This is a genomic window from Yersinia sp. J1, from assembly GCF_050586585.1.
GTDB lineage: Bacteria > Pseudomonadota > Gammaproteobacteria > Enterobacterales > Enterobacteriaceae > Yersinia > Yersinia entomophaga.
In genome coordinates, this window is the sequence record NZ_JBOBDP010000010.1 from 1 (window position 1) to 115,343 (window position 115,343).

The window sequence follows — 115,343 nt, forward strand, 5'->3', positions numbered from 1 at the left end:
CATCAAAAAGTGCGGAAATGGATAACTTTTCTACTACTTTTCAGTTAAACAGCCAATACCAGAGTGAAACAGTAGAGTAAAATAGAAGGATAAGAAGTTAGCCAGGACAAATCACCATGCAATTTAACGCCCAACAACAAGCCGCCCAACGCAACCTTTCCTATTTATTAGCTGAAAAGATTGGCCAGCGTATCCTGGCGGGCGAATATATAGCCGGTTCTATACTGCCCGGAGAGATAGAACTAGGCGAACAGTTCGGCGTAAGCCGCACTGCAGTACGTGAAGCGGTTAAAATGTTAGCGGCGAAAGGGATGTTGTTGCCACGGCCACGGATTGGTACGCGCATTATGCCGCAGTCCAACTGGAATTTTCTCGATCAGGAGTTACTCACCTGGTGGATGACCCGTGAAAACTTCGATCAGGTGATGCAGCACTTTATTTTGGTACGAACCGCGTTAGAGCCACAGGCCTGCGCTTTGGCCGCGGTTAACGCTAATCCTGCGCAAAAACAGCAATTGGCTATATTGATGGCAGAAATGCAGGCGCTGCACCGTGAATTTGATCGTGAACGCTGGATTCAGGTGGATACCCAATTTCATCAACTGATCTACGAAGCCAGTGGTAATCCCTTCCTGACTTCGTTCGCCAATTTGTTCAGTTCGGTATATCACAGCTACTTCCGTGCTATTACCGGCGATGAAGTGATAAAGCTGCAACACCACCAATCTATCGTTGATACCATCCTTGCCAGCGACAGTCAGGGTGCCTGCATTGCCTGTCAGGTATTATTACAAGACAAAAACTGACGGAGTGTGTAATCACATGTTATCTATATATAGAAGAGAGGATTGTTAATAACGAATTCCATCAGGAAATAGAATGATTAAATCTGCTCGTAGCATGGCCGGCTTACCCTGGATTGCCGCCATGGCTTTCTTTATGCAGGCGCTGGACGCAACAATATTAAACACAGCCCTTCCCGCGATAGCCGAAAGCCTCAATCGCTCGCCGTTAACTATGCAGTCTGCCATTATCAGCTACACGCTAACCGTCGCTATGCTGATCCCAGTCAGCGGCTGGTTAGCCGATCGCTACGGCACCCGGCGAATTTTTATCATTGCCGTCTCGCTGTTTACCTTTGGCTCTTTATTATGTGCGTTATCAGGTTCCCTCTCATTTCTGGTCGCCTCGCGGGTTATCCAAGGCATTGGCGGCGCCATGATGATGCCAGTCGCGCGACTGGCATTATTACGCGCTTATCCGCGCAGTGAATTACTGCCGGTTCTAAATTTCGTAACCATTCCCGGTTTAGTCGGCCCCATTATGGGCCCCTTGCTGGGTGGCCTGCTGGTGACTTACGCCAGTTGGCATTGGATTTTCATTATCAATATCCCCATTGGCCTGTTAGGCATTTTTTATGCGCTGAAATACATGCCTAATTTCACTATGCCTAAGCGAGCCTTTGATATTAGTGGCTTCCTACTGTTCGGCTTTAGTTTGGTCATGATTTCTATCAGTCTGGAGATGATGGGGAAAGCGGAAGTGTCGGGCTATCTTTCTCCCTCGATGATGCTTGGGGGATTGCTCCTGCTAGTCGGTTATATTTTCCACGCCAAGGGACACCCAAATCCATTAATCGGATTACCTCTATTCAAAACCAGAACGTTCTCCGTCGGGATAGCCGGTAATATCGCTTCCAGATTGGGAACTGGCTGTGTACCTTTCCTGATGCCATTGATGCTACAAGTTGGCTTTGGCTACTCGGCCATCATTGCCGGTTGCATGATGGCGCCGACGGCTATCGGCTCAATGATGGCAAAATCTACCGTGACTCAGGTTTTGCGCTGGTTGGGCTATAGAAAGGTGCTGGTGAGCATTACGTTGATTATTGGCACACTGATTGGATTGTTTTCATTACAAACGCCGGGCATGTCTGTCTGGCTAATGATCGTGCCACTATTCATTTTGGGAATGGCGATGTCTACCCAATTTACGGCCATGAATACCATTACGCTGGCAGACCTGACCGATAACAACGCCAGCTCCGGTAATAGCGTACTGGCCGTCACTCAACAGCTTTCCATCAGCTTTGGCGTCGCTATCAGCGCCGCCGTACTGCGTTTCTACGAGGAATTACCGTTTGGCAATCACATCGACCATTTCCACTACACCTTTATTACCATGGGCGCAGTGACATTGGTTTCATCCCTAGTGTTCTTGCTACTCAAACCTAAAGATGGCGATAACCTGATTAAAGGCCGCAGCGCGCGGAAAAGCAAAGTCTAGCGCTGAGCAACAGAACCACGCTCCACCAGCTCAGGTGTGAGCGTGAGAATCTGCGGTTCTGCAAATGGATTATTCAGACGATGAATTAATGTATCGATGGCCAATTCACCCAAATCATCCTTCGGCTGATGAATAGTCGTAAGCGGCGGCGTCATATAACGGGCGATCTCGATATCATCGTAACCAATAACCGCCATATCCTGCGGGATGGATAATCCAACCTGATGCAACGCCTGATAAACCCCAACTGCCATCGCATCATTACCAGTAAATACTGCTTCCGGCACTTCGGGCAAAGCCAATAACTGCTTCATTGATTCCAAACCACCCGCAAACTCAAAGTCACTGGCAATTTCATATCCAGCCAAGATCGGCAAGCCGGCACGCTTCATCGCCTGACGGTAACCTTCCAGCCGTTCTCTGGCCGGAGTCTTATCCTGTGGTCCGGCGATACAGGCAATGCGTTTATAGCCTTTGGCAATCAGGAAATCCGTGGCCATATCCCCACCTAACAGCGAGTTATCCTGAATGGTGTCGTTCACACCTTCAAAAGGAGCCCAATCCATCATGACAATAGGTAAAGAAGGGTAACAGCGGAGAACATCCTGAGACGGGCGATGATTTTCGGTACACATTAATAGCAAGCCATCAACGCGCTTTTGCAGCAAGGTTTCCATGCTACGGCTCATCCGATCGATATCGCCTTCGGTATTACACAAAATCAGGCTGTAGCCGCGCTCATAGCAACTGCGCTCCACGCCGCGAACTACCTCGGCATAAAACGGGTTGCTGCTGGCCGTAACCAACATGCCAATAGTGCGGGTTTGATTAAGCTTGAGGCTACGCGCCAAAGCCGAAGGGGGCATAATTGAGTTGCTTAATAGCGGCAACGACTTTGTCGCGTACCGCTTCACTGACAAAACGATCTTTGTTGATGACGTGAGAAACCGTCGAGGTAGAAACGCCCGCCAAACGGGCGACATCTTTCATGGTCGCCAAAATTACCTCTGGTTTTGCAAGAAGGCATCAATTTCGGCCCGCCATGGAATGGAGGGTTGTGCGCCAGGGCGAGTCACGGCAATCGCGGCCGCTGCATGAGCAAAACGTATCGCCGATGCCATTTCCTGACCGTCCAATAACGCTGTAAGCAGTGCGCCGTTAAAAGTATCACCGGCGGCAATAGTATCGACCGCATTCACCTTAAAACCCGGCATCAGTTTGCCCTGACCTTGCTGGCTAAGCCATACACCGCGGCTACCCAAGGTGATAATAACCGTCGTAATGCCTTTCTGATGTAATGCCTGAGCCGCCAGATTGGCGTCTTCCTCATTTTCGATATGAATACCTGTCAGGCGCTCGGCCTCGGTTTCATTCGGTGTAATCATATCCACCAGCTGTAATAACTCATCCGGTAGCTCGCGCGCCGGTGCTGGATTCAGAATCACCTGCGTCTGGCTTTCTCTCGCCAGTTTCGCAGCGGCTATCACGGTTTCCAGCGGAGATTCCAGCTGCATCAATACTGCTTGCGCATCAATAATTTGCTGCTGATAACGTTGAAGGTATTCGGGTGTCACGGCAGAATTTGCTCCGGCATTAATGCCGATAACGTTCTCCCCCTCTCCATTGACGAAAATCAGTGCCACACCGGTAGTTTCGCCTGCGATAGCTTCCACCGGCGTGGTATCGATACGGTCTTTAGCCAACTGTTGACGAACGCGTTCACCAATATCATCCTCACCCACACAGGCAATAAATGCGATATCCGCTCCGCTGCGGCCGGCGGCAACCGCCTGATTGGCACCTTTCCCACCGAAAGCAACGTGATACTGCTTCCCGATCACCGTTTCACCCGGACGTGGAAATTGCTCAATATTCAGAATATGGTCAGCATTGATACTGCCAAGAACCACTAGCTTACCTGTTTCCATCGCATCTATTCCTTTGTAGATAACGCCACCGCTAACATTGCATTGCTGCGGCGGCGTGATACCTAAATTCTCTGCTTTTATTGTTTGGTCACTAACTTCAAATCAACCGGGATGATGGCCTGTACTTTTTCGCCTTTCAGCACTTTATCCGCAGTTTGAACCCCGATAGCGCCGATTTGGTCAGGGCGTTGAGCGATAGTTGCACCCAACTTGCCGCCTTCAACCGCTTTGATGCCGTCGTCAGTGCCGTCAAAACCAACCACTAATACATCGGTTTTACCTGCAGTTTGCAATGCACGCAGCGCACCCAGCGCCATTTCATCGTTCTGAGCGAAAACAGCCTGTACCGCTGGATGTGCGGTCAGCAGATTCTGCATCACGTTCAGGCCTTTGGTGCGGTCAAAATCTGCTGGCTGGCTGGCTAACAGTTGGAATTTATGTTGTTCCATCGATTGTTTAAAGCCTTCGCCACGTTCACGAGCAGCGGAAGCACCGGCGATACCTTCCAGTTGAATCACTTTGGCATCGTTACCCAGTTTTTTGGCGATGAAGTCACCGGCCATTTTACCGCCAAAGCGGTTATCGGAAGCGACGTGGCTAACGACTTCGCCTTTAGAAGCCAGACGGTCCAGCGTGATTACCGGAATTTTGGCCTGATTTGCCATTTTAATCGCATTACCCACTGCATCTGAGTCAGTTGGGTTAATCAGTAACAGCTTGGTGCCACGAACCGTCAGATCCTGTACGTTGGCCAACTCTTTCGCCGGGTTGTTCTGTGAATCCAGCACCACCAGGTTATAGCCCAGTTTGTCCGCTTCTTTTTGTGCGCCATCCTTCATTGAAACAAAGAACGGATTATTCAGGGTGGAAACTACCAGCGCGATCGTGTCTTTTGCCAGCGCATTGGCACTCACCGTGGCGCTCAGGGCAACAACAGAGATCAAAGTAGCCAGTTTTTTCATTTTCATGGTCGCAGTTCCTGTAGGGAGAGAGCATCGTTAATTTTGCAGGCGTTATTGTTGCAACGTCGCCTACTGCTTTTTGTTATCTACCAATACCGCCAGCAGGATGACTACTGCTTTAACGATCATTTGGTAATAGGAGGAGACACCCAATAAATTCAAACCGTTATTCAAGAAGCCAAGAATCAGGGCACCGATCAGCGTCCCAACAATGCGTCCTTTGCCTCCCGCCAGACTTGTGCCGCCCAATACCACCGCAGCAATCGCATCCAGTTCATAGCCGGTACCGGCAGTTGGCTGGGCTGAAGATAGACGCGCAACTTCGATAATGCCAGCCAGTGCAGCTAATAAACCACACAGTGAGTAAACAATAATCTTAACTTTATCAACGCTGATACCGGACAAACGGGTGGCAGACTCGTTGCCGCCCAGAGCATAAATGTAACGGCCTAAACGGGTATGGTGCAGCATGTACCAGGCACCGGCAAAAACGATAGCCATCAACCAGATAGGCGTTGGTATCCCTAACGGGCGGCCAATACCGAACCAGCCAAAGGCGTCGGCGGCATCGGTAAATCCGGTATTCACCGGGCTACCGTTGGTATACACCATGGTCACGCCGCGCAATAGCAGCATCATCACCAAAGTGGCGATAAAGGCCTGCACCTTGCCTTTTGCCACGATGACGCCCGTACAGGCACCAACAAAGGCTCCTACCGCCAACGCGGCACCCACGGCCACCAGCGCGTTCATTTCCAATCCGACAATCGATGCCGCGACTGCGCCGGTCAGCGCCAGTAAGGAACCCACGGAAAGATCGATGCCTGACGTCAGGATAACCAACGTCATCCCTACCGCCATAATGGCGTTCACCGAGGTCTGTTGCAGAATATTAAATAGGTTATTTAGCGTGAAGAAATTCGGGCTGAGGGACGAAACCACGGCAATCAGCACCAGCAGCGCAATCAGCGATTTTTGTTCTAGTAGCCACTCTTTGCTGAACCAGCGTTTGGTCTGGATAGTCTGGGAACTCATATCTGATTACTCCTGCTTTGCGCGCTACTACTCATAAATAAATCACGCTTGCCGACGGCGGCTGCCATCAACACTTCTTGAGTGGCCTGTTCAATAGAGAACTCACCGCTTAAATGACCTTCATGCATCACCAGAATTCTGTCGCTCATGCCTATCACCTCTGGCATTTCTGAAGAAACCAGAATGATGCTGAGCCCTTCTTGCTTGAACTGGTTGATTAACTGATAGATCTCTTTTTTCGCCCCTACGTCTACACCGCGGGTAGGTTCATCCAGAATCAAGACTTTAGGTCGAGTCATTAATCCTCGGGCTATCGCCACTTTCTGCTGATTGCCGCCGGACAACAAACCTATAGGCTGTTCCATTGATGGCGTTTTAATATTGAATAAACGAATAAAGTCAGCCACGGCCTGCTGTTCTTCACCATGTTTCAGCGATCCGCCGCTGCGGCTAAAATAACGTAATGCCGTCAGAGACATATTTTCTTTGACCGACATTCCCAACACCAAACCATCACGCTTACGGTCTTCGGAAATATAAACAATGCCGTTAGCCAAACCGTCCTGCGGGGTATGGGTCACCACTTCACGACCATCCAGCATCACATAACCAGATTTACGCGGCAGCGCGCCGTAAATGATTTTCATCAGTTCAGTACGCCCTGCGCCCATTAACCCGGCCACACCGAGGATTTCACCGGCGTGCAGCGTAAAGCTGACGTCGTTCACCCCTGGGCCGCAAAGTTCCTTCACTTGCAAGCGCACATCGCCCAAAGGCAAATTCAGGCGTGGATATTGTTCTTCCAGCTTCCGGCCAACCATCATTTCAATCAATGTGTCTTCTTCCAGCTCGCTTACCGGCTTTTCACCGATAAACTGGCCGTCGCGGAAAACCGTCACATCGTCGCAGATCTCAAAAATCTCTTTCAGACGGTGAGAGATATAGACAATGCCGCGCCCTTCAGCTTTTAACTCGTTGATTACGTTAAATAGCGATGCGGTTTCTGTGTCTGTCAGCGCATCCGTTGGCTCATCCATAATGATGACTTTGGATTCGAAGCTCAGCACCTTGGCAATTTCGACCATTTGCTGATCGCCGATGGAAAGCTCACCGACCAAACGATGGCTGCTATAGCGAATATTCAGGCGGGATAACAGGCGATCCGCTTCGGCATACATCTTTTTCCAATCGATGCCGCCAAAACGGTTAACGAATTCACGACCAAGAAAGATATTCTCGGCAATGGTCAGCTGTGGAATCAGGTTAAGTTCCTGATGAATAATCCCAATACCCGCTTCCTGCGAGGCCTTGGGACCATTGAATACCACTTCCTGACCGAGAAAATGCTGGCTACCGGCATCTTTGGTATAAATGCCCGTCAGCACTTTCATCATCGTCGATTTCCCTGCGCCGTTTTCACCCACCAGCGCCATTACCCGTCCGGGGTAAACACTGAGTGCAGCGCCAGAGAGCGCTTTGACGCCGGGAAAGGCTTTATCAATCCCTTTCAATTGCAGCAAAGGTTGCATAAATGCCTCAGAAAGTTACGCCAGCGCAGAGAATCACGTTCGCAAAAGGTGAACATTCCCCGCTACGGATGACCGCATGGCTATGTTTTGTTTGCTCTTTGAAAGCCTCATGGCTGACATAGTGCAAAGCAATGGAGTTTCCCTGGTGTTGCTCAAGTTGTTTAAGTTGTGTCAGCAAAGCTTCATGGAGCTGCGGATTATTCTTCGCGATCTCTTCCGCCAAAATAGCGCTTTCTACCTGCATTTCCTGCGTCACCACCGACAGCACCTGGAGGAAGCCAGGTACACCCTGTGTTAGCGCCAAATCGATGCGGGTGGTACTGGCCGGAATCGGCAGCCCAGCATCCGCTATGACGATTTGATCCGTATGACCTAATCGGGAGATAACCGCGGAAATATCAGAATTCAGTAATACGCCTTTTTTCATTTTTTGCTCCGACAGCGAAACGTTTCGCTGATGGATAAGTTTAAAAAAAAGACAGCAGAAGGCAAACCTAATGTGGTGAATTTGTGATCGCCATCGAAACGTTTCGCTGCACTATTAAACAAGGATGAATAAACTGGCTAAATACTTCGGGAAAATAAGTGGTAGGGAAAATCTGCGGATAAAAAGTCAGTGCGTATCAGTACAAGAAGTAAAAAGGCCGTCGGAATGACGGCCTTAGTAACTAGATTTCTACCTGAGTTCCCAGTTCAATCACCCTATTAGGCGGGATTTCGAACTGATCCGGCGCGCGCAGAGCGTTGCGGCTCAGAGCCATAAACAGTTTACCGCGCAGGAACAAATACCAAGGCCGTTTCGACAATATTAACGACTCGTGGGACATAAAGAAGGAGGTTTCCATCATCTGGCAAGGCAGCCCTTCCAGACCGCAGCGGTGGAAGATTTCCTCCACGTTCGGCGTTTCTCGCCAGCCGTAGCTGGCCACCACACGCCAGAAGGTCGGTGAGAGCTGCTCAATTGTCACACGGCGAACGTTGTGTACATAAGGCGCGTCTTCAGTGCGCAGAGTCAGCAATACCACGCGATCATGCAGCACTTTATTGTGTTTGAGGTTATGTAATAGCGCGAAAGGAATCACATTCACGGCACGCGACATATATACCGCCGTACCTGAAACCCGCACCGGTGGCGATTTCTCTAGTGAGGCGATCATCGCTTCCAGAGAATTACCGTGCTCATGCATCCGACGTAGTAAGCTGAAACGCTCGCTTTTCCAGGTGGTCATGATGATGAACATCACCAGACCCAGCGTCAGAGGTAACCAACCGCCGGAGAACAGCTTCAAGGCGTTGGCGGAGAACATCGGGATATCGATGATCAGTAATATCATCAATAAGCAGGCTACGAATACCCGATTCCAGTGCCAGTTTTTCAGCGCCACGGTGCAGAACAGAATACTGGTCAATACCATGGTGCCGGTAACGGCAATACCGTAGGCCGCGGCCAGATTACTGGAACGTTCGAAGCCGATAATCACCAATACTACGGCGATATATAGCGTCCAGTTAATTACGGGAATATAGATCTGGCCAGACTCCATTTCTGAAGTATGGATAATGCGCATTGGTGGTAAATAGCCTAAACGCACCGCCTGACGAGTCAGGGAGAATACGCCAGAAATCACGGCCTGCGAGGCAATAACCGTCGCTAACGTTGCCAGAACCAACAATGGAATCAGCGCCCAATCGGGAGCTAGCAGGAAGAAGGGGTTTTTTATCGCTTCCGGATTTTTCAGCAACAGTGCGCCCTGACCAAAGTAGTTCAGCACCAACGAAGGCAGCACCACGGTGAACCAGGCTAGACGAATAGGGAATTTACCGAAATGCCCCATATCCGCATACAGTGCCTCTACGCCGGTAATTGCCAGCACTACCGCACCTAAGGCAAAGAAAGAAACCGTTTTGTATTCCGCAAAGAAGGCCAGCGCCCACTTAGGATTCATCGCATTGAGCACTTCCGGGTTATCCATAATGCCCCGAATACCCAGCACCGCTAACGTCAGGAACCAAACTAACATGACCGGCGCAAAGAGTTTGCCCACGCTACCGGTACCGTGTTTTTGAATGACAAACAATAAAGTCAGAACGGCAATTGAACAGGGAACGATATAAGGATCGAGGGCGGGGGCGGCTATTTCCAAACCTTCTATCGCCGACATCACCGAGATCGCGGGAGTGATCACGACCTCGCCATAGAAAAAACTGCCGCCTATCAGGCCAAGTATGACCAATATCGACGTTGCGCGGGAGGACGTGTTTCTGCCGGCCAGAGACATCAGGGTTAAAATCCCGCCTTCACCGGCGTTATCGGCTCGCATCACATAGGTAAGATACTTTAGCGAGACAATCAGGATTAACATCCAGAATATCAGAGAGAGAAAACCAAATACGACGTCAGGACGCACGTCAAAACCATAATGACCAGAAAAACATTCTCTTAAGGTATAAAGAGGACTGGTACCAATATCACCGTACACTACCCCTATTGCTGCCAGGGTTACTGCCGATAAAGATCGTTTATGTTCTGTGCTCATAATTTGTTTCTTTTTGCTAGAACATCCATAAGCTGATGCGTGCGTTTAAGAACCCAACCGACGGTTCTCTGTCCCTTGACGCTCACCAAAAGGCGCACAGTATGCACGATTTAAACTGATTGCCTACCCTTAAATCGGGAGATAAAGAAGGCAATAAATGATGAGGTAAGCATCATCAATAACATAAAAATTTTACTAATCAAGAAGCTATAACATTAAAAAAAGTGGTTTAATCTCTACCTCTTGGGTAAAAATCAGTTCACGCATCGACCGTTTAGGATAATTATGGCGCAATCAACGCAATTAGCAGACAGAATATCCCGTTTAAGTAATGCGCTGGAAACCGGACTGTATGAAAGGCAGGAAGCGATACGCTTATGCCTGCTCGCCGCGTTGAGCGGAGAAAGCGTGTTTTTACTTGGCCCACCTGGAATTGCTAAAAGTCTGATTGCCCGTCGCCTGAAGTTTGCCTTCCGTAATGCCAGGGCTTTTGAATACCTGATGACGCGTTTTTCAACGCCGGAAGAGGTCTTTGGCCCGCTATCCATTCAGGCACTGAAAGAAGAGGGGCGTTACCAGCGAATGACCCACGGTTATTTGCCGGAAGCGGAAATCGTTTTTCTGGATGAAATCTGGAAAGCTGGCCCGGCGATTCTGAATACTTTGCTGACAGCGATTAACGAACGGCGTTTTCGCAACGGTGACAAAGAAGAAAGCATTCCAATGCGTCTGTTGGTTACGGCATCCAACGAACTGCCCGATGCCGATAGCAGTTTGGAGGCTCTTTATGACCGTATGCTAATTCGCCTGTGGTTAGATCGAGTGCAGGAAAAACAAAACTTCCGCTCATTGCTATTAACGCGTCAAAACGAAAACCATAATCCGGTGGCGGAAAATCTTAGTATCACCGATGAAGAGTTTCATCAGTGGCAGCCACAGATAGATAAAATTACGCTGCCAGATAATTGTTTCGAACTTATTTTTCAATTACGTCAACGCTTAGGTGCCTTAGAGCAGGCGCCTTATGTTTCTGATCGACGTTGGAAAAAAGCCCTGCGCTTGCTGCAAGCCAGCGCCTTTTTCAGCGGTCGCGATGCCATTGCGCCTATCGATATGATTTTACTGAAAGATTGCCTGTGGCATGACCTTAACTCTCTCAAACTACTCCAGCAGCAGTTGGAACAACTGTTATGTGAGCAAAGCTATCAGCAACAGCTGCTTATCACTCAGCTCCAACATATTCAGGCTCAATGGCTGCAACATCAGCAACAGCAAAGCGATCGGCAAGCGCTCACGTTGATAAAGCAAAGCGGCATATTCAGCCGTAAGCCCCAATATTCTTTGCCAGAAAATCTGACCGATGCAACTTTGACATTTTTCCTACAAAAACCGCTGAATTTGCACGATATTCAAGTCAATCATCTGCAAATCGAGCGGGACGCTCTGGTGCAATGGCTAAACAAAGGCGGCGTGCTGCGTGCCAAACTGAATGGCGTCGGTTTCGCACAGAGCATTGATGCCGAAATTGACGACCGCCAGCACCTGGTTATTTTGGACGTTAGTCGTCAGGGCGCGGTTGTTTCTCTGCCGGGTGAATCCGCCGGAGCTGTACCAGAATCGTTATTAACTCAAATGAGTGAGTTGGAAATTCGTCTCTCAGAACAACGCAGACAGTTTAGCCAGCACCAACCCTGCCTGTTCACACCTTCAAGCTGGCTGGCGAAAATTGAAGCCAGCTTGCTACAAGTTGCTGAGCAGGTGAAACAGCAACACCAAAAAATGCGTGGGCAATAGCCGTGCTCAGCTTGGCAACGTTGGATATGCTGCTGTCTATCAGTGAAAACCAACTGATAGATGAACTGGTGATCGGTCTGTTGGCCGCGCCACAGCTGGCTATTTTCTTTGAGAAGTTCCCTCGAATGAAACGCGCCCTGATGAAAGATATTCCCGGCTGGAAACTCAAACTGCAGCAACGAATTCAGGAAGCAAAGGTGCCACCGGCGCTGGCGAACGAATTTACGCTCTATCAGCGCTGCCAACTTCAGGACAGCGTGACCTTTTATCAGCAGGTTTGGGAAGTGGCGGAAAATATGGAGAAGATCCATTCTCCTTTCGCGACTCAGGCGCGATCCATGCTGGAAGCCGCCGATCTGGCCAATAATCCTCCCCACGGCGATAGCCTGCAAACGCTGTTTTTACAACGCTGGCGCATTAGTTTAACGGTACAAACCGTTACGCTGCACCACCAGCTGTTAGAACAGGAACGTGAGCAGCTACTGGCCGAATTGCAGCAGCGGCTGGCGCTGACCGGCGCCTTGGAGCCGATACTGGCAGATAACGACACCGCCGCAGGCAGACTGTGGGATATGAGTCAGGGACAATTACAGCGCGGGGATTATCAGTTATTACTGCAGTACGGTGATTTTTTGCAGCAACAGCCGGAATTACAAAAACTGGCCGAACAGTTGGGGCGTAGCCGTTCAGCTAAGGCATTACCGACGCCAGATGCTCGCTTCGAACCTTACTCAGTGATGGTGCGAATGCCAGACGCCGTGCCTGAGGAAGTCAGTGGTATTCATCAAAGTAATGACATTCTACGTTTACTGCCGACCGAACTGGTGATGCTAGGCATGAGCGAGCTGGAATTCGAGTTTTACCGTCGCCTGTTGGAACGCCGCTTGCTGACTTATCGGCTACAGGGCGATGCCTGGCAAGAACAGCAGTTACAGCGGCCGGTCAGTTTGAAAAATAGCGATCAACAGCCGCGCGGCCCTTTTATTGTCTGCGTAGATACTTCCGGATCGATGGGCGGATTCAATGAACAGTGCGCTAAAGCCTTTTGCCTGGCGTTGCTACGCATCGCGTTGGAAGACAACCGCCGTTGCTACATTATGTTATTCGCGACAGAAATCATTCACTACGAGCTCTCCGCGTCCAGCGGACTCGAACAGGCAATTCGCTTCCTCAGCCAGCGTTTTCGCGGTGGAACAGATCTGGCAGCCTGCTTATCCGCAACGCTGACCAAAATGGACGACAGAGAATGGTATGACGCCGACGCGGTGATTATTTCCGATTTTGTGGCGCAGCGATTGCCGGAAGAATTAATCCGACGCATCAAAATCCAACAGCAAGCACACCAACATCGTTTCCATGCGGTTGCGATGTCAGCCTATGGCAAGCCAGGAATCATGCGGATATTCGACCATATCTGGCGCTTTGATACCGGATTAAAAAGTCGCCTGATGCGCCGCTGGCAGCGTTAATCGACGTATATTCTTAATTCAGCAATCCGGCACCGACGTTTATCGACAGCCCCAGAATCGTCATATTAAAAATAAAAGATAAAACCGACTGAAGCAAAACGATACGGCGAACATCTGAGCTGCCGATAGACACATCGGCCGTTTGCGACGCCACGCTGATGGTAAAGGTGAAATAAAGGAAATCCCAATAAGTAGGTTTGGTGATATCCCCGGGGAAAATCAGCGGCAGCGTTTTTTCTGGTATTGGCCTTTCCAGATAAAAAAGATGGGCATAGTGCATGGTAAAAGCGGTTGGCAACAGCAACCAGGACACAAATAACGTAGTTCCCGTTAGCAACAGATTCAGCGCCTTCATCCCATCGGATAACGTATTGGCTTTGCTCAGAGCAAACAGAATCACCAGAATACTGACCAAACAGGCCATAGAGACAATAGCCAGCACGGCGCTGGCGCTTTGATCCTGAACTTTGGCTACCAGCCTGACCTGCGTCGACTCAGTGCGTAACATCAGCAACCACAGGCAAATCAGATATATCCACGCCCCTAGATTCCAGCTAGCCATCAAACGGAACAGAACGCTCAAATCAGACGGCAATACTAAAAAGCTGACTACGCCAGCGCCGACGGAAAGCAAAAAACGCGGACGAGCATGTAAATAGTGGCGAATAGCGTGTGATAGAGCCATAGCGAGCATTTAACCTTCCATGTTGTTTATATGGTTTTTAAATCTCTAACTATGATGAGGATAGGCGATAAATAAGAAAGCAGACTGAAACTGCCTCCAACCAGATAACAAACAGCCCGGAAATGACGCTGGTGGTAATAACCGGGCTGATTTTCTCTATATATTGATATTGGTTTTCACTATAGAGAAGTAATGATGATGAAACAGAGCAGACTATTTTTTCCTGCAATAGCCTGAACCTGCGGCTTACTCATTAAATGTCAGATTATATCCGCGTTGATCCATCAGTTTTTTATCTTTGCCGAACCCCATTTTGGCGCGAACGCCGCCCAACAACTCTTTATAGCGGAATATTTCGGTAGCGCGGTCAGCTAGATAGCTATCATCGGGATCGATTTCCAACCCGCGTTCCAGCCAGACTTTCGCCAGATAGCTGTTACGATTACATCCTGCGCCCAAATGAAATGCCAGCGCATAATAACCGGCAGCAAAGACGCGGTTTGGCTCTTCTTCATCACTCCACAGCGCAGGCAGCACAACGTCGAGACAGAGTTCCATATCATATTGAATATCGCTAAACATCAATAATGTCGCTAATCGACGCGCCGAACGTTCCCATACGTCTCGGCGCACATTCGGCGTATTCATGGCATTTAGCAGTAATGCTCTAGCCTGCTGATACTGCTCTGGGCTGAGTTGCTCATTATCTTCAATAATTTCATAGGCCAAATTGTACTGACAGGTCGCGTCGCCGCCGTCTGCGGCTCGTTCCATCCAGTACGTCCTTAATTCGCTATTTTTATAGGCTTCCATATCACGGCCATTCTGGCGGGATAACACACCGGCGTAGACGTCTGATAACGTCGCCATTGCCGAAGTGTCGCCCCACTCGCAGGCCTGTTGTAGCAGATATATTCCAGCCTCTTCAGATACCGAACCAAACAGGTTCGCAGCGGCTTGCCCGACATCCACATCTTCAGAGTCCAGATGTGCTGCTCGAGCCAATAACCTCTGATGATTAAACTGGCCTTTCTTTATGCCGTACAGACCGAATTTACTGGCGATCCCCGCCAACATCACCGCGTATTTATCGTTTCCCCATAGTTGTAACCGTTCCAACCATTGCGGTAATAAATTATGGCTATCATTGATATTCGCGAAATTAATGCAGCTCATCAATGTATCCAGCCCCGTTTGCGGATTGGCTATAGCTGGGTTGATTTGCCAGGCTTGCACTAACAGATCGTAACAACGCTGCATTTTTTCCGGCTGCCAGACACCGTCCTGATTACCATAATAAGCGAGGAAATTAGCATATTGATACAACAGTCTCGCACGCTGATCTTCTTCAAGATCCAACGCTAACAGTTGCTCAAACGCATCACAGCAGTAAGCAATATCGTCGGTTTGCTCTTTATCAGGGAAATAAATGGAATAACCGAGGAAATCCCAAGCCTTGGTGACCCAAAGAAGATTGAGGTTTTGCTCGCTGAGTTCGGCACAAACCGGCCCTTCGATAAATTCAGCCATTTGCTCATGGCTCCCGCCCCAACGCGGATAAAGGAAGTAAAGATATTCATTGCGAACGCCGACGTCCTGAGGACGAATAGCCAAGGTCGCGTTGAGCCAATAGGTTTTAACATTCTCAGACCGACGGGCAGGAAGACTCCCAGGCAATGCCTGTGGAATAGACGCCAAATCGCCGCCTTCAGCCAACAGACGACGTAGACCCGCTTCCCATACCTCCGACTCGGTTTCAGCCTGGAGTTGCACGTAATTTGTTGGTTCATGCCCATGAGCCAAATCGTATAACCACTGCGGCTCGCCCAGATACGCGGTTAAACGTAACATCCGACGCAATGCGTAAGCCGGGCGCTCATGCAGCGAAATAGCCCGCAGATAGGAGATCAGCCCTAAATCACGCGCGAGTTGAGCGCCAACCCAGCGATCGTTAGAGACGTATTCTCCGCCGTTGGAGGTACGAATCCGCGCCGCCGCTGCCTCCCAATAACAGCCATGCAGCAAACGCCCGTGATAAGACATGGGCTTGTGTTTAATCCAGGCATTCAGGTTTGAAAGCGTGTCTGTAGCAACCTCAGCCGGATCGAAAAAAGTGCTAATGATCCAATCATAATCAAAGGGTTGAGAAGAACTATCCAGCCAACGCTGAGCTGAGGCATCCAGCAGAGAATCAAGCTCATCAAATTGATGGGAAGCCAGTAATAAGCGTAAATGTTCACGTTGTTCTATATATGGAGCAAGGGAGCGGAAGGTGGATGCCATCTTCGTCAATTTCCTTATTTGCCTTAGCGCAGGAAAGGGCATCTGAGCGTCAGGTCGACTGTATATAAGATATAAGTTCCAGAATCGCAGAAACTATCGGCATAGCCGAACTATTCTTTATTGCCTCGGCGAATAAGTGATTAAAAAGGCAAGAGATTGAAGTAGCAATAGACAGTTAGAAGATAAAAAAGAGGAAACTATAATAGGGACGAAGAACACCCTGACAGGAAACAAAATAGATAACCCGGCGATAACGCCGGGCTGCCTGATAATTCTATCGGTTAAAGCTACGCCTAATTACAGCAGGCCTTCTACTTTGTCGCAGATTTCCGGGCCCCAGACGCCGCACTGAACCTGACCGATATGGTGCTGTTGCAGCAGTAACATCACTAAACGGGATTGACCAATACCGCCGCCGATAGTCTGAGGCATTTCACCGCGCAGCAGTGACTGATGCCATTCCAGTTTCAGGCGATCTTCATCTGCGGTCAGCGCCAGCTGGCGTTTCAGCGTTTCGGCATCCACACGGATACCCATGGAAGAAATCTCAAACGCATCTTCCAGAACGGGGTTCCAGACAATAATGTCACCGTTCAGACCAGCAAAGCCTTCAGCGCTCGGCGACGTCCAGTCATCATAATCCGGTGCACGAACGTCGTGAGATTGACCGTCTGCCAACTTGCCACCGATACCAATCAGGAATACGGCACCTAACTCTTTAGCAATCGCACGTTCACGGCCTTTAGCATCCAGATCCGGGAAGCGAGCGCGTAGGGATTCGCTGTGTACGAAATGAATCTGCTCAGGCAAGAAAGGCTTGATACCAAACTCTTCGCTCACTGCGGCTTCTGTTTCTTTAATAGCAGTGTAAATCTTGTTAACCGTGGATTTCAGGTAAGCCAGGTTGCGCTCGCCGTCACCCATCACGCGTTCCCAATCCCACTGATCCACATAAACGGAGTGAATAGCGCTAAGACGATCTTCATCAGGACGCAAAGCTTTCATGTGAGTGTACAGACCCTGATCGGCACCGAAATCGAAACGACCTAAGGTTTTACGTTTCCATTTAGCCAAAGAGTGAACCACTTCAAAAGTCGCATCAGGCAGGCTTTTCACTTTTACCTGAACCGCTTTCTCAGAACCAGACAAGTTATCCTGAGTACCATCACCCACGCGGCTAAGAATAGGAGCCTGTACTTCAATCAGACCCAGTTGTTGTTCCAACTGACGAGAAAAGAAGGATTTTACGAAGCTGATTTGTTGCTGTTTCTGGATAAATTGTTTTTTCATGGCTGTTTTCTCAATGCTTGATTATCAGGATGCCGTTTGGCTTGACATCGATTAAGCAACAGAACAGACCTATAATTCAATATCCAATAACTAATATTGCCTTTTCACTTTTAATCATTCATTTTTTATCGGTTAAATACGCATTATCGATAAAAACAGGGGGTAAATATGAGCGAAATATATCAGATCGATAATCTCGATCGCGGCATCCTGAACGCATTAATGGAAAATGCACGGACACCTTATGCCGAATTAGCCAAAAACTTTGCCGTTAGCCCAGGCACTATTCATGTTCGGGTCGAGAAAATGAAGCAGGCGGGCATCATTACCGCGGCTTGCGTTCACGTTGACCCAAAACGGTTGGGATATGATGTGTGTTGTTTTATCGGCATTATTTTAAAAAGTGCCAAAGACTACCCCTCAGCGCTGAAAAAACTGGAGAGCCTGGAAGAGGTCGTAGAAGCCTATTACACCACTGGGCACTACAGCGTGTTTATTAAAGTCATGTGTCGATCCATTGATGCGCTGCAACAGGTACTTATCAACAAGATCCAGACTATTGATGAGATCCAGTCTACCGAGACGTTAATTTCACTACAGAACCCCATTATGCGTACCATCGTGCCATAATGAAGAAATAACTATACCCATATTGTCCACAGGTAGATCCCAGCTGATTCACAGAGTACAATACCGCCTCTTTACTTTGGTTGGGTTGTTTATGGCTGATATTACGTTGATCAGTGGCAGCACTCTTGGCAGCGCAGAGTATGTCGCTGAGCATTTGGCTGAGAAGCTGGAAGAAGCGGGTTTCTCCACTGAAACTTTGCATGGCCCGGAATTAGATGAATTAACGCCGCAAGGCCTGTGGCTGGTGGTGACCTCGACTCATGGAGCGGGTGATCTACCAGACAATCTTCAGCCTTTGCTTGAACAAATCGAGCAACAACAACCCGACTTATCTCAGGTTCGCTTTGGAGCCGTTGGTCTTGGCAGTTCCGAGTACGACACTTTTTGCGGTGCGATCCGCTCTCTTGATCAACAGTTGATCGCAAAAGGGGCTAAACGGATCGGTGAAATACTCGAGATCGACGTCACTCAACATGAGATTCCTGAGGATCCAGCTGAGGAATGGGTTAAAAAGTGGATTAATTTACTCTAATTCGCTCAAAGATCACGCGAACGATTGTGGATAACTATGCTTATAAGCAGGGTAAAACCGGTAGTTATCCCTATAACAACCTTCGTACGTATTGTGACCTGTGCATAACATGGCATTTAGATCCCAGCTTATACGCAATAGGATCACCGATCATGCACAGCAAACGATCCTCCTTAATCCCATGATCTTATTTGTGAATAATCACTTATCCACAGATGATCGCGATCCTAATAGAAGATCTAATAAAGAGATCTTTAAATAAAAAGATCTTCTTTTAATTAAGGGCGATCCCAAGGCACTTGGTCGATCGTCTAAACTTGAGTAGAATCCCCCACCCCAGGGCAAACCAACGATCATTCGCATAACGGCGAGGTGCAGTACCATGTTTTATCCAGATCAATTTGACGTCATCATCATCGGTGGTGGTCATGCAGGCACAGAGGCTGCAATGGCAGCGGCACGCATGGGACGTCAGACCCTCTTGCTGACGCACAATATCGACACACTGGGGCAAATGTCTTGCAACCCAGCGATCGGCGGTATTGGAAAGGGGCATCTGGTAAAAGAAATCGATGCCCTCGGCGGGTTGATGGCGATGGCAACAGACCAGGCGGGCATTCAGTTTAGGATACTAAACGCGAGCAAAGGCCCCGCAGTCAGGGCAACTCGTGCGCAGGCCGATCGGGTACTTTACCGTCAGGCGGTGCGTACCGCATTGGAAAATCAGCCAAATTTGATGATCTTCCAGCAACCTGTCGAAGATCTAATTGTGGAAAACGATCGGGTTGTCGGTGCTGTCACCCAGATGGGGCTTAAATTCCGCGCCAAAGCCGTTGTGCTGACCGTAGGGACCTTCCTGGATGGTAAGATTCACATCGGGCTGGAAAACTACAGCGGTGGCCGTGCAGGCGATCCTCCATCGATCTCGCTATCACAGCGTCTGCGTGAACTGCCGTTGAGAGTGAATCGCCTGAAAACCGGTACACCACCGCGAATTGACGCCAGAACTATCGATTTCAGCCAATTGACACCGCAGCTAGGTGACGATCCGGTGCCGGTATTTTCATTCCTCGGGAATGCCTCACAGCATCCTGAGCAAATGGCTTGCCATATCACCTACACCAATGAAAAAACCCATGAGGTTATCCGTAATAACCTCGATCGTAGCCCAATGTATGCTGGGATCATTGAAGGGATCGGCCCACGCTATTGCCCCTCGATCGAAGACAAAGTCATGCGCTTCGCCGATCGTAATGCGCACCAGATTTTCCTTGAGCCAGAAGGCTTAACCAGTAACGAAATTTACCCAAATGGGATTTCCACCAGTTTGCCATTTGATGTGCAGATGCAAATCGTTCGTTCGATGAAAGGTATGGAAAACGCAAGAATCATTCGTCCTGGTTACGCTATTGAGTATGATTTCTTCGATCCACGTGATTTGAAGCCGACTCTGGAAAGTAAATATATTCAGGGGCTGTTCTTTGCAGGACAAATCAACGGCACCACCGGTTACGAAGAAGCGGCGGCTCAAGGCTTGCTTGCTGGCCTCAACGCAGGTCGCTTTGCCAACGAAGACGAAGGCTGGTCACCGCGCCGTGATGAAGCCTACCTCGGTGTGCTGGTAGACGATTTGAGCACTTTGGGCACCAAAGAACCCTATCGCATGTTTACCTCTCGGGCTGAATACCGCTTGATGTTACGTGAAGACAATGCCGATCTGCGTCTGACTGAAACTGGACGTAAGCTTGGTTTAGTCGATGACGTTCGCTGGGCTCATTACAGCCAGAAAATCGAGCAAATCGAGAGAGAACGCCAGCGTCTGCGCGATATCATGGTGCATCCGAACTCAGAGAACATCGAGCAAATCAACGCGTTGCTCAAAGCGCCTTTGTCCAAAGAAGCCAATGGCGAAGAGTTGTTACGACGCCCTGAAATCGATTACCGCATGCTGACTTCACTGGACAAATTCGGCCCAGCATTGAGCGATCCTCAGTCTGCGGATCAGGTTGAAATTCAAGTAAAATACGAGGGTTATATTGCCCGTCAGCAGGAAGAAATCGAACGCCAGCTGCGCAATGAGAACACGTTGCTGCCTGCGGATCTGGATTACAGTCAGGTTTCAGGTTTGTCGAATGAAGTCACGGCAAAACTGAACGATCATAAACCAAACTCGATCGGCCAGGCATCGCGTATTTCTGGCGTTACGCCAGCTGCAATCTCTATCTTGCTGGTCTGGTTGAAAAAACAGGGCTTACTTCGTCGTAGTGCCTGAATGTATTCTGCGGTGCGCTAGACTTAGCGCACCAGCGACCGCCTGCTAACGCAGGCAAATCTCTTTTTCGATGACTTATTAACGCTGGCTACGCCGCTTATGGCCAGAGGAAATTGTGGTGCAAAAAAAATTAGAATCCTTGCTTAAAAGCGCGGGAATTTCGTTACCCGATCAACAAAAACAGCAGCTTATTGGCTATGTTGAGCTATTGCACAAGTGGAACAAGGCTTATAACCTGACTTCTGTCCGCGACCCTGAACAAATGCTGGTTCGCCATATCCTGGATAGCATTGTGGTTAACCCTCATTTGCAAGGTCAGCGGTTTATCGATGTCGGAACCGGGCCGGGCTTACCTGGCATTCCTCTGGCTATCGTGCGCCCTGATTCACATTTCACTCTGCTAGACAGCCTCGGAAAGCGTGTGCGCTTTTTGCGTCAGGTACAACATGAGTTGGGGTTGACTAATATCGAGCCTGTGCAGAGCCGTGTGGAAGACTTTAGCGGCCAACCTGGGTTTGATGGCGTGATAAGCCGTGCGTTTGCTTCTTTGGACGATATGCTGTCTTGGTGCCATCACCTGCCAGCCAGGCCTGAAGGGCGTTTTTACGCGCTGAAAGGCGTACGCCCTGATGATGAATTATCGACTTTGCCACAAGGTATTGAATTGGAGTCTGTGATTCGACTACAGGTTCCTGAGTTAGATGGCGAACGGCATTTGGTTATCCTTAAACCAAACTAAGTTTGTTATTTATCAAAAAAAAGCAATAAAGTTTTTCGGAATTAGGTATTTCACCCGGGTTAATTGTCTGAGTTAATTAATTCGGTGGATGTGTAAATATTCACCTGATTATTACAAGAATGTATCCGGGAATTGACATATCAGGTTGGACGCAGGGATATAATCACGAATGAAACTACTTTGATTCATTATTCTTCGTTTTTATGTGTTTAACTTGTTGCAATATTATTATCGAAAATGTCAACAGAAGGTTTTGGTTCGGTAGATAAGATGTTTACGGTGTGTTTAAATTCAATTCTTTGATTTATATATGTATTTAATGGCTCTTTTGGTTAAAGACAAAGAAAAGCGTTCTCGATATAAATAGATAATATTAAGTTCTGTGAGCAACAGCACGCTTTATTGAGAGCCAGTGGAATAGTCAGACAAAATAATGTGAGATTTATTCCGAGGGATTTCTTGTGAAAAGAGTCCGAAAGAAGAAAATTTAAATAATTGTTCACCTTTTCGCTACTTATCGATTGAATTCGTTGGTGTGCACCGTATAATTTGCTCGTTTTTTGCTGCTTGACTCTCTGGGGCAAAGGCAGTTTTATACGTCACTCAGTATACCCATCGAGGGGTAGGGAGAGAACAAACGTCATGCCTGTATCCCTTTACAACGGGAAAATTGCGCGAAAGTTGCTGTTTTTGCAGTTAATGACTTTTGTTGTTCTCAGCGCTGCTTTCGGTTTGAAAGGCTTGGAATGGAGTGCTTCTGCATTCGCAGGGGGTTTGGCGGCCTGGTTGCCAAATGCCATGTTCATGCTGTTTGCTTGCCGCCATCAGGCAAAAACAGCGGCTCCGGGTCGTGTTGCTTGGACGTTTGCCATTGGCGAAGGGTTAAAAGTTATCATTACGATAATTTTACTGATTGTGGCTTTGGGGCTGTTTAAAGCGGCGTTTGTCCCACTCGGTTTAACCTATTTATCGGTGCTGATTGTGCAGATATTGGCACCGGCCGTAATTAGCGGTTACCGTACTTAAAACAGTTATCGTATTTAACTAAAAAAGGGTAAGAGGCATCATGTCTGCATCAGGAGAAATCTCTACTCCAAGGGACTACATAGGCCACCATCTGAATAACCTTCAGTTGGACCTGCGTACCTTCGAGTTGGTCAATCCCCACTCTACTGGCCCTGCATCGTTCTGGACGTTGAACATTGACTCATTGTTCTTCTCTGTCGTGCTGGGGTTAGCTTTTCTGCTTTTGTTCCGCAAAGTTGCTGCAGGTGCCACCAGTGGCGTCCCGGGTAAACTGCAGACCGCCGTTGAATTGATTATCGGTTTTGTCGATAGCAGCGTGAAGGACATGTATCACGGCAAGAGCAAAGTGATCGCTCCTCTGGCGTTGACCGTGTTTGTCTGGGTCTTCCTGATGAATATGATGGACTTGCTACCAATCGATTTACTGCCATTCATCGGTGAACACGTCTTTGGATTACCGGCTCTGCGTGTGGTACCTACTGCCGATGTAAGCATTACCTTGTCTATGGCTTTGGGTGTTTTCATCCTTATCCTGTTCTACAGCATCAAAATGAAAGGTGTAGGCGGCTTCGTAAAAGAATTAACGATGCAGCCGTTCAATCACCCGGTATTCATTCCAGTCAACTTGATCCTGGAAGGTGTCAGCCTGCTGTCCAAACCGGTTTCACTCGGTCTGCGACTGTTCGGCAACATGTATGCGGGTGAGTTGATCTTCATCCTGATTGCTGGCCTGCTGCCGTGGTGGTCTCAGTGGTTGTTAAGTGTGCCTTGGGCCATTTTCCATATACTGATTATTACGTTGCAAGCCTTTATCTTCATGGTTCTGACGATTGTCTATCTCTCGATGGCATCCGAAGAGCACTGATTTTCTTATAACACTACTGCGTTTTAACTGAAATAACTGGAGACTGTCATGGAAAACCTGAATATGGATCTGCTGTACATGGCTGCCGCTGTGATGATGGGTTTAGCGGCAATCGGTGCTGCGATCGGTATCGGCATCCTGGGTGGTAAATTTTTGGAAGGCGCTGCACGTCAGCCTGACCTGATTCCTCTGCTGCGTACACAGTTCTTTATCGTCATGGGTCTGGTTGACGCCATCCCAATGATCGCTGTTGGTCTGGGTCTGTACGTGATGTTTGCTGTCGCGTAAGTAGAGATTTTCTCTACTGTGAAACTACACCAAACTATTAACTTTGAAAGAGGCATTGTGCTGTGAATCTTAACGCAACAATCCTCGGCCAGGCCATCGCGTTTGTCCTGTTTGTCATCTTTTGTATGAAGTACGTATGGCCGCCAATTATGGCTGCCATCGAGAAGCGTCAAAAAGAAATTGCTGACGGTCTCTCTTCTGCAGAGCGTGCCAAAAAAGATTTGGACTTAGCGCAAGCCAATGCGACCGACCAACTGAAGAAAGCGAAAGCAGAAGCTCAGGTGATCATCGAGCAGGCGTCTAAACGCAAAGCTCAGATCCTTGATGAAGCTAAAACTGAAGCTGAACAGGAACGTAACAAAATCGTGGCGCAAGCGCAGGCAGAGATCGACGCCGAACGTAAGCGCGCTCGTGAAGAGTTGCGTAAGCAAGTCGCGATGTTGGCAATAGCTGGCGCCGAGAAGATCATCGAACGTTCCGTGGATGAAGCTGCTAACAGCGACATCGTTGATAAACTGGTCGCTGAACTGTAAGGAGGGAGGGGCTGATGTCTGAATTTGTAACTGTAGCTCGCCCCTACGCCAAAGCAGCTTTTGACTTTGCTGTTGAGCACCAGGCGGTTGAACATTGGCAGGAAATGCTGGCGTTTACCGCTCAGGTAACGCGCAATGAACAGATTGCCGAATTGCTTTCAGGTGCAGTTGCACCTGAATCAATGTCGAAAACGTTTATTGCCGTTTGTGGTGATCAACTCGATGTGCCCGCACAGAACTTTATCCGAGTTATGGCGGAGAATGGCCGTTTACTGGTTCTTCCTGAGGTGCTGCAGCAGTTTATTCAACTGCGTGCCTCGTTAGAGTCTACCGTCGACGTTGAAGTGTCCTCTGCGAGTGCACTGAGTGACGAACAGCAGGCTAAGATTGCCGCTGCGATGGAAAAACGTCTGTCACGCAAAGTTAAGCTGAATTGCAAAATTGATAAGTCTGTAATGGCCGGCGTCGTAATACGCGCAGGCGATATGGTGATAGATGGCAGCGTTCGCGGTCGTCTTGAACGCCTGGCAGACGTCTTGCAGTCTTAAGGGGACTGGAGCATATGCAACTGAATTCCACCGAAATCAGCGAACTGATCAAGCAGCGCATTGCTCAGTTCAATGTGGTGAGCGAAGCTCACAATGAAGGTACTATTGTTTCCGTCAGCGACGGGATCATCCGCGTGCACGGTTTGGCTGAAGTTATGCAAGGCGAGATGATCGCATTGCCAGGCAACCGTTACGCTATCGCACTGAACCTGGAGCGAGACTCCGTTGGTGCAGTCGTTATGGGTCCGTACGCCGATCTTGCTGAAGGCATGAAGGTTAAATGTACTGGCCGTATCCTGGAAGTTCCTGTCGGTCGTGGCCTGTTGGGTCGCGTTGTCAATACTCTGGGTGAACCTATTGATGGTAAAGGTCCGGTAGAAAACGACGGCTTCTCAGCCGTTGAAGCTATTGCACCTGGCGTTATCGAACGTCAATCCGTTGATGAACCCGTTCAGACTGGTTATAAATCCGTTGATGCCATGATTCCAATTGGTCGTGGTCAGCGTGAATTGATCATCGGTGACCGTCAAACCGGTAAAACTGCTCTGGCGATTGATGCGATCATTAACCAGCGCGATTCCGGCATCAAATGTGTGTATGTTGCTATCGGCCAGAAAGCCTCTACTGTTGCAAACGTAGTGCGCAAACTGGAAGAACACGGCGCTTTGGCTAACACCATTGTGGTTGTTGCTACCGCGTCTGAATCTGCAGCATTGCAATACCTGGCACCTTACTCCGGTTGTGCCATGGGTGAATATTTCCGCGATCGCGGTGAAGATGCGCTGATTATTTATGATGACCTGTCCAAACAGGCCGTTGCATATCGTCAAATCTCCTTGCTGCTTCGTCGTCCACCAGGCCGTGAAGCTTATCCTGGCGACGTATTCTACCTCCACTCCCGTTTGCTGGAACGTGCTGCGCGTGTCAACGCGGACTACGTTGAAGCATTCACCAAGGGTGAAGTGAAAGGTAAAACCGGTTCTTTGACCGCTCTGCCGATCATCGAAACGCAAGCAGGTGACGTTTCCGCGTTCGTTCCGACCAACGTAATTTCGATTACCGATGGTCAGATCTTCCTGGAATCCAGCCTGTTTAACGCCGGTATTCGTCCTGCGGTAAACCCAGGTATCTCCGTATCTCGTGTGGGTGGTGCAGCGCAGACCAAGATCATGAAAAAACTGTCCGGTGGTATCCGTACCGCTCTGGCACAGTATCGTGAACTTGCCGCGTTCTCCCAGTTCGCATCCGATCTGGATGATGCAACACGTAAACAGCTGAGCCACGGTCAGAAAGTGACCGAGCTTCTGAAACAGAAACAGTATGCGCCGATGTCTGTCGCACAGCAGTCTCTGGTTCTGTTCGCAGCTGAACGTGGTTATCTGGGTGATATCGAGCTGGCGAAGGTGGGTAGCTTTGAAGCTGCGCTGTTAGCTTTTGCTGACCGTGAGCACGCTGAGCTTCTGCAACAAATCAACCAAACTGGCGCGTATAACGATGAGATCGAGGCCAAGCTGAAAGGCATCCTCGACACATTCAAGGCAACCCAGTCCTGGTAACGCTATTCGGTCCTGCTTTTCGTTAGGAAAGCAGGCCGTCTGGCAATGAGGAGAAGCAGAAATGGCCGGCGCAAAAGAGATACGTTCCAAGATCGCCAGCGTGCAAAACACGCAAAAGATCACCAAAGCCATGGAGATGGTCGCCGCCTCCAAAATGCGTAAATCGCAGGAACGCATGGCGGCCAGCCGTCCTTATGCAGAAACGATGCGCAGTGTGATTGGTCACCTCGCGTTAGGTAATCTGGAATACAAACACCCCTACCTGGACGAACGTGAAGTGAAACGCGTCGGGTATCTGGTGGTTTCTACAGACCGTGGTCTATGTGGTGGTTTGAACATTAACCTGTTCAAAAAACTGTTGGCTGAGATGAAAGCTTGGTCCGAGAAAGGCGTTGAGTGCGATCTTGCCCTGATTGGTTCCAAAGCGGCATCTTTCTTCGGTTCCGTGGGCGGCAATATTGTTGCTCAGGTTACTGGCATGGGGGATAACCCTTCTCTGTCAGAACTGATCGGGCCGGTGAAAGTGATGCTACAAGCCTACGATGAAGGCCGCCTGGACAAACTGTATGTAGTAAATAACAAGTTTATCAACACAATGTCTCAGGAACCACGGATCATGCAGCTGTTACCTCTTCCGCCTGCGGAAGACGGCGAGCTGAAGAAGAAATCCTGGGATTACCTGTATGAACCCGATCCTAAAGCGTTGCTGGATACCCTCCTGCGTCGCTATGTGGAATCACAGGTTTATCAGGGCGTCGTTGAAAACCTGGCCAGCGAACAGGCCGCGCGAATGGTAGCGATGAAAGCCGCCACCGATAACGGCGGTAGCCTGATCAAAGAGCTGCAGTTGGTTTACAACAAGGCTCGTCAGGCCAGCATCACTCAGGAACTCACCGAGATCGTCGGGGGAGCCTCCGCGGTTTAACCAGGCTATTACCCCAAATAGTTCATATTGCGGGAAGGCGGCAACTGAGCGAGCCTCCGGGTGTTTACTTGAAGTAAGCAGCGGGAGTGAAAGAAGACAGCCAACGCGTCAGCAATGTGAAGTATGACGGGTAAATGTATTACGTAGAGGATTCAAGATGGCTACTGGAAAGATTATCCAGGTAATCGGCGCCGTAGTGGACGTCGAATTCCCCCAAGACGCTGTACCAAAAGTGTACAACGCCCTTGAGGTCGAAGGCACGGCTTCCAAGCTAGTGCTAGAAGTTCAGCAACAGCTGGGCGGCGGTGTTGTTCGTTGTATCGCAATGGGCTCTTCCGATGGTCTGAGCCGTGGGTTGAAAGTAATCAACCTGGAACACCCAATTGAAGTGCCAGTAGGTAAAGCTACTCTGGGCCGTATCATGAACGTATTGGGTGACCCAATCGACATGAAAGGTGCCATCGGTGAAGAAGAGCGTTGGGCAATCCACCGCGAAGCGCCTTCTTACGAAGAGCTTGCCAGCTCGCAGGATCTGTTGGAAACCGGTATCAAGGTAATGGATCTGATTTGTCCGTTCGCTAAGGGCGGTAAAGTCGGTCTGTTCGGTGGTGCGGGTGTAGGTAAAACAGTAAACATGATGGAGCTGATCCGTAACATCGCGATCGAGCACTCAGGTTATTCTGTCTTTGCCGGCGTGGGTGAACGTACTCGTGAGGGTAACGACTTCTACCACGAAATGACTGACTCCAACGTTCTGGACAAAGTATCACTGGTTTATGGCCAGATGAATGAGCCACCGGGTAACCGTCTGCGCGTAGCATTGACCGGCCTGACCATGGCGGAGAAATTCCGTGATGAAGGTCGTGACGTACTGCTGTTCATCGATAACATTTACCGTTATACCTTGGCCGGTACAGAAGTATCTGCACTGCTGGGTCGTATGCCATCTGCGGTAGGCTACCAGCCAACGCTGGCAGAAGAGATGGGCGTGTTGCAGGAACGTATTACTTCCACCAAGACGGGTTCAATCACCTCCGTACAGGCCGTTTACGTACCTGCGGATGACTTGACTGACCCATCACCAGCAACCACCTTTGCTCACTTGGATGCAACAGTGGTATTGAGCCGTCAAATCGCCTCTCTGGGTATCTACCCGGCGGTTGACCCGCTTGATTCCACCAGCCGTCAGCTTGATCCATTGGTTGTTGGTCAGGAACACTACGATGTAGCGCGTGGCGTGCAGTCTATTCTGCAACGTTACCAGGAGCTGAAAGATATCATCGCGATTCTGGGTATGGACGAGTTGTCAGAAGATGACAAACTGGTTGTATCCCGTGCGCGTAAAATCCAGCGCTTCCTGTCTCAACCGTTCTTCGTGGCAGAAGTCTTCACCGGTTCTCCGGGTAAATTCGTGTCGCTGAAAGATACCATCCGTGGTTTCAAAGGCATCATGAATGGCGACTATGACCACCTGCCGGAGCAGGCGTTCTACATGGTTGGCACCATTGAAGAAGCAGTGGAAAAAGCCAAGAAACTGTAACGCTGTTGACTGGAGGGTGACATGGCTGCAATGACTTACCATCTGGACGTTGTGAGCGCCGAGAAGAAAATGTTCTCAGGCGTAGTGCAAAAGATTCAGGTGACGGGTAGTGAAGGTGAGCTGGGTATTTTCCCTGGCCATGCCCCGCTGCTCACTGCCATTAAGCCTGGCATGATACGTATTGTTAAACAGTTCGGTGAGGAAGAGTTTATCTATCTTTCTGGCGGCATCCTTGAGGTGCAACCGAGCGTTGTGATCGTATTGGCTGACACTGCTATTCGCGGAACCGATCTGGACGAAGCTAAGGCGCTGGAATCTAAGCGCAAAGCCGAAGCCCATATCAACAATTCCCACGGTGATGTCGACTATGCTCAGGCATCCGCTGAACTGGCGAAGGCGATTGCGAAATTACGCGTAATCGAACTGACCCGTAAAGCGATGTAACTTTATCGAGTCAGGTTGCCTAAAGCGGCCTGACTGATAGAGTAATAAGGTGCCAGTTAGCGCAAGCTGACTGGCATTTTTCTTTTCTGCGAATCCCATGATTCTCTTTATTCTTCGATCTCGCCTCTCGGTTTTTCCTATTCAATCGGTCATTTCATTGTGTTTTTAAGATTGTTAAACCTTACTTAATAAGGTGCGATCCGTATAACTATTATCGGATATATAAAGTCGGTAATGATGTTTCGATGCAAAAGCATCGTTAGCCTTTGGGGGGATGTCTTATTTCGGCGAGAGTTGATTATGAGGAAGGCGTTTTCTTTCTGAATTATCTTGTTTCTTGCCGTAAAATAAGTGTTTTATTGCGCGATAGAGTTAGGTTTTCTCAGCCGATAAAAGTGGTAAAACGTCGTCGATCGCAGACAGTATCTCTCGCTTTTTTTTGGATTTTCGCTAAGTGAAACAATCCTTTAACGGTGCGGGTTTGCGGCGTTTTTCGCTGAGAAATATGTAGTAATTTTATCGGTAAACGGGTTTACTTCCGTCAATTCAATTGGAGTTATCAGGTTGCTTATGTCTAACAGCACAATGAGCGTAGTTATTCTTGCCGCAGGCAAGGGAACGCGCATGTATTCCGACCTTCCCAAGGTATTACATCCATTGGCCGGCAAGCCTATGGTTCAGCATGTTATTGATGCTGCGATGAAGCTGGGTTCCAGCAATGTTCATCTGGTTTATGGTCACGGTGGCGATTTACTGAAAAAGACGCTGAGCGATCCGGCATTAAACTGGGTGTTACAGGCTGAGCAACTGGGTACGGGCCATGCGATGCAGCAGGCTGCGCCTCATTTCTCTGATGATGAAGATATTTTGATGCTGTATGGCGATGTACCACTGATCTCTGTGGATACCTTGCAGCGTTTGGTTGCGGCTAAACCAGAAGGCGGTATCGGGCTACTGACGGTTAAGTTGGACGATCCAACCGGTTATGGCCGTATCGTGCGTGAAAACGGCGAAGTGGTCGGTATCGTTGAGCATAAAGATGCCAGCGAAGCCCAGCGTGATATTAACGAAGTTAACACGGGTATTCTGGTGGCTAACGGGCGCGATCTGAAGCGCTGGTTGTCTATGCTGGATAACAACAACGCGCAGGGTGAGTTTTACATCACCGATATTATCGCTCTGGCACATGCTGACGGTAAAAAGATTGAAGCCGTACATCCTTCCCGCCTAAGTGAAGTTGAAGGCGTTAATAACCGTCTGCAATTGGCTGCTTTGGAACGTGATTTCCAGTCTGAACAAGCGGAAAAACTGCTGCTGGCGGGCGTAATGCTGTTAGATCCTGCTCGCTTTGATCTGCGCGGTGAGTTAACTCATGGCCGTGATATCACCATCGACACCAACGTTATCATCGAAGGCAAAGTGACGTTAGGCAATCGGGTTCGCATCGGCAGCGGCTGTGTGTTGAAAAATTGCGTGATTGGCGATGATTGCGAAATCAGTCCTTACAGCGTGCTGGAAGATGCTCGTTTGGATAACGCCTGTACCGTTGGGCCGTTTGCCCGTCTTCGTCCTGGCGCTGAGCTGGCTGAGGGGGCTCACGTGGGCAACTTCGTCGAACTGAAGAAAACGCGTTTGGGTAAAGGCTCTAAAGCTGGCCACCTGTCTTATTTAGGCGATGCTGAAATCGGCGCAGATGTGAATATCGGCGCAGGAACCATCACCTGCAACTATGATGGTAAGAACAAGTTTAAAACCATTATTGGCGATGATGTCTTCGTTGGTTCTGATACCCAACTGGTAGCCCCTGTTACCGTCGAAAAAGGTGCCACTATCGGCGCTGGTACTACTGTCACCCGTAACGTGGCTGAAAATGAGCTGGTATTGAGCCGCGTTAAGCAGGTCAATATCCAAGGCTGGAAGCGTCCGGTCAAAAAAAGCTGATTAATATCCTTTCATGGTGTCATGCCATGAAAGGAATGTTTTGCTCGATTTTTTTAGCGACTAACGGCTGAGAATATCGAGCAAAACATAATAATCCCCAAACTCTACAGGCTCGGGGAACCCGGAAAATCCGGAAAATCAGGTCACTGGCATCGAATGGGTTCTTTTCAAAGAACCTTAAATAGGAATTAAACTGATGTGTGGAATTGTTGGCGCAGTAGCGCAACGTGATATTGCTGAGATTCTGATCGAAGGCTTGCGCCGTTTGGAATACCGTGGCTATGACTCTGCCGGTCTGTCGGTAGTTGATGCCAAAGGTAATATGACCCGTTTGCGTCGCGTGGGGAAAGTTCAGGCTTTGTCCGATGCGGCAGAAAGCACGGAACTGCACGGTGGCACAGGTATTGCACACACGCGTTGGGCGACTCACGGCGAACCTTCAGAATCGAATGCTCACCCGCATGTTTCTGAATATATATCCGTCGTTCATAACGGCATTATCGAAAACCACGAACCATTACGTGAATTGCTGATTAGCCGCGGCTATAAGTTCAATTCTGAGACCGATACCGAAGTTATTGCTCATCTGGTGCACTGGGAGCAGCAACAGGGCGGTTCTTTGCTGGATGTGGTGAAACGCGTTATTCCTCAGCTGCGTGGTGCCTACGGTACCGTAGTGATGGATAGCCGTGACCCAAGTACGCTGGTAGCAGCGCGATCCGGTAGCCCGCTGGTGATCGGCTGTGGCGTAGGCGAAAACTTTATCGCCTCTGACCAGCTGGCCTTGCTGCCGGTAACTCGTCGCTTTATCTTCCTGGAAGAAGGTGATGTGGTTGAAGTGACTCGCCGCAGCGTGAAAATCTTCGATAAAAGCGGTAACGCCGTCGAACGTGCGGAAATTGAATCTCAGGTTCAATATGATGCAGGCGACAAAGGTGTTTATCGCCATTACATGCAGAAAGAAATCTACGAACAGCCGATGGCGATTAAAAACACGCTGGAAGGCCGTTTGAACCACGGTTTGATCGATCTGTCTGAACTTGGCCCGAACGCAGATAAGCTGCTCTCTGATGTCCAGCATATCCAAATTATCGCTTGTGGCACTTCTTACAACTCAGGCATGGTTTCTCGCTATTGGTTCGAAGCCTTGGCTGGTGTGCCTTGCGACGTGGAAATTGCCTCTGAATTCCGTTACCGCAAATCAGCGGTTCGTCCAAACAGTCTGTTGATTACGCTTTCTCAGTCTGGTGAAACGGCGGATACGCTGGCAGCCCTGCGTTTGTCTAAAGAACTGGGCTATCTGGGTTCTTTGGCTATTTGTAACGTAGCAGGCTCTTCGTTGGTTCGTGAATCTGATTTGGCACTCATGACCAAAGCTGGGACTGAAATCGGCGTAGCTTCGACCAAAGCTTTTACCACTCAGTTGACCGTTTTGCTGATGCTGGTGGCTAAAATTGGCCGCCTGAAGGGTAAACCGGAAAGCCTGGAACACGATGTGGTTCATGCGTTACAGGCTCTGCCTGCGCGTATTGAGCAGATGCTGTCTCTGGATAAAACTATCGAAGCGCTGGCGGAAGGTTTCTCTGATAAGCATCATGCTCTGTTCCTGGGACGTGGCGATCAATACCCGATTGCAATGGAAGGCGCGTTGAAGCTGAAAGAAATCTCCTATATTCATGCGGAAGCTTACGCAGCTGGTGAATTGAAACACGGCCCTCTGGCGCTGATTGATGCTGATATGCCGGTTATTGTGGTTGCGCCAAACAACGATCTGTTGGAAAAACTGAAATCTAACATCGAAGAAGTACGTGCTCGCGGCGGTTTGCTGTACGTCTTTGCCGATCAGGACGCGGGTTTCACCGACAGTGAAGGGATGAAAATTATCCAACTGCCACACGTAGAAGACATTATTGCTCCAATCTTCTATACCGTGCCGCTACAGCTGCTGTCTTACCACGTTGCTCTGATCAAGGGCACTGATGTGGATCAGCCGCGTAACCTGGCAAAATCGGTTACCGTTGAGTAATTTCGGGCTATAAATCTAATGAATATGCTGTTCAGCGAGATCTCGATCTGCTGAACAGCATTTTTTTACCCAACTTATTATCTACTAATGAAAATTCATTGCGTATCGCTTCGTTGATTATCAAAAAAATTTTTAGCCTCTAAGAGCTGACTGTAAATATCGCTATATCTTATTTATATATTAATTTTTGCTTTTAATATATGTATTTTATTATTTTTAACAATCTGTATAAAGTGTTATTTATTACTTGATGCAGGGGTTTTATTAGGTGTTGGGGGGGCGTATTCCTGGTGGCGTTCTGATGAAAATAATATCATCAGCAATTTCCGCCAATTCGTCTATGTATTTCTCAATATTATTTAATTCATTTATTGGTAACGAGTTGCTGTATTTTTGTTTATCATAAAATGGCTTTTGATATATATTGTCACTATAGTTATCAAATGGTTTTGAATATGTACCTTTTTCGGTATTTGTTATTACTGCTTTCATTGATTTGTAGATGGATTCTGGTGAACTATTAACGTCATGATACATTGATTCGTAGGTAGGTTCTGCTGGGCCATTAACATCATCATTTATTGATTCGTAGATAGGTTCTGCTGGGCCATTAACATCATCATTTATTGATTCGTAGATAGGTTCTGCTGGGCCATTAATATCATCACTTATTGATTCATAGATATGTTCTTGTGAAGCATATAATTCATTATTTATTGGTACGTATGATGATTTTCCAACGCTATAAATACTATTATTTATTATGTTTTCTTCTACTTTTGCTGTATTTATTTTCTTCAGTAATGCATTTATTCCTTTGCTTTTTTTATTAACCAACTTTGAATTCTGTTCAGTGAGTATTTTATTTAAATTATTTAAATCATTGATTGCGTTTGTTTTACACCCTTGACTACAGCTAAGAGGTGAGTTTTTTATTTCTTTCATTAAGTTATATAACTTTTTGGCACTTTGGGATGTTACCTTTTTCTGGTCCACTGCAGTGCTATGAATGGTTCTAATTTCATGTTGTACTCTTTCCATAGATATACTCATGGTTTTATCCTCTAATATTCTGAATTTTAGGCGTTGACTATACTATGAGAGTATCTGGTCACATTCTGTAATAAATAGCGTTTTATCGGTTAGTTAAATAGTGTTTGTCATCGTCGATTTCTAAATCACGCTTTGTGCTTTTGTTCATTTCTGGCTGGTAGGCAAAATGTCTTGATGAAACCTATGACTGTCGGTGGTTTTGCCGCTGCTTTTCTGATTTGTCATAAAACTGTCATATTTCATACATTTTTCTGTCACTAAACTGTCCTATTTTCCCTCCTGCACCATACTTAATCTGATGAAAACAATTTTGAGTTTGATACCTATATCCCATTAGGAGGGATTATGAGACTGATGCGTACCACCGTAGCCAGCATTGTGGCAGCGACTTTATCTATGACAACTGTGTCCGCGTTCGCTGCTGCAAGCCTGACGGGTGCAGGTGCGACATTCCCCGCGCCGGTGTATGCCAAGTGGGCAGATTCTTATCAGAAAGAAACAGGTAACAAAGTGAACTATCAGGGGATTGGTTCTTCGGGTGGCGTAAAGCAAATCATCGCCAATACCGTTGATTTCGGTGCCTCTGATGCGCCGCTGTCTGACGACAAGCTAGCGGCAGACGGTTTGTTCCAGTTCCCTACCGTTATTGGTGGTGTGGTGCTGGCAGTCAACCTGCCGGGCGTGAAATCCGGTGAATTGACGTTAGACGGCAAAACGCTGGGCGATATTTATCTGGGCAATGTGAAAAAGTGGAATGACCCAGCTATTGTTAAATTGAACCCAGGCGTAAAACTGCCGGATCAAAATATTGCAGTGGTTCGTCGTGCCGATGGTTCAGGTACTTCATTCGTTTTCACCAGCTATCTGGCTAAAGTGAATGCGGAATGGAAAGAAAAAATCGGTGCTGGCTCTACGGTTAACTGGCCAACCGGTTTAGGCGGTAAAGGTAACGACGGCATTGCTGCTTTCGTTCAGCGTTTACCGGGTTCTATTGGTTATGTGGAATACGCTTACGCCAAACAGAACAATCTGGCTTACACCAAACTCATTGGTGCTGATGGTAAAGCCGTTAGCCCAACGGAAGAAAACTTCAGTGCAGCGGCGAAAGGCGTTGATTGGAGCAAAACATTCGCTCAGGACCTGACTAACCAGAATGCTGAAGGCGCGTGGCCAATTACTTCTACTACCTTCATTTTGTTACACAAAAACCAGAAAAATGCTGAAAAAGGCACTGAAGTCCTGAAATTCTTCGACTGGGCTTACACCCACGGCGCAAAACAGGCCAGCGAACTGGATTATGCAACCTTGCCAGCCGAAGTGGTTGAGCAGGTACGTGCAGCCTGGAAAACGCAGATAAAAGACAGTTCAGGCAAAGCATTGTTCTAAGCTCGATAGAAACGAATAAAGCAGTAAAAAACTGTAATTGGTTCCATTAATTGTCCCTCCCCGTGTGGGGAGGGAAATAACACCCGGATGAGAAGAGAGTCTATGGCTGGTTATAAGCCGACTATCAAAGCACCGAGCAAGCACGGTGACATCATATTTGGCGCGCTGGTAAAACTGGCTGCGTTAATAACCCTATTCCTGCTGGGCGGGATCATTATTTCCCTCATTGTTGCCTCCTGGCCGAGTATCGAAAAATTCGGTTTTGCCTTTCTGTGGACCAAAGAGTGGGACGCTCCGGCCGAGCAATTCGGGGCGCTGGTACCGATTTACGGTACGGTGGTCACTTCGTTAATTGCGTTAATTATTGCCGTTCCCGTTAGTTTTGGTATTGCGTTATTCCTGACAGAGTTGGCACCAAACTGGCTGAAACGCCCGCTGGGCGTCGCTATTGAGCTGCTGGCGGCTATCCCAAGTATCGTTTACGGCATGTGGGGCCTGTTTGTCTTTGCGCCGCTGTTTGCCAAGTATTTTCAGGAACCTGTCGGTAATGTCCTTTCAGGTATTCCGATCGTTGGCGTGCTGTTCTCTGGCCCGGCGTTCGGCATCGGCATTTTGGCTGCCGGTGTGATATTGGCCATTATGATTATTCCTTACATTGCTTCCGTTATGCGTGATGTCTTTGAACAAACGCCGGTGATGATGAAAGAGTCTGCCTACGGCATTGGCTGCACCACTTGGGAAGTGATTTGGCGTATTGTGCTGCCCTTCACCAAGAATGGGGTGATCGGCGGCGTTATGTTGGGGCTGGGGCGCGCGCTGGGGGAAACCATGGCAGTGACCTTTATCATCGGTAATACCTACCAACTCGACAGCTTCTCACTGTTTATGCCGGGCAACAGTATTACCTCTGCGCTGGCCAATGAGTTTGCCGAAGCTGAATCTGGCCTGCATACCGCAGCCTTGATGGAGCTAGGGTTAATCCTGTTCGTCATCACCTTTATTGTTCTGGCATTGTCGAAGCTGATGATTCTGCGTCTGGCTAAGAAAGAGGGGCGCTAATATGACCACTATGGATATGCAAACTAACGCAGCCTTGCTGGAAACTCGTCGCAAGAAACAGGCGTGGCGCCGTCAAAAGAACCGCCTCGCGCTGATTTTATCCCTGGCGACCATGGCTTTTGGCCTGTTCTGGCTGGTGTGGATTCTATTTTCCACAATTACCAAAGGCGTAGACGGTATGTCTTTGGCGCTGTTTACCGAAATGACGCCGCCGCCGAATACCGCTGGTGGTGGGCTGGCTAACGCCATTGCCGGTAGTGGACTCCTGATTCTATGGGCCACGGTTATCGGTACTCCGCTGGGCATTATGGCCGGTATCTATCTGGCTGAATATGGGCGCAAATCGTGGTTGGCGGAGATCATTCGTTTTATCAATGACATTTTGCTATCTGCGCCGTCGATTGTGGTTGGTCTGTTCGTTTACACCATTGTGGTGGCGAGAATGGAGCACTTTTCCGGCTGGGCAGGGGTTATTGCGCTGGCGCTGTTACAGGTGCCTATTGTGATACGAACCACGGAAAACATGCTGAAGCTAGTACCGGATAGCCTACGTGAAGCGGCCTACGCCTTGGGAACACCTAAATGGCGCATGATTTCTGCAATTACATTGAAGGCGTCAATCTCCGGCATCCTTACCGGCGTACTGTTGGCTATAGCCCGTATCGCCGGCGAAACGGCACCGCTGCTGTTCACTTCGCTCTCCAATCAGTTCTGGAGTACCGATATGAGCCAGCCGATAGCCAACTTACCGGTTACCATATTTAAGTTTGCCATGAGTCCTTTTGCCGAATGGCAACAGTTGGCCTGGGCCGGTGTGCTGCTGATTACCCTGTGCGTTCTGCTATTGAATATTCTGGCGCGGGTTATTTTCGCGAAGAAAAAATACTGATACGTCACCCAAATTCAAAAGCGTAGCTTAGGCTGCGTTAGCTAAAAGAGAGAAGTCTTGATGAGTATGGCTACTGAGACCACCAACAGCAAAATTCAGGTTCGCGATTTGAACTTCTATTACGGTAAATTCCATGCGTTGAAGAATATTTCGTTGGATATTGCTAAAAATCAGGTCACGGCTTTTATCGGCCCATCAGGCTGCGGCAAATCAACCTTGCTGCGCACCTTTAACAAGATGTATCAGCTGTATCCGGATCAGCGTGCAGAAGGTGACATTCTGCTGGATGGCGAAAATATCCTGACGGATAAGCAAGATATCGCTCTGCTGCGCGCCAAGGTCGGTATGGTATTTCAGAAACCGACGCCGTTCCCGATGTCGATTTACGATAACATCGCTTTTGGCGTGAAACTGTTTGAAAATCTGTCCCGCGCCGATATGGATGAGCGGGTGCAGTGGGCGCTGACCAAAGCGGCGCTGTGGAATGAAACCAAAGATAAGCTGCATCAGAGCGGTTACAGTCTGTCCGGCGGCCAGCAGCAGCGTCTTTGCATCGCGCGCGGTATCGCTATTCGCCCTGATGTATTACTGCTGGATGAGCCTTGCTCGGCGCTAGATCCTATCTCTACCGGGCGTATTGAGGAGCTGATCAGCGAGCTGAAGTCTGACTATACCGTGGTGATTGTGACCCATAATATGCAGCAGGCGGCGCGTTGCTCAGACCATACGGCATTTATGTATCTGGGTGAGCTTATTGAGTTCAGTGATACAGACACCCTGTTTACTGCGCCACAGATGAAGCAGACGGAAGATTACATCACCGGCCGCTATGGTTGATTGCCTGACTGATTAGGCTATTACACTGACCCTGCGGGTTAATTTGGTCGAAGATTGACTTTCGGCCAGAGCGCCCGCAACGGGATCGCGTTCATTACGCCTATTGGGATAGGCTTATACGTACGGGAAGTATTATGGATAACCTGAATCTGAATAAACATATCTCTGGCCAGTTCAACGCTGAGTTGGAGCATATCCGTACCCAGGTGTTAACCATGGGCGGCATGGTCGAGCAGCAATTGACCGATGCTATCACCGCGATGCATAACCAGGATGGTGAACTGGCAAAGCGAGTGATTGAAGGCGATAAAAAGGTCAATATGATGGAAGTGGCGATTGATGAAGCCTGCGTGCGCATCATCGCTAAACGTCAGCCTACCGCCAGCGATTTACGTTTAGTTATGGCGATCATCAAAACTATTTCCGAACTGGAACGAATTGGCGACGTAGCGGACAAAATTTGCCGCACGGCGTTGGAGAAATTCTCCCACCAGCATCAGCCGCTGTTGGTTAGCCTGGAATCTCTGGGGCGCCACACGGTGCAAATGCTACATGACGTACTGGATGCCTTTGCGCGTATGGATCTGGACGAAGCCATCCGAATTTATCGTGAAGATCGAAAGGTAGATCAGGAATACGAAGGCATCGTTCGTCAGCTAATGACCTATATGATGGAAGATTCTCGCACTATTCCCAGCGTGCTAACCGCTCTGTTCTGCGCTCGTTCCATTGAGCGTATTGGCGATCGCTGCCAGAATATCTGTGAGTTTATTTTTTACTTCGTCAAAGGTCATGATTTCCGTCATTTGGGCGGGGACGATCTGGAAAAATTGCTTTCCGAAGGTAAAAAGTAACGCTATCGGCCCGGTTCTCCGGGCTTTTTATTGCCCCACACGCTGACTCCCCGCCCAATATACTCAAAATTCCTCGTTTGGTTAAAATGGTTATAAATATAGCGTTTTATATTATTTCCTGACCTAAGAACAAATTGATAGCTTATAGCCAATGCAGCACATCAATCACTTAGGAGCTATCCATGAAACACCAGGCGATCACATTAACGCTGTTGGCCAGTTTGGCTACGCTTTCCGGCATGGCTCACGCCGATAAACTGGATGATATTAAACAGGCTGGTGTGGTGCGAATTGCGGTTTTTGATAGCAATCCTCCGTTTGGCTATATCGATGAGCAAAGTAAAAAGCTGGTGGGCTACGATGTGGATGTGGCGAATGCGATAGCGAAAGATTTAGGCGTAAAGCTAGAGCTAAAGGCAACAAACCCAGCTAACCGCATTCCGCTATTAGCATCGAAAAAAGTTGATTTGATCGCTGCCAACTTCACCATTACCGATGAACGTGCTAAGCAAGTGAACTTTAGCCTGCCTTATTTTGCCACGGGACAGAAATTCATAGCCCGCAAAGGGGTACTAAAAACGCCGGAAGACATCGGAAAACTGCGTATCGGCGCGGATAAAGGTACGGTACAAGAAATTACCCTGCGGGAGCGTTATCCCACAGCTAAAGTGATTTCCTACGATGATACGCCGCTGGCTTTCACCGCTTTGCGTAATGGTAACGTTCAGGCTATTACTCAGGATGATGCCAAATTAGTTGGGTTATTGGGTAACGTCCCCGCCGCGCAAAAAGCTGATTTTGAAATATCTCCTTTCAGTATTACCAAAGAATACCAAGGCATCGGGATTCCTAAAGGTGAGGATCGTCTGACTGCAGTGGTAAATCAAACGTTGGAAAAACTGGAGAAAGACGGTGACGCGGTGAAGATTTATAACCACTGGTTCGGGCCGGAAACCAAATCTGCCCAGCCGCGCGGTGATTTTAAGTTTGCACCTTTGGATCAACAGCCTAAAGCCTGATTTTTTGCGATGATGCACTGAGCCTGGATGCCCCGTATTGATAGCCAATGCGGGGTTATTTGTTTTACGCAAGGGCGTTATTTGCAGGACAGGGAGAGTCGCGCCAAATGGATTTGAACGATAACCCGACGGGTACGGAAGTATATGAATTTTCATCGGTTAACTGATTGGTTGCTGGTTTCACCCTATATTGGCTGGCTATGGGACGGCTTTTTACTGACCCTATGGATCTCCGCCTGTACGGTCGTCGCTGCGACTTTGCTGGGTTTTGTACTGGCTGCAGCCAGAGACAGCCACCTAAAACTGCTTCTGTGGTTGGCAATCGCCTACAGTACGCTATTTCGCAATACTCCTTTGTTAATACAGCTTTTTTTCTGGTATTTCGCCGCCGGTCAGTTACTGCCTGCATCATGGATGCAGTGGTTAAATACACCCCATGAATTATCCTTGCCCGGATGGGGACTGCCCTGGCCTTCATTTGAGTTTCTGGCCGGATTTATTGGCCTGACTTTGTATTCCACGGCTTTTATTGCGGAAGAATTACGTGCGGGAATTAGCGGCGTCGCTAAAGGGCAAAAAAATGCTGCTCACGCTCTTGGGTTAACGGGTTGGCAATCCATGCGTTACGTCGTTTTGCCACAGGCGCTAAAAATAGCTATGCCGCCGTTATTGGGGCAATACATGAATATAATCAAGAACTCATCTTTAGCGATGGCGATCGGCGTCGCGGAACTTTCTTATGCATCTCGTCAGGTTGAAACTGAAACTTTACGCACCTTTCAGGCCTTCGGTGTCGCGACTCTGTTGTATATCTCGGTTATTGCGTTGATTGAGGCTTGGGGAATGTGGCGTCAACAGCGATTGATTGCGCGAGGGCATTAAGATGGATTTTACGATTATTGCGGATAACTGGCGCTATTTGTTGTGGGGAACGTTCCCCGATGGCCCATTAGGCGGCGCGGCGCTGACGCTGGCGATTAGCCTGATGGCGGGAGCGGCGTCGGCAGCTCTGGGGATTATTCTTGGTGTAGCGCTGGCGATGTCGCGGGGCGTATGGGGCGGAATACTGGCGGCGGTTTTAGGGTTTTTCCGTGCTATCCCCGTTATTATGCTGATTTTTTGGACCTATTTTTTACTACCGATCGTTTTTGGCGTAGATATTCCGGAAATTACCACCGTGGTGTGTGCGCTGGCGCTGATTGCCTCGGCCTATCTGGCTCACGCGGTAAAAGCGGGCATTCTGGCGATAGGAGAAGGCCAATGGCAAGCGGGGTTATCCCTCGGATTTAACCGTTGGCAGGTATTGGCTTACGTGGTTTTACCGCAGGCGCTGCGCATGATGGTGCCGTCGTTTATCAATCAATGGATCTCATTGATAAAAGATACTTCGCTGGCCTATATAGTTGGCGTGAATGAACTGACATTTCTGGCTACTCAGGTTAATAATCGCAGCATGGTGTACCCGATGGAGGTATTCCTGTTCGTTGCCCTGATTTACTTTGTTTTTTGTCTGACTTTGGATGTATCGGCCAACGTTATCAATCGCCGTTTCAGCCCGCAAACGCGGGCAATTAAACGAACATGGCGCTGGTGGAGGAATAAACCGGCGCTGTCTGCCAGCTAATTTTTCGTCAGTTTCCAGCCTTTTAGCTGCCATAACTCAGGAAGTTGCTGCATATAGTAAAAAGTGGTGACTAATGGATGATCGATTGGCTGGTTATGGGGATCGGCGCAATAGTAAAAAACCGGTATGCCCGCCGCGATGCCGGCCTGAGCGCCTGCCAGCGAGTCCTCGACTAAAATACAGGCTTCAACGGGAACCTGCATTTTATTGGCCGCGTGGTGAATCAAGGCGGGATCGGGTTTCCAGCGCTGAATGTCGTAGCCACTATATAAATGATTAGCGAAGAAATGGCGTAAATCTGTCAGTCCCAGTGAGTGCTCCATCTTACTGACCGGTCCGTTAGATACCACACAGACTGGCACATTTATTTTTTTTAACAGTGAGTTAGCGCCGGGAATAGGTTGCAATTCACTGTCAAACAGCCGCGCGACTTCCTGTCGATATATTTTCTCCATTTCAGTAACTGGCTGATTTAAATTATATTCATCGCTGACACACTCAATAATTTCATAGAGTTTTATGCCCTTGAAGCGCTTAATGACGCTTTCCAGAGAAAGGTGAATACCATAATGGGCAAAAAGTAGCACATAGGCTCGGCAACATAGCACTTCGCTGTCTACTAATGTTCCGTCGCAATCAAACATGACGCATTGAATCTGAGACATAGCACCAATCCTTGCTGTAAAAATCGCTTAAACCCACTTTAACGTCACGGATTAATATTGCGACGTTTATTGTCATGATTAGCGTAGTAATTAATAACAAATTTAATAAATACAGTCGATTGAGTAAGAAAATCGTCAAAATCAGCGGTTTTTTTTAAGTGGAGTAGCCGTAAAAACGGGGCTATTTGATACAAACCTCTGCGAAAAATAGCTAAAAAAGAGTGTGATCCGGCTCAACATTGACGCGTTTTGTTATAGGATAGCAGCCGACTATTCACCCCCTATTGTGGACTCTGATAATGAGTAAACCAAACCTTGATGTTGAGCAGGGGATGCTCGAACGCGTATTTAAGCTAAAACAACATGGAACAACGGCGCGCACTGAGCTGATCGCCGGTATGACGACTTTCCTGACCATGGTCTATATCGTTTTTGTTAACCCCCAAATCCTTGGGGTTGCCGGTATGGATGTGCAGGCTGTTTTTGTCACTACCTGCTTGATCGCCGCTTTTGGCAGTATTTTAATGGGATTATTGGCGAACTTACCTGTTGCTTTGGCTCCCGCTATGGGGCTGAACGCCTTCTTCGCTTTTGTCGTCGTTGGCGCTATGGGTATTTCATGGCAGGTGGCGATGGGCGCTATTTTCTGGGGCGCAATCGGTTTCCTGCTATTGACCATTTTCCGCATCCGCTATTGGATGATTGCCAACATTCCATTGAGCCTTCGTGTCGGTATTACCAGTGGTATTGGTCTATTTATCGCGATGATGGGTCTGAAAAATGCCGGTATCGTGGTAGCAAATCCGGACACACTAGTCGCCGTGGGCGATCTGAGCTCCCACAGCGTCCTATTGGGAGCGCTAGGCTTCTTTATCATTGCGGTATTGGCTTCGCGTAATATCCATGCGGCAGTGCTGGTATCCATCGTCGTAACTACGCTGATCGGCTGGGCGTTGGGCGATGTGCAGTATCACGGTATTTTCTCCATGCCACCCAGCGTCACCAGCGTTGTTGGCCAAGTGGATATCGCCGGTGCGTTGAATCTGGGTCTGGCAGGCGTCATTTTCTCCTTTATGCTGGTTAATCTTTTCGATTCATCTGGCACGCTGATTGGTGTAACAGATAAAGCGGGTCTGACGGATGAAAACGGCAAGTTCCCTCGAATGAAACAGGCGCTTTACGTCGACAGTATCAGCTCTGTAGCAGGGGCGCTGGTAGGAACCTCTTCGGTAACCGCTTATATCGAAAGCTCCTCTGGTGTTTCCGTCGGCGGCCGCACGGGTTTAACCGCTGTTGTGGTGGGTATCCTATTCTTGCTGGTGATCTTTATCTCACCGCTTGCCGGGATGGTGCCTGCTTATGCGGCCGCTGGCGCGCTGATTTATGTTGGGGTTCTGATGACATCCAGCCTGGCTCGAGTGAAATGGGATGATTTAACCGAAGCGGTTCCGGCCTTTGTGACTGCCGCCATGATGCCATTCAGCTTCTCAATCACTGAAGGTATCGCTTTAGGCTTTATCGCATATTGCGTAATGAAGCTGGGCACCGGGCGTTGGCGTGAAATCAGCCCTTGCGTCGTCGTTGTGGCGTTACTCTTTGTGCTAAAAATTGCCTTTGTCGATCATTAATTATTTGATCGAGTAATAAAAATGGCCCCGAATCTGCAGAGATCGGGGCTTTTTTTATCCGGGTCTGATGCAAAATGGGGCTTACTTCACTCTAACTCGCTCAATATAAGCGCTGAACGCGGCGAGTTGTTTAGTCAGAAAATCCAAGGTTCCCTGATCGGTTAATTCTCTGCGCTCTTCATCGACTTTGCTCTGAATTACGCCGCCCATAAATTCTGGTTTATTCATCACCATAGCGTCGAGGAAGACCAAAATCTGGCGCAGGTGATATTGGCAGCGTGCGCCGCCGATAGGGCCCATTGAACTCGTTTGAATTAACACGGGTTTGCCAGCCAAGGGCTGGTTTTGTAGGCGAGAAAGCCAATCGATAGCGTTTTTCAAACCGCCGGGAACCGAATAGTTATATTCTGGTGTCACAATGATCACGCCATCGGCCTGGCGGATTTGCTCTGCAATGGCTTCTACGCTAGCTGGAATGCCATCTTCCTGTTGAACATCAGCATCATAAAGAGGAATATCGCGGATAGAAGGCAGGGCCTCGATAGTCACTCCAGCGGGAGCTAATTGCGGCAAGGCTTTGGCAACCATAGCGTTATAGGAACCGGAACGCAGACTACCCAGTAAGGTAACAAGTTTAAGCGGCTGCTGTGACATGACTCACTCCTGTTAATTGGTGAAATAATATTGTCTTGAACTAGATTAGGCTTGCTTACTCGAATTAAACAATAGGTATTTGTCTGCTTATCTTGCTGAATATCAATAAAAATATCGCTACCTAAGAGTGACTTGGTGTAAGGCTTGGGTTTGATAATAAAAAGGGTCATGCTGTTTCTATCGTACTAATAATAATCTAAAAAAACGTTAATTGGCTTGCAACAGTAGAGCTGTATTCTTTGAGCAAAATGGATGTCTATAACTTAGTAACTTAGTAACTTAGTAACTTAGTAACTTAGTAACTTAGTGCAGCCATCAATAACTTCAATCAGGAAAGGTTGGATTGAGAGAGTTTACTCATTGATATTGCCATCAAAACAAGGCTCCTCGGTGGATGTAACTGAAGAATACTCAGTTATCCCGGCTATTAGATCCAGTGGGAGAAATGAAGAAAAACAAGGTTTTCTTAGCATGAGTAGATGAGACATTATCTAATGTTACACATATAAATAATGTGGTTATCTGGTTTTTTTAAGGATAATACCTCGGTTTAAACAGGTTAATAGCTCGAAATAAATATACTAATAAAGTAGGTTATTTCATTTTATATCGGAATAGATAACAAAGATGATTAAGTTTTGGGAGATTATTAATTAAATAAAGCAGAAAATTCCCACAGGCCAGACCAGATGAAGGTAGAGATAATTAACTTCTAAGTGTAAAGAATTATTTACTTTAAACTTTAACTTATTGTAAAAAAACAATTTAACTTAAGTCATTTTCTTGTTTTACTGTAAATAGATTAAAGTTTGATCTGAGTCATAAAATCCCATATAATTTTCTCCTTAAAAGATATTAATTAAAAGGCTAAGGATGGAATCTTAATTAAGAAAGTAAATGGATTTTACAAATCGCTAATGGTTATTTAAAAGTAAAAACATAGGAGCTATTTAAAGCTCTTATTTCTTGTTTTTATCGAAAATTTTATTCTGGTTTTTTAAGTTATTTGTCATTGTTATCTCAGTACAGATTTATATCTGTACTGGAAAGTTGTTTTTGTCATAAATTATTTACGCTTTTATTTTGAAGTTTAAAAAATGGATATTTATTTTATTTGTCAAGGAGATGTAAATGAAAAGAAGGGTGGTTTTATCATTAATTACTGGGACGTTGATGTCTTTAAGTAGCACGACTTATGGGGTAACAAACGGAACGGTAAAATTTACCGGTAAAATTATGGAAACAACCTGTACCATTTCTGGCGGATCAGCACTTTCTGTCCCAATGGGCGCATTTTTAAAAAGCGAGATAAAAAATAAAGGCGATAAAGTTAGCGGAAGTGAGAGAGATTTCGATATTAAATTAACGGGTTGCCCGGTTGTTACTGGAGCTCCGGTTCTTATGTCTATCGCTTTTACCGGTACGGCAGATCTCGAGGACGACAAGTTGTTAAAATTAGATGCAACAGGCGCTGAAGGGATCGGTATAGGTCTTTACGACAAAGATGGAAATCAAATATCTTTAAATTCAGCTAGCTATGAATACCCGGATGCTATTAATAGCGCTAATGTAAACATTCCTTTTAAAGTCGCTTATGTCGCTAATGGTCAATCTGGCGTAGCAGGAAAGGCAGAGGCTACTCTAAACTTCGACATTTCTTATAAATAAAAATATAAATTAATTTTCATAAAAATTTATTCCCTGGCAGCAGGCGAATTGTGATGGCTATTTGCCAGGGATAATTAACACCATGGACAGTTGTTATGAAATCTAAAATAAATGATTTATTTAATTTGTGTCTTTTTATTAGGAAAATAACGTTGATATTATCAATGTTATTCATATATCCGGCTTGGGCAGGTGTCACCGTTGGAGGAACACGAGTTATCTATGATGGAAATAAAAAAGAGGCGTCAATCTCGGTAATTAATTCCGATGAAACAAAGCCTTATTTAATTCAATCCTTTATCAATAGCAATACAAAAGGTGAGAAACCTCCCTTTGTCGTGACGCCTCCATTATTTCGTTTGGATGCAGGTAAAGAAAGTACGCTCAGAATTGTGCGCACCGGTGGTCACTTACCGGAAGATAGGGAATCGGTGTTTTACCTGAATGTGAAATCTATTCCTTCGGTGCAAGAAAATGAACAAAGTACTTTATTAATAGCGGTTAAAACGAGGATCAAACTGTTTTACCGGCCTAAAGGCATCATTGGAGATGCGGAAGAGGCTTATAAATCATTGATGTTTCGTCGTATTGGTAACCAGCTTGAGGTGAAAAACCCCAGCAATTATTACGTCACTCTAGGACAAATTAGGGTTAATGGTAAAGCTTTGGCAGGCGCGGACATGATAGCTCCGCAGGGTGTTTCCCACTTCTTACTTCCATCGGGCTTAGCGGGTTGTGCCGTAAAGTGGAGCAGCATTAATAGCTACGGTGGTGTCAGCCCGGAGATCACTCAAAAACTGCGGTAAAAGGAAGATGAACGATCAGCAGGAGGCTGAAAAGTATTATGTTAAATATAAATCCAGGTGCGCTAAAGTTATTATTTTGTACGCTCATTTCAGCCTTTTTTTTATGCTTATCATCTTCGGTTCTGGCGCAAGACCATTTTCGATTATCTGCGTTGGAGTTAAGTGATGCAGAGCAAGCTGTTATTGATTTAAGCGCTTTTTCAAACTCTGGTGGTCAATTACCCGGTGAGTATCAGGTGGTTATATTTCTTAACGGAAATGAGAAAGAAACCAGGCGGGTCAGATTTATTCAGACGGCGGATAAAGCATTATTACCACAGTTAACCGTGGATGACCTCCGCCGCTTTGGCGTAAAAATATCGTCAACTCCGACGCTGAGTGATCTTCCTTCAAAACATATTATTGATGACCTTAAAGAATATATTCCTCAGGCGTCTGTTGTTTTTGATTTTTATTCTCAACGTTTGGATATCAGCATCCCGCAGGCTGCGCTAGATGTTCAGGTCAGAGATGCCGTTTCATCGCATTTATGGCAACAGGGGCTGTCTTCATTTTTAGTGAACTATGATTTAACCGGCTCGGATAATCATAATGGAACAAGTAAAAACCAAAGCTATTTTTTAAATGTACGAAGTGGAATTAATATTGGTTCCTGGCGTATCAGAAACCAATCTACCTATAGTCATGACTCTGAAGAAAATAAGGGGGGGAGCCGTTTCTCATCTATTAACAGTTACGTTCAGCGAGATATTCATCGGTTAAAGAGCCAAATGATTCTCGGTGAAGCTTTCACTGACGGGGATGTATTTAACAGTATACAGTTCACGGGTGCATCCATTTCATCCGATAGTTTAATGCTGCCAGGAAGCCAGCGAGGTTTCGCACCCATTATTCGTGGTATCGCTCAAACCAACGCTCGGGTAACGGTTCGCCAAAATAATTATGTTATTTATGAAGGTTATGTGCCGCCTGGGCCGTTTGTTATATCCGATCTCTATTCAACTTCTGGTTCCGGAGATTTAGAGGTTACGATCACCGAAAAGAACGGGCAACAGCGTAAATTTGTCCAGCCATTCTCTTCAGTGCCGATGATGCAAAGAGAAGGGCAATTAAAATACCAGGTAACTTTTGGCCGTTACAGAAGTTCTGGGGCCAATATTTATCAGCCTTATTTTGGTGAAGGCTCCTTTATTTATGGGCTTTCTAATCGAGTCAGTTTACTTTCTGGTATACAGGCTGCTGATAATTATCGCGCGTTAAATACCGGATTTGGACTCGGCTTAGGTAATTTCGGTGCTATCTCTCTGGATACGACTCTGGCCGATGCCAGACTGAAAGATAATCAGCGTAAACAAGGGCAGTCTTATCGTATTCAATATGCAAAAAGTATTGAAACCACGGGAACTTCGCTGACGTTAGCTGGCTATCGCTATTCTACATCGGGCTACTACTCATTTGCGGAAGCAAACGAATATACAGCGAAAAAATCAGTTAACGCTGGGCTAAATAAACGTAGCCAAATACAGTTAACTCTAAATCAGGGAATGGGTGATTTGGGCAGTGTTTATTTGTCAGCCAACCAGCAGGACTACTGGGGAAAGCAGGGAAAAAACCAATCATTATCCGCCGGATATACTATTAATCGCGCGGGTATTGGATATGGATTAAACCTTTCTTATAGCGATAGTCGTGAAAATACCGCCGCCAGGGATAAACAGGTTTCTTTTAACGTTTCTATTCCTTTGGATAAATGGATATCAAATGGAACCCTAACCTACGGTATTAATAGAAACGATCGTGGACAGGGAACACAACAGGTAGCGTTTAATGGAAGTGCTTTGGAAGATCGTGCGCTGTTATACGGTATCCGCATGGATCAAAGTAATAATTATGCGACAACCAGCGCCGGCGCGTCGTTGGAATATGTTCATAATGCTGGACGCATGAATATGGCATATAGCCATAGCGATAATAGCAGAATGCTAAATTACGGATTATCGGGCGGTATTGTTGCTCACCGTGATGGTATTACTTTCTCTCAATCTTTAGGGGAGACGGTGGCATTGGTTAGAGCAGAAGGCGCTGCGGAAGCAAAAATATTAAATCAGAGAGGCATTAAAACTGATTCGAGAGGTTATGCAGTTATTCCGTCTATTGAACCTTATGCCTATAACCGCGTGGCTTTAGATACAGAAGGACTGGCTGACGGCCTCGATTTGGATGAGTCAGTGCAGCAAGTTGTACCAACCCGTGGCGCGGTGGTTGCCGCTGATTTTCGCGTCCGGCAGGGGCACCGAATACTGGTGACATTACTTAGTGATAATAAGCCTGTACCTTTTGGTTCCAGTGCCACGTTGGTAAACGGTGATAGCAGTGGAATTGTTGGTGATGAAGGTGAGTTGTACTTAAACGCCGTTCCAGAAAATGCGGAAATAAAGGTGCAATGGGGAAAAGAGCCTGCTCAGCACTGTTATGCAAAGTTAGATTTATCAAAGATGTCAGATAAATCAGGTGTTTTACGGCTTGTGGCCCAGTGTCGTTATTAAAAGGATTTTTTATGTTTGCTTCTATTAATTATATTTTTCTTAGCCGAAAATATAATAAAACAGGATTGATGTTAGTTATATCTATTATTTTTTGTAGTTATTTAAATGGAGCGAAAGCTGCAAAATCCCCTGTATGTAACGCTAACAGAGCTGTAGGGGTAGTTAATTTTGATGATATTTCTATTCGTCGAGATATGGCTCATTCACCGAAAATAATAGTTAAAACTGTAAGTGGAATTAACGTAAATTGTCCGGGGAAAACCCATCAGGGAATTTATGTTAAGTCTATGCTGGGTGTGTCTAGTATTGGCATAAATAATTATTTTGATACCAATCTGTTAGGAGTGAAAATAAAGTGGAGCCTCCAACCAAATAATTTAAGCCCTCAGGAAATGAATGTTGGTAGTATGAGAGGGATCGGTGTCAGAAAAAACTTCACCGGTAAATTTTATATATCAGTTGATAAGAATGCCGAATCTGGTGTGGTTAATCCAATAAAAATAATATTAGCTCGTCAGGATGAGAAGGGATTCAATACCGATGAGATTTTATTTAGCTACGAAATTCCCAGTTTTAAAGTAACGGCAAAAACCTGTGAAGTCAGGACGCCCCAAATTGATGTTCCAATGGGCGCTGTATTGAAAAATACCTTTAAAGGTGTCGGCAGCACTAGCGGTGAGCGAAGTTTTGATATTGAAGTGCAGTGTAGTGGAGGGGTTCAAGCGACTATTATCTGGCAGGGTGGAAGTAGCAACGGCGTCATCAAAGCGGATTCGACATCTACTTCAGCGGGGGTGGGCATTCAAATAGTTGAGCGGGATGCTCCTTTGGTTTTTGATACAGAACAACCGCTTGGGAGTCTCTCTACTTTAACCCAACTGCCCTATAAGGCCAGATTCTATCAAACCGAGAATAGAATTGCTGCTGGCAGTCTGATGACTACGGCTACTTTCACCGTCAATTATAAATAACCTTAATTTAAGGGCGCAATAGCAGCAGCGCGATAGGGAGTAGATGAGGTAAAAGTATGCTTTTGCCGATTGAGCGCCTTTATTAGCTAGAACTCTGTAAGGGGTGAGTGCTCACTCACCACTTATTGCAATGTTCTTTGATCTTTATGATGGCCTCTGAATAAAATGCCATCATAAATTATCGGGATAAGCACTGTATTTGGCTTAGCCCGATTCGGTTTTGATTATTTACCGATACAGAAACTTGAGAAAATTCGGCCCAGCAAATCATCAGAGCTGAATTCACCGGTTATTTCGCTAAGTGATTGTTGAGCAAGGCGTAACTCCTCAGCCAGAAGCTCGCCAGCCTGTGCGCCAACCAGTTGCTCATGACCTTGAACCAGATGCTGTGCAGCGGCTTCCAGCGCCTGTAAATGGCGGCGCCGAGCCAGGAAGCCCCCTTCGGTATTGCTGGTGAACCCCATGCTTTGTTTTAAGTGATCTCTCAGCAGGTCAATTCCGTCGCCGGTTCGGGCTGATAAACGAATAAGTGAGTAACCATTCACTTCGGTTAAACCAAGCGTCTCGCCTGTCACATCGGCTTTATTACGTACGACGGTAATCGGTAATGTTGCGGGCAAACGAGCCATAAACTCTGGCCAGATTGTCGCAGGTTCAGTAGCATCAGTGGTTGTGCCATCGACCATAAACAGCACTCTGTCAGCCTGTTCGATCTCGTTCCAAGCACGTTCGATACCAATTCGCTCTACTTCGTCGCTTGCTTCCCGTAAGCCAGCGGTATCAATAATATGTAGCGGCATACCGTCGATATGAATATGTTCCCGCAGCACGTCGCGGGTGGTACCGGCGATGTCTGTAACAATGGCGGCTTCATGTCCTGCTAATGCATTGAGAAGACTGGATTTTCCTGCATTTGGGCGACCAGCGATGACCACTTTCATCCCTTCTCGCAGCAGGCTGCCTTGACGAGCCTCGGCGCGTACGTTTTCCAGATCACGCATTACGCCGTTCAACTGGCCTTCTATTTTGCCATCAGAAAGAAAGTCGATTTCCTCATCAGGAAAATCAATCGCAGCTTCCACATAGATTCGCAAGTGAGTGAGTGCTTCCACCAGTTGATGAATTCGGACTGAAAAAGCGCCTTGTAGCGAGTTGACCGCCGAACGCGCGGCCTGCTCAGAACTGGCGTCGATCAGATCGGCGATAGCCTCCGCCTGTGCCAAATCCAGTTTGTCATTGAGAAACGCACGTTCGGAAAATTCCCCCGGGCGAGCAATACGCACGCCTGGCAGGGCCAAGACGCGTTTAAGCAATAAATCCAGTATTACAGGGCCACCATGCCCTTGTAATTCAAGCACGTCCTCGCCGGTGAAAGAATTCGGGCCGGGGAAGTAGAGAGCTATACCCTGATCCAGCGTGGTGCCGTCGGCATCGCGGAAAGGCAAATAGTCGGCATAACGCGGCTTGGGTAATTTACCCAAAACTGCCTCGGCGACGGCCGCCACGGCACGGCCTGAAACACGTAAAATGCCAACGCCACCGCGTCCCGGTGGGGTAGCTTGTGCGACGATCGTATCCGTTGCGCTCATGGTTATCTCTCTCTTGGACGGCGTAAAAGTGGTTTCTACTAAAAAAGAATAAGGCGGTCAATTGACCGCCTTAGGCTATTACTACAGATGATTACCGATACACATTATTTCTTTTTGTCGCGGCTGTGTAAGCCACGTTTTTCCAGGCCACGGTAAATCAACTGCTGCTGAAGGATGGTCACCAAGTTACTGACGATATAGTACAGTACCAGACCTGCTGGGAACCACAGGAAGAACACTGTGAAAATTACCGGCATAAAGGTCATGATCTTCTGCTGCATCGGGTCAGTCACGGTAGTCGGTGACATCTTCTGGATGAAGTACATGGTTATACCCATCAGAATCGGCAGGATGTAGTACGGGTCTTGCGCCGATAAATCATGGATCCACAGGATAAACGGCGCATGGCGCAGCTCAACGGAACTCATCAGCATGTAGTACAAGGCCAGGAAGATTGGCATCTGGATGATCAACGGTAAGCAGCCGCCCAGAGGATTCACTTTCTCAGCTTTGTACAGCGCCATCATTTCCTGGCTCATACGTTGCTTATCGTCGCCGATTCGCTCACGCATCGCGGCCAGTTTAGGCTGCAACATACGCATCTTCGCCATCGAAGTGTACTGCGCCTTCGTCAGCGGGTACATGATACCACGCACGATAAAGGTGATGACAATGATGGAGAAGCCCCAGTTACCGACAAAACCGTGAATGAACTTCAGCAGTTTGAACAGTGGCTGAGAGATAAACCATAGCCAGCCGTAGTCAACAGTCAGGTCAAGATGCGGCGCGATAGCGGCCATTTTGTCCTGAATTTCCGGGCCAACCCACAGGGTTGCTCCCAGCTGTTTCTGTTCACCCGGTTGTACGACAACAGGCGCACCTTTGAAACCGATAGCCGCCAGTCCATTGCCCAGATCGGCAGAATAGAAGGTGTTAGTTTCGTTAGCCGCTGGAATCCACGCGGTTGCAAAATACTGCTGCAACATCGCAACCCAGCCACCTTTGGTGGTGATATTCAGCGGTTCTTTTTCGATTTTATCGAAAGCATACTTCTGATAATTATCTTGATCAGAGGAGTACGCCGCGCCGCGATAAGTGTGCAGTGCGAAGTTATTGCTACCGGTATCACGGTGTTTAGGCAGGTTGATGCTTTGCTTCAATTGCCCAAATAACGTCAATTCCAGCGGTGCGGCAGAGGCGTTTTTAACGTGGTAATCCACGCCAATTGCGTAATCGTTACGTTTAACGATGAACGTTTTCGTAAAGACCGAGCCATCTTTGCCGGTAAAGGTCAGAGGGATACGCAGTTCATCCTGACCGTCAGCCAGCACAAAGCTGTTTTGCGCCACTTCAAACAGCGGACGTTCGCCGTTTGCCGGGTTGTCCGGGCCATTCTTGCCTGTCAGGCCACTTTGCGCCTGATAAACAAAGGCTGGCGTGGTTTCCAACAGCTCAAATGTTTTGTCTGAACCCAGAGAATCCGGGTAAGCCAGCAGGTTAGCCTGCTCAATGTCACCACCACGTGTATTAATGGTCAGAGACAGCACATCAGTTTTAACCGTGATCAATTGGCCTTGGCCACTGGCTGGCACGGCCTGGCTTGCGGTATCACCGTTAGCTGCGTTCGAAGTCTGTTGCGTGGTCTGGGCGGCGGTTTGTGGGTTGTTATCCACTTGCCATGCTTGCCAGATCATGAAAGACACGAACAGCAGCGCGATGAGGAGAAGATTGCGTTGCGAATCCATCGTTAGTGTTCTCTGTTATCGTCGGGTTTCGGCGGCACGGGATCATCGCCACCTGGGTTCAAAGGGTGGCATTTTAATACGCGTTTCAGCGTTAACCAACTGCCTTTTATCATGCCAAACCGGCGCAATGCCTCAATTCCGTAATGAGAGCACGTCGGATGGAAACGACAGCGTGGCCCCAACAGCGGACTGATTACGAGCTGATAGCCCCTAATCAGGCCGATCAGGATGCGGGAGCCTGGCGACAGTGGCGGCGCCATAATTTTTCCAAAGCTTCCGACAACGCACGGTTATCAAGGTCAGCCACACCTTTTTTAACCAACACCACAAAATCCATAGACGGTAACGTGTGCTGATGCAGCCGGAAGCTTTCGCGTGTTAAGCGTTTTATCCGGTTACGTTCGTGAGCACGTTTGACATGTTTTTTGGCGACGGTAAGACCGATGCGGGGATGCCCCAGCTCGTTCAGGCGGCCGAGGATGGTGATTTGCGGCGTGCCAGCCCGTTGTGGCTGCTGGAAGACGAAAGTGAAATGACTGGGAGTTAACAAACGTAACTCCCTAGGGAAAGCGAGCTTAACCACTCAGTCGGTTAGCTTTATTACTTAGAAACAGTCAGACGAGAACGGCTTTTCGCACGACGGCGAGCCAGAACTTGACGACCATTTTTGGTGGCCATACGAGCACGGAAACCGTGGCTACGGTTGCGCTTCAATACGGACGGTTGGAAAGTGCGTTTCATAGCGATTTCTACCTAAACTTAAAATTATTACTGATTCAGTAAACGCGTTTGGCTGCTCGGAGTGAAGACCACCGACGCCTCAATCGCAACATATAAAGAAGCGGGATTGTAATAATTGTACAGTCCTGAGTCAATTCACATTGCGCAAGCCAGTAAGGAAGTTTTCCAAACCGGGAGTTTACCAAGGAGCCTGCCCGTGTTTACCGAAGTATTCCGTTTGGCCAAAGCCATCTGGAAAACAGGCATCACACGTAGGGCTGAGGATTATACGGACTCCCTGATAAATCGCAAGGATCGCATCAAGATCCTTTGTTCTCATCAGGGGATCGGATTGTGGGCAGGCTGTGGGTTATTTCAGGAAAGTCTGAAATTTTTCTTGATTAATGCTGATGTGCTCAACCAAATGCGGCGCGGTGGGTTACACTTGTTTGTCAAGCCACACCTGTGGATAAAAAGGATCTAATCTGTGAGGAAGGGGAGGATCTATTGCTCCTTTTGCGCTATGATCCGCCATTCCGATCGCGATCTCTACTCTGGGATCGTGGGGGGATGTTAATCGTAAAAAAACAACCGTAAAAACGGTTCGCATGTCGCTTCGGCCTGCTACAGGCCAATTGGCGTGTGTCAAAAACGATGATTTACACAATATCCTGATTTCTTTCTTTTATTGATCTTGTTCGAGTGGAGTCCGCCGTGTCACTTTCGCTTTGGCAGCAGTGTCTTGCCCGATTGCAGGATGAGTTACCTGCCACAGAATTTAGTATGTGGATACGCCCCCTACAGGCGGAACTGAGTGACAATACTCTGGCGCTTTACGCACCTAATCGTTTTGTTTTGGACTGGGTACGTGATAAGTACTTAAACAATATCAATGGTTTGCTTAATGACTTCTGCGGTACAAACGTACCCTTGCTTCGCTTTGAAGTTGGCAGCAAACCCATGGTGCAAACACAGAATCAACCGGTTACCGCCGCCAGCGTCAGTGCGCCCGCCGCTCCGGTGATTCGCAGTGCGCCGATGCGTCCGAGTTGGGACAGCTCACCGGCGCAGCCAGAGCTTTCTTATCGCTCTAACGTCAACCCTAAGCACACTTTCGATAACTTTGTTGAAGGTAAATCTAACCAGCTGGCCCGCGCGGCAGCCCGTCAGGTTGCGGATAATCCGGGTGGTGCCTATAACCCGCTATTCCTCTACGGCGGCACCGGCTTGGGTAAAACTCACCTGTTACACGCGGTGGGGAATGGCATCATGGCGCGTAAAGCCAATGCCAAAGTGGTTTACATGCATTCCGAACGCTTTGTGCAGGACATGGTAAAAGCGTTGCAAAACAACGCAATTGAAGAATTTAAGCGTTATTATCGTTCAGTAGATGCGTTACTGATCGATGATATCCAGTTCTTTGCCAATAAAGAGCGTTCACAAGAAGAGTTCTTCCATACTTTCAACGCCTTGCTTGAAGGTAATCAACAAATCATTTTGACTTCGGATCGCTACCCGAAAGAGATAAATGGCGTGGAAGATCGTCTGAAATCACGCTTTGGTTGGGGTTTGACGGTCGCCATTGAGCCGCCGGAGCTGGAAACCCGCGTTGCGATCCTGATGAAAAAAGCGGATGAAAATGATATTCGTCTGCCAGGAGAAGTGGCGTTCTTTATTGCCAAACGCCTGCGTTCTAACGTTCGTGAGCTGGAAGGGGCGCTGAACCGCGTCATTGCCAACGCGAACTTTACCGGACGCGCCATTACCATTGATTTTGTGCGTGAAGCGCTGCGTGATTTGCTGGCGTTACAGGAAAAACTGGTCACTATCGATAATATTCAGAAGACAGTGGCCGAGTATTATAAAATCAAGGTCGCAGACCTGCTCTCCAAACGGCGTTCTCGTTCGGTGGCTCGCCCACGCCAAATGGCGATGGCATTGGCCAAAGAGCTAACCAACCACAGCCTGCCTGAAATCGGCGATGCGTTTGGTGGCCGCGACCACACCACGGTGTTGCACGCCTGCCGGAAAATTGAGCAGTTGCGTGAAGAAAGTCACGACATCAAAGAAGATTTCTCTAACTTAATCAGAACATTATCCTCCTAGCGCTATGAAATTTATCATTGAACGTGAGCATCTGCTAAAACCCCTGCAACAGGTCAGTAGCCCGCTGGGTGGACGTCCGACGTTGCCAATTCTGGGCAATCTGTTGCTGCAAGTCACGGAAGGCTCTTTGCTGCTGACCGGTACCGATCTGGAAATGGAAATGGTGGCGCGAGTCGCCTTGTCCCACTCCCATGAACAGGGCGCAACGACCGTGCCTGCGCGGAAGTTTTTTGATATCTGGCGTGGGTTGCCGGAAGGGGCTGAAATTACCGTGGCGCTGGATGGCGATCGCCTGCTGGTGCGTTCTGGTCGCAGCCGATTCTCGTTGTCTACGCTGCCTGCCGCTGATTTTCCGAATCTGGATGACTGGCAAAGTGAGGTAGAATTTATGCTGCCTCAGGCCACGATGAAGCGTCTGATTGAGTCAACCCAGTTTTCAATGGCCCATCAGGATGTGCGTTACTACTTGAACGGTATGCTGTTTGAAACCGAAGGTGAAGAACTGCGCACCGTAGCCACCGACGGCCATCGCTTGGCGGTGTGCTCAATGCCTATTGGCCAGACTTTGCCTTCACATTCGGTGATCGTGCCGCGTAAAGGGGTCATGGAACTGGTTCGATTGCTGGACGGCGGCGACACGCCACTGCGTCTGCAAATTGGCAGTAACAACATTCGTGCTCACGTGGGTGATTTTATTTTCACTTCCAAGCTGGTTGACGGCCGTTTCCCTGATTATCGCCGTGTATTGCCGAAGAATCCGGATAAAACGCTGGAAGCAGGCTGTGATTTGCTGAAGCAGGCCTTCGCCCGCGCCGCTATTTTATCGAATGAGAAATTCCGCGGTGTTCGCCTCTATGTTAGCCATAATCAGCTCAAGATCACGGCAAACAACCCTGAGCAGGAAGAAGCCGAAGAGATTCTGGACGTTAGCTATGAAGGCGAGGAAATGGAAATCGGTTTCAACGTCAGCTACGTACTGGATGTGCTTAACGCTTTGAAATGTGAAGATGTTCGCCTATTGCTAACGGATTCGACTTCAAGCGTACAGATTGAAGATAGCGCGAGTCAGGCGGCGGCTTACGTAGTCATGCCAATGCGTTTGTAGTATTTATCGGGCTGTCTATTTGCCTGCATGGATGAGGCTGAACTCTGCTCACATCCAGTCTGCCGGCGATAATGACGTCCTCGATCATAAGAATAAGAACCAGCTTCATGGCTTTGACGCGTTTACTGATAAAAGATTTTCGTAATATCGAATCTGCAGATCTGGCACCGGCCGCGGGATTTAATTTTCTCGTCGGCCCCAATGGCAGCGGCAAAACCAGCGTACTCGAAGCAGTATATACCCTTGGTCATGGTAGGGCTTTTCGTAGCCTACAGGCAGGAAGAGTGATTCGCCATGACTGTCCTGAGTTTGTATTACATGGGCGGGTAGACGGCGGTGAGCGTGAGTTGTCCGTTGGGTTAAGCAAGAGTCGCCAGGGCGACAGTAAAGTGCGGATTGATGGCAGTGACGGCCATAAAGTGGCTGAGCTGGCGCAAATGTTGCCAATGCAGCTGATCACGCCAGAAGGTTTTACCTTATTGAACGGCGGGCCGAAGTTTCGGCGCGCTTTTTTAGACTGGGGTTGCTTTCATAATGAACCCGGTTTCTTTACTGCCTGGAGCAACCTGAAAAGGTTACTTAAGCAGCGCAACGCCGCGCTGCGCCAGGTGAATCGCTATGCGCAAATACGGCCTTGGGATCAGGAAATTATCCCGCTGGCTGAGCGTATTAGCGAATGGCGAGCGGCATACAGTGACGCCATTGCCGCAGATATTGCTGCGACATGCGCCCTGTTCCTGCCAGAGTTCGCCCTGAGTTTCTCTTTCCAGCGTGGCTGGGACAAAGAGAGCGACTACGGTGAGTTGCTGGAACGCCAGTTTGAGCGTGACAGAGCGCTAACCTATACCGCCGTCGGCCCGCATAAAGCGGATTTCCGCATTCGGGCCGAGGGTACGCCGGTAGAAGATTTGCTATCGCGCGGTCAGCTAAAACTGCTGATGTGCGCGCTGCGGTTAGCGCAGGGTGAGTTTCTCACCCGACAGAGCGGGCGGCGTTGCCTGTATCTGCTTGACGATTTTGCTTCTGAACTGGACACCGGCCGACGCCGTTTATTGGCTGAGCGTTTGAAAGCCACCCAGGCACAGGTTTTTGTCAGTGCGGTTAGCGCTGAACAAGTAACCGACATGGTAGGTGAAAAGGGCAAGATGTTCCGAGTGGAACATGGCAAAATAGAGGTTCAACCACAGGATTAAAGATGAGCGAGAAACGTTGATGTCGAATACTTATGACTCCTCAAGTATCAAGGTATTAAAAGGGCTGGATGCGGTTCGTAAGCGTCCGGGCATGTATATCGGTGATACTGATGACGGTACCGGTCTGCACCACATGGTATTCGAGGTTGTGGACAACGCTATCGACGAAGCCCTCGCGGGTCACTGTAAAGAAATTCAGGTGACTATTCACGCCGATAACTCCGTATCCGTACAGGATGACGGCCGTGGTATTCCTACCGGTCTGCATGAAGAAGAAGGGGTTTCCGCGGCAGAGGTCATCATGACCGTGCTTCACGCCGGCGGTAAGTTTGATGATAACTCCTATAAAGTGTCTGGTGGTCTGCACGGCGTTGGGGTTTCGGTTGTCAACGCCCTTTCTGAAAAATTGGAATTGGTCATTCGTCGTGAAGGTAAAGTTCACGAGCAAACTTATAAAATGGGTGAGCCACAGGGGCCGCTGAAAGTTGTCGGTGAAACCGAACAAACCGGCACCATGGTACGTTTCTGGCCGAGTTTCCAGACCTTTACCAATAATACTGAATTCCAGTATGAAATTCTGGCGAAACGCCTGCGCGAGCTGTCATTCCTGAACTCAGGCGTTTCCATTAAGTTGAAAGATAAGCGTAACGATAAAGAAGACCACTTCCATTACGAAGGTGGGATCAAGGCGTTTGTCGAGTACCTGAACAAGAACAAAAACCCGATTCACCCAAAAGTCTTTTATTTCTCTACGGTAAAAGACGATATTGGCGTGGAAGTGGCGTTGCAGTGGAACGATGGTTTCCAGGAAAACATCTACTGCTTTACCAACAACATTCCTCAGCGGGATGGCGGTACCCATTTGGTTGGTTTCCGTACGGCGATGACCCGTACCCTGAACAGCTATATGGATAAAGAAGGCTACAGCAAAAAAGCGAAAATCAGCGCTACCGGCGACGATGCTCGTGAAGGCCTGATCGCCGTAGTTTCGGTAAAAGTTCCCGATCCTAAGTTCTCCTCTCAGACCAAAGACAAGCTGGTTTCTTCCGAAGTGAAAACCGCGGTTGAAACGCTGATGAATGAGAAGCTGGTCGAATATCTGTTGGAAAACCCAACCGACGCCAAAATCGTGGTCGGTAAAATCATTGATGCCGCTCGTGCTCGCGAAGCAGCGCGTAAAGCTCGTGAAATGACTCGCCGTAAAGGCGCGTTGGATTTGGCCGGTCTGCCGGGCAAATTGGCAGACTGTCAGGAACGCGATCCGGCGCTGTCCGAACTCTACTTAGTGGAAGGGGACTCAGCGGGCGGTTCGGCTAAACAAGGCCGTAACCGTAAGAATCAGGCGATTCTGCCGCTGAAAGGTAAGATTCTTAACGTTGAGAAAGCGCGTTTCGATAAGATGCTGTCTTCGCAGGAAGTCGCTACCTTGATTACTGCGCTGGGCTGCGGGATTGGCCGGGATGAATATAACCCGGACAAACTGCGCTATCACAGCATCATTATCATGACCGATGCCGACGTCGATGGTTCTCACATCCGTACGTTGCTATTGACCTTCTTCTATCGTCAGATGCCGGAAATTATTGAGCGTGGCCATGTGTTTATTGCTCAGCCGCCGCTGTATAAAGTGAAGAAAGGCAAGCAGGAGCAGTACATCAAAGATGATGATGCGATGGAGCAATATCAAATGTCTCTGGCATTGGATGGCGCGGCTCTGCATATCAACGCTAATGCACCAGCAATGTCTGGCGAACCATTGGAGAAACTGGTTGCTGAACACTACAGCGTGCAGAAAACCATTACTCGCATGGAGCGCCGTTATCCGCGTGCGCTGCTGAATAACCTGATTTATCAGCCAACGCTGTTGGAAGACGATTTAGACAATAAAGAAGCGGTACAGCAGTGGATCGATTCTCTGGTGAACTTGCTGAATGAAAATGAACAGCACGGTAGCAGCTACAGCTCGATCGTTCGTGAAAACCGTGAGCGTCAGATGTTTGAGCCGATTCTGCGCATTCGTACCCACGGGGTTGATACCGATTACGATCTGGACTTCGAATTCATTCACGGCGGTGAATATCGCAAGATTTGTACGCTGGGTGAGAAACTGCGTGGCCTGATCGAAGAAGGTGCGTACGTTGAGCGCGGCGAGCGTCGTTTCGCGGTCGATAGCTTCGAAGAAGCATTGGATTGGCTGGTGAAAGAATCCCGCCGTGGTCTGGCAATTCAGCGTTATAAAGGTCTGGGGGAAATGAACCCGGATCAACTTTGGGAAACCACTATGGACCCAGAAAGTCGCCGTATGCTACGCGTAATGGTGAAAGATGCCATTGCCGCAGACCAACTGTTTACCACTCTGATGGGTGATGCAGTGGAACCACGCCGTGCCTTTATCGAAGAAAACGCCTTAAAAGCAGCAAATATCGATATCTGATAAATTGCGGCAATAAGAAAACCGGAGCAGGCGACTGTCTCTGGTTTTTTTTTGCCTGAAAAGCCAGTTTAGGCGCGATTTGCAGCCAATATTGCTGCTTCGAGCCAGGTTTCATAGGCAAGCAGGCGGTTGAGTAAACCCTTGCTAGCATTCGTTCGCTGAATCGCGTTAGCATGATGCAAGACGATGTAAATATATGAGGGTGTCATGGCTATTGAATTGATTGCGATTGATATGGACGGTACGCTGCTTAACGGGCTTCACCAAATTACCCCTAGAGTAAAGCAGGCCATCGAGGCCGCACAGAAAAAAGGCGTGGTGGTGGTACTGGCTACCGGCCGGCCTTATATCGGTGTCACTCAATATCTGCGCGAACTGAATATGGAAAACAGCAACGATTATTGCATTAGCAATAACGGTGCATTAGTTCAAAAAGCCGCGACCGGTGAATGTGTGTTGCAGGAAACCTTAAGCTTTGATGATTATCTTTATTTCGAAGCTCTGGCGCGGCAGTTAGGCGTGCATTTCCACGCTTTTGATTACAATACGTTGTATACCGCTAACAAAGACATCAGTAAGTACACCATTCACGAAACTGTTCTGACGGGAATTTCGTTGAAATACCGTAGTGTCAGTGAAATGGACCCAACAATGCGTTTCCCTAAAGTGATGATGATCGATGAACCAGAGCTTTTGGATCGCGCCATCGCACAGATTCCTGCCGAAGTGTTCGAGAAGTTCACTATTATGAAAAGCTCGCCTTACTTCCTGGAAATTCTAAGTAAACGCGTTGATAAAGGTGCCGGTGTTAAAATGCTGGCGGAGCATCTAGGCATCGCACAGGAAAATGTGATGACTTTAGGCGATCAGAGTAATGATTACGCGATGATTGAATATGCTGGCCTGGGCGTGGCGATGGGGAATGCTATTCCCGAGCTAAAAGAGATTGCCCAGTACGTGACGGCAACTAATGAAGAAGATGGCGTAGCGCTAGCCATTGAAAAGTTTGTGCTGAATCAACGTTAATTTGCTGCTAAATAACGTAAAAAACGCTTTAGGGGCCATTAGTGGCCCCTTCCTGTTCTGAGGCTCAGGGGCAGGAAAGCAGAATGCTTTTTACGATCTGTACATCCTGAATGCCCAAGCCAGTTAAATCTGCCAGCGTGATTTGACGATCATTTTCTCTAACGGGTTTATTTAGCGCCAATACTTCACCGATCTCGCTAATGGGTGTTGCCTGAAGTAACTGCTGCTGAAAAGCATGGGAAATCTCACCGAATGCGCGGCATTGCGCCAATGAATCCACCAGAATCTTATCTGCTTTGGCCACAAGTTGGATTTCCAACTCTTGTTTGCCAGTAGCATCAGCGCCGACTGCGGTGATGTGAGTACCGGGTTGAATGTCTTTAGCCCGCAAAATAGGTTCGCGGCTCGGCGTAGTCGTCACGATAAATTGACACTTTTCCGCTAACTGGCTGGCATTTTGCGTGATCTGTACGCGAAAACCTTCTGATTCAGCAAATAACTGATAATCGTATAATGCTTCAGGATTTCGTCCCCAAACCCAGACATCCCGACAATTAATTACGGCCTTCAGGTGCACCAACTGTAAGCGAGCCTGTAAGCCGGTGCCCACAATGCCAATAGCTGTAATGTGTTTTGGGGCACAAAGTTCGGCAACAATTCGACCGGCTAATGCGGTGCGCAGAGCGGTTAGCCAGCCTTCATCCATTAATAGCGCCTGTGGCTCACCGGTTTTGGCCGAGAAGGCCATCATCAAACCTTGATTGCTGGATAATCCTAATGATGGATTGGTGTAAAATCCGCTGGAAACTTTCACGACAAAACTGTCGTCTCCTTCCAGATAGCCACTTTTGATACAGCAATCGCCATTAGCCTGTGTGAATAACAAATGCTGTACCGCCGGCATCTGAACCTGCTGCTGGCTGAACGCGATAAATCCTTGTTTTAGCAGTAAAGTGGTACGATCGGCGGCGAAACTGTCGAATATTTGCTGTTTATTGAGGATAAGCATCAGGAAACGGCCTTAAGGTACTTTTCCAGTACGATATTTTTACCACACAGTACAACCGCCACTTTTTTGCCTTGCCATTGTGGTGCCTGTTGCAATGCTGCCGCCAGCGCCACGCCCGCCGCCCCTTCAATCATCCAGCGGTCGCTGCGGGCAATTAACTGCATGGCTTGTCTGATCTCTTCTTCGGTAACCAGTACTTTATCGTCGATCAGTTTTTGACATAGCGGGAAAGTTATCGCGCCAGTTTCTACGCCGCCAGCGGTGCCGTCAGACAACGTTTCCTGCTCTTCCACTTCATAGATTTCGCCGGCTAGCAGATTGCTATACATGCTGGTGGCATTCGCTGGCCAACAGGCGATAATCCGCGTATTTGGCGACAACTTCTTCAATACGGTTGCGATTCCGGCGATATAGCCGCCACCGCCAACGGAAACAAAAACCGCGTCCAGATTCGGCTGCTGTTCGACGATTTCCATGCCGCAGGTGCCTTGTCCGGCGATAACTTGCTCGTCGTTGTAGGGGGAAATATAGACTTTCCCCTGTTCCTGAGCCGCCTTGGCTCCGGCCAGTTCTGCATTTAAGGCATCACCGGCTACCAGCTCGATTTTTCCGCCCAGCGCGCGAATGGCGTCTAATTTGATGGCTGCAGCCTGTTCTGGGGCATAAATAGTGGCTTCGACGCCCAGCAGTTTTGCGGCTAGCGCCACGCCCTGACCGTGATTGCCGGTAGAGGCGGCGATCACGCCGCGCTGGCGTTGTTCTTCGCTCAGTAGGCGCAGTTTGTTACTGGCACCACGAAATTTAAAGGAACCGGTGTGCTGAAGATGATCGCATTTGAGATAAACCTCACAACCAGTGTGCTGCGAGAGCAACGGACTGTAATCCAGTGGCGTAATGCGTACCTGCGGACGCAGAATCTGATGGGCTTCCTGAATGGCATCAAATAGCGAACTCATAGGGATTCCTTATTATTTTTTAGGTAGTTGTAAACCGTTGCTCTGCCAATTCCGAGGATTTTCGCTACATAGCCCGCGGCATTTTTGCCTTTAAATCCGCCGTGCTGATAAAGCGCTTCAACTAAGGCGCGGCGGCTAGGATTATTCAGCGTTGAGAGAGAAAGCTGCTGTTGCTGCAACCACTGGTGAATAAAAGTATTGATACGTTCCTGCCAGTCATCCTGAAATAAAACTGCAGGTTGAGGCTGTAACCCGCTGTTATTGAGGAATATATCCAACGCCATTTTGGCGTTTTCAAACACGGTAATATCCAGATTGATACACAGTAACCCGATAATTTTCCCGTCATCGTCCCGCAGCACCGAGCTAATTGAACGAAGCTGACGACCATCCCAATTGCGTTTTTGATAAGGTCCCAGCAGCTTTGCACTTTGGTCGAACGCCAGCTCGCTTAAATTGGAATCCTCTCCCAATTGACGATGTGAATAGTTATTGGCGATATAAACCAGAGTCTGACTGGCCATATCGTGAATAGCGACTTCGGCATAGGGGGCAAAAAGGATCGCGATAGCATCGGCAATGGTGTGATAGCGGCTCAGCATAGGTATCTCTATTTATACTCAATCTATTTGTACTTTAAATTCTATATTAGACATTAAATTCTAAATTGGAAGCGACGAAGGTGAATAAATCGCCCGTTGGGTCGCGCGGATGGTATATCGCGGATGACGGAGTGCGGCGAATGGGGCAGGATGAGCGCTATACGGGTTATCAGCGAGAAGCGATATGAGCCATCAGGAAAAACAGTTAACTTTCGATCCTCGAGGTCATCAGCTCACCAATATCAATGTCTGGACGGCGGACAGCCAGTGGCTGGTATATGACGTCCGGCCAAACGGGGCTTCTTTCACCGGTTTAACTATTGAAAGAGTCAATTGTAATACGGGAGTGATTGAGGTTATTTATCGTGCTCAGCACGGCGCTCACGTTGGTGTAGTGACCGCCAGCCCTGATAATCCCTCTCGCTACGTATTTATCCACGGCCCGGAACATCCGGATAGCCAATGGCATTATGATTTTCATCATCGGCGCGGTGTGATTGTCAGCGAGCCGGATCGGGAGTTGGCCATTACGTTGGACGCTATGGATATCACTGCGCCTTATACTCCCGGCGCTTTGCGTGGCGGGACTCATGTCCATGTTTTTAGCCCCGACGGCTCGCGTCTGAGTTTTACCTATAACGACCATGTGCTGCATGAACGCGATCCCGCGCTGGATTTACGTAACGTTGGTGTTGCCGTGCCGTTGCATGGGGTTAATCCGCCAAAGCATCATCCTCGTGAATATGATGGCAGCCATTTCTGCGTTCTGGTCAGCCGTACCACGTCAATGCCACGGCCAGGGAGTGATGAAATCAACCGCGCTTATGAAGAAGGCTGGATTGGCAAACAGGGCTACTTGAAAGCCGACGGCAGCCGACAACGCTGGGCGCTGGCGTTTATTGGCGATACGGTCGCGGCGGATGGTTCTAAACTGCCTGAAGTCTTTATTGTTGATTTACCGGAAAAAAACCGAGAATTCGCCCGAGCAGGTTCTAGCCCCTTGGAGGGAGATGAATACCGTCTTCCAGCGCCTCCGTTGGGGGTAAATCAACGGCGGTTGACTTATACGGAAAAACGCAGATATCCAGGGCTGGCGATCACGCCACGCCACTGGTTACGCTCCTCCCCGGACGGTAGCGCCATTGCCTGTTTGATGAGGGATGATGCGGGAATCGTACAGCTTTATCTGGTTTCTCCGCTGGGCGGCGAATCACGGCAATTGACTCATGGCGGGCACGGCGTGCAATCGGCTTTCAGTTGGAGTCCTAAGGGCGACAGAATTGCTTTTGTCAGAGATAACAGTGTGGTGTGTTGCGAAATTGGCAGCGGCCAGGTTCAGCGGCTAACTCAGCGAACCGCGGTCCCCCCATTGGGAGACGCGGTGGTCTTTTCCCCTGATGGGACGAAAGTTGCCTATATGCGGGAGGTCGACGGTTGGTCGCAGATTTTTGTGGTTGAAGCCGGCTAATTGAACATTAACCGGTAAGTCCTATATTAATCGATAAATAATAAATTCACTGAATGGGGTGAGCGCTGGCGGCCATATTTTGCGCTTCTTCCTGACGGATACGTTCTCGGGGCGAGCCGGGCGCAGGGTCGTTATCTGAACGCAGATAATCGTAAGGCAGAAATAGCGTGTCCATTACGGCAGAAAAGGGTAAATCAACGGCTAGCAGCGGGCGCAACGCCCAGCCGGTGTTGTCATCCTTGAGCATGGCGACGTTAGCCTGGGTGCCGGAATAGTAGCCCTGACTGCTACTGGTGTGAGTCATAATGCTGGAACAGCCGCTGGTAAACAGCAGGGTACAGCCAGTGACCATAGGAAGAACGGTAGCTCTTATCATATCGTTACATCTCATTTGGCAGTGTTCAGGTTGTCAGCCAACATAAAAGCGATCTCTCAGAGTTATAACATTTTGCTGTCGCTTTAATATAATAATTACACGCAGATGTGGCGGCGCTCCCAATTCAGTGTATGCGATAACTCTGTTTTTAGAGCAAAAATCTTTAGTTAAAAAAATTTTTTCATTTTGACAGTTGAAATGAAAAAATTCGATCCCATCTTATTATCAGGCCGAGAGAGAATATGCCGTCAGGGTATTCTGGCCAAGAGTCTGTCCATTAAGGAAGACCTATTTAACCTTGCTAATGAATTTAGGAGGCAGTTGTTATGCGTAATTCAGATCTTGCTCCATTATACCGCTCTGCTATTGGTTTTGATCGTCTGTTTAACTTATTAGAAACTGGTCAGAGCCAGAATAACGGCGGCTATCCTCCGTATAATGTCGAGCTGGTAGATGAAAATAACTACCGTATTGCTATCGCCGTTGCCGGTTTTGCCGAGCAGGAACTGGAGATAGTCACTCAGGACAACCTGTTGATTGTCCGTGGTTCTCACGTAGAAGCTCCAGCACAGCGCACTTATTTATATCAAGGGATCGCGGAACGAAACTTTGAACGCAAATTCCAATTGGCTGAACACATTAAAATTAAAGGCGCCAATTTAGAGAATGGCCTGCTGTATATCGATCTGGAACGAATTGTTCCTGAAAGTATGAAACCTCGTCGGATTGAGATTAAATAAAATTTAAATAATGTGCATTAGGCACATTATTAATCAAGAGTTTGGTCTGCCGTAATCGGGGGCCAACCTGTCACGGGTTAATAACACCTGTTTGTTATTTAACAGCAGACTTTGATTTGAAAAAAAAGTTATTAACGCGGCCGTGGCAGCCTATTACCTCGCTTCAAAGAAGGAGTTAACACTATGCGTAATTATGATTTGTCACCTCTGCTTCGTCAGTGGATTGGTTTTGATAAATTGGCGAGCACTATGCAGGGTTCTACCGAGGCACAGGGGTTCCCTCCATATAACATCGAAAAAAGTGATGATAACCACTACCGTATCTCTCTGGCGCTGGCTGGGTTCAAGCAAAGTGAACTGGAGATCGAAGTTGAAGGCCCTCGCTTGACGGTTCGTGGTAAGCCAGCACCCGTGGAGAAACAGGTGGAATATCTGCATCAGGGTCTGATTCGTAAAGAGTTTAATCTGACCTTCACTCTGGCAGAGCACCTGAACGTCGATAACGCGCAGTTTGAAAACGGCCTGCTGCATATCGACTTGCTGCGTCAGGTTCCTGAAGCACTCCAGCCACAGCGTATTACTATCGGTCGTCCGGTAGAAGATCGCCCGGCATTGGATAACGCAGAAACCGTTCAGCAGTAATTTGCAGTGACCCAACTCGCACCGGTCTCCCTTCCGGGAGCCGGTGCAGATAATAAAAAAAGTAAAACCCTCCTCCCTAGCTTTTGGCGCCGGAAACATTCCTGTTATCCGGCGCATTTTGTGGTGCATCCCACAGTCCCTTCGTTGCCCTTCTGCCAGAATCCCTACTAATTGTAAGAATTTAAGACCGAGGTCGGTTGACCGGATTTTAAACTTAGGCAAGGAAGTGATTTATGACTGATATCGCCCTTACCGTCAGTATGTTGGCGCTGGTCGCCGTATTGGGGTTATGGATCGGTAATTGGAAGATATATGGCGTTGGGTTAGGGATTGGTGGAGTATTATTTGGCGGAATTATTGTTGGTCATTTCGCCCAAACTTATCAGGTCAGTCTCAACGGTGACATGCTTCACTTTATTCAGGAGTTTGGCCTGATTCTGTTCGTTTATACCATTGGTATTCAGGTTGGGCCGGGGTTTTTCTCTTCTCTACGAGTTTCCGGACTGCGCCTGAATGCTTTCGCCATATTAATGGTAGTGATGGGTTGTCTGGTAACGGCGGTTATCCACAAACTTTTCAACGTGCCTCTACCGATCATTCTCGGTATTTTTTCCGGTGCAGTTACCAACACTCCGGCGCTGGGCGCGGCTCAGCAGGTATTGACGGATTTAGGATCTTCTCCTCAGTTGGTTGGGCAAATGGGGATGGGATATGCCATGGCCTATCCTTTTGGTATCTGCGGGATTCTGTTGGTTATGTGGCTGATCCGGCTAGGATTCAAGATAAATGTCGATCGTGAAGCTAAAGATTTTGATAGCAGGAGCGGACAAAACCGTGAACTGCTGCAAACCATGAACGTCGCGGTACGCAATCCTAATTTGGATGGCTTGGCGATGCAGGATATTCCGCTGTTAAATAGCGATGATGTGGTGTGCTCTCGCCTGAAACGCGGTGATTTATTGATGGTACCGCTGCCTGCTACCTTAATTGAGTTAGGCGATTACCTGCATTTAGTTGGACAGCGCGAATATCTGGAAAAAGTGCGTTTAGTGCTTGGTGAAGAGGTGGATGTGGCGCTTTCCACCGCCGGCAGCGCGCTGCAATCGGCACGGATGGTGGTGACCAACGAGGCTGTTTTAGGCAAAAAAATTCGCGATTTAAACCTGAAACAGAAATACGACGTCGCTATTACTCGGTTAAACCGAGCCGGTATCGAGCTAGTCGCCAGCAACAACGCCAGCCTGCAATTCGGTGATATTTTAAATCTGGTAGGGCGACCGGAATCCATTGAGGCGGTCGCTGCGGTTATAGGTAACGCTCAACAAAAACTGCAACAAGTACAAATGTTGCCGGTATTTATCGGCGTAGGATTAGGGGTGTTACTGGGGTCAATACCGCTGTTTGTTCCCGGTTTTCCTGCGGCTTTACGCTTGGGATTGGCAGGTGGCCCACTGGTTATCGCATTGATTTTAGGGCGTATCGGTAGCATCGGTAAACTGTACTGGTTTATGCCGCCTAGCGCTAATCTGGCGCTGCGTGAGCTAGGTATAGTCCTTTTCCTGTCGGTGGTTGGGTTGAAATCAGGCGGTGATTTTATTAATACGCTGCTTTATGGCGATGGGCTGGCGTGGATTGGCTATGGCGCGATGATTACCGCGATTCCCCTGCTAACCGTCGGGATTCTGGCGCGAATTCTCACTAAAATGAATTACCTGACGCTATGCGGCATGTTGGCGGGTTCTATGACCGATCCTCCGGCGCTGGCTTTCGCCAATGGCTTACACCCAACCAGTGGTGCTGCGGCGCTGTCTTATGCCACCGTGTATCCGCTAGCAATGTTCCTAAGGATTATGTCTCCGCAGATACTGGCCGTACTGTTCTGGACGTTGTAGCGCTTTTAGGTCGCTAAATACCCCAAAGGACAACCGAGGTTGTTCTTTGGGGTTTGAGAGAGCAGTTCAGTTATTCAGCCGCCTAGCGCAGTTTTGCTATGCCATTGTTTACTATATTGATTGCTGCTCACTATACCGATAGCGAACATCGCCTTATTTCTCTCCGCGCTTCATCGTTGTTAGCGCGCTTCCTGATAAGCCAATTCCACTTCTTCTGCCAGAATCGCGACACCTTTTTCGATCTGTTCTGGGTCTGGCACGTAGTTCATCCGCATACACTGATGAGTATGAGGCCAATCATGTTCCAAACCGGGGAAGAAGTAGTGGCCGGGTACCATCAATACGCCGCGTTTCTTCAGGCGTTGATAGAGTATTTCCGTGGTAATCGGCAGGTCTTTAAACCATAACCATAGGAAAATCGCGCCTTCCGGCTTATGAATCAGACAGCGTTCGGCGGGAAGATAACGCCGAATAATTTCAAGAGTATGCTGCACGCGTTGAGAATAGAACGGACGAATTACATTGTTGGATAAGTCTAGCAGATCGCCGCGTTGAATCATTTCTGCCGCTATCGCTGGCCCCATGCTGCCCGGAGACAGGCTGATAATGCCATTCATATTCGTAATGGCGGAAATCACTTTTTCATCGGCGACAACGATGCCACAGCGAGAACCCGGCAGGCCAAGCTTTGACAGACTCATGCACAGAATAATATTCGGGTTCCACAGGGGGGTTGCGTCGCTAAAAATAATACCGGGGAAAGGCACGCCGTAGGCGTTATCGATCAGTAGCGGCACATCATGCTGCTGTGCCAGAGCATCCAAACGAATTAATTCTTCATCTGTAATGACGTTTCCGGTCGGATTAGTCGGTCGAGAGACACAAATCAGCCCGATATCATCGGTAATCTTTAGGTGATCGAAGTCGACGTGATATTTGAACTGGCCTTCCGGCAGTAGCTCAATATTCGGTTTAGTCGAAACAAACAGCCCTTCATCCAAACCGGCATCGGCGTAGCCTAAATATTCAGGTGCCAGCGGGAATAATACCCGACGCAGCGATCCGTCGGCGTGGCGGCCAGCGAATAAATTGAATAAGTAGAAAAACGCGCTTTGGCTACCGTTTGTTAGTGCAATATTCTGTGGTTCGACCTGCCAACCTAACTCATCACTCAGCATTTTTGCCAGCGCGTTTAGCAGCAGATTCTTACCCTGCGGGCCATCGTAGTTACATAGCGCCTCTGTGAGCTGTCCTTTATCCAGCATCTCCTGACATAGCCGCCGGAAGTAGGCATCCATCTCAGGAATTTGAGCCGGATTGCCACCGCCAAGCATGATAGCGCCCGGCGTGCGTAATCCTTCATTCAGGTCATCCATCAACCGTGTAATGCCCGCGTAGCGGGTAAACTTATCGCCAAAAAGTGAAAACTTCATAAATGCTGACTAATTGTTATCGGAGGTAAAGGAGCACCATACAGCCAGATAATTGCGGGTGCAACGTACCCATAATTCTACCTTGTGCGCAGATATATCAATAAAACTCGATATGTCAGGATAATAGTCTGGTTTACTGTTTTTTATCCCCCGTCCAGACAATAAGGACTTTATCGTCTAAATGCTGACGGCTAAACGCATAATAATCAGCAGTTTGTTGTGACTGTTGTATCCCGGAACCAATCGCGGGATGACGCGCGCGGAACTGGCTGATTTTTTGCCAGTGAGCCAGCAGCGCTCCTTTCGAGCCGTTCAGTTCATTCCAGTTCATATCCGAGCGAGTGCCTTGCAGCGGGTCGGAGCCGGTTGGGCCAAATTCTCGGCCACTTTCATCACCATAGAAGATCTGAATCGCTCCCGGAGCCAGCAGCAGCAAATCTCCGGCGCGCCGCTGTTTTGCTAATGATTGAGCCGCATCATCGCGAAAGAAAAGGCGAGTATCGTGAGAGGAAAGGTAGCTCAGTACGTTAAAATTCTGCAATTTTTCAGCCATTTGGCTATATGTGCTGTCAATGGTTGAGAAACAGTCCAGCGCCTGTTTAGCCTGATCCTGAAAATCAAAATTAATCATGGCATCAAAACCATTCTGATAATAATCGCTTTTCATTACGCCATGCCCCCAAGCCTCGCCGGTCATCCAAAATGGAGCATCATCCAGCGCCCGATCGGGATGAGCAGTTTTCCATTCTGCTAATGCTGACGTAGCCTGTTGTTTGAGCTGCAGCCAAGCCGCTTTTTCTACGTGTTTGGCCGTGTCGACTCGAAATCCATCAATGCCATAATCTCGAACCCATGTGCTTAACCAATGAGTAAGGTAATCCCGAGGCGTAGCTGCGGGAATTTCTCTGGCTGCCGTATCGGATTTATGGCGATAAAACAGCGGCAAACCGCTGGCCTGTGTGGATTCGGTTTTGATGTCCGGGAGGAAAGCCAGTGACATCGTCAGATCGGTAAAACCGGGTGAGTCATAATCGCCGATATCGGTGCGAACCCAGTTTTTACCCCACCAGTTATCCCAACTGGATTTATCACTGAAATTAATAAAATCGTTGAAACTATGCCAATTTTGGCCGCTGCCTGGCTTCCAGTCGGTCCAGTGCTTGCCCAGCGTTTTCTCCGCCTGTTCTGCGGATAAATACAGTGAGCCAAATTGGCCGCTCTGCATATCTGCCAGAGTGGCGTAACCCACATGATTCATCACTACATCAAATATTATGCGGATGCCGCGCTGATGAGCTTGATCCACCAGTTGGCGTAAGTCCTGTTCATCACCCATATTGGCATCGAGCCGGGTCCAATCGAGCGCGTAATAGCCGTGGTAGGCGTAGTGCGGGAAATCTCCCTTGGTGCCGCCGCCAACCCAGCCGTGAATTTGCTCCAGCGGTGAGCTAATCCACAGCGCGTTTACGCCAAGCTGCTGTAAATAATCCAGCTTCTGAGTTAATCCGGCCAAATCGCCGCCGTGGAAAGTGCCGATCTCCTGCATGCCATCGTTTCTGCGGCCATAACTATGGTCATTGGCAGGATTGCCGTTGTTAAAACGATCGGTCAATGCAAAGTAAACCGTGGCGTTTTGCCAGCTAAATGGAGCAGGCCCTTGAGTTTGCGCGAGTTCTAGCAACAACAGGCCGCCGCTTTGCTCTGCCGGTTGCAGCGTGATTTTGCCGTTTGCGACGATAACGGTTTGGCCCGAATAGAAATCACGCAGTTTTTCCCCTTCGGCAAAGGTCTGGCTGACGTCTACGGTTACGGGTTGACCGTTCCAGCGCTGGCAAATATGGGTAACGGCTTGGGATTCATCAACAACGGGCTGTTTTAAGCTCAGCGTCAGCGTTGGCGTACCGCTGCGGGTATCTATACGTGCCTGATACTGACCATCTCGAAATAGTCGCCACATGATTTCAGGCTGATTATCACAAGCCTGTAGAGAAAAGGTTTGATTGAGTTTGACGGTATCAGTTGGCTGCCAGCATTGCTTATCCTGATAAAATTTAAGCGGATATTGGCCTTTAGTTAGCGAGGCCGCGCTGCTGAAAATACCGTTGCTTTGCTCGGAAAATGCAGGGAAGCCCTGCAACGTCCAGGTGGCTAGGGCTGCGGGAGAAAATACTAACAATAAGGGCAGTGTGAGACGTTTCATGACGCGCCTTCCTGATCGTTTGATTTTGTAGGGTTTGAGGCGAGTTAAGTGTGTCAGCCGGTGGAAAAATAGCCTCATCCTCATATTGTTTTTTCAGGGAGGAGAAGGCTGGATGAGGGGGCTTTCTTATCATCAGTCGTCAAAATAACCGACTGACCTATAAGCAATTATAGGCCATTTCGGTTGATTGACGTTATTTGGGTAGCGGCTATCTCTCTTGGCTATTTTTCAATAACCAGTGGGTTAACGCAGTTTTCAGTCACCGTGCCGGTTAACGCGGCGATCAAATTATCTACGGCGCAGGCGGCCATGGCGTAGCGAGTTTCGTGAGTAGCGGAGCCAATATGCGGTAGGGCAACAACGTTATTGAGCTTCAGCAGCGGCGAGTTTTGTGACAGCGGTTCTTGCTCAAAAACGTCCAGCCCTGCGGCGTGAATAGTACCGTTTTGCAGAGCGTCTATCAGTGCTTGTTCATCGACTACCGAACCGCGCCCCGCGTTAATCAGAATGGCGCTTGACTTCATTTTTGCCAATTGTTCCGGCCCAATCATATGGAACGTCTGTTCTGTTAAAGGCAGGGTGATGCACAAGAAATCTGATTCAGCGAGTAAAGTATCCAGATCGCAACGATGGGCGTTAAAGCGTGATTCGGCTTCTGCATGGGACCGACGGCTGGTATAGAGCACAGGCATACTAAAACCGAAATGAGCGCGCTGAGCAACTGCCAGACCAATACGACCCATGCCCAAGATACCTATGGTTTTATGGTGTACATCGACGCCAAACCAGCTGGAATCAATATTATCCTGCCATTCGCCGGCTTTAACCCGTTCAGCAACTTCCACTACCCGTCGAGCGGTAGCCAGAACCAGCGCCATGATGGTATCGGCAACGGTTTCGGTTAGCACGGTTGGAGTGTGCGTCAAGACGATGCCCCGCTGATTGAGTGCCTCGACGTCGAAATTGTCATAGCCAACAGAAATCGTGGAGGCGGCGCGTAGGCGTGGGGCTTTATCGAGAAAATCCGGGTCGATTTTGCCACCAGAACCAATAATGCCTTCGGCGTTTGCCAATGCTGAAAGGAATGGTTGCGAGTTTTCCGATGTCAGGCCGTCAAAGCAGTGTAGGGTAAAATGTTGCTCTAAACGTTGGCGCAGTTCGGCAGGGAGGGGCTTATACAACACGACAGAAGGCTTCATTACACACTCCGGCTAACTAAGAATAAGTAAGTTTCAAGCTCAGCCAGCATAACAGCCATTGCCCCCTAGAGATCAAGGAGTAATGGCTGTCTGGGTATGACCAGCGTCTACGGGCTATGAGTTAGTGCAGTTCGGATGTGGCAAGAGTCGCGGTCGGCTGACGAATGGCCGCACAGCGGATTGCGGTGAAAATCGCCAGTAGCGGCGCGATGGCAAATAGAGCGAATAGCCAATATGCGGTATTGGCTGCACCGGCAACGCCACCGGGATCGTTTAAACCAGAAATATTAGCTACCAAACCTGCCAGCGCGGCGCCCAGAGCGGTAGCAAACATCTGCACCATAGTAATAGAGGCACCGGCTATGTCTTTATCTTCATCCGCTGCGACCTGTAGAATGCGCGTAAGCAAATGCGGCCAGCCAAAGCCGGTGCCAAAACCGACCAACGTCAGAGCGAGAGCGATAGGGGCGAGGGTTAGCCAATCGCCGACAGATCTGTGTGGGAGCAAAATCGCCAGAGCGATCAACCCCAGTAAAACGATAATTGGCCCGCTAATAATTGCCAAGCTTATCCCGTTTTTCTTCCAGCCAGAGCTCAGTACTTCCGCCACTGTCCAGCCTGCGGCCATTGTGGCGGCCAGATAGCCGGAAACCAGCGGCGATTGGCCATGAAGAGTCTGTAAGAAGTAGGGCACAAAAATCTCACTGGTTATGGTAAGCGCCAGTAACGACATAGTGATGTACAAAGCCGCTAACGGCGAACCTAGACGCAGTGCGCCCTGCGGTAATAAACGAATGGTGGAGCTGCGCTCGATGCGGATCATCAATGTGAGTAGCAGGGCAGCGACGGTAATGCCTGCAGCGCTATAGCGCAAATCGGTGGCAATACTGCTGGCGGAAACGGTTAGTACAATAGTCGTCAACAGTATCAGTTGGATTATCGGTAGGGATGAGGACGGTTCGGTACGTTTTGTTCCCGCCGGTAGAATTCTCCAGGTGAATATTGCAAACAGCAGTGTAGCCGGCAGCAATAGCCAAAACGCTAAACGCCAGGCCCCCATTTCCGCAAACACGCCGCCTATTGCCGGGCCAATCAACGTAGCTACGCCCCACATTCCGGAAATTAGCGCCATCGCCCGTGGCCATAGAGATTGCGGGAAGACCAGATTGATCATGGCGTAGGAGAGAGCGAACAGAAAACCGCCGCCAAGTCCTTGAACTGCGCGGCCTACCAGCATCATCGGCATAGTTGGCGCAATAGCGCACAGCAGGCTGCCGAGCATAAAGGCCGAAGCGGCTAAGCTATAGGCCGCGCGTGGGCCATAGCGACTTAACAGGCGAGCGGAGAGCGCCGAGCCAAGAATCGACGTAGTAACAAAGAGCGTGGTATTCCAGGCATAGAGATTAAGCCCGCCAATATCCAGCACCACTGAAGGTAGAATGGTTGTCACGATATAAATATTAATGGCGTGTAACGCGACACCCGCCGACAGCGCAAAGGCAAAAACCGCATTTTCCCCGGAGAATAGATCGCTCCAGCGGCTCGCATCATTCATTAGCACAGTGGTTATCCTAACCAGTACGACTGGTTGTTGAGTAAGATTTGATGATAGACTGAGTTAAACAAGCGTTAACTTGGAATAACTGTGGCCGTGCAGGGTTAATAAGTCAAGTATATGCTTGGTAAATGCCAATGTGTTTTTAATATCGGGAGTAATATGAATACCACCGACCATGGGGTAATAAGCACGCAATCCGTCGCCGAGCGCTTGCTGATGCTGCTGAAAACCCGCGGCCCACTACAGGCAACGGATGCGGGCAAGATCCTTGGAACCACCGGGGAAGCGGCGCGTCAGCAGTTCGTCAAGCTGGCCAAAGAAGGTCTGGTGATTGCGGTCGCACAGGTTAAAGGCGTCGGACGGCCGATTCAACTATGGCAATTAACCGATGCGGGCCACGCGCGATTTCCCGATGCTCACGGCGAATTAACCGTGCAATTACTGCGTATGGTTCGCACTAAGTTAGGTGAAGATGCCCTTAATTTGCTGATTGATACCCGCGAACAGGAAACCCGCGATCAATACTTTCAGGCTATGAAAGGAGCCAGTAATATTGGTGAACGGGTGGAGCGGCTGGTGGCTATTCGTACGCGCGAAGGCTATATGGCCGAATGGGAAATGCAGGAAGATGGCTCTATCTTACTGATTGAAAACCATTGCCCGATTTGCGCCGCTGCGACCAGTTGTCAGGGCTTTTGTCGCGCGGAGTTAGAGGTTTTCCAGCAGGCTTTACAAGTACCGGTTGAGCGTACTGAGCATATTTTATCTGGCTCCCGCCGCTGTGTTTATCGAATTGTGACGAGCCAAAAGTGACGGACTAAAGCTGTGTCGAGCCGCGTATCACCAGTTCGCCAGAAAACATGATATCAGCCGGAGGTTCATCACTCCCCTGCATGCGTTTCACTAATTGTTCGAGTGCGGCGTAACCTATTTGATAAGTAGGCTGCTTAAGTGTGGTAATCCCTACGCCAGCCAGTTCCGCCCAAGGTAACTCATCAAATCCGAGCAGGCCAATATCGATGCCCCACTGAATATTATTGTGGCGTAAGGTGCGTGCCAGTTGCAGCGTTAGGCTGCCGTTGGCCACTAAAATGGCACGGCGTTTATCCCCATGTTTCTGGTTGAACTGGTCGACAATGTTATTGATTCGCTGACTATCTTCCAGCGTGACTTCAGCGTGTTCCGACGCTCGCTCAGGATGCACCGCCATCGCTGCTTTGAACGCCATCAGACGATCTCGGCGGGTATTGACCAGCCCCAAAGGCTCGCTAAGAAATAAAATAGACTGATAGTTTTGCTCGACTAAATGATTGGTAGCCATGATTGCCGCTTCGGCATTATTCAAGCCAATCATGTCGCAGGAGAAACCGGCGATCTTCCTATCGATCAACACCATCGGCAGGCGCGACTGTTGCAGCATCGACAGCGCCTCTTCCCGCATTCCAACGGCATTAACCACAATCCCTTCCACCTGATAACTGCCCAACAGTTGCAGATAATGCTGCTCTTGTTCGACCTGATTGTTGGTATTGCACATCAGCAGGGTAAAGCCATGAGCACGGCAAGCGGCTTCAATACCACGCATAACGTCAATAGAATAAGGGTTGGTGATATCCGCCAAAATCAGGCCGATCAATCGGGTTCGCCCCCTTTTCAGGCTGCGGGCAACCTGACTAGGTCGATAATTTAGTTTGGCGATAGCTTCTTCAATACGCAGTTTTAATCGATCGGACAGCAGGTTATGTTCGCCATTCAAATAGCGAGAGACGCTAGTCTTGCCAGTTTTAGCACTCTTAGCGACATCATTGATGGTTGCTCGCCCAGATGGGCGCGGTCCTTTCGTACTGCTCACGGTTTAGTCCTGGAAGGGTAACTGGCGGCAGATTATCACAAATACCCGTCATCTTTCACGCCGTGGCGGTGTTGGCTTCCCTCACTCGCCCGAGTCACTTGGTGGACTAAGCTCTTGGCGACTCTTTCGGTTGCCGCCTTGCCACAAAGTGAAATCCATAGGGTAGTGATATAGATTATCTTTGCGCGGTGGCGGTGTTTATTGGGGATGTTCTGGGGCGAGAAAGATTTGGGGGTGAAGGGGGGACGGCCAGAAAGTGATGAGCCGTCACCCTTTTTGTCATTTACAGCGGGCTAAGTGTGATCTCGACTCGACGGTTTTGTGCTTTACCCGCCGCAGTGCTATTGGTTGCCACTGGGTTATCCGGGCCTGCGCCAATGGTACGAATACGGTTAGCCGCTACGCCCTGAGTGATCAATGCGCTGCCTACGCTGTCGGCACGTTGCTGGGACAACTTCATATTGTGAGCGCGAGCGCCGGTACTATCGGTATAACCGATAACATTGACCGCCGTTTTTTCGTACTCCTTCAATACCATAGCCACGCCAGTCAGGGTATTGGCACCTGCTGGTTTCAAATTACTGCTATCAGTGTCGAAGGTAACGTTATTTGGCATATTCAGTACGATATTGTCACCCTGACGAGTGACACTTACGCCGGTTCCACGCATTTTGTCACGCAGTTTGGCTTCCTGAACATCCATGTAGTAACCGGCACCACCACCCAGTGCTGCGCCTGCCGCTGCGCCAATCAGTGCGCCTTTGCCGCGATCTTTTTTGGAGGAAGATAAAACCCCCACGCCAGCGCCCACTAAGGCTCCGATACCGGCACCGTAGCCAGACTTTCCAGCTTGAGATTCGCCGGTATAAGGGTTAGTGGTACAGGCCGAAAGAGTCAAAGTTGCGCAGAGTGCAGCAACAATGGCAAGTGTGCGTTTTTGCATGTGATGTCCTTAAATGTGTTTATCAACGTGGATTTCGTAAAGAAATTATCCACCGTCGCTAAAACCTGAAGCAAGCTCCCGCTAAGGGTTCGGAAGCTGAAAATGATGGGCATCGTTATCCGGTAAAACGTCGCAGAATACTATTGAGAAAACTCTGATAGTGCCGCGCAATGTGGTTTTTTGGCCGGTTTATCGTCAAAGAGCGCACGAAAAGTCTGTTGATCAAATATTGAAATGGTTGTCCGCCCAGAATAAGAAATTATCAGGGCGGAGAGCCGGTGGCTAAAGATCGCTATTAGGTGTTGGCGTGATGCTATGGGGTTTGTCAGGGATAAAACTGAAGCCAAGGCGCTTTTTCACAATAGCGGAAGGCGTTGAAATGACATGTGAACTAAGCGTTTGAACGCCATCGGCAATCAGTTGCTGAATGAGTTGATGCAGAGCAGCCGTGCCAGCGCGGCGAACGGTACCTTCATTATTGGGGGTTAAAACGTAGGCCGGGTGAGTCAACGTAGCAATAATATTCGCTTGTATGATGCTTGCGTCTTCATCGGGATCAGAAAAACGAGATACCGCGCTCACATTAATAATTTGGTTATTAAATCGGACTACTGCAATCAGGTTATTTTCGTCAAAGTACCGCAAGGTACTGCGCAGCAGAGTGCTGGTGGACTGCCCGGCGAAGCGTGCCGTATCTATTTGCGTGGGGAAATTCCCGTATTTATTGCAATACACTCTTTTTTCGATATAAGCATTTCGCCATAGCTGGATTGTTTCCATCAATTCATATCGTTGTTGGCGAGTCTCAGCAAAAGTACCTCGGATTATTTCGATATCAAAACCTTGCGCTGGCTCTACCCATAATCCATTTTGTAAAATCAGCGGTTGCGTATGTTGAGGAATATAGGCGGAGAGAGTTAACTGATAAGTACCGAGCGGCAATTCCTGAGCCGCTAATGGCGAATCTATATCGCAATCGGAACAACTACAGCTGCTATGACTTGAACTTGAATCGCTACAGGAAGGAGTACAGGGGCCGGAGGAAGGTTGAGTCATCACATAGTTGGCATAATTCTGTACCGCATGAGTAAATGCCCCGCTAACTTGCTCAATAACTTCGGCTCGGCCTTCTCTATCAGCAATATCTGCAATGGTTTGGATGAGTCGCACGCCAGCGGCAGGTTGGCGAATAAAAGCATCTTGGGCGTCGTTATCATTATCAATTGCCTGGCGATCCAAAATACCATTTAGCGTTTGGGTGAGATACTCTGCGGACCAGGTACGCAGGCTATTGCCGAATAGCAGGGTGAAATCCTGTAACACGACGGATAGCCAGTTGGCGCAAGTGTGTCTGATTTGTCGCGGATAGCGAGCACCTTTGATTTCATCTATCGATGTATGGCAGAAATCGGCTGCGGCAGGCAACGTTAGCGCTTGGTGATGCAGGTGGGTATTCAAAACGCTGAGTTCGAATGCATTCAGGTTATCAGTCTGCTCAGAGGGTGGGGTAACCGTCGGTTTTAGCGGAATGGGATTCCCTGCAATCACTATCATTTTGGTGCTGTCCTTTCCGGCAAAGAAGGACTTTATGCTCGACCATGCAGATTCAACCTGAGTGCAATGCCCTTGCACCACCAGATTGTAGAGTGCCAGCGGGCCAGACAGATAACAGCCTATTTTCCCGGCGATGCCGCGTTTAAAGCGGCTATGAGTGCTCTGGCTAGTTAATAGTATTTTCTTTACTAGTATAGGGTTGCCAGGATTGGGGTTGAATATCTCGATATCCGGCCAATAATTTATTTCTTTTGATTTTTTTATTTCCAGATTTATTGTTGGTGAAAGGTAGCGCTGTTGCGTGCTGTCGCTCTCCATATAACTCATAGAGAGTTGCTGGTCTTGAACGTGGAAAAGAAAAGTGAGCTGATTGGAGTGATGATTAAGAGGGGTTTCAATGCCTTTTGGCACAGCTCCGCCAAGCAGACGGACACTATTTTTATCAACGATGATATCCAGATATTGTCCAATGCTAAAATTGAACTCATTGGTTTCGGTTAGGGCAAAACTTAATAAAACTTGCTGGCTGGAATGGTTCGGATCAATAGCGGCTTGAGTAAAAATTTCGTTTAGTGGGATAATTTTTTTCTGTAATATTGTGCAGTCTGTATCGCAATCCAGATAGGGATTACTGACGGAGGTTTCTTTTCTTGATTGCCAGTGTTGTGAAAAAATATCATTGATGTCCAGATAAATTATCTCTTCCGGTTGAATTAACGTATAGCCACTTTCAATTCCTGGTTCATCATAATCATAAATTGGCCCAATATCATTTATCCTATTTGTGTACGGTAAGTCCTGAGATAAAACTATGCTTGGCGCTCCTGTTAATAAAAATGAAGACAGGATGATAATCAGTATATTCTTATACATATTAATCCCTTTTAATTGTTTTGTTATTTATGGTGTGGAAAATGGCTTTATTATTACTAGGTAAACAATTTAACTTGTCATCTTGATAGGGTGATAAGTTAAATATGATTTTAAATACATGATGAGTAGTTATTAACAGGGAATCACTAAAGGTGTCTTTATCAAAAAATAAAGATGCAGGTGATAGAGATATTAGGCTGGTAGAGTTGCTTTATTAATATTGTCGTTCATCACATTTGAATCCAATTTTCACTTTTTCTGATGGCTTGAAACTACCAGAGAAAATATTTTTTCCTTTCCTTTCCTTTCCTTTCCTTTCCTTTCCATCTCTTTGTTTTATATTTCATGTGGTTAGAGAATGAACTTGCGCCGTTCGTTTCACTTCTTCTTATAGTACCTTCGCGGGTAGATCCAATAAAAAAGTGGGTTCGTTAATGATAGGGCGAGTTCAATGCTGTTTCTATCTGCAATTTCGTTATTATCACAGTTATAGTCAGTCATACTCAGGCTAACAATTTCCCCGTTTATTGAGCAAAGTATATCTTTACCGGGAAAAATTTTTTATACCGCGCCAGGCGGTTCGACCTGATTATAACGCCCATGAATGACAACGTTGTAAAGCGTAACCTGGTCCCAGTATAGACTTTATGCCCAGATCAGCGGCGGGAGATTTCTGATCCAGTTTGCTATTAGGGAGTAGACATCATGGTTTCCAACTGAAGTAATCGTTTGAATAAAAGCATGTTTTATTCATTTTGCCTATTTGGGGTTTCATACACGCATCCATTTTGATATATACTATTCGAAATAGAACCCGTCTTCGGCTAAGGATGGAGTGGATGAAAGCAAGAAAAAAAATAACGGGGGCTTAGTTTTATCGACCATAGTCATAGCACCATTAAGTTGCTGTTCTGAATGAAATATGAATGTTTATATAAATAATATTCCATTATCATCTTGGGTTTTTCATCGACGCGGAAAGTGTAGGCCTATATAAAAATGATTTATTATATTGTGCCTTTTTATAAGGTGGAGGTTTGAATATTAACCTATCAAATAACATTTATTTTTTTATTTGCGGCGAGGCCAATTGTAGTCAGTAATTAAAATTTAATAGTCTTAGTAGGAAAATAGCCAATAATATTTATTTTTATCTTTGATGATTTACCCAATGCATGGTTAAAACATAATTTCCCGTTTCTTCATTATAAGATCGCTCTGAAACGTTAAACCCATGCTTACGGTAAAAGCGGTAGGCTCGCTGATTTTTTTGGTAAACCTCAAGGATTAACGCAGGATAACGAGTTTGCACATGTTGCATAAGAGCATGGCCAACGCCTTGACCGACGTAGTTTTGCTCAACAAACAGCGCCCCGATCAATTGTTCGTTCAGTACACTGATAAATCCAACGGTGCCATTCGGTGTTTCATATAGCCAATTGCTAGCCTGAGGAATATAGGTATTGCTTACCAAATCAAGGCTTTCGCGCCAGTAGCTCTCTGGCACGAAAGGGTGAGCAGCGATGGTGCTTGGTAACCATAACTCGATCAACGCATTATGATCTTCAGCATTCGCCTTACGGATCATTTATTGGCGTTATCCGGATGACAGAAACAGTTGCACATATGATCGTTCACCAAGCCTGTGGCTTGCATAAAGGCATAACAGATAGTTGAGCCAATAAATTTAAAGCCTTTCTTTTTCAGCGCCTTGGACATTGCATCTGAAACGGGTGTGGTTGCAGGGGCTTCTGCCAGGCTCCACCAGTGATTAACTTTCGGCGTATTATCGACAAAACTCCAAATAAATTCGGAGAAATCTTCGCCGTTAGCCTCCATAGCCAGATATGCCTGAGCATTGGTAATAATGGCCTGAATCTTTCCGCGATGGCGAATAATGCCACTGTCTTGCACTAATGCTTCCACCTGATTCGGCCCCATTTTGGCTACCAAATGAGGATCGAAATTATGGAAAGCTTTTCGGTAATTTTCACGCTTTTTTAAGACGGTAATCCAAGATAAGCCGGCTTGTTGTCCTTCCAGACAGATCATCTCAAACAGCGCCTGACTGTTTCGCTGAGGAATTCCCCATTCCTTGTCGTGATAGGCAAGATATAACGGATCGGCAGTGACCCAACCACAGCGTTCTAAAGCCATCTTACTGTTTCCTCTATGAGATGCTCGGCAGGAGGATAATCGCCGTTCGGTGCCTGATAAGCAACCTACTCATTTTATATTTGGGCAGAAACTTGACGCAGATAACCATTGGTTAATAATTGATCAATTGCAGCATTAAACACCATTATTGTTGCAATGTGTAATTATATAGGAGTGTATATTATGTCATCTAAGCGAAATATTCTAAGGATGTCGTCAGTGTGTACCTTTGGGCTGGGGTTGCTCCTCGGTTGCTCTCATACTCTTGCCGCTTATCCCTTAGGCGGAGGGGCATTTTCATGTGATACCTACCCATCTCTGTGCGATGACCAAAAATCAGATCATTGTTTTATCGAGTATGGCTCTAGGGAACCGATCCCTGCTGCTCCGATAGGGCGCCGCCGTGACCAGAATACCGATTCAGTCGCGTGGTCACCGTTGGCATGGCACTGCTGGATTGGTTATTAAAATAAGGGGCTGGCGGTGAAAGAGCTTGTCGTGATTAACAGTTTCAGACCGTATCTTACCGGTACTTCTTGTCGCTCGGTTTATATCAGTGGATACGGTTCTGACCGTGCTATTTCCGCAGGCGAGTCATAGATTGATTCCATTAGTTCATCGGAATTCTATTATTTTACCTAAGGTTCTCGCCGGTTATTTCCGCTTTACTACGTTATTTCACGTCCTTTAACTGGATATTTAATCAACAAACCCCCTCTGATTTACACATCTCGCCGGATTCTGGCTGTATATCTTACGGTCAGCGGGTATACTGATTCATTCCATTTTATCCACTTGTATCGCGTGCGAATCCAACATGCAAAAGTTTGATACCAAGACCTTTCAGGGCCTGATCCTGACGTTACAGGAATATTGGGCGCGCCAAGGCTGCACCATTGTTCAACCATTGGACATGGAAGTCGGCGCGGGTACCTCCCACCCAATGACCTGCCTGCGGGCGCTTGGCCCAGAGCCAATCGCTGCTGCTTATGTACAGCCTTCCCGCCGTCCGACCGATGGTCGCTACGGTGAGAACCCTAACCGCCTGCAACATTATTACCAGTTCCAGGTGATCATTAAGCCTTCACCAGACAACATTCAGGAACTGTATTTGGGTTCTTTGAAAGAGTTGGGTCTGGATCCGACCATTCACGATATTCGCTTCGTCGAAGATAACTGGGAAAACCCAACGCTGGGTGCCTGGGGGCTGGGCTGGGAAGTGTGGCTGAATGGTATGGAAGTCACCCAGTTTACCTACTTCCAGCAAGTGGGCGGGCTGGAGTGCAAGCCAGTTACGGGTGAAATCACTTACGGTCTGGAACGTCTGGCGATGTATATCCAGGGCGTGGACAGCGTATACGATCTGGTCTGGTGCGATGGCCCATTGGGTAAAACCACCTACGGCGATATTTATCATCAGAATGAAGTTGAGCAATCAACCTATAACTTCGAATACGCCGATGTGGATTTCTTGTTCTCCTGCTTCGAGCAGTATGAGAAAGAAGCCCAGTCATTGCTGGCGCTGGAAAATCCGCTGCCGTTGCCGGCCTACGAGCGCATTTTGAAAGCAGGCCACACTTTTAACCTGCTGGACGCACGTAAAGCGATCTCCGTGACCGAGCGTCAACGCTATATTCTGCGCATCCGTACGCTGACCAAAGCTGTCGCCGAGGCGTACTACGCTTCCCGCGAAGCCCTTGGCTTCCCTATGTGCAAAAAGAATCAGAACTAAGAGGCTGTCATGACTCAACAGACTTTCCTGGTGGAAATCGGCACGGAAGAATTGCCGCCGAAGGCTCTTCGTTCCCTGGCGGAATCTTTTGCTGCCAACCTGACCGCCGAGCTGGATAACGCCAATTTATCTCACGGTGACGTCAGCTGGTTTGCCGCTCCTCGCCGTTTAGCGGTTAAAGTAGCCAATCTGAGCGCGGCTCAGGCCGATCGTGAAGTTGAAAAACGTGGCCCTGCCATTTCTCAGGCGTTCGATGCCGAAGGCAAGCCAACCAAGGCTGCCGAAGGTTGGGCGCGCGGTTGCGGTATTACCGTGGATCAGGCCGAGCGTCTGGCTACGGATAAAGGTGAATGGCTGCTGTATCGTGCCCACGTTAAAGGCCAGTCGGCGCAGCTGTTACTGGCCGGTATGGTCAATACCGCGCTGAGCAAACTGCCGATTCCTAAATTGATGCGCTGGGGTGATAAAGAAACCCAATTCGTTCGTCCCGTGCATACCGTGACGCTGTTGCTGGGGAATGAGCTGATTGCTGGCACCGTGTTAGGCATTGATTCTGATCGCGTGATTCGCGGCCACCGCTTTATGGGTGAAGCCGAATTCACCATCGATAATGCCGATCAGTATCCGCAGATCCTGCTGGAACGCGGCAAAGTTATCGCTGACTATGAATTGCGTAAATCCATTATCAAACGTGATGCCGAGCTGGCTGCGCAGAAGATTGGCGGCGTTGCCGATCTGAGTGAAAGCCTGCTGGAAGAAGTGGCTTCGCTGGTTGAATGGCCGGTAGTGCTGACGGCGAAGTTTGAAGAGAAATTCCTCGCTGTTCCTGCGGAAGCGCTGGTTTACACCATGAAAGGGGATCAGAAATATTTCCCGGTGTATGACGCCGCGGGCAAATTGCTGCCTAACTTCATCTTCGTTGCCAATATCGAATCTAAAGATCCGCAGCAAATCATTTCCGGTAATGAGAAGGTGGTTCGCCCGCGTTTGGCTGACGCCGAATTCTTCTTCAAGACTGACCGTAAACAGCGTCTGGAAGATAATCTGCCGCGTCTGGAAACCGTGCTGTTCCAACAGCAGTTGGGGACGCTGCGTGATAAAACCGACCGTATTCAGGCTCTGGCCGGTTGGGTAGCAGAACAAATTGGTGCGGATGTTAACCATGCTACGCGCGCTGGCTTGCTTTCCAAGTGTGATTTGATGACCAACATGGTATTCGAATTCACTGATACCCAAGGCGTGATGGGAATGCACTATGCCCGCCACGATGGCGAAGCTGAAGACGTTGCCGTTGCGTTAAACGAACAGTATCAACCGCGCTTTGCCGGTGACGATCTGCCGTCTAACCCGGTCGCTTGTGCACTGGCGATAGCCGACAAGATGGACACGCTGGCAGGTATCTTTGGTATTGGTCAGCATCCAAAAGGCGATAAAGATCCGTTTGCGCTGCGTCGTGCTTCACTGGGCGTACTGCGTATTATCGTTGAGAAGAACTTGCCGTTGGATCTGCAAACCCTGACCGAAGAAGCGGTGCGCCTGTATGGCAGCAAGCTGACTAACGGCAAGGTTGTGGATGAAGTGGTTGAATTCATGCTGGGTCGTTTCCGCGCCTGGTATCAGGAAGAAGGCCACAGCGTTGATACCATTCAGGCGGTGTTGGCTCGTCGTCCGACCAAACCGGCAGATTTTGATGCGCGTGTGAAAGCGGTTAGCCATTTCCGTACTCTGGAAGCGGCAGCGGCGCTGGCTGCGGCCAATAAACGCGTATCGAATATTCTGGCGAAATCTAGCGATACGCTGAACGATCGCGTGAACGCTGCGGTACTGAAAGAAACCGCAGAGTTGCAGCTGGCAACGCATCTGGTGGTGCTGCGCGATCAGCTGGAGCCGCTGTTTGCCGAAGGGCGTTATCAGGAAGCATTGGTTGAACTGGCTGCGTTACGTGAAAACGTCGATGCCTTCTTCGATAACGTGATGGTCATGGCCGAAGACGATGCCGTACGTATCAACCGTCTGACATTGTTAAGTAAATTGCGTGAGCTGTTCTTGCAGGTAGCGGATATCTCGCTGCTACAGTAACGGTCCTGCGGTCAAAGCAAAGGGGGAGAAAACCTCTCCCTTTGCGCTATTCTTATTGATTCAGGGATGGGTAATAAGAACGGACACTAGTGAAAATAAACGCTTATTACAGGAGTAATTCCACATGGCTTTTGCACTGAATACGACAAGGTATTCTCGTTGGTTAACGTCAATTTTGGCGCTGTTTATGGTGTTCCAGCTCACTGCATGTGGCGATAAAGAGCCTGAGCAACGCAAGGCTTTCATCGACTATCTGCAAAATACCGTCATGCGCAGCGGGATGAAACTGCCAACGCTGAGCGAAGATCAAAAGCAGAAATTCGGTAACTATGCTGGTGATTACGCGATTTTAGTGACCTTTACGCAGCAGTTAAATAAATCAATCGAAGCGGGCTTTACTCCAGCCGTCACTCAGATTGATGAAATTCGCGTGGCGCAGGATTACGTGAATAAACGTGCGGCGCTACAGCAAGCGGCAGGCACGCTCAATTTATTGACTCAACAAATTCAAACTGCCAAGCATCAGGCCGATAGCGCCCATGCGGCGTTGAAACAGCCGGATGATCTGAAGGCGGTTTACAATCAGGTTTACGACAAGTTGGTGACTCAGCCATCTGCCACACTGATTCCCGCTATTCCGACCGTTGCTGCCTTCGTGCAGGATTTGGTGCAAGTGGGTGATTTCCTGCAACAGCAGGGCGCACAGGTGACCTTTAATAACGGTGGCGTGCAGTTCCCGACTCAGGCTCAGGCCGTGCAGTACAACACCATGATGACCAATCTGGTGGCTAAGTATCCGGCGATGGCTGCCGCGAAGAAAAGCGTTCAGGCTGCTCTAGAATAATCAGTTTAGTGAATGTCAGGCCATAATGATGGTGGCCTGACAGAATTTACTCCGTTTGGTATAACGCCTTTCCCTTTGTTCTTTTTCGCTTTCCCTTCTTCTCGTTCCTCGACTCTTTGCACCAGTTCTCGACTTCCCTTATATGCAGCTAAAAAGACAATGAAACCATAATGGTATCGGTATACGTACCGGCTGGCGGTGTGGTTTGGCCTGGTAAGATCGTTGCCGTATAGGCAAAAGTGCGCGTCAGTAAATCGGTGCTAATACTGGTGGAGGTGCTGCTGGACCAACTTTGACCAGCCGCCAGACTGCCCCAACGGTTGCTGGTTGCACCCTGATAAATGTCGTAAGCGATAGAAGAGGTTCCGTTCGACATATAGCGCACATTGCTCACCGCGTGCTGCCCATTATCCAGACTGACAGTATAAATGCTGCCCTTGGTACAGATTACGTTGATAGCCTGGTTACTGACGGAGGCAAAGCTGCTGAGCAAGGGTTGAGTGCCAAAACTGACGGGCGGCGCGGTGATCGTCGTGCAGTCGTTAGTGACGATGATGGTCACAGTGACCGGTACTATTGGTTGCCCGTTGGTATTTCCTGCGGTACCCAGACAGACTAGTGCGGTGCAGATTGAGTAGCTGGTTTTGATTCCCAACGTGGTTGTATAAGTTCCCGCCGCTACGTTTGAGCCGATCACCGTTTGTATATAAATTGGTAGAGTGAATTGTTTTTGAGTCAAAGAGAGATTGATCAGGCTGGCACCGGCAAAAGTGACGCTAGCGCCATTTAACGGCAGCGGAGAAGCGCAGGTTGTCGCTGTAGGAACGGCCGCGCAGACCGTTACCGGGATCGTATCGGTTCCACCGGCGGTCATGGCAGCATAGGTGCCGTTGACGGCGGTGGAGCTAACCAGCGATAAGGTGATGGAGTCTTGAGTGAGCAAGCCTATGCTCAGAGCCGCGCAGGTTACTGTAACGGAACCCGAGGTATTGCTAGCCGTGGTATTGACGGCAAAAGAGGTGGCGCTACCGAAGGAACCGTTGGTTGACGCAGTGCTACAGGCCGCCTGAGCGCTTTGGATTCCGCCCACCAGTGAGCCGATAGTAAGAACCGCGAGACCAATGATTTTTTTCATTTAATTCACCTGAGCCGGATTAAGTGTACAGACTATCGGGCTTTTGAGTATGACCGGCTGAGGCGCCGAAGCGTCAAAAGGCACAGTGATTTGGCACTGACGACCGTCTGGGGTGATGATTTTCAAACTATTGCTAGCTTCGAGATCTTCCAGATACACAATGCCATCCCAGCCGACATAAGTGCGCGTTTGATTATTTTTCAACACGCGACTGGAAACGGGCAGATTTTTCCCCTGTTGGTCAATGGCGACGAAACTGAGCGAGTTTGACTTTTTAATGTCGAAATTAATCATATAGCCGCTGTTTCGCTGCACCGAAAACCGTTTTTCTGTATTGGAAATTTGGATACCCGCCGGGAGGTCGGTGGTATCAATCTCGTATTTAGCCGGATAATAAGACGTGACTCTGGGTACCAAAAGATGGCCGCCGCTATCGGTCACGCCAATCAGTTGGTTTTCATATCGCACTCTCACATTGGGATAATTGTTGGTGTTGACCAATACAAAAGCGTCGCTGATACGGTTGGTCGCAAACAGCGATTTATCCATTAATACTAACGAGCCGCTCAAATCTGCCCATTGAGTGTAGTCTCCGGTATTTCCATAGGCGCCGATGCTGGATTCAAAGCTGGCGTTGCGCCAGTTCAAGCTGGCCTGCTGATAATTTTTCTGATCGGATTGATGAGCGTAGGCCAGATCCCAGCTCAGGCCGCCATCGCTAGGCATTCCGCGGCTGTAGCTCACCTGCTGACGAGCCTGTCCGTCAATACTACGTTGGCTGGAAATACTGGTATTGGATAATGCGCCAAATGGAATGACCAACGAAACTGCGCCGGACCAACCGTTAGCACCAATATCTCGCGTGGCTGAAATATATAGATTGCTACCGGAGAAAAGCGTGCGGCTCCATGAGAGATTCAACAATCGCGTCCGCTCGTCATTTCTTCCGCTGACGTCAATGTAGGCGGCACCCAGATTGCCGAATTCATTCAGCATAATACTGGCGGAGTATTGTGCGCTGCGGCGGCTAAGGGAATAAATCGCACCGTTATTATTGCTGCCGCTGTTGGTACTGTTGGCGTCCTGATTATCGTAAATTGCCAAATTACCGAAAGTATCGCTGCGGTATGTCTGCTGAGTTCCTAAATTGAAAAGGCCGGTATTATATTGATAGCCCCAACTTATCTGATCGCCATTCTGGCCACGCATTTGGCTCTGGCTGTAAGACGCGTTAACTACGCCGAGATTCCCAAGTTTAAACACGCTGCCTACGCCACCCAAAGCGAGTGATTCCGCACCTTCGGCGTGGCTCTCCAGAGTAAGATAATTGGTTACGCCATAGCGATAAGAGCCACTCACGGCGGCAGAGCCATAATTAAAACTATCCACTCCATAACCACGACGTATGGCTCCGATAGAAAATGCGTAATCGGACAAACCCGGTTTGAGCAAGGTACTGGCGACATAAAATGGCAAAGAGACCGAAATCTGCCGCCCCAACGCGTCATTGGTGATGACCGTCGCTTCTCCCGCACCGTTGATAAAAGGCACGTTGGTCAGAGTAAAAGGGCCGGGGCGAACGTTATTGCTGCTGGTCATATTGCCGTTGATAAATAAATCAACGGATGTGGGGACGACCGCCTGACCGGAAAACTGCGGCAATGGGAAGGTAATGATATCGGGACGAATAGAAAAATCGCGGGAAACGCTGAGCCCACCTACGCGGATGCTGTTGCTCCAGGCCAGTGAATCTGTGATCAAATCCCCTGCCTGCCAGCGAACGGCATTGGTTTCGTCGAAGTGGGAAAACCGGGTGTCATAGCGGAGGTAGCCGCCGTTATTATCGATAGATTCACCGGCCAGCGTCTGCTTTATCACCCCAGAATTAGACAGGTAGCCTTGAGTACCGAACAGGCGTTGTTCACTCCATGCCGCCAACTGGCTATTACCTTGGTAGCGGGAGGCATAAATATCGTAATTGAATAACGCTCCGGTGCTGCTAACAGCCTGATATTTTGGGTTTCCCATGTTATTCGATAGCGCCTGATTAGGCAGCCAATGGGTAGGGACATCGAGCAGCAGGCGTTGGTTTTCGCTGTCATATTTTAGTTTAATATTCGGATTGGTACTGATATCAGTCGTTGGGAACGTCAGGTGCTCGGCGATAATGCCTGCCTGTTCTAGATCTTTTCCCTGTACCAAATAATGCCCACGCTGAAACTCAACCGGTACGACCTGCCCCGTTGCATATTGATTAATAACAAGTTCCAGCTGGTACTGAATCGCCCCATCGGCCGATAGCGCGCTCGGCGGTGGAGGCAGCTCGGACATCACCTCATCTGCCCGCGCTTCAGTATAAAAACCAGAAAAACCTGTCGTAATGATAACCAGCCCCCAAAAAGGAGAATTACGGTAGTTTTTCATCAGTATGCGGTCTGATCGTCCCTATTAAATTACTTCATGCTGAGTTTGACGTTTTTTTGATTATTGACTTGCATGGTCAGCGAGCTGGCGGAACTCACGCTGACAGGCCAGCGTTGGCTGGAATTCGCCAGAACATAGCCTAATAGTCCTTCTGCCACCTGATGATTTTGGCCGCCTTGCTGAAGTTTCACATCGCTCAGACGCGCGTGAATTGCACCGCTATTGGTGACTTCCAGCATTTTTTTTCCCTGTAGCTCCACCAATTGCCAGCTTAGCTGTGGTTGATGGGTATTCTTGTCTGCGGCCACATTGCCGTAATCCAATCCATCACCGTAGACGAAGAGTGGAATGGAGTAACGCATCTGAAAATTAACGCCTGCACCTTCCTGCGCTTTGGCAGAAAGCGTTGGAGTCGGAATTTCATCAATCAAAATGCGGTAGGCCTGCTCTTGCCCTGCAGTAGGATTCACCTGTTTAATTAAACGAATTAACTGTTTTTTACCGGCTTCAATACGAATAATTGGCGGGCTGGCAATAACGTTTTGTTGATTGAGATAACCTTCTTTGCCCGCCGTTTGCTGCCAGCCCAGAATACGAACCTGCATCATAGTGGCCTGATCGCCTTTATTTTCAACCCATAGGCTAGAGGACTTTTGATCGGCGGGAATGACCGGGTCAATAGGCCAAATCAACACATTATTGGTTGCGAAAATATTGAAGGAAAACCCGGTTAAAATTAATAAAATAAATGGCTTATAACATTTGTTAGCGAGAGTGTTTATTTTTTTCATTGTATTTATTACCAGGTTAAAGTCACTGTTAAGGTGTCCGTATAAAGCCCTGAATAGTTATTTCCATTCAGAGTTAACAGCCCATAAATTGGCAAAGTAATATTATTCGCATTGCTAAAGGTGACGGCGACGTTGCTATTGACCGGAATAGCCGCATTGGTTGTACTGTTATAAAGTGAATAGGGCACTAAATAGGATTGTCCGCTGATTTTAAGATTACGGGTCGAAGTGTAATTAGCTCCACCGTTAATACTCATATTGAGAAGGGTACCAGGCGTGCAGGCGAGAGTAATAGTCGAGCTTTGCGTATAAGTACCGTTGACCTGAGCGGTGGACGTGCCGGGGTAAGTTCCGAAATTAATCTGCCCAAATACGCCGGTATTAGTGCCGCTGATCAGGCAGCCATTGGAAATAATTGCCCCGACCTGAAAAGATTGTGTCGGCAATGCCAATACCGGAAAGACCAAAAATACTAATATTGCTGGGCTATGATAGATAAAAAATGCAAAACCCCATTTTCTATGGCACATAGCCTCTCCATTCTCCCAGACGTTAATAAGTTACCTGTACGCCGATAGTATCGGTGTAAATATCCGGGTAAATGTCAGTGCCGCCGGTTACGCCGGTTATGTTACCGAAGAAGGTATACAGGTTGCCGTAGGTGGCATCGCCGGTGGTGGTTGGCGTCACTGTAGTGGCGTTGACAATCGGTGTGGTAAAAGAATTCGAAGTATAAAGACCATAGGCAATCGCCTGAGTCGTGTTGGTTGTACCGACTAGATAGCGCGGGCCGGTAGACGGCACAGTGCCGTGTATGTTGGCCGGAGCTGCATTACTGCCGGTAATGGTTAGCACAGGGGTGATACCAGGGGAACATTTCACGCTGATGGCGCTGCTTCCCGTACCTGAAGCTCCCGAAAGAGTTGCCGAGCCACCGGTAAATCCGGTGGTGGTGAATGAACCAAAGCTTAAGACACCTAATGTCAGGCCGCTGGTTGCTGCACTGTTGTTAACCAAACAGCCGTTAGTCAACGTTAATGTGGCATTAATGCTGCCCGTTGTGGTCGCCGCCAGAGCAGAATTGAGAAGAATCATAGGTATACCGATGCCACAGATAAGATAATATTTTTTCATCATTTACCCTTAAATTAGCTGGCCAGATCTATTTTTATAAAAATGAAATCTTACTGCTTAATCGGTTGTTCTTTATGATTAAACCCTAGGTTAGCCTTGGGTAAATTTCAAGCTCACCAAATGTAAAAGTGACAGCCTTACTCATTAATTATCAATTTTAGATCCGTTGGCTCGAGATTGCTGAATTAAGAAATTCTTTAATTATATTTTTATTTATAAATTTCAATTGATTAATTAATATTATTTAACTCAACTGGCTATTTGACTAATTCACGTTTAAATACGTCCTCCCTGGTAAAGCGGCTTAATAAGTCTGGCTCCCCTCGAACATCGCCTCTAATTCCTTTTTTGATGAAAAATTTATTGTGATAAACATCACATTTCCAAAACAAAATAGACAGGACTAAAGGTGATCTTAATCACATTTATTCCATGTGGTGATTAATTGTTGCACTAATTTCACTTAACTGATTGGCATAAATGTGACTGATATCACTAATTAGCACGCTATTTTGGGGTGTTTGTGGTGATCTGCGTCACAAATATTTTGCGGATTACGCCCTCATTACAGCCCATGCTAGAGTTTAAATTGCATACAGCAATTCGGCGGATTTTGCAGTGCCGCCTTAATAATTATCTCGCGCTCTTATTGTTAGCGCGTACCAATAGGGGTGTTTTTATGCTTTCACCAGACATTAAGGTTAAAGTGCAAAACTTTGGCCGATTCCTAAGTAATATGGTCATGCCAAATATTGGCGCATTTATCGCTTGGGGTATTATTACCGCTTTATTTATTCCGACTGGCTGGCTGCCAAATGAAACTTTAGCCAAGCTTGTTGGCCCAATGATTACCTATTTATTGCCGTTATTAATCGGTTATACCGGTGGTCGCTTAGTTGGTGGCGAACGCGGTGGCGTCGTCGGTGCTATAACCACCATGGGCGTCATCGTCGGTGCGGATATGCCGATGTTCCTCGGCTCGATGATCGTGGGTCCGTTGGGCGGTTGGGCTATTAAGCGCTTTGACCGTTGGGTTGACGGTAAAATCAAAAGCGGCTTTGAGATGTTGGTTAACAACTTCTCTGCCGGTATTATCGGGATGCTACTGGCTATTCTGGCCTTTATGGCGATCGGCCCACTGGTCGAAATCCTGTCCAAAATGTTGGCTGCTGGCGTGCATGTTATGGTTAAAAATAACCTGCTGCCGTTGGCTTCTATCTTCGTCGAACCGGCGAAAATCCTGTTCCTAAACAACGCTATCAACCACGGTATCTTCTCTCCGCTGGGTATCCAGCAGGCGACGGAAACCGGCAAATCAATCTTCTTCCTGATTGAAGCCAACCCAGGCCCAGGTTTGGGTGTGCTGATGGCCTATATGTTCTTTGGTAAAGGCAATGCCAAGCAATCTGCTGGCGGCGCAGCCATCATCCATTTCTTCGGCGGTATTCACGAAATTTATTTCCCGTATGTACTGATGAATCCGCGCCTGTTGTTGGCGGTGATTTTGGGCGGTATGACCGGCGTGTTCACTTTGACTTTGCTGAACGGCGGTCTGGTTTCTCCTGCTTCTCCAGGCTCTATTCTGGCCGTATTGGCGATGACGCCTAAAGGAGCTTACTTCGCTAACATTGCTGCGGTTGCCGCTGCTTTCGCTGTCTCTTTCGTGGTCTCAGCCATCTTGCTGAAAAACACCAAAGTTAAAGATGATGAAGACAATTTGGAAGAAGCGACTCGCCGCATGCAGGACATGAAGCAACAGTCCAAAGGCGTTCAGGCGGCTAACGCTGCTGCCGCCGCGGGCGATCTGACTACCGTGCGTAAAATTATTGTGGCTTGTGACGCCGGTATGGGTTCGAGCGCGATGGGTGCCGGGGTTCTGCGTAAAAAAGTACAGGATGCCGGATTGAAGCATATCTCCGTGACTAACTGTGCAATCAATAACTTGCCGGAAGATGTCGATCTGGTTATTACCCACCGAGATCTGACTGAGCGGGCAATGCGTCACGCCCCGCAGGCACAGCACATTTCGTTGACCAACTTCCTCGATAGCCAGCTATATACCAATCTGACGACTCGCCTGCTGGAAGCCAGTAAAGAGGCGGAAAGCGCACCGCTAGTGCAGAAAGTGATCGAAACCCTGGATGACAGTTTTGAAGCTTCTGAAGAGCAACTATTCAAGCTGGGTAAAGCAAACATCTTCCTGAATCTGCATGCGGCGACCAAAGAAGAGGCCATTCGCTTCGCGGGTGAGCAGTTGGTTAAGGGGGGTTATGTTGAGCCGGAATACGTTGACGCCATGCTGGAACGCGAAAAACTGACTTCCACTTATTTAGGGGAATCTATCGCGGTACCGCACGGCACCATCGAAGCCAAAGACCGCGTATTACGTACCGGCGTAGTGTTCTGCCAATACCCGAATGGCGTACGTTTTGGCGATGAAGAAGATGAAATTGCGCGTCTGGTCATCGGTATTGCCGCACGTAATAACGAGCATATTCAGGTTATCACCAGCCTGACCAATGCGCTGGATGATGATTCCGTCATCGCGCGCCTGAGCAAAACAGAAAGTGTGCAGGAAGTTTTAGACCTGCTCTCCGGTAAGAAATCTGCCTGAGGGCGGTGAGTGTTGTCCGGCTGCGCAGCAAATTGCGCAGCCCGAATCGGGGCCGGAATTCTCCAATGGCCCCCGTTTTCCAACGGCAAATTCAAGGTAAAAAACTATGAAAGCATTACATTTTGGCGCAGGTAACATTGGCCGCGGTTTTATTGGCAAATTGTTGGCCGATGCCGGAGCTCAGGTGACCTTTGCTGACGTGAACCAGCCTTTGCTGGATGAACTGAATCGTCGTAAATCCTATCAGGTCACGGTTGTCGGTGAGCAGGCGCGCATTGAAGACGTGAAAAACGTCAGCGCGGTACATAGCGGTAGCCCGGAAGTTGTGGGGCTGATTGCCGAGGCCGATATTGTCACCACAGCCGTTGGGCCGCAGGTTTTGGCAAAAATTGCCGGTATCGTGGCGCAGGGGTTGGTTGCCCGCCATCAGGCCGGTAATAATCAGCCGCTGAATATTATCGCTTGTGAAAATATGGTGCGCGGCACCAGCCAGTTCAAGCAGCATGTTTGGGCCGCGTTGCCGGAAGATGAAAAGAACTGGGTGGAAGAACATGTCGGTTTTGTCGATTCAGCCGTAGACCGAATCGTGCCTCCTTCCGCAGAAGGCAGCACCGATCCGTTGGCGGTGACGGTAGAAACTTTCAGCGAGTGGATTGTCGATCAAACCCAGTTTAAAGGCCAACCACCGCAAATCGCCGGTATGGAACTGACTGATAACCTGATGGCGTTTGTGGAGCGCAAACTGTTCACTTTGAATACCGGCCACGCCATTACCGCTTATCTGGGGCAACTTTCTGGCATACAGACCATTCGCGATGCCATTCTTGACGCCGAAATTCGTCAGGTTGTGAAAGGGGCAATGGAAGAGAGCGGCGCAGTGCTGATCAAGCGCTATGGCTTCGACCCTGAAAAACACGCCGCCTATATCAATAAAATCCTATCACGCTTTGAAAACCCTTACCTGCATGATGACGTTGAACGAGTGGGCCGTCAGCCGTTACGTAAGCTGGGCGCGGGCGATCGTCTGATTAAACCGTTAGTGGGCACGCTGGAATATCATCTGCCTCACGATAATCTGGTGAAAGGTATTGCCGCCGCAATGAGCTATCGCAGTGAGCAGGACCCGCAGGCGCAGGAATGGAGCGAATTACTGGATAAAATAGGCGCAAAAGCTGCACTGGCGCAAGTTTCTGGCCTGCCTGCGAATAGCGAGGTTGTCGAACAGGCGGTGAATGTGTATAACGCCATGCAGGAAAACCTGGCGCGTTAAGCTGGCAAAAGCGGCTCACGACGGGATATGCCAACGGATTTGCCCTCCCGGCCTGAGTCGGGAGATAAATACCGCGTCAGTAACCACGGATGCTTGTTAATGATGATAAGAGCAGAGGGACGCGTCTTTCTGCTCTAAATATCGGCTTAACAACAGGGTATTTATCTCAGTGAGTGGGGTATAACCCAGTAGATTTTGCATTGTCGCGGGGCTGCGACCGTGTGAAATGCGTGGGGGAAAGTCCGCAGGATGGCCATTAACCAACCACTGTAGTAGATAACAGATGATTGAAAAAGCACAGGCATTTGAAAATAGGGTTCTGGAACAGCTTAACGCCGGTAAAACCGTCCGAAGTTTCCTTATCGCCGCCGTTGATCTACTGGCCGAAGCCTTAAACATTTTAGTGGTGCAGGTTTTCCGAAAGGACGACTATGCGGTGAAGTATGCCGTGGAACCGCTATTAATTGTTGACGGTCCCTTGGGCGAATTATCTGTGCGTTTGAAGCTGGTTTATGCCTTGGGCGTGATTTCACGTCATGAATATGAAGATGCCGAACTTTTAATGGCGCTGCGTGAAGAAATGAACCACGACGGCGCGGAATATCGTTTCACCGACGATGAGATTCTCGGCCCCTTTGGGGAGTTGCACTGTGTAACCGCGTTACCGCCCGTTCCCACATTTCTCACACCAGAAGAAGCCGAGCCTTCTCTTATTGCTATGCAACACCAACGCTATCAGCAGGTTTTGCGTTCAACGATGGTCTTGTCGATTACCGAGTTCATTTCCCGTATCAGCTTAAAGAAAGTGTCTAAACTGTCGCCGATTCTGCCTTCCTGAGTTTTTATTGGTAGACCGCCATCCATTCATCGACTAATAGCCACAGGGCGGTAGTTGCCATCATTCCTGCCATTAACCCGTTAAATAACCGCAATTTCCAGTTCACCGTGAGGGCATGACGCAACCTATCCCCCATGACTGCCCAGACGCCCACGCACGGCAAATTGAGTAAGGCAAACCCGCTCACCAGTAGCAGCGTGTGGCTGAGCATTTCTCCGGGACTAGGGGTAAATAGAATCGCGACATTGATGCTCATCAGCCAGGCTTTGGGATTGATGGCCTGAAATAGTGAGGCCTGAATAAAACTCATTGGCTGCTGTTTTTCCCGGCTTCCCGGTGCGCCAGACATATAAATCTTCCACGATAGCCAAAGTAAATAGGCACAACCGATTGTCACCAAAGGCAGGCGAATCACCGTGGCCCAGCTTAGTACCAATGCCAATAGCGTTGTGGTCAGCGCGCATTGAAAGGCGCTGCCGAAGGTCACGCCTAACATCATAGGTACGGTTTTTCGCAGGCCGAAATTGACGCCGGATGCAGCCAGCAGCAGATTATTCGGACCGGGCGTGATGGACATAACGGTGACATAACTGATAAATGCGCTATCCAGCATGGGGATTCCTCAGTGAAATAAAACAAAGGAATTAGCATAACCAGCAATGGACGGTGGCGGCAGAACCAGAAGTTCTCTATTCTGATGGGTACAGTAAAGCAAACTTTAAACTGTACCCATCGAAACAGTGGAGAATTGTCACTATGTCTACTATTACTAATAAAATCCGCTATTTACAACTTGCAGATGGGTTAACCAAAGCGATAGATAATGGCAGTTTATCTGCGGGAAGCCGCTTGCCGTCGGTGCGAAGCTGCGCCCAGAGCCATCAGGTCAGCATTAATACCGTGGTGGCCGCCTATCGTACGTTGGAAGATCGTGGCCTGATCGAGGCACGTCCGCAGTCCGGTTTTTATGTTTGCACTCCTTCCAGTGCGCTGGTGCCAACGGTTTCGGCTAGTAAACCGGTGGACGAGGTGCTGGATTTGATAGAAACGGTGTTTGCCGCTCAGTCCAACCCGGCTTTTACTAATATTTCATTGGCTTGCCCACAAACATCTGATTTTTATCCCAGCGCCAAGCTAGGGCGTGTGATGGCTTCTTTGCTACGCCGCCAGCCGGATTTAATCAGCAAATACGCATTACCACCTGGCAGTCAGCGTTTGCGCCAGCAAATTGCTCGTCGAGGGCTAACTTTGGGGATGGTGACAAATCCTGCAGAGATAACCATTACTCACGGTTGTATGGAGGCACTACAGCTGGCGTTGCGTGTCACCACTAAACCGGGAGACTGCGTTGGACTGGAATCGCCGACCTATTTCTATCTGATGCCATTGTTAGCCAGTTTAGGTTTGCGAACCATTGAAATTCCGACCGATCCGCTGCAAGGGTTATCGTTGGATGTGTTGGAATTGCTGCTTCAGGAAGGGCGGCTGAATGCGGTTATTGCAATGCCGACGGTGCAAAATCCGCTTGGTTACACAATGCCTTTGGCGGCCAAAAAACGGTTGGCCCGCCTGATGAACGATCATCAGGTGCCGCTTATTGAAGATGGTTTATACGCTGAAATTCAGTTTGGCAGCAGTTTGTCGCCAGCGGTGAAAGCTTTCGATCGGGATGGTTGGATACTATTTTGCTCTAGTTTTACAAAAACGCTGGCACCTGATTTTCGTATCGGCTGGATTGACGGTGGTCGTTTTTCCGAAGCGTTACACAAGCTAAAAGCCGTTTCTTCGATGGCAGAACCGGCGTTGTTATCGGAAACGCTAGCGCTGTTTTTGGAGTCCGGCGGTTATGATCACCACTTACGCGGATTGCGCCGCCGCTACGCTACTCAGGTGGAGCAGGCGCGTATCTTGATTAATCGACACTTTCCCCTGGGAACGAAAGCGACCCGACCTGCCGGCGGCTTCGTTTTTTGGGTAGAATTGCCTCCCTCGGTGGACACCGTTGCGTTGTATCATCAAATGCTGCAACAGCATATTTGCCTGACTCCGGGCACGCTATATTCACCCAGCGGGCGCTATCGTCACGCTTTCCGCCTGTCATGCTGCTATCCGTTTAACGATAGTTATACCCAGGCTTTGGCGGTGGTAGGAGCGGCAGCCTGTGAGATCAGTGGATTACCCGCAGGCGTTGGCTGGTGATCTGCTCAGGTGCGGGCTGTCGAAAGAAGCGCATCCTGATACACTATAGGTGATATCCTATTTCCAACTTTAGCGAATTTTCGTGCCCATCAGTGGCATGTACGGGCCAACTTTATGAAAGAACAAGCAGAAATCAAACGTCTGAGCGACATGCTGGATGCATTGAACCACAAAGATACCGCAGTCATTCAACAGGGTAACGTTGATTTGATCGCCCAGCATATGAAAGAAAAAGAAAAACTGGCTGCTGAAATTCAGCGTTTGAAAGAGGTTCGGGTAAAAAACCTGAGCGTTCAGGCGCAGGAATTGACCAAAATGCCATTCAGCCGAGCCATCACCAAAAAAGAACAGGCCGATATGGGTTCACTGAAAAAAGTGGCTCGTGGTTTGATCGTGGTGCACCCAATGACGGCGCTAGGCCGTGAAATGGGGCTGAAAGAAGTGACCGGTTACGCGAAAAAAGCGTTCTGATTTTTATCAGCGGTGTAATAGAAACCGAGTTGATGGCCATGCTATCAACCCGGTTTTTTCTAATGTATTAGTCAGATATCTAGATGTTTTTTGTGAAACACGCAGATCAAATCTTTAGGCTCTCGCCCGGCCCAACAGGCGGTGATTGAAATTCTCTATTTCGCCATGAATCAATCGCGTCACCATGGTTTTGCTCCAGCTAGCAGACAGCCCGGCGGCACCAAGTAAACGGCGATATTCTTCTTCATCAAACGGCATATGGAAAGCAATGGCAATCGCCTCTGCGACCGAAATATCGCAGCAACGGGTAACTAGCGCCATCGGCTGTTCGTCACTCACCTTTCCCGGTGATATCACGCGGTAAAGCCAGCCGCACAGACCGGTTTGCTGCATCAATACCGAAAGATCCTCAATAGCGAAGTGAAAATTGAGTTTGTAGCAAGGCGATCGCGGTTGCGTAACCTGAATCAGCGCTTCTCCCCACCGGAAAATATCACCGATATAAACATTCTGTTCGGTTAAGCCTTCCGTAGAGATATTCTCGCCAAAAGCGGGTGCATTGAAGTTATCCGCCTGTTCTGGAAATTGCTGGCGCCAATGAGCGTAATGTTCGCGGGGATAGTGGCACAGAGCGCGATCCGGGCCGCCGTGAAAGCGTGTTTCAGCCTGCTCATCACCTTCTAATCCTAACGGCTTCAGCATCAGGCTGCCGTCCGTTTGGCGCTTACCAATGGCGCTGGGGCTGCTGCCGGGGTAAGGCTCGATATTACCGATATAGACCTGCGGATAAACCATTAAGCTCTCCTTGTCTGCTTACGCGGGGTAAGATTCAGAATACCTTGCAATCAGTCTGGCTACCAATGGCAAAATTGTATGGATAACTTAGGGTTAATCGGTATGAGTGAATGGACGGGAGCCACGCGAAGCGGCTCCCGTAGTGCGAGGATTAGAAGGTTTCCCAGTTATCCTGCTGATTTGTTTTTACATTATCTGATGCCGGACGAGATGCGGCTGGCGATGTGTTAGTCGCAACCTGAGCCGAATCGTCGGCTTCCGTGTTTTCCGATAAACGGAATACGGCGACGGCCTGCGCCAATAGAATCGCCTGCTCGGCCAGCGAATCGGCAGCGGCAGCGGATTCTTCTACTAGTGCGGCGTTTTGCTGCGTGGTGCTATCCATTTCAGATATCGCCTGGCTGACCTGCGTAATTCCACGGCTTTGTTCATCGGAAGCAGAGGCAATTTCCGCCATAATATCGCGCACATGTGTCACCGAACGAACGATATTCTCCATGGTTTGACCGGCATTTTGCACCAAAGAAGTGCCGTTATTGACCTGTGAAACCGACTCGGCGATCAGCCCTTCGATTTCTTTTGCCGCCTGTGCGCTGCGCTGCGCCAGATTGCGTACTTCGCTAGCGACCACGGCAAAACCGCGCCCTTGTTCGCCTGCTCGCGCTGCTTCCACCGCCGCATTCAGTGCCAGTATGTTGGTTTGGAAAGCGATGCTATTGATTACCGAGGTAATTTCAGAGATGCGCTTAGAGCTGCTGGAAATATCGCTCATGGTTCGCACTACGTCATTTACCAGTTTTCCGCCTTTCTGCGCGGTATCAGAAGCTTCGGTGGCTAACTGATTGGCATGATGTGCGTTATCGGCGTTCTGTTTCACGGTGGCGTTTAGCTGCTCCATACTGGCGGCAGTTTCTTCTACCGCGGCGGCCTGTTGTTCGGTACGCGATGATAGATCGGTATTACCAGCAGCAATCTCGCCAGAGGCATGAGAAACCTGACTGACGCCAATGCGAATATCATCAATCATGCTGCGCAGATTTTCATTCATGCGCGCCACGGCGTTCATTAACAGACCCAGTTCATCGGAACGAGATGAGGTGGTGGCCGCGGTCAGATCGCCGGTGGCAATACGTTCTGCCATCGCCAGCGTGGTACGCAACGGCACGGTAATCTGGCGGGTAATACGCCAGGCGATTAACAAACCAACTAAAAGCGCCACCATTGCGACAACGGTCATCTGCGTCTGCGCATTGTCGATTTCATCGTGAGTGCCTTGTAACTCCTGAACAAACAGATTTTTAACCAGAGAATTCAGCTCGATAGCTTTAGTTTCTAACTGTTTTCCTGCGGCAATTTCCTGTTCGTAAGCCGGTAAGTAAGCCAGAATATTCGCTTTATAGGCTTTCAAACTGTCGATAACCGGTGCCATCATTTTCTGTTGTTCGGTAGACAGTACCGGCAGGAATGCGTTGGCGGCGTTTTGCGCCACATCAATCGCGGTAATCATCGAGTCTTCTGCCTCTTGATTACGATCCAGCAGCAGCCCACGGGCGTTATAGCGTACCGCCATCAGTTTCTGGTTCATTTCTGCCAGTAGGATGCGGGTGTTGGTATCTGCCCCTTCATTCAGGAAGTTCTGTTCAAGCTGATTCAGGTATTTCTGGGTTTCAGAAATGTTCCAGCTTTTGCGGACGTTATCTTTTCGTTCAACCGTAGCCAGAAACTCTCTCTGTTCCAGCTGATAGGCTTTAATCACTTCGATAATTCGATCGATGTTTTTGCGGTTTTCAGCGCTCCAGTTCATGTTCTCTTTTTGCGCCAACAGTGTAAGGATATTATTGATATGTTTGGCGTTAACCGTCATAAACGCGGGATCGTAAGATCGTTCGTACAGCGCCCGATTGTACTTTGCCTGGTTCACTTCATCGTTAATTTGATAGCTCAGGTCAACCTTATAGGCGCGCGCTTCGATCTCGGAAAAGTGGTAAGCCCCGGTACCTGCGATGATGCTAACCAGCAGCAGCATAATGAAAAAACTTAATCCCAGTTTTTTCCCTACTTTTACGTTCTCAAAGCTTCCAAATAAATTGCTCATTGCAGCCATACTATTCTCCGTTATGCGGTATTCCTAAGACAGATCAATCAGCGCTGGTGAATTCAGGGAAGGGTCTAGTTATTTGGGGAATGATTATTGCTGGTTTAACTATTGAGCAGTAACTAGCCTGTTTAACTCAGGCTTTGTTTCTCAATAGCGATGTGGGCAATAGTTCTTCTTGTACAATCTATCGGCAACTCATGGTTAAACTTTAGCAATAAAAAGCGCTGTTAATAGCCGTTCTGGTGCTATTCCCTGCGGTGAGATGGGGGAGATACTCGTGGAAATAGCGATGTGCTTAGGATGTATCTGCGCCATCAGCGGGAATTCTATAGGCAAAAAAATGCCGGCAATCAGCTGCCGGCATGGTCATTCGCGAGAAAGGGCGGAAACCCGCGCTGACTCTGGCTAATCGGGCTTATTTTTTCGCTTCAGCGAAACGTTTAGCCGCTTCGTTCCAGTTAACCACGTTCCAGAATGCTTTGATGTAGTCTGGGCGACGGTTTTGGAATTTCAGGTAGTAAGCATGTTCCCACACATCCAGACCCAGAATCGGGAAGCCAGATGCGCCAGAAACCGCTTCGCCCATCAGCGGGCTATCCTGGTTAGCGGTAGACACTACGGCCAGTTTGCCGTCGTCTTTCAACACCAGCCACGCCCAGCCAGAACCGAAACGCGTTGCCGCAGCTTTTTCGAATTCTTCTTTGAATTTGTCTACGCTACCGAAATCGCGCTCAATAGCGGCTTTCAGGTCGCCTTCCAGCGTGGTGTTCAGCGCCAGACCTTTCCAGAACAGGCTGTGGTTAGCGTGGCCACCGGCGTTGTTACGCATGAAGGTGCGCTTGTCAGCAGGAACTTTGCTCAGGTCTTTGATAACTTCTTCCACGCTCAGGCTAGCCAGCTCCGGGTAAGCTTCTAGCACGGTGTTCGCGTTGTTAACATAAGTCTGATGATGTTTGGTGTGATGGATTTCCATCGTCTGCTTATCGAAATGTGGTTCTAGTGCGTCGTAAGCATAAGGCAGTGATGGCAGTGAGTAACTCATATTCATCGTCTCCGTAGTGTAGAGCGGCGCAAAAAAAGTGAGCGCCACGTAAGCATTCGGATCATTATAGTTAAATAAATGATATTGAAAATGATTATCAATGCCGTAGTTTTTGTGTGGTTACTGCGTGTTCTCGATAAAATGAATGTGTGACGAAACTTTTAATATTCTTTTTAATTCAATCACTCTTCGATACGACGGGCACTTTTTTTTTGTGCTTCACACTCAAGAATGATGGCTTTCTCTGCTGCCCCTCTTCCCCGCACTAAAGCGAAATAAGGTCACCGCGTGGTTCGATCCTCTATGTGCAGCTTTAACTCAGTATTGAGCCAATAAAAGCCACCGCCTTTAGATTAACCGCTGCGGATGAGTGTATACCGTGGCTCTGCCGGGTTTGCTAAAACCGACCAGCGTGAGATTGCAACGCTCGGCGACCTCAACGGCTAGCGTGGTGGCGGCAGACACGGCAAATAGAATCTCGATGCCGCACATGGCGGATTTCTGCACCATTTCATAGCTGGCGCGGCTGGAAACCAATACCGCGCCTTGCTGCCACGGCTGTTTGGCTCGTAGTCCTAAAAGTTTATCCAAGGCGACGTGGCGACCGACATCTTCGCAGCCACCTAATAATTCGCCTTCTGGGTTAATCCAGGCCGCCGCATGGGTGCAACCGGTGAGCTGGCCCACGGTTTGTACCTGTTTTAGCTGCCCCAATGCTCTATCCAAATGGTTTAAATCAAAACGTTGGCTGAAGGGCAAAGGCGTTATTGGGCGGAAAATATCGGCCAGTTGCTCGATGCCACACACGCCGCAGCCAGTGCGGCCCGCCATGGCTCGGCGTCGTTCTTTCAAACCGGCAAACCGGCGGCTGGATAGCTCAATTGCGACCTCGATGCCGTTGCAGGTGGGATTAACGTCGATAGCGTAAATATCCTGCGGGCGACTGATAATCCCTTCTGATAAGGAAAAACCGAGGGCAAAAGCCTCCAGATCTTTCGGCGTTCCCATCATGACGACATGAGAAATCCCGTTATATACCAGAGCAATAGGCACTTCTTCCGCCAGCCAGTCGGGCTGAGTGGTGGTTAAGTCCTGCCGCTGCCACAGCTTGAGTTGTCTGGCACCGCAAATATCGGTCGAATTGGCTGTTTGTGCTGGTTTGATCTGGCTCACTGATGCGATCCTGAGTGTTATATCCCATAATGACAGTGTGGTAGTATTCCACGGTAAGGATAAGGCTGTGAACCTTATTCTCTATCGCGGCAAAGCGGTAGTGAGATAACGATTTTAGCGCTGACGCCTTTATCGGGGAAAGCGCCTGTTAAATACACTGTGACAATCGTGAATTGAGGAGAGACCCATGCAGGTCAGCAGAAGGCAGTTCTTTAAGATCTGCGCTGGCGGTATGGCAGGAACCACGGCGGCGGCACTCGGCTTTGCGCCGGCGGTGGCGTTGGCGGAAACGCGACAGTATAAATTGCTGCGAGCCCGCGAAACCCGTAATACCTGCACATATTGCTCCGTTGGTTGCGGGCTATTGATGTATAGCCTCGGCGACGGTGCAAAAAACGCCAAAGAGAGTATTTTCCACATTGAAGGCGATCCGGATCACCCGGTCAACCGTGGTGCACTTTGCCCGAAAGGTGCTGGCCTGATTGACTTTATCCACAGCGAAAGTCGTCTTAAATATCCAGAATACCGCGCGCCAGGCTCCGATAAATGGCAGCGAATCAGTTGGGATGATGCTTTTACTCGTATCGCCAAACTGATGAAAGAAGACCGAGATGCGAATTTCATTAAGACCAACGAAGCGGGCGTGACCGTTAACCGTTGGCTCAGCACCGGTATGCTGTGTGCCTCTGCATCCAGTAACGAAACGGGTTATCTGACTCAAAAATTCAGTCGCGCTCTCGGCATGCTTGCCGTAGACAACCAAGCACGTGTCTGACACGGACCAACGGTAGCAAGTCTTGCTCCAACATTTGGTCGCGGTGCGATGACCAACCACTGGGTTGACATTAAGAACGCGAATTTAGTTATCGTCATGGGCGGTAACGCGGCTGAAGCGCATCCAGTGGGATTCCGCTGGGCGATGGAAGCCAAGATCCACAACAATGCCAAGCTGATCGTGATAGATCCGCGCTTTACCCGTACTGCATCGGTGGCTGATTTCTATACGCCAATCCGTTCCGGTACCGATATTGCGTTCCTATCCGGCGTACTGTTGTATCTGATCACCAACGAAAAAATTAACCGCGAATACGTCGAGGCTTACACCAACGCCAGCCTGCTGGTGCGGGAAGACTTTGCCTTTGAAGACGGCCTGTTCAGCGGCTACGACGCCGATAACCGTAAATATGATAAAACCAGCTGGAACTATCAGTTGGATGAAAACGGCTACGCCAAACGGGACGTCACCCTGCAAGATCCGCGCTGCGTTTGGAACCTGCTGAAAGAACATATCAGCCGCTACACGCCGGAAGTGGTTAGCAATATCTGCGGTACGCCGCAGGAAGATTTTATCAAAGTTTGTGAATACATTGCCGAAACCAGTGCTGCGGATAAAACCGCGTCCTTCCTGTATGCACTGGGCTGGACTCAGCATTCCGTCGGCGCGCAAAACATCCGTACCATGGCAATGATCCAACTGCTGCTCGGCAATATGGGCATGGCCGGTGGCGGGGTTAACGCCTTGCGCGGTCACTCCAATATTCAAGGTCTGACTGACCTTGGCCTGTTGTCGCAAAGCCTGCCGGGTTACATGAACCTGCCGTCCGAAAAACAGCCGGATCTGGAAACCTATCTTGCTGCCAATACGCCGAAAACCCTGTTGCCGGGTCAGGTGAACTACTGGAGTAACTATCCGAAATTCTTCGTCAGCATGATGAAAAGTTTCTACGGGGATAAAGCGCAGAAGGAAAATAGCTGGGGCTACGATTGGCTACCTAAATGGGATAAAGGCTACGACGTACTACAGTACTTCGAGATGATGTCGCAGGGTAAGGTCAACGGCTATCTGTGCCAAGGTTTTAACCCGGTTGCTTCGTTCCCGAATAAAAACAAAGTAATAGCTTCACTGTCCAAACTGAAGTTCCTGGTCACTATCGATCCACTGAATACGGAAACCTCGAATTTCTGGCAGAACCACGGCGAGTTTAACGACGTCGATCCGTCAAAAATTCAGACCGAAGTGTTCCGTCTGCCATCTACCTGTTTTGCTGAAGAAAACGGCTCTATCGTGAACTCCGGCCGCTGGTTGCAATGGCACTGGAAAGGCGCAGACGCCCCCGGCGAAGCCATGAACGACGGTGGCATTCTGGCGGGTATTCTGATGCGCTTGCGCGAGATGTATCAGCGTGAAGGCGGTGCGGTGCCGGAACAGGTGCTCAATATGACCTGGGACTACCTGACGCCAGACAATCCAGAGCCGGAAGAAGTGGCGATGGAAAGCAACGGTCGCGCATTGGCAGATATTACCGATGCCGACGGCAAAGTGCTGGTGAAAAAAGGCGAGCAATTGAGTACCTTTGCTCATCTGCGCGATGACGGTACTACCGCCAGCGGTTGTTGGATCTTTGCCGGTAGCTGGACGCCAGCGGGTAACCAAATGGCACGCCGTGATAACGCCGATCCGTCTGGCCTCGGTAATACGCTGGGTTGGGCATGGGCATGGCCGTTGAACCGCCGTATTTTGTACAACCGCGCCTCGGCTGACCCACAGGGTAAACCTTGGGATCCGAAACGCCAGCTGCTGGAATGGGACGGAGCGAAATGGACTGGAGTCGATGTTGCTGACTACAGCGCCGCCGCGCCAGGCAGTGATGTCGGGCCGTTTATCATGCAGCCGGAAGGGATGGGGCGTCTGTTCGCCATCGACAAAATGGCGGAAGGGCCGTTCCCGGAACACTACGAGCCGTTTGAAACGCCACTGGGTACCAACCCGCTGCATCCGAACGTGATTTCCAATCCGGCCGCTCGCGTATTTAAAGACGATTTGGAAAGTATGGGCTCCCATGAGCAATTCCCTTATGTGGGCACCACTTATCGTCTGACCGAGCATTTCCACTACTGGACTAAGCATGCGTTATTGAACGCTATTGCCCAGCCGGAGCAATTTGTGGAAATCGGTGAAAAACTGGCCGAGAAGAAAGGCATTAAGCACGGGGATACGGTGAAAGTCAGCTCTAACCGAGGCTATATCAAAGCTAAGGCGGTAGTGACCAAACGTATTCGCACGCTGAGGGTTCACGGACAGGAAGTGGATACCATTGGTATTCCTATTCACTGGGGTTATGAAGGGGTAGCGAAAAAAGGCTTTATTGCTAATACCCTGACGCCGTTCGTTGGCGATGCCAATACGCAAACGCCAGAGTTCAAGGCGTTCCTGGTTAACGTGGAAAAGGTGTAACGGAGAACAACTATGTCACTGCAATCTCAAGACATTATTCGGCGCTCCGGTACTCATTCCCTGACGCCACCGCCGCAGGATCGTAACTATCAGGCTGAAGTGGCGAAGCTTATCGACGTCACCACCTGTATCGGTTGTAAAGCCTGTCAGGTCGCCTGCTCGGAATGGAATGATATCCGTGATGAAGTCGGTCATAACGTCGGGGTGTACGATAACCCCGCCGATTTAACCGCTAAATCATGGACGGTAATGCGTTTCTCCGAAGTGGAGGAAAACGGCAAGCTGGAATGGCTGATCCGTAAGGATGGCTGTATGCACTGTGCCGATCCGGGCTGCCTGAAGGCATGTCCGTCGGAAGGGGCTATTATTCAGTACGCCAATGGCATCGTGGATTTCCAATCGGAGCATTGTATTGGTTGTGGTTACTGCATTGCCGGCTGTCCTTTCGATGTACCGCGCATGAACAAGGACGACAATCGGGTGTACAAATGTACCCTATGCGTTGACCGCGTTAATGTGGGTCAGGAACCGGCCTGTGTGAAAACCTGTCCGACAGGCGCTATTCACTTTGGTACTAAAGAGTCGATGAAGGAAGTGGCGGCTGGGCGCGTGGCAGAATTGAAAACCCGTGGGTTTGATAACGCAGGTTTATACGATCCGGCTGGCGTTGGCGGTACTCACGTTATGTACGTGTTGCACCATGCGGATAAACCGCAGCTTTACCACGGTTTACCTGAAAATCCGACCATTAGCCCGACGGTTACCTTCTGGAAAGGCATTTGGAAACCATTGGCTGCGGTGGGCTTTGCTGCCACCTTTGCCGCCAGTATTTTCCACTATGTTGGCGTTGGCCCGAACCGGGTGGAAGAAGATGAGGATGAAGAGGATAAATCCGTCCCTGCATCGTCAGATTCATCGTCATCTACTCAGCCATCTTCCGAACAGCAAGACGGGGAGACGCGGAAATGAAAAAAGAAAAGCCGATCCAGCGCTACAGCGCACCGGAGCGAATCAACCATTGGATAGTGGCCTTCTGCTTTATGCTGGCGGCCATTAGTGGGCTGGGATTCTTCTTCCCTTCCTTTAACTGGCTGATGAACATCTTCGGTACGCCGCAGCTGGCGCGAATTCTTCATCCCTTTGCCGGGGTGATTATGTTCGCTGCGTTTATGATCATGTTTTTCCGTTACTGGAAACACAACCTGATCAACCGCGAAGACCTGGTCTGGGCGAAAAATATCCACAAAATTGCCATGAATGAGGAAGTGGGCGACACGGGACGCTATAATTTTGGTCAGAAATGCGTATTCTGGGCAGCAATTATAAGTCTGGTGCTGTTAGTGGCCAGTGGTGTGGTTATCTGGCGGCCTTACTTCGCCGAGTATTTCCCGATTCCATTGATTCGCCTGGCGTTACTGGTGCACTCATTGGCAGCGGTGGGGCTGATCATCGTCATCATGGTTCACATTTATGCGGCCATTTGGGTGAAAGGCACGATAACGGCGATGGTGGAAGGCTGGGTACCTGCGGCATGGGCGAAAAAGCACCATCCGCGCTGGTATCGGGAAATCCGTCAGAAAAAACAGGAAGAGAAACCCTGAAATGAGTATTCGCATTGTCCCTAAGGACCAACTTAGTCAACAAAGCGAAAGAGCATCAACGGCGGGGACAATCCCGCCGTTACTTTTCGCGAATTTAAAAAGCCTGTATACCCGCCGAACCGAACGTTTACGGCAACTGGCGCTAGATAATCCGTTGTCTGATTATCTGGATTTTGCCGCCAGAATTACCGAAGCGCAGCAAAAAGCGCTGCACGATCACCCGCTGACGTTGGATATGCGGGCGGAGCTGGAGCACTCGGCCGCTAGCGGCAAGCCGCCGTTGGATGCGAGCGTATTTCCTCGTACTGAGCACTGGCGTTTGTTGCTGTCGGCGCTGATTGCCGAACTGCGTCCAGATGCGCCTGAGCATATTCAGGTCGTGCTGGATAATCTGGAAAAATCATCGGTACATGAGCTGGAGCTCTACGCTGACGCATTGTTGAATCGCGAATTCGGCAAGATCGGCAGTGAGAAATCCCCGTTTATCTGGGCGGCGCTATCGCTGTATTGGGCGCAAATGGCCAGCCAGATTCCCGGTAAAGCTCGTGCGGAATATGGTGAACACCGTCAGTTCTGCCCGGTCTGCGGCAGTATTCCGGTTTCCAGCGTGGTGCATATCGGTACGGTGAACGGCCTGCGTTACCTGCACTGCAATCTGTGTGAAAGCGAATGGCACGTCGTGCGGATAAAATGCAGTAACTGCGAGCAAAGCCGCGATCTGAATTATTGGTCACTGGATAGCGAACTGGCAGCGGTAAAAGCAGAAAGTTGTGGTGATTGCGGCACTTATCTAAAAATTCTGTATCAGGAAAAAGATCCGCAGGTTGAAGCGGTGGCTGATGATTTGGCCTCGCTGATTCTGGATGCCAAAATGGAAGGAGAAGGTTTCGCCCGCAGTAGCGTTAATCCGTTCCTGTTCCCCGGCGAATAACTTTCCGTTATCTCCCTGATTTGAGTGACTATGAGCGCAGAACCTCAGCAACTTTATAGCCAATTACCTGCCATAGACCGTCTGTTGCGGGAGCCAGAAATGGCTCCTTTGCTGGATGAATATGGCGCGACGCTACTCACTGATATCCTGCGGAAAATGCAAACGCAGGCCCGCGAGATTATCCGCCAGACTCAGACGCTGCCGCACTGGCATAGCTGCTGGATTACCGAACTACGTCAACGGATTAACCAACGCCAACCCGCCCTGAAACCCGTATTCAACCTGACCGGTACGGTATTGCATACCAATCTTGGCCGCGCGCCTTTGGCTGAATCTGCTATTAACGCAGTGACGGCGGCGATGCGCGGCGCGGTGACGCTGGAATATGACCTCGGTGACGCTGGACGCGGGCATCGGGATCGGGCGGTAGCGGATTTGCTCTGTGAACTGACCGGCGCAGAAGACGCCTGTATTGTTAACAATAATGCGGCGGCGGTACTGCTGATGCTGGCGGCGGTCTCGGCGGGCAAAGAAGTCGTGGTTTCACGTGGTGAGCTGGTGGAAATCGGCGGCGCTTTCCGTATTCCTGACGTCATGCGTCAGGCGGGTTGCCAATTGGTTGAGGTTGGCGCAACCAACCGCACTCATTTGAAGGATTATCGGCAGGCAATCGGCGAAAATACCGGTCTGCTGATGAAAGTTCATACCAGTAATTATAGTATTCAAGGCTTTACCGCCGCGGTAACGGAATCTCAGCTAACAGCCTTGGGGCAGGAATTTTCTGTGCCGACGGCAACGGATTTGGGCAGCGGTTCGCTAATCGATATGACCCAATACGGATTACCTGCCGAGCCAATGCCGCAGCAACTGATTGCCGCTGGCGTCGATTTGATCACTTTTTCCGGAGATAAATTGTTGGGAGGGCCGCAGGCGGGGATTATTCTGGGCAAAAAGCACTGGATCGCCAAACTTCAGCAGCACCCGCTCAAACGCGCTCTGCGGGTCGATAAAATGACCCTATCAGCATTAGAAGCTACACTACGTCTTTATCAACAACCGGATCGGTTGGCAGATTTACTGCCATCGCTGCGCATACTCACTCGTCCGCAGCAAGAGATGCGTGACAGCGCCGAGCGCCTATTAGTGCAGCTTAGCGCGCATTATCCGGATTTTGACCTTGCCAGCGAAGAATGCTGGTCGCAGATTGGCAGTGGTTCCTTGCCGGTCGATCGTTTGCCCAGTTGGGCGATAACTTTCACACCTAAAGACGGGCGGGGTAGTACGCTGCTGTCGCTGGCTAACCGCTGGCGCCGTCTGAATCAGCCGGTGATCGGTCATCTTCGGGATGGGCGCATGTGGCTAGATTTACGTTGTTTAAATGATGAAGATGCTTTGCTCAGGGAGCTTGTTTGATGATTATTGCCACCGCCGGTCACGTTGACCACGGTAAAACCACGCTATTACAGGCTATAACCGGCGTAAATGCCGATCGTTTGCCGGAAGAAAAACAGCGTGGTATGACTATCGATCTGGGCTACGCCTATTGGCCACAGCCCGACGGCAGTAGTCTCGGTTTTATTGATGTTCCCGGTCATGAGAAGTTTCTGTCCAATATGCTGGCAGGAATGGGCGGTATCGATCACGCTCTGCTGGTAGTGGCCTGTGACGATGGCGTAATGGCGCAAACACATGAACATTTGGCCATTTTACGCCTCAGTGGCCATCCAAAACTGACAGTGGCGTTAACCAAAGCCGATCGTGCCGATGAGCAACAGATTGAGCAGGTTCGCCAGCAGGTTTTGACCGAACTGGCACAGCAAGGCTGGGCTGCCGATCAGATTTCCCTGTTTATCACCGCTGCTAACCGCGGAGTCGGTATTGACGAACTGCGCGCTCATCTGACGCAGCTTAGCCAGCAGGCTAGCGATGCTCAACGTATTCAACGGCGGTTCCGTCTGGCAATCGATCGGGCTTTTAGCCTGAAAGGTTCGGGATTAGTAGTGACGGGAACGCTGCTAGCGGGGCAAGTAGCCGTTGGCGATACTCTGTGGTTAACCGGCAGCGATTGTCCGGTTCGGGTACGAAGTATTCATTCGCAGAATGAGCCAGCCACTCATGCACAGGCTGGCCAAAGGATTGCGCTGAATATCACTGGCGATACCAGCAAACAGCAAATTTCTCGCGGCGATTGGCTATTGGAGCGACAGCCGCCGGAAGCGCAGGATCGGGTGCTGGTGGAAGTC

Annotated in this window: 97 protein-coding genes and 1 pseudogene (1 of these 98 running past the window's edge); 57 read left to right on the forward strand and 41 right to left on the reverse strand. The window is 48.8% G+C overall.

From position 1 onward, the window contains the following. Nucleotides 1–116 precede the first annotated feature (116 nt). On the forward strand, nt 117–806 hold the full coding sequence (locus tag ACQ4OC_RS13835) for a FadR/GntR family transcriptional regulator (RefSeq protein WP_064514670.1): 690 nt from the start codon (nt 117–119) through the stop codon (nt 804–806). Between the two features lie 73 nt (nt 807–879). Further along, a complete protein-coding gene (gene mdtD / locus ACQ4OC_RS13840) occupies nt 880–2,286 on the forward strand; it encodes a multidrug transporter subunit MdtD (RefSeq protein WP_064516019.1) in 1,407 nt (468 codons plus the stop codon). On the opposite strand, the pseudogene rbsR reads toward mdtD, so the two are convergent. From rbsR to kup, 7 genes and pseudogenes are all read right to left on the reverse strand, one after another. Beyond that, a pseudogene (gene rbsR, locus ACQ4OC_RS13845) lies at nt 2,283–3,285 on the reverse strand (ribose operon transcriptional repressor RbsR). The gene mdtD and the pseudogene rbsR overlap by 4 nt on opposite strands. A gap of 2 nt (nt 3,286–3,287) precedes the next feature. Then, a complete protein-coding gene (rbsK, locus tag ACQ4OC_RS13850) occupies nt 3,288–4,214 on the reverse strand; it encodes a ribokinase (RefSeq protein WP_430971275.1) in 927 nt (308 codons plus the stop codon). Between the two features lie 77 nt (nt 4,215–4,291). Continuing rightward, nucleotides 4,292–5,182, reverse strand: a complete 891-nt coding sequence (gene rbsB / locus ACQ4OC_RS13855; RefSeq protein WP_064516014.1) for a ribose ABC transporter substrate-binding protein RbsB — start codon at nt 5,180–5,182, stop codon at nt 4,292–4,294. 63 nt (nt 5,183–5,245) lie between these two features. Beyond that, complete coding sequence (rbsC, locus tag ACQ4OC_RS13860) at nt 5,246–6,211, reverse strand: ribose ABC transporter permease (RefSeq protein WP_064516012.1); 966 nt, start codon at nt 6,209–6,211, stop codon at nt 5,246–5,248. After that, complete coding sequence (rbsA, locus tag ACQ4OC_RS13865; protein ID WP_064516010.1) at nt 6,208–7,740, reverse strand: ribose ABC transporter ATP-binding protein RbsA; 1,533 nt, start codon at nt 7,738–7,740, stop codon at nt 6,208–6,210. Before rbsA ends, rbsC begins: the two co-directional genes overlap by 4 nt. A gap of 7 nt (nt 7,741–7,747) precedes the next feature. Then, nucleotides 7,748–8,167 (reverse strand): D-ribose pyranase, encoded by a 420-nt coding sequence (rbsD, locus tag ACQ4OC_RS13870; RefSeq protein ID WP_049597449.1) that lies wholly within the window; start codon nt 8,165–8,167, stop codon nt 7,748–7,750. Between the two features lie 241 nt (nt 8,168–8,408). Then, entirely contained in the window at nt 8,409–10,277 is a 1,869-nt protein-coding gene (gene kup / locus ACQ4OC_RS13875; RefSeq protein WP_064516007.1) for a low affinity potassium transporter Kup, read from the reverse strand. Nucleotides 10,278–10,562: 285 nt separating this feature from the next. On the opposite strand from kup, the gene ravA reads away from it, so the two are divergent. Next, nucleotides 10,563–12,071: an ATPase RavA gene (gene ravA, locus ACQ4OC_RS13880; protein WP_120806543.1), complete on the forward strand. Its 1,509-nt coding sequence runs from the start codon at nt 10,563–10,565 to the stop codon at nt 12,069–12,071. Nucleotides 12,072–12,073: 2 nt separating this feature from the next. Next, nucleotides 12,074–13,540, forward strand: coding sequence for an ATPase RavA stimulator ViaA (viaA, locus tag ACQ4OC_RS13885; protein ID WP_064516002.1), 1,467 nt, complete (start codon nt 12,074–12,076; stop codon nt 13,538–13,540). Nucleotides 13,541–13,553: 13 nt separating this feature from the next. Here viaA and ACQ4OC_RS13890 read toward each other — a convergent pair whose 3' ends face one another. The 3 genes from ACQ4OC_RS13890 to asnA all read right to left on the reverse strand — a co-directional run bounded on the left by ACQ4OC_RS13890 (nt 13,554) and on the right by asnA (nt 17,798). Then, nucleotides 13,554–14,225 carry a DUF1345 domain-containing protein gene (locus ACQ4OC_RS13890; protein ID WP_064518415.1) on the reverse strand — a complete coding sequence of 224 codons (672 nt, stop codon included), beginning with the start codon at nt 14,223–14,225 and terminating at the stop codon, nt 13,554–13,556. A 246-nt stretch (nt 14,226–14,471) separates the two neighbouring features. Beyond that, complete coding sequence (locus ACQ4OC_RS13895; RefSeq protein ID WP_120806542.1) at nt 14,472–16,508, reverse strand: DUF4034 domain-containing protein; 2,037 nt, start codon at nt 16,506–16,508, stop codon at nt 14,472–14,474. Nucleotides 16,509–16,805: 297 nt separating this feature from the next. Beyond that, complete coding sequence (asnA, locus tag ACQ4OC_RS13900; protein WP_430971276.1) at nt 16,806–17,798, reverse strand: aspartate--ammonia ligase; 993 nt, start codon at nt 17,796–17,798, stop codon at nt 16,806–16,808. 168 nt (nt 17,799–17,966) lie between these two features. Here asnA and asnC point away from each other — a divergent pair, with 168 nt between their 5' ends. From asnC to glmS, 15 genes are all read left to right on the forward strand, one after another. After that, on the forward strand, nt 17,967–18,428 hold the full coding sequence (asnC, locus tag ACQ4OC_RS13905; RefSeq protein WP_064515996.1) for a transcriptional regulator AsnC: 462 nt from the start codon (nt 17,967–17,969) through the stop codon (nt 18,426–18,428). A gap of 91 nt (nt 18,429–18,519) precedes the next feature. After that, complete coding sequence (gene mioC / locus ACQ4OC_RS13910; protein ID WP_064515994.1) at nt 18,520–18,960, forward strand: FMN-binding protein MioC; 441 nt, start codon at nt 18,520–18,522, stop codon at nt 18,958–18,960. 382 nt (nt 18,961–19,342) lie between these two features. Further along, nucleotides 19,343–21,232 (forward strand): tRNA uridine-5-carboxymethylaminomethyl(34) synthesis enzyme MnmG, encoded by a 1,890-nt coding sequence (gene mnmG, locus ACQ4OC_RS13915; protein ID WP_120806538.1) that lies wholly within the window; start codon nt 19,343–19,345, stop codon nt 21,230–21,232. A 118-nt stretch (nt 21,233–21,350) separates the two neighbouring features. Beyond that, on the forward strand, nt 21,351–21,971 hold the full coding sequence (rsmG, locus tag ACQ4OC_RS13920) for a 16S rRNA (guanine(527)-N(7))-methyltransferase RsmG (protein ID WP_064515990.1): 621 nt from the start codon (nt 21,351–21,353) through the stop codon (nt 21,969–21,971). 642 nt (nt 21,972–22,613) lie between these two features. Beyond that, nucleotides 22,614–22,997, forward strand: a complete 384-nt coding sequence (atpI, locus tag ACQ4OC_RS13925; RefSeq protein ID WP_064515988.1) for a F0F1 ATP synthase subunit I — start codon at nt 22,614–22,616, stop codon at nt 22,995–22,997. A gap of 40 nt (nt 22,998–23,037) precedes the next feature. After that, nucleotides 23,038–23,862: a F0F1 ATP synthase subunit A gene (atpB, locus tag ACQ4OC_RS13930; RefSeq protein ID WP_049597436.1), complete on the forward strand. Its 825-nt coding sequence runs from the start codon at nt 23,038–23,040 to the stop codon at nt 23,860–23,862. Nucleotides 23,863–23,910: 48 nt separating this feature from the next. Then, nucleotides 23,911–24,150, forward strand: coding sequence for a F0F1 ATP synthase subunit C (gene atpE / locus ACQ4OC_RS13935; protein ID WP_000429386.1), 240 nt, complete (start codon nt 23,911–23,913; stop codon nt 24,148–24,150). Between the two features lie 62 nt (nt 24,151–24,212). Continuing rightward, the gene (gene atpF, locus ACQ4OC_RS13940) at nt 24,213–24,683 is read left to right on the forward strand and encodes a F0F1 ATP synthase subunit B (protein ID WP_049597435.1); all 471 of its coding nucleotides are present in this window, start codon (nt 24,213–24,215) and stop codon (nt 24,681–24,683) included. 14 nt (nt 24,684–24,697) lie between these two features. Beyond that, complete coding sequence (atpH, locus tag ACQ4OC_RS13945; RefSeq protein ID WP_064515986.1) at nt 24,698–25,231, forward strand: F0F1 ATP synthase subunit delta; 534 nt, start codon at nt 24,698–24,700, stop codon at nt 25,229–25,231. A 14-nt stretch (nt 25,232–25,245) separates the two neighbouring features. Further along, nucleotides 25,246–26,787, forward strand: a complete 1,542-nt coding sequence (gene atpA / locus ACQ4OC_RS13950; protein WP_004393033.1) for a F0F1 ATP synthase subunit alpha — start codon at nt 25,246–25,248, stop codon at nt 26,785–26,787. A gap of 61 nt (nt 26,788–26,848) precedes the next feature. Further along, entirely contained in the window at nt 26,849–27,712 is an 864-nt protein-coding gene (gene atpG / locus ACQ4OC_RS13955) for a F0F1 ATP synthase subunit gamma (RefSeq protein WP_049597433.1), read from the forward strand. A 157-nt stretch (nt 27,713–27,869) separates the two neighbouring features. Further along, nucleotides 27,870–29,252: a F0F1 ATP synthase subunit beta gene (atpD, locus tag ACQ4OC_RS13960; protein WP_049597432.1), complete on the forward strand. Its 1,383-nt coding sequence runs from the start codon at nt 27,870–27,872 to the stop codon at nt 29,250–29,252. Nucleotides 29,253–29,273: 21 nt separating this feature from the next. Further along, nucleotides 29,274–29,696, forward strand: coding sequence for a F0F1 ATP synthase subunit epsilon (locus ACQ4OC_RS13965; RefSeq protein WP_038242203.1), 423 nt, complete (start codon nt 29,274–29,276; stop codon nt 29,694–29,696). 570 nt (nt 29,697–30,266) lie between these two features. Beyond that, entirely contained in the window at nt 30,267–31,637 is a 1,371-nt protein-coding gene (gene glmU / locus ACQ4OC_RS13970) for a bifunctional UDP-N-acetylglucosamine diphosphorylase/glucosamine-1-phosphate N-acetyltransferase GlmU (RefSeq protein ID WP_064515984.1), read from the forward strand. A gap of 196 nt (nt 31,638–31,833) precedes the next feature. Further along, nucleotides 31,834–33,663 (forward strand): glutamine--fructose-6-phosphate transaminase (isomerizing), encoded by a 1,830-nt coding sequence (gene glmS / locus ACQ4OC_RS13975; RefSeq protein WP_064515982.1) that lies wholly within the window; start codon nt 31,834–31,836, stop codon nt 33,661–33,663. A 264-nt stretch (nt 33,664–33,927) separates the two neighbouring features. Here the strand turns inward: glmS and ACQ4OC_RS13980 are convergent, their stop codons facing one another. Further along, nucleotides 33,928–34,716 carry a hypothetical protein gene (locus tag ACQ4OC_RS13980; RefSeq protein ID WP_120806536.1) on the reverse strand — a complete coding sequence of 263 codons (789 nt, stop codon included), beginning with the start codon at nt 34,714–34,716 and terminating at the stop codon, nt 33,928–33,930. Between the two features lie 345 nt (nt 34,717–35,061). On the opposite strand from ACQ4OC_RS13980, the gene pstS reads away from it, so the two are divergent. From pstS to ACQ4OC_RS14020, 8 genes are all read left to right on the forward strand, one after another. After that, nucleotides 35,062–36,102, forward strand: coding sequence for a phosphate ABC transporter substrate-binding protein PstS (gene pstS, locus ACQ4OC_RS13985; RefSeq protein WP_064515978.1), 1,041 nt, complete (start codon nt 35,062–35,064; stop codon nt 36,100–36,102). A 102-nt stretch (nt 36,103–36,204) separates the two neighbouring features. Beyond that, a complete protein-coding gene (gene pstC, locus ACQ4OC_RS13990; RefSeq protein WP_049597427.1) occupies nt 36,205–37,161 on the forward strand; it encodes a phosphate ABC transporter permease PstC in 957 nt (318 codons plus the stop codon). Nucleotide 37,162: 1 nt separating this feature from the next. Continuing rightward, the gene (pstA, locus tag ACQ4OC_RS13995) at nt 37,163–38,050 is read left to right on the forward strand and encodes a phosphate ABC transporter permease PstA (protein WP_049597426.1); all 888 of its coding nucleotides are present in this window, start codon (nt 37,163–37,165) and stop codon (nt 38,048–38,050) included. A gap of 60 nt (nt 38,051–38,110) precedes the next feature. Then, nucleotides 38,111–38,887: a phosphate ABC transporter ATP-binding protein PstB gene (gene pstB / locus ACQ4OC_RS14000; protein WP_064515974.1), complete on the forward strand. Its 777-nt coding sequence runs from the start codon at nt 38,111–38,113 to the stop codon at nt 38,885–38,887. 134 nt (nt 38,888–39,021) lie between these two features. Beyond that, nucleotides 39,022–39,741: a phosphate signaling complex protein PhoU gene (gene phoU, locus ACQ4OC_RS14005; protein ID WP_049597424.1), complete on the forward strand. Its 720-nt coding sequence runs from the start codon at nt 39,022–39,024 to the stop codon at nt 39,739–39,741. A 182-nt stretch (nt 39,742–39,923) separates the two neighbouring features. Continuing rightward, complete coding sequence (locus ACQ4OC_RS14010; protein ID WP_064515973.1) at nt 39,924–40,760, forward strand: ABC transporter substrate-binding protein; 837 nt, start codon at nt 39,924–39,926, stop codon at nt 40,758–40,760. 144 nt (nt 40,761–40,904) lie between these two features. Then, on the forward strand, nt 40,905–41,642 hold the full coding sequence (locus tag ACQ4OC_RS14015) for an amino acid ABC transporter permease (protein ID WP_120806535.1): 738 nt from the start codon (nt 40,905–40,907) through the stop codon (nt 41,640–41,642). 1 nt (nt 41,643) lies between these two features. Continuing rightward, entirely contained in the window at nt 41,644–42,384 is a 741-nt protein-coding gene (locus ACQ4OC_RS14020; RefSeq protein ID WP_064515969.1) for an amino acid ABC transporter permease, read from the forward strand. Here ACQ4OC_RS14020 and yieH read toward each other — a convergent pair. Next, the gene (gene yieH, locus ACQ4OC_RS14025; protein WP_430971278.1) at nt 42,381–43,049 is read right to left on the reverse strand and encodes a 6-phosphogluconate phosphatase; all 669 of its coding nucleotides are present in this window, start codon (nt 43,047–43,049) and stop codon (nt 42,381–42,383) included. The two genes, ACQ4OC_RS14020 and yieH, sit on opposite strands and share 4 nt — an antisense overlap. A gap of 299 nt (nt 43,050–43,348) precedes the next feature. Here yieH and ACQ4OC_RS14030 point away from each other — a divergent pair, with 299 nt between their 5' ends. Continuing rightward, nucleotides 43,349–44,677: an NCS2 family permease gene (locus tag ACQ4OC_RS14030; RefSeq protein WP_064515965.1), complete on the forward strand. Its 1,329-nt coding sequence runs from the start codon at nt 43,349–43,351 to the stop codon at nt 44,675–44,677. Between the two features lie 81 nt (nt 44,678–44,758). On the opposite strand, the gene ACQ4OC_RS14035 is transcribed toward ACQ4OC_RS14030, so the two are convergent. Beyond that, complete coding sequence (locus ACQ4OC_RS14035; protein ID WP_064515961.1) at nt 44,759–45,331, reverse strand: NADPH-dependent FMN reductase; 573 nt, start codon at nt 45,329–45,331, stop codon at nt 44,759–44,761. Nucleotides 45,332–46,462: 1,131 nt separating this feature from the next. On the opposite strand from ACQ4OC_RS14035, the gene ACQ4OC_RS14040 reads away from it, so the two are divergent. From ACQ4OC_RS14040 to ACQ4OC_RS14055, 4 genes are all read left to right on the forward strand, one after another. Then, nucleotides 46,463–46,999 carry a fimbrial protein gene (locus ACQ4OC_RS14040; RefSeq protein WP_064515960.1) on the forward strand — a complete coding sequence of 179 codons (537 nt, stop codon included), beginning with the start codon at nt 46,463–46,465 and terminating at the stop codon, nt 46,997–46,999. 95 nt (nt 47,000–47,094) lie between these two features. Further along, nucleotides 47,095–47,805, forward strand: a complete 711-nt coding sequence (locus tag ACQ4OC_RS14045) for a fimbrial biogenesis chaperone (RefSeq protein WP_235600968.1) — start codon at nt 47,095–47,097, stop codon at nt 47,803–47,805. Between the two features lie 38 nt (nt 47,806–47,843). Further along, the gene (locus ACQ4OC_RS14050) at nt 47,844–50,351 is read left to right on the forward strand and encodes a fimbria/pilus outer membrane usher protein (RefSeq protein WP_064515957.1); all 2,508 of its coding nucleotides are present in this window, start codon (nt 47,844–47,846) and stop codon (nt 50,349–50,351) included. Nucleotides 50,352–50,362: 11 nt separating this feature from the next. Next, complete coding sequence (locus ACQ4OC_RS14055; RefSeq protein ID WP_120806533.1) at nt 50,363–51,322, forward strand: fimbrial protein; 960 nt, start codon at nt 50,363–50,365, stop codon at nt 51,320–51,322. Nucleotides 51,323–51,546: 224 nt separating this feature from the next. Here the strand turns inward: ACQ4OC_RS14055 and mnmE are convergent, their stop codons facing one another. From mnmE to rpmH, 5 genes are all read right to left on the reverse strand, one after another. Continuing rightward, nucleotides 51,547–52,911: a tRNA uridine-5-carboxymethylaminomethyl(34) synthesis GTPase MnmE gene (gene mnmE / locus ACQ4OC_RS14060; RefSeq protein WP_064515953.1), complete on the reverse strand. Its 1,365-nt coding sequence runs from the start codon at nt 52,909–52,911 to the stop codon at nt 51,547–51,549. A gap of 104 nt (nt 52,912–53,015) precedes the next feature. Then, nucleotides 53,016–54,656 carry a membrane protein insertase YidC gene (yidC, locus tag ACQ4OC_RS14065; protein ID WP_064515951.1) on the reverse strand — a complete coding sequence of 547 codons (1,641 nt, stop codon included), beginning with the start codon at nt 54,654–54,656 and terminating at the stop codon, nt 53,016–53,018. Nucleotides 54,657–54,658: 2 nt separating this feature from the next. Then, nucleotides 54,659–54,916 carry a membrane protein insertion efficiency factor YidD gene (gene yidD / locus ACQ4OC_RS14070; protein WP_049597413.1) on the reverse strand — a complete coding sequence of 86 codons (258 nt, stop codon included), beginning with the start codon at nt 54,914–54,916 and terminating at the stop codon, nt 54,659–54,661. After that, nucleotides 54,880–55,239, reverse strand: coding sequence for a ribonuclease P protein component (gene rnpA, locus ACQ4OC_RS14075; RefSeq protein ID WP_120806532.1), 360 nt, complete (start codon nt 55,237–55,239; stop codon nt 54,880–54,882). Before rnpA ends, yidD begins: the two co-directional genes overlap by 37 nt. 17 nt (nt 55,240–55,256) lie before the next feature. Further along, nucleotides 55,257–55,397 carry a 50S ribosomal protein L34 gene (gene rpmH, locus ACQ4OC_RS14080; RefSeq protein WP_002220736.1) on the reverse strand — a complete coding sequence of 47 codons (141 nt, stop codon included), beginning with the start codon at nt 55,395–55,397 and terminating at the stop codon, nt 55,257–55,259. Between the two features lie 196 nt (nt 55,398–55,593). Between rpmH and ACQ4OC_RS14085 the strand changes: the two genes are divergently transcribed. From ACQ4OC_RS14085 to yidA, 6 genes are all read left to right on the forward strand, one after another. Then, entirely contained in the window at nt 55,594–55,860 is a 267-nt protein-coding gene (locus ACQ4OC_RS14085; RefSeq protein WP_430971279.1) for a hypothetical protein, read from the forward strand. Nucleotides 55,861–56,090: 230 nt separating this feature from the next. Further along, complete coding sequence (dnaA, locus tag ACQ4OC_RS14090) at nt 56,091–57,482, forward strand: chromosomal replication initiator protein DnaA (RefSeq protein WP_049597411.1); 1,392 nt, start codon at nt 56,091–56,093, stop codon at nt 57,480–57,482. Between the two features lie 4 nt (nt 57,483–57,486). Further along, nucleotides 57,487–58,587, forward strand: a complete 1,101-nt coding sequence (gene dnaN / locus ACQ4OC_RS14095) for a DNA polymerase III subunit beta (protein WP_064515947.1) — start codon at nt 57,487–57,489, stop codon at nt 58,585–58,587. A gap of 107 nt (nt 58,588–58,694) precedes the next feature. Continuing rightward, on the forward strand, nt 58,695–59,780 hold the full coding sequence (gene recF / locus ACQ4OC_RS14100) for a DNA replication/repair protein RecF (protein WP_430971280.1): 1,086 nt from the start codon (nt 58,695–58,697) through the stop codon (nt 59,778–59,780). Between the two features lie 19 nt (nt 59,781–59,799). Continuing rightward, nucleotides 59,800–62,214 carry a DNA topoisomerase (ATP-hydrolyzing) subunit B gene (gyrB, locus tag ACQ4OC_RS14105; RefSeq protein WP_064515941.1) on the forward strand — a complete coding sequence of 805 codons (2,415 nt, stop codon included), beginning with the start codon at nt 59,800–59,802 and terminating at the stop codon, nt 62,212–62,214. A gap of 207 nt (nt 62,215–62,421) precedes the next feature. After that, nucleotides 62,422–63,240, forward strand: a complete 819-nt coding sequence (gene yidA, locus ACQ4OC_RS14110; RefSeq protein ID WP_064515939.1) for a sugar-phosphatase — start codon at nt 62,422–62,424, stop codon at nt 63,238–63,240. Nucleotides 63,241–63,304: 64 nt separating this feature from the next. Here yidA and ACQ4OC_RS14115 read toward each other — a convergent pair whose 3' ends face one another. Genes ACQ4OC_RS14115 through ACQ4OC_RS14125 form a run of 3 tightly spaced genes read right to left on the reverse strand, consistent with a single transcriptional unit; the run spans nt 63,305 to nt 65,807 of the window. After that, nucleotides 63,305–64,249: an ornithine cyclodeaminase family protein gene (locus ACQ4OC_RS14115; RefSeq protein ID WP_430971281.1), complete on the reverse strand. Its 945-nt coding sequence runs from the start codon at nt 64,247–64,249 to the stop codon at nt 63,305–63,307. Then, on the reverse strand, nt 64,249–65,205 hold the full coding sequence (locus tag ACQ4OC_RS14120) for a threonine/serine dehydratase (protein WP_120806530.1): 957 nt from the start codon (nt 65,203–65,205) through the stop codon (nt 64,249–64,251). Before ACQ4OC_RS14120 ends, ACQ4OC_RS14115 begins: the two co-directional genes overlap by 1 nt. Next, nucleotides 65,202–65,807 (reverse strand): helix-turn-helix transcriptional regulator, encoded by a 606-nt coding sequence (locus ACQ4OC_RS14125; RefSeq protein ID WP_064515934.1) that lies wholly within the window; start codon nt 65,805–65,807, stop codon nt 65,202–65,204. The genes ACQ4OC_RS14120 and ACQ4OC_RS14125 overlap by 4 nt, the downstream gene beginning before the upstream one ends. A gap of 184 nt (nt 65,808–65,991) precedes the next feature. Between ACQ4OC_RS14125 and ACQ4OC_RS14130 the strand changes: the two genes are divergently transcribed. Then, nucleotides 65,992–67,275, forward strand: coding sequence for a DUF3748 domain-containing protein (locus ACQ4OC_RS14130; protein WP_064515932.1), 1,284 nt, complete (start codon nt 65,992–65,994; stop codon nt 67,273–67,275). Between the two features lie 46 nt (nt 67,276–67,321). On the opposite strand, the gene ACQ4OC_RS14135 is transcribed toward ACQ4OC_RS14130, so the two are convergent. Then, on the reverse strand, nt 67,322–67,651 hold the full coding sequence (locus ACQ4OC_RS14135; RefSeq protein WP_371112909.1) for a YceK/YidQ family lipoprotein: 330 nt from the start codon (nt 67,649–67,651) through the stop codon (nt 67,322–67,324). 326 nt (nt 67,652–67,977) lie between these two features. Here ACQ4OC_RS14135 and ibpA point away from each other — a divergent pair, with 326 nt between their 5' ends. The 3 genes from ibpA (at nt 67,978) to ACQ4OC_RS14150 (ending at nt 70,925) form a co-directional block, all read left to right on the forward strand. Further along, a complete protein-coding gene (gene ibpA / locus ACQ4OC_RS14140) occupies nt 67,978–68,391 on the forward strand; it encodes a small heat shock chaperone IbpA (protein WP_064515931.1) in 414 nt (137 codons plus the stop codon). Nucleotides 68,392–68,574: 183 nt separating this feature from the next. Beyond that, nucleotides 68,575–69,033, forward strand: a complete 459-nt coding sequence (gene ibpB / locus ACQ4OC_RS14145; protein ID WP_064515929.1) for a small heat shock chaperone IbpB — start codon at nt 68,575–68,577, stop codon at nt 69,031–69,033. Between the two features lie 233 nt (nt 69,034–69,266). Beyond that, nucleotides 69,267–70,925 carry a putative transporter gene (locus ACQ4OC_RS14150; protein ID WP_064515927.1) on the forward strand — a complete coding sequence of 553 codons (1,659 nt, stop codon included), beginning with the start codon at nt 69,267–69,269 and terminating at the stop codon, nt 70,923–70,925. A 179-nt stretch (nt 70,926–71,104) separates the two neighbouring features. Here ACQ4OC_RS14150 and ACQ4OC_RS14155 read toward each other — a convergent pair whose 3' ends face one another. The 4 genes from ACQ4OC_RS14155 to ACQ4OC_RS14170 form a co-directional block, all read right to left on the reverse strand. Beyond that, the gene (locus ACQ4OC_RS14155) at nt 71,105–72,358 is read right to left on the reverse strand and encodes a valine--pyruvate transaminase (RefSeq protein ID WP_064515926.1); all 1,254 of its coding nucleotides are present in this window, start codon (nt 72,356–72,358) and stop codon (nt 71,105–71,107) included. 133 nt (nt 72,359–72,491) lie between these two features. Next, nucleotides 72,492–74,558, reverse strand: a complete 2,067-nt coding sequence (locus ACQ4OC_RS14160; protein WP_064515923.1) for an alpha-amylase — start codon at nt 74,556–74,558, stop codon at nt 72,492–72,494. Nucleotides 74,559–74,779: 221 nt separating this feature from the next. After that, a complete protein-coding gene (gene ghrB / locus ACQ4OC_RS14165; protein ID WP_064515921.1) occupies nt 74,780–75,757 on the reverse strand; it encodes a glyoxylate/hydroxypyruvate reductase GhrB in 978 nt (325 codons plus the stop codon). A gap of 121 nt (nt 75,758–75,878) precedes the next feature. Continuing rightward, the gene (locus ACQ4OC_RS14170) at nt 75,879–77,312 is read right to left on the reverse strand and encodes an MFS transporter (protein ID WP_430971287.1); all 1,434 of its coding nucleotides are present in this window, start codon (nt 77,310–77,312) and stop codon (nt 75,879–75,881) included. Nucleotides 77,313–77,474: 162 nt separating this feature from the next. Here ACQ4OC_RS14170 and ACQ4OC_RS14175 point away from each other — a divergent pair, with 162 nt between their 5' ends. Next, nucleotides 77,475–78,128: a helix-turn-helix transcriptional regulator gene (locus ACQ4OC_RS14175; protein ID WP_430971282.1), complete on the forward strand. Its 654-nt coding sequence runs from the start codon at nt 77,475–77,477 to the stop codon at nt 78,126–78,128. A gap of 4 nt (nt 78,129–78,132) precedes the next feature. Here the strand turns inward: ACQ4OC_RS14175 and ACQ4OC_RS14180 are convergent, their stop codons facing one another. The 5 genes from ACQ4OC_RS14180 to ACQ4OC_RS14200 all read right to left on the reverse strand — a co-directional run bounded on the left by ACQ4OC_RS14180 (nt 78,133) and on the right by ACQ4OC_RS14200 (nt 84,694). Beyond that, nucleotides 78,133–79,167: a LacI family DNA-binding transcriptional regulator gene (locus ACQ4OC_RS14180; protein ID WP_064515915.1), complete on the reverse strand. Its 1,035-nt coding sequence runs from the start codon at nt 79,165–79,167 to the stop codon at nt 78,133–78,135. A 283-nt stretch (nt 79,168–79,450) separates the two neighbouring features. Then, nucleotides 79,451–80,110: an OmpA family lipoprotein gene (locus ACQ4OC_RS14185; RefSeq protein ID WP_064515912.1), complete on the reverse strand. Its 660-nt coding sequence runs from the start codon at nt 80,108–80,110 to the stop codon at nt 79,451–79,453. A 282-nt stretch (nt 80,111–80,392) separates the two neighbouring features. Further along, on the reverse strand, nt 80,393–82,537 hold the full coding sequence (locus ACQ4OC_RS14190; protein WP_064515910.1) for a hypothetical protein: 2,145 nt from the start codon (nt 82,535–82,537) through the stop codon (nt 80,393–80,395). 1,150 nt (nt 82,538–83,687) lie between these two features. After that, nucleotides 83,688–84,125 carry an N-acetyltransferase gene (locus tag ACQ4OC_RS14195; protein WP_064515909.1) on the reverse strand — a complete coding sequence of 146 codons (438 nt, stop codon included), beginning with the start codon at nt 84,123–84,125 and terminating at the stop codon, nt 83,688–83,690. After that, a complete protein-coding gene (locus tag ACQ4OC_RS14200) occupies nt 84,122–84,694 on the reverse strand; it encodes a DNA-3-methyladenine glycosylase I (protein WP_064515907.1) in 573 nt (190 codons plus the stop codon). Before ACQ4OC_RS14200 ends, ACQ4OC_RS14195 begins: the two co-directional genes overlap by 4 nt. Nucleotides 84,695–85,511: 817 nt before the next feature. Here ACQ4OC_RS14200 and glyQ point away from each other — a divergent pair. The 3 genes from glyQ to ACQ4OC_RS14215 all read left to right on the forward strand — a co-directional run bounded on the left by glyQ (nt 85,512) and on the right by ACQ4OC_RS14215 (nt 89,349). Then, on the forward strand, nt 85,512–86,426 hold the full coding sequence (gene glyQ / locus ACQ4OC_RS14205) for a glycine--tRNA ligase subunit alpha (protein ID WP_049597387.1): 915 nt from the start codon (nt 85,512–85,514) through the stop codon (nt 86,424–86,426). A 9-nt stretch (nt 86,427–86,435) separates the two neighbouring features. After that, nucleotides 86,436–88,505: a glycine--tRNA ligase subunit beta gene (gene glyS / locus ACQ4OC_RS14210; protein ID WP_430971284.1), complete on the forward strand. Its 2,070-nt coding sequence runs from the start codon at nt 86,436–86,438 to the stop codon at nt 88,503–88,505. Between the two features lie 124 nt (nt 88,506–88,629). Then, on the forward strand, nt 88,630–89,349 hold the full coding sequence (locus ACQ4OC_RS14215) for a DUF3053 domain-containing protein (protein ID WP_064515902.1): 720 nt from the start codon (nt 88,630–88,632) through the stop codon (nt 89,347–89,349). Between the two features lie 148 nt (nt 89,350–89,497). Here the strand turns inward: ACQ4OC_RS14215 and ACQ4OC_RS14220 are convergent, their stop codons facing one another. The 5 genes from ACQ4OC_RS14220 to ACQ4OC_RS14240 are packed head-to-tail and all read right to left on the reverse strand — an operon-like array spanning nt 89,498 to nt 94,794. Beyond that, nucleotides 89,498–90,484: a Csu type fimbrial protein gene (locus ACQ4OC_RS14220; RefSeq protein WP_064515901.1), complete on the reverse strand. Its 987-nt coding sequence runs from the start codon at nt 90,482–90,484 to the stop codon at nt 89,498–89,500. Then, on the reverse strand, nt 90,485–92,908 hold the full coding sequence (locus tag ACQ4OC_RS14225; RefSeq protein ID WP_064515898.1) for a fimbria/pilus outer membrane usher protein: 2,424 nt from the start codon (nt 92,906–92,908) through the stop codon (nt 90,485–90,487). A gap of 29 nt (nt 92,909–92,937) precedes the next feature. Beyond that, nucleotides 92,938–93,699 (reverse strand): fimbrial biogenesis chaperone, encoded by a 762-nt coding sequence (locus ACQ4OC_RS14230; RefSeq protein WP_120806520.1) that lies wholly within the window; start codon nt 93,697–93,699, stop codon nt 92,938–92,940. Between the two features lie 8 nt (nt 93,700–93,707). Next, nucleotides 93,708–94,229, reverse strand: coding sequence for a Csu type fimbrial protein (locus ACQ4OC_RS14235; protein ID WP_064515893.1), 522 nt, complete (start codon nt 94,227–94,229; stop codon nt 93,708–93,710). 22 nt (nt 94,230–94,251) lie between these two features. Beyond that, nucleotides 94,252–94,794, reverse strand: coding sequence for a spore coat protein U domain-containing protein (locus tag ACQ4OC_RS14240; protein WP_158513764.1), 543 nt, complete (start codon nt 94,792–94,794; stop codon nt 94,252–94,254). Between the two features lie 718 nt (nt 94,795–95,512). On the opposite strand from ACQ4OC_RS14240, the gene ACQ4OC_RS14245 reads away from it, so the two are divergent. The 3 genes from ACQ4OC_RS14245 (at nt 95,513) to ACQ4OC_RS14255 (ending at nt 99,555) form a co-directional block, all read left to right on the forward strand. Further along, nucleotides 95,513–97,447, forward strand: coding sequence for a PTS mannitol transporter subunit IICBA (locus tag ACQ4OC_RS14245; RefSeq protein ID WP_064515890.1), 1,935 nt, complete (start codon nt 95,513–95,515; stop codon nt 97,445–97,447). A gap of 106 nt (nt 97,448–97,553) precedes the next feature. Then, nucleotides 97,554–98,717: a mannitol-1-phosphate 5-dehydrogenase gene (locus ACQ4OC_RS14250; RefSeq protein ID WP_120806518.1), complete on the forward strand. Its 1,164-nt coding sequence runs from the start codon at nt 97,554–97,556 to the stop codon at nt 98,715–98,717. 283 nt (nt 98,718–99,000) lie between these two features. Further along, nucleotides 99,001–99,555, forward strand: coding sequence for an MltR family transcriptional regulator (locus tag ACQ4OC_RS14255; protein ID WP_049597379.1), 555 nt, complete (start codon nt 99,001–99,003; stop codon nt 99,553–99,555). 4 nt (nt 99,556–99,559) lie between these two features. Here the strand turns inward: ACQ4OC_RS14255 and ACQ4OC_RS14260 are convergent, their stop codons facing one another. Next, nucleotides 99,560–100,168, reverse strand: a complete 609-nt coding sequence (locus tag ACQ4OC_RS14260; protein ID WP_064515886.1) for a LysE family translocator — start codon at nt 100,166–100,168, stop codon at nt 99,560–99,562. A 143-nt stretch (nt 100,169–100,311) separates the two neighbouring features. Between ACQ4OC_RS14260 and ACQ4OC_RS14265 the strand changes: the two genes are divergently transcribed. Both ACQ4OC_RS14265 and ACQ4OC_RS14270 read left to right on the forward strand, forming a co-directional pair. Continuing rightward, a complete protein-coding gene (locus tag ACQ4OC_RS14265) occupies nt 100,312–101,754 on the forward strand; it encodes a PLP-dependent aminotransferase family protein (protein WP_064515884.1) in 1,443 nt (480 codons plus the stop codon). Between the two features lie 114 nt (nt 101,755–101,868). Further along, complete coding sequence (locus ACQ4OC_RS14270; RefSeq protein WP_064515882.1) at nt 101,869–102,225, forward strand: YibL family ribosome-associated protein; 357 nt, start codon at nt 101,869–101,871, stop codon at nt 102,223–102,225. A 114-nt stretch (nt 102,226–102,339) separates the two neighbouring features. On the opposite strand, the gene yiiM is transcribed toward ACQ4OC_RS14270, so the two are convergent. The 4 genes from yiiM to fdhD all read right to left on the reverse strand — a co-directional run bounded on the left by yiiM (nt 102,340) and on the right by fdhD (nt 107,333). Further along, nucleotides 102,340–103,020: a 6-hydroxyaminopurine reductase gene (gene yiiM / locus ACQ4OC_RS14275; RefSeq protein WP_064515880.1), complete on the reverse strand. Its 681-nt coding sequence runs from the start codon at nt 103,018–103,020 to the stop codon at nt 102,340–102,342. Nucleotides 103,021–103,171: 151 nt separating this feature from the next. After that, nucleotides 103,172–105,124, reverse strand: coding sequence for a methyl-accepting chemotaxis protein (locus ACQ4OC_RS14280; RefSeq protein ID WP_064515878.1), 1,953 nt, complete (start codon nt 105,122–105,124; stop codon nt 103,172–103,174). Nucleotides 105,125–105,533: 409 nt separating this feature from the next. Continuing rightward, nucleotides 105,534–106,160, reverse strand: a complete 627-nt coding sequence (gene sodA, locus ACQ4OC_RS14285) for a superoxide dismutase [Mn] (protein WP_064515876.1) — start codon at nt 106,158–106,160, stop codon at nt 105,534–105,536. Between the two features lie 348 nt (nt 106,161–106,508). Continuing rightward, a complete protein-coding gene (fdhD, locus tag ACQ4OC_RS14290; protein ID WP_430971285.1) occupies nt 106,509–107,333 on the reverse strand; it encodes a formate dehydrogenase accessory sulfurtransferase FdhD in 825 nt (274 codons plus the stop codon). A 187-nt stretch (nt 107,334–107,520) separates the two neighbouring features. On the opposite strand from fdhD, the gene fdnG reads away from it, so the two are divergent. The 6 genes in view from fdnG to selB are tightly spaced (at most 30 nt apart) and all read left to right on the forward strand, a layout consistent with a single transcriptional unit that may run on beyond the window. Beyond that, nucleotides 107,521–110,568 carry a formate dehydrogenase-N subunit alpha gene (fdnG, locus tag ACQ4OC_RS14295; protein ID WP_120806512.1) on the forward strand — a complete coding sequence of 1,016 codons (3,048 nt, stop codon included), beginning with the start codon at nt 107,521–107,523 and terminating at the stop codon, nt 110,566–110,568. 12 nt (nt 110,569–110,580) lie between these two features. Continuing rightward, nucleotides 110,581–111,537 carry a formate dehydrogenase subunit beta gene (fdxH, locus tag ACQ4OC_RS14300; RefSeq protein ID WP_064515870.1) on the forward strand — a complete coding sequence of 319 codons (957 nt, stop codon included), beginning with the start codon at nt 110,581–110,583 and terminating at the stop codon, nt 111,535–111,537. After that, on the forward strand, nt 111,534–112,169 hold the full coding sequence (gene fdoI, locus ACQ4OC_RS14305; protein WP_064515866.1) for a formate dehydrogenase cytochrome b556 subunit: 636 nt from the start codon (nt 111,534–111,536) through the stop codon (nt 112,167–112,169). The genes fdxH and fdoI overlap by 4 nt, the downstream gene beginning before the upstream one ends. Before the next feature lies 1 nt (nt 112,170). Beyond that, nucleotides 112,171–113,100 carry a formate dehydrogenase accessory protein FdhE gene (fdhE, locus tag ACQ4OC_RS14310; RefSeq protein WP_064515864.1) on the forward strand — a complete coding sequence of 310 codons (930 nt, stop codon included), beginning with the start codon at nt 112,171–112,173 and terminating at the stop codon, nt 113,098–113,100. A 30-nt stretch (nt 113,101–113,130) separates the two neighbouring features. Then, nucleotides 113,131–114,513: an L-seryl-tRNA(Sec) selenium transferase gene (gene selA, locus ACQ4OC_RS14315; RefSeq protein ID WP_064515862.1), complete on the forward strand. Its 1,383-nt coding sequence runs from the start codon at nt 113,131–113,133 to the stop codon at nt 114,511–114,513. Then, on the forward strand, nt 114,513–115,343 hold the 5' end (the start) of the coding sequence (gene selB, locus ACQ4OC_RS14320; protein ID WP_430971286.1) for a selenocysteine-specific translation elongation factor. It continues 1,035 nt past the right edge of the window; 831 of the gene's 1,866 nt are visible here — the first part of the coding sequence; it begins with the start codon at nt 114,513–114,515; its stop codon lies off the right edge, out of view. Before selA ends, selB begins: the two co-directional genes overlap by 1 nt.

Excerpts from the sequence above, each read along its gene's own strand:
- ACQ4OC_RS13835 (WP_064514670.1), top strand. The coding sequence starts at position 117 with ATGCAATTTAACGCCCAACAACAAGCCGCCCAACGCAACCTTTCCTAT.
- mdtD (WP_064516019.1), top strand. The coding sequence starts at position 880 with ATGATTAAATCTGCTCGTAGCATGGCCGGCTTACCCTGGATTGCCGCC.
- rbsK (WP_430971275.1), bottom strand. The coding sequence starts at position 4,214 with ATGGAAACAGGTAAGCTAGTGGTTCTTGGCAGTATCAATGCTGACCAT.
- rbsB (WP_064516014.1), bottom strand. The coding sequence starts at position 5,182 with ATGAAAATGAAAAAACTGGCTACTTTGATCTCTGTTGTTGCCCTGAGC.
- rbsC (WP_064516012.1), bottom strand. The coding sequence starts at position 6,211 with ATGAGTTCCCAGACTATCCAGACCAAACGCTGGTTCAGCAAAGAGTGG.
- rbsA (WP_064516010.1), bottom strand. The coding sequence starts at position 7,740 with ATGCAACCTTTGCTGCAATTGAAAGGGATTGATAAAGCCTTTCCCGGC.
- rbsD (WP_049597449.1), bottom strand. The coding sequence starts at position 8,167 with ATGAAAAAAGGCGTATTACTGAATTCTGATATTTCCGCGGTTATCTCC.
- kup (WP_064516007.1), bottom strand. The coding sequence starts at position 10,277 with ATGAGCACAGAACATAAACGATCTTTATCGGCAGTAACCCTGGCAGCA.
- ravA (WP_120806543.1), top strand. The coding sequence starts at position 10,563 with ATGGCGCAATCAACGCAATTAGCAGACAGAATATCCCGTTTAAGTAAT.
- ACQ4OC_RS13890 (WP_064518415.1), bottom strand. The coding sequence starts at position 14,225 with ATGGCTCTATCACACGCTATTCGCCACTATTTACATGCTCGTCCGCGT.
- ACQ4OC_RS13895 (WP_120806542.1), bottom strand. The coding sequence starts at position 16,508 with ATGGCATCCACCTTCCGCTCCCTTGCTCCATATATAGAACAACGTGAA.
- asnA (WP_430971276.1), bottom strand. The coding sequence starts at position 17,798 with ATGAAAAAACAATTTATCCAGAAACAGCAACAAATCAGCTTCGTAAAA.
- asnC (WP_064515996.1), top strand. The coding sequence starts at position 17,967 with ATGAGCGAAATATATCAGATCGATAATCTCGATCGCGGCATCCTGAAC.
- mioC (WP_064515994.1), top strand. The coding sequence starts at position 18,520 with ATGGCTGATATTACGTTGATCAGTGGCAGCACTCTTGGCAGCGCAGAG.
- mnmG (WP_120806538.1), top strand. The coding sequence starts at position 19,343 with ATGTTTTATCCAGATCAATTTGACGTCATCATCATCGGTGGTGGTCAT.
- atpI (WP_064515988.1), top strand. The coding sequence starts at position 22,614 with ATGCCTGTATCCCTTTACAACGGGAAAATTGCGCGAAAGTTGCTGTTT.
- atpB (WP_049597436.1), top strand. The coding sequence starts at position 23,038 with ATGTCTGCATCAGGAGAAATCTCTACTCCAAGGGACTACATAGGCCAC.
- atpE (WP_000429386.1), top strand. The coding sequence starts at position 23,911 with ATGGAAAACCTGAATATGGATCTGCTGTACATGGCTGCCGCTGTGATG.
- atpH (WP_064515986.1), top strand. The coding sequence starts at position 24,698 with ATGTCTGAATTTGTAACTGTAGCTCGCCCCTACGCCAAAGCAGCTTTT.
- atpA (WP_004393033.1), top strand. The coding sequence starts at position 25,246 with ATGCAACTGAATTCCACCGAAATCAGCGAACTGATCAAGCAGCGCATT.
- atpG (WP_049597433.1), top strand. The coding sequence starts at position 26,849 with ATGGCCGGCGCAAAAGAGATACGTTCCAAGATCGCCAGCGTGCAAAAC.
- atpD (WP_049597432.1), top strand. The coding sequence starts at position 27,870 with ATGGCTACTGGAAAGATTATCCAGGTAATCGGCGCCGTAGTGGACGTC.
- ACQ4OC_RS13965 (WP_038242203.1), top strand. The coding sequence starts at position 29,274 with ATGGCTGCAATGACTTACCATCTGGACGTTGTGAGCGCCGAGAAGAAA.
- glmU (WP_064515984.1), top strand. The coding sequence starts at position 30,267 with ATGTCTAACAGCACAATGAGCGTAGTTATTCTTGCCGCAGGCAAGGGA.
- glmS (WP_064515982.1), top strand. The coding sequence starts at position 31,834 with ATGTGTGGAATTGTTGGCGCAGTAGCGCAACGTGATATTGCTGAGATT.
- ACQ4OC_RS13980 (WP_120806536.1), bottom strand. The coding sequence starts at position 34,716 with ATGAGTATATCTATGGAAAGAGTACAACATGAAATTAGAACCATTCAT.
- pstS (WP_064515978.1), top strand. The coding sequence starts at position 35,062 with ATGAGACTGATGCGTACCACCGTAGCCAGCATTGTGGCAGCGACTTTA.
- pstC (WP_049597427.1), top strand. The coding sequence starts at position 36,205 with ATGGCTGGTTATAAGCCGACTATCAAAGCACCGAGCAAGCACGGTGAC.
- pstA (WP_049597426.1), top strand. The coding sequence starts at position 37,163 with ATGACCACTATGGATATGCAAACTAACGCAGCCTTGCTGGAAACTCGT.
- pstB (WP_064515974.1), top strand. The coding sequence starts at position 38,111 with ATGAGTATGGCTACTGAGACCACCAACAGCAAAATTCAGGTTCGCGAT.
- phoU (WP_049597424.1), top strand. The coding sequence starts at position 39,022 with ATGGATAACCTGAATCTGAATAAACATATCTCTGGCCAGTTCAACGCT.
- ACQ4OC_RS14010 (WP_064515973.1), top strand. The coding sequence starts at position 39,924 with ATGAAACACCAGGCGATCACATTAACGCTGTTGGCCAGTTTGGCTACG.
- ACQ4OC_RS14015 (WP_120806535.1), top strand. The coding sequence starts at position 40,905 with ATGAATTTTCATCGGTTAACTGATTGGTTGCTGGTTTCACCCTATATT.
- ACQ4OC_RS14020 (WP_064515969.1), top strand. The coding sequence starts at position 41,644 with ATGGATTTTACGATTATTGCGGATAACTGGCGCTATTTGTTGTGGGGA.
- yieH (WP_430971278.1), bottom strand. The coding sequence starts at position 43,049 with ATGTCTCAGATTCAATGCGTCATGTTTGATTGCGACGGAACATTAGTA.
- ACQ4OC_RS14030 (WP_064515965.1), top strand. The coding sequence starts at position 43,349 with ATGAGTAAACCAAACCTTGATGTTGAGCAGGGGATGCTCGAACGCGTA.
- ACQ4OC_RS14035 (WP_064515961.1), bottom strand. The coding sequence starts at position 45,331 with ATGTCACAGCAGCCGCTTAAACTTGTTACCTTACTGGGTAGTCTGCGT.
- ACQ4OC_RS14040 (WP_064515960.1), top strand. The coding sequence starts at position 46,463 with ATGAAAAGAAGGGTGGTTTTATCATTAATTACTGGGACGTTGATGTCT.
- ACQ4OC_RS14045 (WP_235600968.1), top strand. The coding sequence starts at position 47,095 with ATGAAATCTAAAATAAATGATTTATTTAATTTGTGTCTTTTTATTAGG.
- ACQ4OC_RS14050 (WP_064515957.1), top strand. The coding sequence starts at position 47,844 with ATGTTAAATATAAATCCAGGTGCGCTAAAGTTATTATTTTGTACGCTC.
- ACQ4OC_RS14055 (WP_120806533.1), top strand. The coding sequence starts at position 50,363 with ATGTTTGCTTCTATTAATTATATTTTTCTTAGCCGAAAATATAATAAA.
- mnmE (WP_064515953.1), bottom strand. The coding sequence starts at position 52,911 with ATGAGCGCAACGGATACGATCGTCGCACAAGCTACCCCACCGGGACGC.
- yidC (WP_064515951.1), bottom strand. The coding sequence starts at position 54,656 with ATGGATTCGCAACGCAATCTTCTCCTCATCGCGCTGCTGTTCGTGTCT.
- yidD (WP_049597413.1), bottom strand. The coding sequence starts at position 54,916 with ATGGCGCCGCCACTGTCGCCAGGCTCCCGCATCCTGATCGGCCTGATT.
- rpmH (WP_002220736.1), bottom strand. The coding sequence starts at position 55,397 with ATGAAACGCACTTTCCAACCGTCCGTATTGAAGCGCAACCGTAGCCAC.
- dnaN (WP_064515947.1), top strand. The coding sequence starts at position 57,487 with ATGAAATTTATCATTGAACGTGAGCATCTGCTAAAACCCCTGCAACAG.
- recF (WP_430971280.1), top strand. The coding sequence starts at position 58,695 with ATGGCTTTGACGCGTTTACTGATAAAAGATTTTCGTAATATCGAATCT.
- gyrB (WP_064515941.1), top strand. The coding sequence starts at position 59,800 with ATGTCGAATACTTATGACTCCTCAAGTATCAAGGTATTAAAAGGGCTG.
- yidA (WP_064515939.1), top strand. The coding sequence starts at position 62,422 with ATGGCTATTGAATTGATTGCGATTGATATGGACGGTACGCTGCTTAAC.
- ACQ4OC_RS14115 (WP_430971281.1), bottom strand. The coding sequence starts at position 64,249 with ATGCTTATCCTCAATAAACAGCAAATATTCGACAGTTTCGCCGCCGAT.
- ACQ4OC_RS14120 (WP_120806530.1), bottom strand. The coding sequence starts at position 65,205 with ATGAGTTCGCTATTTGATGCCATTCAGGAAGCCCATCAGATTCTGCGT.
- ACQ4OC_RS14125 (WP_064515934.1), bottom strand. The coding sequence starts at position 65,807 with ATGCTGAGCCGCTATCACACCATTGCCGATGCTATCGCGATCCTTTTT.
- ACQ4OC_RS14130 (WP_064515932.1), top strand. The coding sequence starts at position 65,992 with ATGAGCCATCAGGAAAAACAGTTAACTTTCGATCCTCGAGGTCATCAG.
- ACQ4OC_RS14135 (WP_371112909.1), bottom strand. The coding sequence starts at position 67,651 with ATGATAAGAGCTACCGTTCTTCCTATGGTCACTGGCTGTACCCTGCTG.
- ibpA (WP_064515931.1), top strand. The coding sequence starts at position 67,978 with ATGCGTAATTCAGATCTTGCTCCATTATACCGCTCTGCTATTGGTTTT.
- ibpB (WP_064515929.1), top strand. The coding sequence starts at position 68,575 with ATGCGTAATTATGATTTGTCACCTCTGCTTCGTCAGTGGATTGGTTTT.
- ACQ4OC_RS14150 (WP_064515927.1), top strand. The coding sequence starts at position 69,267 with ATGACTGATATCGCCCTTACCGTCAGTATGTTGGCGCTGGTCGCCGTA.
- ACQ4OC_RS14155 (WP_064515926.1), bottom strand. The coding sequence starts at position 72,358 with ATGAAGTTTTCACTTTTTGGCGATAAGTTTACCCGCTACGCGGGCATT.
- ACQ4OC_RS14160 (WP_064515923.1), bottom strand. The coding sequence starts at position 74,558 with ATGAAACGTCTCACACTGCCCTTATTGTTAGTATTTTCTCCCGCAGCC.
- ghrB (WP_064515921.1), bottom strand. The coding sequence starts at position 75,757 with ATGAAGCCTTCTGTCGTGTTGTATAAGCCCCTCCCTGCCGAACTGCGC.
- ACQ4OC_RS14170 (WP_430971287.1), bottom strand. The coding sequence starts at position 77,312 with ATGAATGATGCGAGCCGCTGGAGCGATCTATTCTCCGGGGAAAATGCG.
- ACQ4OC_RS14175 (WP_430971282.1), top strand. The coding sequence starts at position 77,475 with ATGAATACCACCGACCATGGGGTAATAAGCACGCAATCCGTCGCCGAG.
- ACQ4OC_RS14185 (WP_064515912.1), bottom strand. The coding sequence starts at position 80,110 with ATGCAAAAACGCACACTTGCCATTGTTGCTGCACTCTGCGCAACTTTG.
- ACQ4OC_RS14190 (WP_064515910.1), bottom strand. The coding sequence starts at position 82,537 with ATGTATAAGAATATACTGATTATCATCCTGTCTTCATTTTTATTAACA.
- ACQ4OC_RS14195 (WP_064515909.1), bottom strand. The coding sequence starts at position 84,125 with ATGATCCGTAAGGCGAATGCTGAAGATCATAATGCGTTGATCGAGTTA.
- ACQ4OC_RS14200 (WP_064515907.1), bottom strand. The coding sequence starts at position 84,694 with ATGGCTTTAGAACGCTGTGGTTGGGTCACTGCCGATCCGTTATATCTT.
- glyQ (WP_049597387.1), top strand. The coding sequence starts at position 85,512 with ATGCAAAAGTTTGATACCAAGACCTTTCAGGGCCTGATCCTGACGTTA.
- glyS (WP_430971284.1), top strand. The coding sequence starts at position 86,436 with ATGACTCAACAGACTTTCCTGGTGGAAATCGGCACGGAAGAATTGCCG.
- ACQ4OC_RS14215 (WP_064515902.1), top strand. The coding sequence starts at position 88,630 with ATGGCTTTTGCACTGAATACGACAAGGTATTCTCGTTGGTTAACGTCA.
- ACQ4OC_RS14220 (WP_064515901.1), bottom strand. The coding sequence starts at position 90,484 with ATGAAAAAAATCATTGGTCTCGCGGTTCTTACTATCGGCTCACTGGTG.
- ACQ4OC_RS14225 (WP_064515898.1), bottom strand. The coding sequence starts at position 92,908 with ATGAAAAACTACCGTAATTCTCCTTTTTGGGGGCTGGTTATCATTACG.
- ACQ4OC_RS14230 (WP_120806520.1), bottom strand. The coding sequence starts at position 93,699 with ATGAAAAAAATAAACACTCTCGCTAACAAATGTTATAAGCCATTTATT.
- ACQ4OC_RS14235 (WP_064515893.1), bottom strand. The coding sequence starts at position 94,229 with ATGTGCCATAGAAAATGGGGTTTTGCATTTTTTATCTATCATAGCCCA.
- ACQ4OC_RS14240 (WP_158513764.1), bottom strand. The coding sequence starts at position 94,794 with ATGATTCTTCTCAATTCTGCTCTGGCGGCGACCACAACGGGCAGCATT.
- ACQ4OC_RS14245 (WP_064515890.1), top strand. The coding sequence starts at position 95,513 with ATGCTTTCACCAGACATTAAGGTTAAAGTGCAAAACTTTGGCCGATTC.
- ACQ4OC_RS14250 (WP_120806518.1), top strand. The coding sequence starts at position 97,554 with ATGAAAGCATTACATTTTGGCGCAGGTAACATTGGCCGCGGTTTTATT.
- ACQ4OC_RS14255 (WP_049597379.1), top strand. The coding sequence starts at position 99,001 with ATGATTGAAAAAGCACAGGCATTTGAAAATAGGGTTCTGGAACAGCTT.
- ACQ4OC_RS14260 (WP_064515886.1), bottom strand. The coding sequence starts at position 100,168 with ATGCTGGATAGCGCATTTATCAGTTATGTCACCGTTATGTCCATCACG.
- ACQ4OC_RS14265 (WP_064515884.1), top strand. The coding sequence starts at position 100,312 with ATGTCTACTATTACTAATAAAATCCGCTATTTACAACTTGCAGATGGG.
- ACQ4OC_RS14270 (WP_064515882.1), top strand. The coding sequence starts at position 101,869 with ATGAAAGAACAAGCAGAAATCAAACGTCTGAGCGACATGCTGGATGCA.
- yiiM (WP_064515880.1), bottom strand. The coding sequence starts at position 103,020 with ATGGTTTATCCGCAGGTCTATATCGGTAATATCGAGCCTTACCCCGGC.
- ACQ4OC_RS14280 (WP_064515878.1), bottom strand. The coding sequence starts at position 105,124 with ATGGCTGCAATGAGCAATTTATTTGGAAGCTTTGAGAACGTAAAAGTA.
- sodA (WP_064515876.1), bottom strand. The coding sequence starts at position 106,160 with ATGAGTTACTCACTGCCATCACTGCCTTATGCTTACGACGCACTAGAA.
- fdxH (WP_064515870.1), top strand. The coding sequence starts at position 110,581 with ATGTCACTGCAATCTCAAGACATTATTCGGCGCTCCGGTACTCATTCC.
- fdoI (WP_064515866.1), top strand. The coding sequence starts at position 111,534 with ATGAAAAAAGAAAAGCCGATCCAGCGCTACAGCGCACCGGAGCGAATC.
- fdhE (WP_064515864.1), top strand. The coding sequence starts at position 112,171 with ATGAGTATTCGCATTGTCCCTAAGGACCAACTTAGTCAACAAAGCGAA.
- selA (WP_064515862.1), top strand. The coding sequence starts at position 113,131 with ATGAGCGCAGAACCTCAGCAACTTTATAGCCAATTACCTGCCATAGAC.